At 61.4% G+C, this 113156-nt stretch carries 105 protein-coding genes and 2 tRNA genes (2 of these 107 only partly in view); 48 read left to right on the top strand and 59 right to left on the bottom strand.

Annotation, left to right across the window (positions count from 1 at the left end; translation table 11 throughout):
* The 5 genes from purF to folC form a co-directional block, all read right to left on the bottom strand.
* On the bottom strand, positions 1–190 hold the beginning of the coding sequence (gene purF, locus AC1RTQ_RS21105) for an amidophosphoribosyltransferase (RefSeq protein ID WP_302091616.1). 1319 nt of this gene lie to the left of the window's left edge; the window shows 190 of its 1509 coding nt (coding positions 1–190); it begins with the start codon at positions 188–190; the stop codon falls past the left edge of the window.
* Positions 135–281 (bottom strand): hypothetical protein, encoded by a 147-nt coding sequence (locus AC1RTQ_RS21100; protein WP_230847665.1) that lies wholly within the window; start codon positions 279–281, stop codon positions 135–137. Before AC1RTQ_RS21100 ends, purF begins: the two co-directional genes overlap by 56 nt.
* Before the next feature lie 105 nt (positions 282–386).
* Positions 387–884 carry a CvpA family protein gene (locus tag AC1RTQ_RS21095; RefSeq protein ID WP_034393958.1) on the bottom strand — a complete coding sequence of 166 codons (498 nt, stop codon included), beginning with the start codon at positions 882–884 and terminating at the stop codon, positions 387–389.
* Positions 885–912: 28 nt separating this feature from the next.
* Entirely contained in the window at positions 913–1863 is a 951-nt protein-coding gene (locus tag AC1RTQ_RS21090; RefSeq protein ID WP_492878609.1) for an SPOR domain-containing protein, read from the bottom strand.
* Positions 1864–1921: 58 nt separating this feature from the next.
* Positions 1922–3247, bottom strand: coding sequence for a bifunctional tetrahydrofolate synthase/dihydrofolate synthase (gene folC / locus AC1RTQ_RS21085; RefSeq protein ID WP_492878607.1), 1326 nt, complete (start codon positions 3245–3247; stop codon positions 1922–1924).
* Between the two features lie 100 nt (positions 3248–3347).
* Here folC and AC1RTQ_RS21080 point away from each other — a divergent pair, with 100 nt between their 5' ends.
* From AC1RTQ_RS21080 to argG, 4 genes are all read left to right on the top strand, one after another.
* Positions 3348–3710, top strand: coding sequence for an ArsC family reductase (locus AC1RTQ_RS21080; protein ID WP_492878605.1), 363 nt, complete (start codon positions 3348–3350; stop codon positions 3708–3710).
* Between the two features lie 125 nt (positions 3711–3835).
* Positions 3836–4579: a glycine zipper 2TM domain-containing protein gene (locus AC1RTQ_RS21075; protein ID WP_492878603.1), complete on the top strand. Its 744-nt coding sequence runs from the start codon at positions 3836–3838 to the stop codon at positions 4577–4579.
* 149 nt (positions 4580–4728) lie between these two features.
* Positions 4729–5046 carry a pyrimidine/purine nucleoside phosphorylase gene (gene ppnP / locus AC1RTQ_RS21070; RefSeq protein WP_302091637.1) on the top strand — a complete coding sequence of 106 codons (318 nt, stop codon included), beginning with the start codon at positions 4729–4731 and terminating at the stop codon, positions 5044–5046.
* A gap of 106 nt (positions 5047–5152) precedes the next feature.
* Positions 5153–6490 carry an argininosuccinate synthase gene (argG, locus tag AC1RTQ_RS21065; RefSeq protein WP_034375741.1) on the top strand — a complete coding sequence of 446 codons (1338 nt, stop codon included), beginning with the start codon at positions 5153–5155 and terminating at the stop codon, positions 6488–6490.
* A gap of 107 nt (positions 6491–6597) precedes the next feature.
* On the opposite strand, the gene AC1RTQ_RS21060 is transcribed toward argG, so the two are convergent.
* Together AC1RTQ_RS21060 and acs are read right to left on the bottom strand one after the other, a co-directional pair.
* The gene (locus tag AC1RTQ_RS21060; protein WP_302091639.1) at positions 6598–7053 is read right to left on the bottom strand and encodes a LapA family protein; all 456 of its coding nucleotides are present in this window, start codon (positions 7051–7053) and stop codon (positions 6598–6600) included.
* 141 nt (positions 7054–7194) lie between these two features.
* The gene (gene acs / locus AC1RTQ_RS21055; protein WP_492878600.1) at positions 7195–9189 is read right to left on the bottom strand and encodes an acetate--CoA ligase; all 1995 of its coding nucleotides are present in this window, start codon (positions 9187–9189) and stop codon (positions 7195–7197) included.
* Between the two features lie 359 nt (positions 9190–9548).
* On the opposite strand from acs, the gene AC1RTQ_RS21050 reads away from it, so the two are divergent.
* From AC1RTQ_RS21050 to proX (AC1RTQ_RS21025), 6 genes are all read left to right on the top strand, one after another.
* The gene (locus AC1RTQ_RS21050) at positions 9549–10187 is read left to right on the top strand and encodes a YqhA family protein (RefSeq protein ID WP_302091641.1); all 639 of its coding nucleotides are present in this window, start codon (positions 9549–9551) and stop codon (positions 10185–10187) included.
* A gap of 719 nt (positions 10188–10906) precedes the next feature.
* On the top strand, positions 10907–12202 hold the full coding sequence (gene proV / locus AC1RTQ_RS21045; RefSeq protein ID WP_492878598.1) for a glycine betaine/L-proline ABC transporter ATP-binding protein ProV: 1296 nt from the start codon (positions 10907–10909) through the stop codon (positions 12200–12202).
* Positions 12203–12217: 15 nt separating this feature from the next.
* A complete protein-coding gene (proW, locus tag AC1RTQ_RS21040; protein WP_492878596.1) occupies positions 12218–13459 on the top strand; it encodes a glycine betaine/L-proline ABC transporter permease ProW in 1242 nt (413 codons plus the stop codon).
* Between the two features lie 20 nt (positions 13460–13479).
* Entirely contained in the window at positions 13480–14535 is a 1056-nt protein-coding gene (gene proX, locus AC1RTQ_RS21035; RefSeq protein ID WP_302091644.1) for a glycine betaine/L-proline ABC transporter substrate-binding protein ProX, read from the top strand.
* Positions 14536–14710: 175 nt separating this feature from the next.
* Complete coding sequence (gene proX, locus AC1RTQ_RS21030; RefSeq protein ID WP_492878594.1) at positions 14711–15781, top strand: glycine betaine/L-proline ABC transporter substrate-binding protein ProX; 1071 nt, start codon at positions 14711–14713, stop codon at positions 15779–15781.
* Positions 15782–15888: 107 nt separating this feature from the next.
* Positions 15889–16935, top strand: a complete 1047-nt coding sequence (gene proX / locus AC1RTQ_RS21025) for a glycine betaine/L-proline ABC transporter substrate-binding protein ProX (protein ID WP_492878592.1) — start codon at positions 15889–15891, stop codon at positions 16933–16935.
* A gap of 76 nt (positions 16936–17011) precedes the next feature.
* Here the strand turns inward: proX (AC1RTQ_RS21025) and AC1RTQ_RS21020 are convergent, their stop codons facing one another.
* Complete coding sequence (locus AC1RTQ_RS21020) at positions 17012–17524, bottom strand: hypothetical protein (protein WP_409813534.1); 513 nt, start codon at positions 17522–17524, stop codon at positions 17012–17014.
* Between the two features lie 124 nt (positions 17525–17648).
* On the opposite strand from AC1RTQ_RS21020, the gene AC1RTQ_RS21015 reads away from it, so the two are divergent.
* Positions 17649–18347 carry a DUF3334 family protein gene (locus tag AC1RTQ_RS21015; RefSeq protein ID WP_302091648.1) on the top strand — a complete coding sequence of 233 codons (699 nt, stop codon included), beginning with the start codon at positions 17649–17651 and terminating at the stop codon, positions 18345–18347.
* 74 nt (positions 18348–18421) lie between these two features.
* On the opposite strand, the gene AC1RTQ_RS21010 is transcribed toward AC1RTQ_RS21015, so the two are convergent.
* On the bottom strand, positions 18422–20542 hold the full coding sequence (locus AC1RTQ_RS21010) for a PQQ-dependent dehydrogenase, methanol/ethanol family (RefSeq protein ID WP_492878590.1): 2121 nt from the start codon (positions 20540–20542) through the stop codon (positions 18422–18424).
* A 251-nt stretch (positions 20543–20793) separates the two neighbouring features.
* Between AC1RTQ_RS21010 and AC1RTQ_RS21005 the strand changes: the two genes are divergently transcribed.
* The 3 genes from AC1RTQ_RS21005 to AC1RTQ_RS20995 are packed head-to-tail and all read left to right on the top strand — an operon-like array spanning position 20794 to position 23157.
* Positions 20794–21276, top strand: a complete 483-nt coding sequence (locus AC1RTQ_RS21005) for a MarR family winged helix-turn-helix transcriptional regulator (protein ID WP_492878588.1) — start codon at positions 20794–20796, stop codon at positions 21274–21276.
* A gap of 52 nt (positions 21277–21328) precedes the next feature.
* Positions 21329–22525 carry a multidrug effflux MFS transporter gene (locus AC1RTQ_RS21000; RefSeq protein WP_492878586.1) on the top strand — a complete coding sequence of 399 codons (1197 nt, stop codon included), beginning with the start codon at positions 21329–21331 and terminating at the stop codon, positions 22523–22525.
* A gap of 53 nt (positions 22526–22578) precedes the next feature.
* Complete coding sequence (locus AC1RTQ_RS20995) at positions 22579–23157, top strand: SMI1/KNR4 family protein (protein ID WP_492878584.1); 579 nt, start codon at positions 22579–22581, stop codon at positions 23155–23157.
* On the opposite strand, the gene AC1RTQ_RS20990 is transcribed toward AC1RTQ_RS20995, so the two are convergent.
* The 3 genes from AC1RTQ_RS20990 to fumC form a co-directional block, all read right to left on the bottom strand.
* Positions 23112–24779 (bottom strand): SulP family inorganic anion transporter, encoded by a 1668-nt coding sequence (locus AC1RTQ_RS20990; protein ID WP_492878582.1) that lies wholly within the window; start codon positions 24777–24779, stop codon positions 23112–23114. The genes AC1RTQ_RS20995 and AC1RTQ_RS20990 overlap by 46 nt on opposite strands.
* On the bottom strand, positions 24776–25420 hold the full coding sequence (locus AC1RTQ_RS20985; RefSeq protein WP_087085944.1) for a ParB-like protein: 645 nt from the start codon (positions 25418–25420) through the stop codon (positions 24776–24778). The genes AC1RTQ_RS20990 and AC1RTQ_RS20985 overlap by 4 nt, the downstream gene beginning before the upstream one ends.
* Before the next feature lie 105 nt (positions 25421–25525).
* Positions 25526–26917 (bottom strand): class II fumarate hydratase, encoded by a 1392-nt coding sequence (gene fumC / locus AC1RTQ_RS20980; RefSeq protein WP_302091655.1) that lies wholly within the window; start codon positions 26915–26917, stop codon positions 25526–25528.
* A gap of 245 nt (positions 26918–27162) precedes the next feature.
* On the opposite strand from fumC, the gene AC1RTQ_RS20975 reads away from it, so the two are divergent.
* The 7 genes from AC1RTQ_RS20975 (at position 27163) to AC1RTQ_RS20945 (ending at position 34713) form a co-directional block, all read left to right on the top strand.
* A complete protein-coding gene (locus AC1RTQ_RS20975) occupies positions 27163–29349 on the top strand; it encodes a putative bifunctional diguanylate cyclase/phosphodiesterase (RefSeq protein ID WP_492878579.1) in 2187 nt (728 codons plus the stop codon).
* Positions 29350–29484: 135 nt separating this feature from the next.
* Positions 29485–31038: a fumarate hydratase gene (locus AC1RTQ_RS20970; RefSeq protein WP_003061052.1), complete on the top strand. Its 1554-nt coding sequence runs from the start codon at positions 29485–29487 to the stop codon at positions 31036–31038.
* Positions 31039–31173: 135 nt separating this feature from the next.
* Positions 31174–31674, top strand: a complete 501-nt coding sequence (locus tag AC1RTQ_RS20965) for a GNAT family N-acetyltransferase (RefSeq protein ID WP_492878577.1) — start codon at positions 31174–31176, stop codon at positions 31672–31674.
* 300 nt (positions 31675–31974) lie between these two features.
* Positions 31975–32694 (top strand): hypothetical protein, encoded by a 720-nt coding sequence (locus AC1RTQ_RS20960; RefSeq protein WP_304349666.1) that lies wholly within the window; start codon positions 31975–31977, stop codon positions 32692–32694.
* A 189-nt stretch (positions 32695–32883) separates the two neighbouring features.
* Positions 32884–33468 carry a hypothetical protein gene (locus AC1RTQ_RS20955; protein WP_492878575.1) on the top strand — a complete coding sequence of 195 codons (585 nt, stop codon included), beginning with the start codon at positions 32884–32886 and terminating at the stop codon, positions 33466–33468.
* 79 nt (positions 33469–33547) lie between these two features.
* Complete coding sequence (locus AC1RTQ_RS20950; RefSeq protein WP_492878573.1) at positions 33548–34180, top strand: DUF938 domain-containing protein; 633 nt, start codon at positions 33548–33550, stop codon at positions 34178–34180.
* Positions 34181–34191: 11 nt separating this feature from the next.
* The gene (locus tag AC1RTQ_RS20945) at positions 34192–34713 is read left to right on the top strand and encodes a DUF2199 domain-containing protein (protein ID WP_492878571.1); all 522 of its coding nucleotides are present in this window, start codon (positions 34192–34194) and stop codon (positions 34711–34713) included.
* A 122-nt stretch (positions 34714–34835) separates the two neighbouring features.
* On the opposite strand, the gene AC1RTQ_RS20940 is transcribed toward AC1RTQ_RS20945, so the two are convergent.
* From AC1RTQ_RS20940 to AC1RTQ_RS20905, 8 genes are all read right to left on the bottom strand, one after another.
* Positions 34836–35714: an LOG family protein gene (locus tag AC1RTQ_RS20940; protein WP_302091662.1), complete on the bottom strand. Its 879-nt coding sequence runs from the start codon at positions 35712–35714 to the stop codon at positions 34836–34838.
* A gap of 217 nt (positions 35715–35931) precedes the next feature.
* On the bottom strand, positions 35932–36309 hold the full coding sequence (gene crcB, locus AC1RTQ_RS20935) for a fluoride efflux transporter CrcB (RefSeq protein ID WP_492878569.1): 378 nt from the start codon (positions 36307–36309) through the stop codon (positions 35932–35934).
* 53 nt (positions 36310–36362) lie between these two features.
* Positions 36363–36791, bottom strand: coding sequence for a monovalent cation/H(+) antiporter subunit G (gene mnhG, locus AC1RTQ_RS20930; RefSeq protein ID WP_492878567.1), 429 nt, complete (start codon positions 36789–36791; stop codon positions 36363–36365).
* Complete coding sequence (locus tag AC1RTQ_RS20925; RefSeq protein ID WP_003057255.1) at positions 36788–37066, bottom strand: K+/H+ antiporter subunit F; 279 nt, start codon at positions 37064–37066, stop codon at positions 36788–36790. Before AC1RTQ_RS20925 ends, mnhG begins: the two co-directional genes overlap by 4 nt.
* On the bottom strand, positions 37063–37563 hold the full coding sequence (locus AC1RTQ_RS20920) for a Na+/H+ antiporter subunit E (RefSeq protein ID WP_302091665.1): 501 nt from the start codon (positions 37561–37563) through the stop codon (positions 37063–37065). The genes AC1RTQ_RS20925 and AC1RTQ_RS20920 overlap by 4 nt, the downstream gene beginning before the upstream one ends.
* Complete coding sequence (locus tag AC1RTQ_RS20915; protein ID WP_492878564.1) at positions 37560–39392, bottom strand: monovalent cation/H+ antiporter subunit D; 1833 nt, start codon at positions 39390–39392, stop codon at positions 37560–37562. The genes AC1RTQ_RS20920 and AC1RTQ_RS20915 overlap by 4 nt, the downstream gene beginning before the upstream one ends.
* A complete protein-coding gene (locus tag AC1RTQ_RS20910) occupies positions 39389–39754 on the bottom strand; it encodes a Na+/H+ antiporter subunit C (protein ID WP_003057261.1) in 366 nt (121 codons plus the stop codon). Before AC1RTQ_RS20910 ends, AC1RTQ_RS20915 begins: the two co-directional genes overlap by 4 nt.
* Positions 39754–42729, bottom strand: a complete 2976-nt coding sequence (locus AC1RTQ_RS20905; RefSeq protein WP_302091667.1) for a monovalent cation/H+ antiporter subunit A — start codon at positions 42727–42729, stop codon at positions 39754–39756. Before AC1RTQ_RS20905 ends, AC1RTQ_RS20910 begins: the two co-directional genes overlap by 1 nt.
* A gap of 224 nt (positions 42730–42953) precedes the next feature.
* Here AC1RTQ_RS20905 and AC1RTQ_RS20900 point away from each other — a divergent pair, with 224 nt between their 5' ends.
* The 4 genes from AC1RTQ_RS20900 to murI all read left to right on the top strand — a co-directional run bounded on the left by AC1RTQ_RS20900 (position 42954) and on the right by murI (position 45670).
* Positions 42954–43418 (top strand): GNAT family N-acetyltransferase, encoded by a 465-nt coding sequence (locus tag AC1RTQ_RS20900; RefSeq protein ID WP_492878562.1) that lies wholly within the window; start codon positions 42954–42956, stop codon positions 43416–43418.
* A gap of 49 nt (positions 43419–43467) precedes the next feature.
* The gene (locus AC1RTQ_RS20895; RefSeq protein WP_492878560.1) at positions 43468–44055 is read left to right on the top strand and encodes a hypothetical protein; all 588 of its coding nucleotides are present in this window, start codon (positions 43468–43470) and stop codon (positions 44053–44055) included.
* Between the two features lie 240 nt (positions 44056–44295).
* Positions 44296–44688 carry a hypothetical protein gene (locus AC1RTQ_RS20890; protein ID WP_492878558.1) on the top strand — a complete coding sequence of 131 codons (393 nt, stop codon included), beginning with the start codon at positions 44296–44298 and terminating at the stop codon, positions 44686–44688.
* Positions 44689–44773: 85 nt separating this feature from the next.
* Positions 44774–45670 carry a glutamate racemase gene (gene murI / locus AC1RTQ_RS20885; protein WP_492878556.1) on the top strand — a complete coding sequence of 299 codons (897 nt, stop codon included), beginning with the start codon at positions 44774–44776 and terminating at the stop codon, positions 45668–45670.
* Positions 45671–45679: 9 nt separating this feature from the next.
* Here murI and AC1RTQ_RS20880 read toward each other — a convergent pair whose 3' ends face one another.
* From AC1RTQ_RS20880 to AC1RTQ_RS20840, 9 genes are all read right to left on the bottom strand, one after another.
* The gene (locus AC1RTQ_RS20880; protein WP_302091672.1) at positions 45680–46297 is read right to left on the bottom strand and encodes a YgjP-like metallopeptidase domain-containing protein; all 618 of its coding nucleotides are present in this window, start codon (positions 46295–46297) and stop codon (positions 45680–45682) included.
* Between the two features lie 73 nt (positions 46298–46370).
* Positions 46371–47000: a DUF6806 family protein gene (locus AC1RTQ_RS20875; protein ID WP_302091673.1), complete on the bottom strand. Its 630-nt coding sequence runs from the start codon at positions 46998–47000 to the stop codon at positions 46371–46373.
* Between the two features lie 226 nt (positions 47001–47226).
* A tRNA-Leu gene (locus AC1RTQ_RS20870) sits at positions 47227–47315 on the bottom strand.
* A gap of 99 nt (positions 47316–47414) precedes the next feature.
* Positions 47415–47490 (bottom strand) — tRNA-Gly (locus AC1RTQ_RS20865).
* Between the two features lie 99 nt (positions 47491–47589).
* Positions 47590–49212 carry a FadD3 family acyl-CoA ligase gene (locus tag AC1RTQ_RS20860; RefSeq protein ID WP_492878554.1) on the bottom strand — a complete coding sequence of 541 codons (1623 nt, stop codon included), beginning with the start codon at positions 49210–49212 and terminating at the stop codon, positions 47590–47592.
* A gap of 3 nt (positions 49213–49215) precedes the next feature.
* Positions 49216–50283 carry a 2Fe-2S iron-sulfur cluster-binding protein gene (locus AC1RTQ_RS20855; protein WP_492878552.1) on the bottom strand — a complete coding sequence of 356 codons (1068 nt, stop codon included), beginning with the start codon at positions 50281–50283 and terminating at the stop codon, positions 49216–49218.
* A gap of 83 nt (positions 50284–50366) precedes the next feature.
* Positions 50367–52103, bottom strand: coding sequence for an FAD-binding protein (locus tag AC1RTQ_RS20850; protein ID WP_492878550.1), 1737 nt, complete (start codon positions 52101–52103; stop codon positions 50367–50369).
* A 15-nt stretch (positions 52104–52118) separates the two neighbouring features.
* Entirely contained in the window at positions 52119–53849 is a 1731-nt protein-coding gene (locus tag AC1RTQ_RS20845) for an FAD-dependent oxidoreductase (protein ID WP_492878547.1), read from the bottom strand.
* A gap of 105 nt (positions 53850–53954) precedes the next feature.
* Complete coding sequence (locus tag AC1RTQ_RS20840; protein ID WP_302093114.1) at positions 53955–55142, bottom strand: acyl-CoA dehydrogenase family protein; 1188 nt, start codon at positions 55140–55142, stop codon at positions 53955–53957.
* 288 nt (positions 55143–55430) lie between these two features.
* Between AC1RTQ_RS20840 and AC1RTQ_RS20835 the strand changes: the two genes are divergently transcribed.
* The 5 genes from AC1RTQ_RS20835 to tesG all read left to right on the top strand — a co-directional run bounded on the left by AC1RTQ_RS20835 (position 55431) and on the right by tesG (position 60139).
* On the top strand, positions 55431–56411 hold the full coding sequence (locus AC1RTQ_RS20835; RefSeq protein ID WP_492878544.1) for a flavin reductase: 981 nt from the start codon (positions 55431–55433) through the stop codon (positions 56409–56411).
* 76 nt (positions 56412–56487) lie between these two features.
* Entirely contained in the window at positions 56488–57327 is an 840-nt protein-coding gene (locus AC1RTQ_RS20830) for an alpha/beta fold hydrolase (protein ID WP_492878542.1), read from the top strand.
* A gap of 20 nt (positions 57328–57347) precedes the next feature.
* Entirely contained in the window at positions 57348–58142 is a 795-nt protein-coding gene (gene tesE, locus AC1RTQ_RS20825) for a 2-hydroxyhexa-2,4-dienoate hydratase TesE (RefSeq protein ID WP_304349680.1), read from the top strand.
* Positions 58143–58148: 6 nt separating this feature from the next.
* Positions 58149–59072, top strand: coding sequence for an acetaldehyde dehydrogenase TesF (gene tesF, locus AC1RTQ_RS20820; protein ID WP_302091681.1), 924 nt, complete (start codon positions 58149–58151; stop codon positions 59070–59072).
* A 14-nt stretch (positions 59073–59086) separates the two neighbouring features.
* A complete protein-coding gene (gene tesG, locus AC1RTQ_RS20815; protein WP_302091682.1) occupies positions 59087–60139 on the top strand; it encodes a 4-hydroxy-2-oxovalerate aldolase TesG in 1053 nt (350 codons plus the stop codon).
* Positions 60140–60326: 187 nt separating this feature from the next.
* Here the strand turns inward: tesG and AC1RTQ_RS20810 are convergent, their stop codons facing one another.
* The 4 genes from AC1RTQ_RS20810 to AC1RTQ_RS20795 form a co-directional block, all read right to left on the bottom strand.
* Positions 60327–62426: a TonB-dependent receptor gene (locus AC1RTQ_RS20810; RefSeq protein WP_492878538.1), complete on the bottom strand. Its 2100-nt coding sequence runs from the start codon at positions 62424–62426 to the stop codon at positions 60327–60329.
* Positions 62427–62640: 214 nt separating this feature from the next.
* Complete coding sequence (locus AC1RTQ_RS20805; RefSeq protein ID WP_087086098.1) at positions 62641–62844, bottom strand: hypothetical protein; 204 nt, start codon at positions 62842–62844, stop codon at positions 62641–62643.
* A 351-nt stretch (positions 62845–63195) separates the two neighbouring features.
* Positions 63196–64134: a bifunctional OB-fold nucleic acid binding domain-containing protein/MaoC family dehydratase gene (locus AC1RTQ_RS20800; RefSeq protein WP_492878536.1), complete on the bottom strand. Its 939-nt coding sequence runs from the start codon at positions 64132–64134 to the stop codon at positions 63196–63198.
* Between the two features lie 4 nt (positions 64135–64138).
* A complete protein-coding gene (locus AC1RTQ_RS20795) occupies positions 64139–65353 on the bottom strand; it encodes a thiolase family protein (protein ID WP_492878534.1) in 1215 nt (404 codons plus the stop codon).
* A gap of 210 nt (positions 65354–65563) precedes the next feature.
* Between AC1RTQ_RS20795 and AC1RTQ_RS20790 the strand changes: the two genes are divergently transcribed.
* Genes AC1RTQ_RS20790 through AC1RTQ_RS20780 form a run of 3 tightly spaced genes read left to right on the top strand, consistent with a single transcriptional unit; the run spans position 65564 to position 69509 of the window.
* Complete coding sequence (locus AC1RTQ_RS20790) at positions 65564–66571, top strand: WD40/YVTN/BNR-like repeat-containing protein (RefSeq protein ID WP_492878532.1); 1008 nt, start codon at positions 65564–65566, stop codon at positions 66569–66571.
* Positions 66568–69051 carry an efflux RND transporter permease subunit gene (locus AC1RTQ_RS20785; protein WP_492878530.1) on the top strand — a complete coding sequence of 828 codons (2484 nt, stop codon included), beginning with the start codon at positions 66568–66570 and terminating at the stop codon, positions 69049–69051. The genes AC1RTQ_RS20790 and AC1RTQ_RS20785 overlap by 4 nt, the downstream gene beginning before the upstream one ends.
* Entirely contained in the window at positions 69051–69509 is a 459-nt protein-coding gene (locus tag AC1RTQ_RS20780) for a nuclear transport factor 2 family protein (RefSeq protein ID WP_492878528.1), read from the top strand. Before AC1RTQ_RS20785 ends, AC1RTQ_RS20780 begins: the two co-directional genes overlap by 1 nt.
* A 169-nt stretch (positions 69510–69678) precedes the next feature.
* Here the strand turns inward: AC1RTQ_RS20780 and AC1RTQ_RS20775 are convergent, their stop codons facing one another.
* The 14 genes from AC1RTQ_RS20775 to AC1RTQ_RS20710 form a co-directional block, all read right to left on the bottom strand.
* Positions 69679–70782 (bottom strand): dienelactone hydrolase family protein, encoded by a 1104-nt coding sequence (locus AC1RTQ_RS20775; protein WP_492878526.1) that lies wholly within the window; start codon positions 70780–70782, stop codon positions 69679–69681.
* A 71-nt stretch (positions 70783–70853) separates the two neighbouring features.
* Positions 70854–72365 carry a DUF1302 domain-containing protein gene (locus tag AC1RTQ_RS20770; protein ID WP_492878524.1) on the bottom strand — a complete coding sequence of 504 codons (1512 nt, stop codon included), beginning with the start codon at positions 72363–72365 and terminating at the stop codon, positions 70854–70856.
* A 35-nt stretch (positions 72366–72400) separates the two neighbouring features.
* Positions 72401–73780 carry a DUF1329 domain-containing protein gene (locus AC1RTQ_RS20765; protein WP_492878522.1) on the bottom strand — a complete coding sequence of 460 codons (1380 nt, stop codon included), beginning with the start codon at positions 73778–73780 and terminating at the stop codon, positions 72401–72403.
* A gap of 281 nt (positions 73781–74061) precedes the next feature.
* Positions 74062–75768 (bottom strand): class I adenylate-forming enzyme family protein, encoded by a 1707-nt coding sequence (locus tag AC1RTQ_RS20760; RefSeq protein ID WP_492878520.1) that lies wholly within the window; start codon positions 75766–75768, stop codon positions 74062–74064.
* Position 75769: 1 nt separating this feature from the next.
* The gene (locus AC1RTQ_RS20755) at positions 75770–76897 is read right to left on the bottom strand and encodes an acyl-CoA dehydrogenase family protein (protein WP_492878518.1); all 1128 of its coding nucleotides are present in this window, start codon (positions 76895–76897) and stop codon (positions 75770–75772) included.
* Between the two features lie 132 nt (positions 76898–77029).
* Positions 77030–78226: an acyl-CoA dehydrogenase family protein gene (locus AC1RTQ_RS20750; RefSeq protein ID WP_492878516.1), complete on the bottom strand. Its 1197-nt coding sequence runs from the start codon at positions 78224–78226 to the stop codon at positions 77030–77032.
* 12 nt (positions 78227–78238) lie between these two features.
* Complete coding sequence (locus AC1RTQ_RS20745; RefSeq protein WP_492878514.1) at positions 78239–79306, bottom strand: MBL fold metallo-hydrolase; 1068 nt, start codon at positions 79304–79306, stop codon at positions 78239–78241.
* Entirely contained in the window at positions 79299–81110 is a 1812-nt protein-coding gene (locus AC1RTQ_RS20740) for a long-chain-acyl-CoA synthetase (protein ID WP_492878512.1), read from the bottom strand. Before AC1RTQ_RS20740 ends, AC1RTQ_RS20745 begins: the two co-directional genes overlap by 8 nt.
* A 42-nt stretch (positions 81111–81152) precedes the next feature.
* Complete coding sequence (locus AC1RTQ_RS20735; RefSeq protein ID WP_492878510.1) at positions 81153–82334, bottom strand: acyl-CoA dehydrogenase family protein; 1182 nt, start codon at positions 82332–82334, stop codon at positions 81153–81155.
* Positions 82335–82351: 17 nt separating this feature from the next.
* Positions 82352–83524: a lipid-transfer protein gene (locus AC1RTQ_RS20730; RefSeq protein ID WP_304349769.1), complete on the bottom strand. Its 1173-nt coding sequence runs from the start codon at positions 83522–83524 to the stop codon at positions 82352–82354.
* 32 nt (positions 83525–83556) lie between these two features.
* Positions 83557–83973 carry a MaoC family dehydratase gene (locus AC1RTQ_RS20725; RefSeq protein ID WP_302091698.1) on the bottom strand — a complete coding sequence of 139 codons (417 nt, stop codon included), beginning with the start codon at positions 83971–83973 and terminating at the stop codon, positions 83557–83559.
* 12 nt (positions 83974–83985) lie between these two features.
* The gene (locus AC1RTQ_RS20720; protein WP_304349695.1) at positions 83986–85089 is read right to left on the bottom strand and encodes an acyl-CoA dehydrogenase family protein; all 1104 of its coding nucleotides are present in this window, start codon (positions 85087–85089) and stop codon (positions 83986–83988) included.
* 15 nt (positions 85090–85104) lie between these two features.
* Entirely contained in the window at positions 85105–86049 is a 945-nt protein-coding gene (locus AC1RTQ_RS20715; RefSeq protein ID WP_492878507.1) for a Zn-ribbon domain-containing OB-fold protein, read from the bottom strand.
* A gap of 18 nt (positions 86050–86067) precedes the next feature.
* Positions 86068–86859 (bottom strand): SDR family oxidoreductase, encoded by a 792-nt coding sequence (locus AC1RTQ_RS20710; protein WP_302091701.1) that lies wholly within the window; start codon positions 86857–86859, stop codon positions 86068–86070.
* A 108-nt stretch (positions 86860–86967) separates the two neighbouring features.
* Between AC1RTQ_RS20710 and AC1RTQ_RS20705 the strand changes: the two genes are divergently transcribed.
* Entirely contained in the window at positions 86968–87780 is an 813-nt protein-coding gene (locus AC1RTQ_RS20705) for an enoyl-CoA hydratase (RefSeq protein WP_492878505.1), read from the top strand.
* A gap of 72 nt (positions 87781–87852) precedes the next feature.
* Here the strand turns inward: AC1RTQ_RS20705 and AC1RTQ_RS20700 are convergent, their stop codons facing one another.
* Both AC1RTQ_RS20700 and AC1RTQ_RS20695 read right to left on the bottom strand, forming a co-directional pair.
* Entirely contained in the window at positions 87853–88254 is a 402-nt protein-coding gene (locus tag AC1RTQ_RS20700) for a GFA family protein (RefSeq protein WP_492878503.1), read from the bottom strand.
* Between the two features lie 196 nt (positions 88255–88450).
* A complete protein-coding gene (locus AC1RTQ_RS20695; RefSeq protein WP_492878501.1) occupies positions 88451–89218 on the bottom strand; it encodes an SDR family NAD(P)-dependent oxidoreductase in 768 nt (255 codons plus the stop codon).
* Between the two features lie 108 nt (positions 89219–89326).
* Here AC1RTQ_RS20695 and AC1RTQ_RS20690 point away from each other — a divergent pair, with 108 nt between their 5' ends.
* The 3 genes from AC1RTQ_RS20690 to AC1RTQ_RS20680 all read left to right on the top strand — a co-directional run bounded on the left by AC1RTQ_RS20690 (position 89327) and on the right by AC1RTQ_RS20680 (position 92037).
* On the top strand, positions 89327–90238 hold the full coding sequence (locus AC1RTQ_RS20690) for a LysR family transcriptional regulator (RefSeq protein ID WP_492878499.1): 912 nt from the start codon (positions 89327–89329) through the stop codon (positions 90236–90238).
* A gap of 44 nt (positions 90239–90282) precedes the next feature.
* Complete coding sequence (locus AC1RTQ_RS20685; RefSeq protein ID WP_492878497.1) at positions 90283–90723, top strand: acetyltransferase; 441 nt, start codon at positions 90283–90285, stop codon at positions 90721–90723.
* A 402-nt stretch (positions 90724–91125) separates the two neighbouring features.
* A complete protein-coding gene (locus AC1RTQ_RS20680; protein ID WP_492878495.1) occupies positions 91126–92037 on the top strand; it encodes a bifunctional GNAT family N-acetyltransferase/nucleoside diphosphate kinase regulator in 912 nt (303 codons plus the stop codon).
* Positions 92038–92199: 162 nt separating this feature from the next.
* Here AC1RTQ_RS20680 and AC1RTQ_RS20675 read toward each other — a convergent pair whose 3' ends face one another.
* Positions 92200–92577 carry a steroid Delta-isomerase gene (locus AC1RTQ_RS20675; RefSeq protein ID WP_492878493.1) on the bottom strand — a complete coding sequence of 126 codons (378 nt, stop codon included), beginning with the start codon at positions 92575–92577 and terminating at the stop codon, positions 92200–92202.
* A gap of 153 nt (positions 92578–92730) precedes the next feature.
* On the bottom strand, positions 92731–93504 hold the full coding sequence (locus tag AC1RTQ_RS20670) for a 3-alpha-hydroxysteroid 3-dehydrogenase (RefSeq protein WP_492878491.1): 774 nt from the start codon (positions 93502–93504) through the stop codon (positions 92731–92733).
* A 155-nt stretch (positions 93505–93659) separates the two neighbouring features.
* Between AC1RTQ_RS20670 and AC1RTQ_RS20665 the strand changes: the two genes are divergently transcribed.
* The 6 genes from AC1RTQ_RS20665 (at position 93660) to AC1RTQ_RS20640 (ending at position 100960) form a co-directional block, all read left to right on the top strand.
* Entirely contained in the window at positions 93660–95675 is a 2016-nt protein-coding gene (locus AC1RTQ_RS20665; protein ID WP_492878489.1) for a 2,4-dienoyl-CoA reductase FMN-binding domain-containing protein, read from the top strand.
* Between the two features lie 16 nt (positions 95676–95691).
* Positions 95692–97818 carry an oxidoreductase gene (locus tag AC1RTQ_RS20660; protein WP_492878487.1) on the top strand — a complete coding sequence of 709 codons (2127 nt, stop codon included), beginning with the start codon at positions 95692–95694 and terminating at the stop codon, positions 97816–97818.
* Between the two features lie 243 nt (positions 97819–98061).
* Positions 98062–98646, top strand: coding sequence for a nucleotidyltransferase family protein (locus AC1RTQ_RS20655; protein WP_492878485.1), 585 nt, complete (start codon positions 98062–98064; stop codon positions 98644–98646).
* A gap of 123 nt (positions 98647–98769) precedes the next feature.
* Positions 98770–99246, top strand: a complete 477-nt coding sequence (locus tag AC1RTQ_RS20650; protein WP_492878483.1) for a GNAT family N-acetyltransferase — start codon at positions 98770–98772, stop codon at positions 99244–99246.
* Positions 99247–99493: 247 nt separating this feature from the next.
* Entirely contained in the window at positions 99494–99985 is a 492-nt protein-coding gene (locus tag AC1RTQ_RS20645; RefSeq protein WP_492878481.1) for a hypothetical protein, read from the top strand.
* A 141-nt stretch (positions 99986–100126) separates the two neighbouring features.
* The gene (locus tag AC1RTQ_RS20640; RefSeq protein ID WP_492878479.1) at positions 100127–100960 is read left to right on the top strand and encodes an aminoglycoside phosphotransferase family protein; all 834 of its coding nucleotides are present in this window, start codon (positions 100127–100129) and stop codon (positions 100958–100960) included.
* A gap of 87 nt (positions 100961–101047) precedes the next feature.
* Here the strand turns inward: AC1RTQ_RS20640 and AC1RTQ_RS20635 are convergent, their stop codons facing one another.
* The 4 genes from AC1RTQ_RS20635 to AC1RTQ_RS20620 are packed head-to-tail and all read right to left on the bottom strand — an operon-like array spanning position 101048 to position 103335.
* A complete protein-coding gene (locus AC1RTQ_RS20635; protein WP_302091715.1) occupies positions 101048–101308 on the bottom strand; it encodes a hypothetical protein in 261 nt (86 codons plus the stop codon).
* A gap of 18 nt (positions 101309–101326) precedes the next feature.
* Positions 101327–101719 (bottom strand): nuclear transport factor 2 family protein, encoded by a 393-nt coding sequence (locus AC1RTQ_RS20630; RefSeq protein ID WP_492878477.1) that lies wholly within the window; start codon positions 101717–101719, stop codon positions 101327–101329.
* A 17-nt stretch (positions 101720–101736) separates the two neighbouring features.
* The gene (locus AC1RTQ_RS20625; protein WP_492878475.1) at positions 101737–102636 is read right to left on the bottom strand and encodes an MBL fold metallo-hydrolase; all 900 of its coding nucleotides are present in this window, start codon (positions 102634–102636) and stop codon (positions 101737–101739) included.
* Positions 102637–102684: 48 nt separating this feature from the next.
* Positions 102685–103335, bottom strand: a complete 651-nt coding sequence (locus tag AC1RTQ_RS20620; protein WP_492878473.1) for a DsbA family protein — start codon at positions 103333–103335, stop codon at positions 102685–102687.
* Positions 103336–103402: 67 nt separating this feature from the next.
* Between AC1RTQ_RS20620 and AC1RTQ_RS20615 the strand changes: the two genes are divergently transcribed.
* On the top strand, positions 103403–104338 hold the full coding sequence (locus tag AC1RTQ_RS20615; RefSeq protein ID WP_492878471.1) for a LysR family transcriptional regulator: 936 nt from the start codon (positions 103403–103405) through the stop codon (positions 104336–104338).
* Positions 104339–104591: 253 nt separating this feature from the next.
* On the opposite strand, the gene AC1RTQ_RS20610 is transcribed toward AC1RTQ_RS20615, so the two are convergent.
* Both AC1RTQ_RS20610 and AC1RTQ_RS20605 read right to left on the bottom strand, forming a co-directional pair.
* On the bottom strand, positions 104592–105362 hold the full coding sequence (locus tag AC1RTQ_RS20610; RefSeq protein WP_053282879.1) for a glucose 1-dehydrogenase: 771 nt from the start codon (positions 105360–105362) through the stop codon (positions 104592–104594).
* 274 nt (positions 105363–105636) lie between these two features.
* Positions 105637–107061, bottom strand: a complete 1425-nt coding sequence (locus tag AC1RTQ_RS20605) for a coniferyl aldehyde dehydrogenase (RefSeq protein ID WP_492878469.1) — start codon at positions 107059–107061, stop codon at positions 105637–105639.
* 124 nt (positions 107062–107185) lie between these two features.
* Here AC1RTQ_RS20605 and AC1RTQ_RS20600 point away from each other — a divergent pair, with 124 nt between their 5' ends.
* From AC1RTQ_RS20600 to AC1RTQ_RS20590, 3 genes are all read left to right on the top strand, one after another.
* Positions 107186–108520: a spinster family MFS transporter gene (locus AC1RTQ_RS20600; protein ID WP_492878466.1), complete on the top strand. Its 1335-nt coding sequence runs from the start codon at positions 107186–107188 to the stop codon at positions 108518–108520.
* 22 nt (positions 108521–108542) lie between these two features.
* Positions 108543–109379 (top strand): SDR family NAD(P)-dependent oxidoreductase, encoded by an 837-nt coding sequence (locus AC1RTQ_RS20595; RefSeq protein ID WP_492878464.1) that lies wholly within the window; start codon positions 108543–108545, stop codon positions 109377–109379.
* 158 nt (positions 109380–109537) lie between these two features.
* Complete coding sequence (locus tag AC1RTQ_RS20590) at positions 109538–110647, top strand: aromatic ring-hydroxylating dioxygenase subunit alpha (RefSeq protein WP_302091724.1); 1110 nt, start codon at positions 109538–109540, stop codon at positions 110645–110647.
* Positions 110648–110819: 172 nt separating this feature from the next.
* Here AC1RTQ_RS20590 and AC1RTQ_RS20585 read toward each other — a convergent pair whose 3' ends face one another.
* Both AC1RTQ_RS20585 and AC1RTQ_RS20580 read right to left on the bottom strand, forming a co-directional pair.
* Positions 110820–111530 (bottom strand): EthD domain-containing protein, encoded by a 711-nt coding sequence (locus AC1RTQ_RS20585; protein ID WP_492878462.1) that lies wholly within the window; start codon positions 111528–111530, stop codon positions 110820–110822.
* Positions 111531–111541: 11 nt separating this feature from the next.
* The gene (locus AC1RTQ_RS20580; protein WP_492878460.1) at positions 111542–112837 is read right to left on the bottom strand and encodes an MFS transporter; all 1296 of its coding nucleotides are present in this window, start codon (positions 112835–112837) and stop codon (positions 111542–111544) included.
* A gap of 244 nt (positions 112838–113081) precedes the next feature.
* Between AC1RTQ_RS20580 and AC1RTQ_RS20575 the strand changes: the two genes are divergently transcribed.
* Positions 113082–113156: the 5' portion of an N-acyl-D-amino-acid deacylase family protein gene (locus AC1RTQ_RS20575; protein ID WP_492878458.1), read on the top strand. The gene runs 1641 nt beyond the window's last position; only the first 75 of its 1716 coding nucleotides appear in the window; it begins with the start codon at positions 113082–113084; its stop codon lies off the right edge, out of view.

Raw genomic sequence — 113156 nt, 5'->3', positions numbered from 1 at the left:
GCAGAGCACGCATATTGCGGGTGCGGAACACGTCCTTCACCATGCCCTTGGCCTTGTGCATGAAGAACTTGCGTTCCTGCTGGGTCACGATGCCGGCTGCATCCTGCCCACGGTGCTGCAGCAGCAGCAAAGCGTCATAAATCAGCTGATTCACGGGTGCGGTGCTCACCACACCAACGATTCCACACATAGTTGCGTTCCATCTGTTCGCGAAAGTCGCCCTTCGCCACACTCGCCTGCTTCGCCACCCATTGGCTAGCCTGCGCTTTGATATCCGGCATGGCGGATCACGCCAACACCAAACTCTCGTCGGCACCCACTGCGTTTTACAGCAAGCGCCTTAGCCACTTTCAACCCTTAGGTAAATTGCGGCAAAAAACTTCGCTTCAAGAGGAAGCCTTGGGCAGATACTGCCCCCACTCCTCTGGCAGAGCAGGCAGCACCCAGCCCAGCGCCTCGGTCAACCAGGGCGCCAGCACCGAGTCCTGCCACCACAAAGCCTTGTGCAGCGGCGTGTACTGGATCACCAGAGCCAGCACCAGCAGCAGCAGGCCGCCGCGCAAGACACCGAACAAGGCGCCCAGGGTGCGATCCACAGGCCTCAGACCCACGGCCTCAATCAGCTGCTTGGACAGCCAGGAGATCACTCCCCAGGCAAACATGGACCCCACCAGCAGCAGCACAAAGCCCGCCGCATAACGCAGCTGCATGTCCCAACCATCCAGCGGCAGCCATACCGCCACCTCTTGTGCCCAGGTTCGCGCGACCATAAAGGCCACCAGCCAGCCCAGCAAGGAAAGGACTTCATAGACCAGACCGCGCCAGGCCCCCAGCAACAAGGAGCCCAGCACAACGACCACAAAAATCCAGTCAAGCGTGCTCATCAATCAAACCGATGCCTGAAAACCGCTCTCAAGCCTTGAACACCGATGCAGGCAAGCCCAACGCTTTGGCTCTGGCGGCAGCCTTCTCGGCTTCCTCGCGGCTCTTGAAAGGCCCCATGCGAACACGTGTGCGCTTGCCGTCCTTGGTGTCCACGGTCTGGGTAAAGGCTCCGGCACCCAGCTTGCCCTTGATTTCGTTGGCCTTGCCGACTTCGGCAAAGGCACCGATCTGTACGATAAAGCGCTCGTTGGAGGCGGCAGCCTCCTTGGGCGCGGCAGGCTCCGAGGTGCTGCGCCCCTCGAGCAGGGCACGGGCACGGGCGGCCTCGTCCACCTTGGGTGCTTCAGGCTTGTGCTTGGGCTCGGGTTTTGCTTCCGGCTTCTTGGCCTCAGGTTTGACCTCTGGCTTGACCTCGGCCTTGGGCTTTTCGGGCTTGGGCTCCGGCTTTCGCTCGGGCTTCACCTCAGGCTTGGGCTGAGGTTTGACATCTGGTTTGGGCTCGGGCTTGGCCTGAGATGCCACCGCAGCGGCTGTGCCGACGGCAGCCGCAGTGACCGCAGCCCCCACCACAGGAGCAGCCGGCGCAATAGCAGCAGTCACAGGAGCGGCAGTCCTGGCCGAAGGTGCAAGCACTTCCTCACCGTCATCCAGAGACGCATTGGCAGCGACACGCCCTGAGGGTGCAGCCGTCTGGCTCGCCACCTGGGTGCTAGGTACGACCTCAGGTGCCGAATTGGCCTGATCGGGAATTTCAATCGGGATATTGACCGGAATGGGACGTGGCTGCGTGTCGAACAGCAGCGGGAAGCCCACCACACCGATCAGCACCAGCACGGCCGCCCCGATGAGGCGATGACGTGCGCGGCGGCGCATGGCTTCCACGCTTTCGCCCTGGGCCAGGCGACTGGGGCGCTTGGCTCCAGCCACGGACTCGGCTTCGTCTTTTTTGCCAGGCCAACGGAAATTGAAAAATGCCATGAGTGAGGACTTGTTGAGGCCCGCCACCGGTCAAAAGCCGGAGCGGCAGGCCGCTGACTCAGTGAGCCAGGTGTTTGGCGTTCAGACGAGGCGTGCCGTTTTGCAACACTCCGCCCACAGTGAAGAACGATCCAAAGACCACGATTCTATCAGCCGCCTCCGAGGCCGCGACTGCGGCATCCAGGGCCTGCTGGGGATTGGCAAAGGTCTGCATGCTCACATCTTTGCGGATCACGCCCTGAGCCTGCAACTGCTGCAGCTTGGCCTTGAGGTTTTCTGCAGAATCCGCACGCGGCGTGGGCAGATCGGTGAAATACCAGCGATCAACCAGCGGCCCCACCTTGGTGAGCATGGGCTCCCAGTCCTTGTCTGCCATGGCACCGAATACAGCATGCGTGGTCGGGAAGTAACCCATGGCATCGAGGTTCGCCGTGAGCGCCGCCACCGAGTGCGGGTTGTGAGCCACATCCAGCACCAGCGTAGGCTGACCGGGAACGATCTGGAAGCGGCCGGGCAGCTCCACCATGGACAAGCCCGTGCGCACGGCCTGTGCCGTCACCGGCAGCTTGCCGCGAATGGCTTCATAGGCGGCCAGCACGCCGGAAGCATTCATCAGCTGATTGGCGCCGCGCAGTGCCGGATAGGCCAGTCCCGCATAGCGGCGGCCACGGCCGGCCCAGCCCCATTGCTGCTTGTCGCCGTCGTAGTGGAAGTCCTTGCCGAAGCGCCAGAGGTCGGCACCGATTTCGAGCGCATGATCGATCACGCTTTGCGGCGGCACCGGGTCGCTGACGATGACGGGGCGGCCGGCACGCATGATGCCGGCTTTTTCGCGGCCTATGCTCTCCCGGTCAGGGCCCAGCAGCTCCATGTGATCGAGATCGATACTGGTGATGATGGCGCAGTCGGCATCGATGATGTTGGTGGCATCAAGCCGGCCTCCCAGGCCCACTTCCAGAATCGCCACATCCAGCCTGGACAGGCTCATCAGGCGCAATATGGCCAGCGTGGTGAACTCAAAGTAAGTGAGTGCAACCTCTTTACCGTCCTTCACCCTGGCCTGCTCCACCGCTTCAAAATGCGGGATCAGCTCCTCGGCCTTGACGATCTCGCCACCCACGCGGCAGCGCTCTTCAAAATGCACCAGATGCGGCGAGGTATAGACACCGGGGCGATAGCCGGACTGCAGGGCCACGGCCTCCAGCATGGCACAGGTCGAACCCTTGCCATTGGTGCCGGCCACCGTGATCACGGGGCAGTCGAATTGCAGGCCCATGCGCTGTGCGACTTCACGCACGCGATCCAGACCCAGGGCGATGTTCTGGGGATGCAGGCGCTCGCAATAAGCCAGCCAGGCATCCAAGGTGGGAAATATGGTGTGCATACTGGGCGCTATTGTCGCCCACTGTCAGAGGCCCTATGGCTGCCGGCACTTGGCAAATGCGTTACATCTGACTCCAACCGTTTCACCGATACCGAACACCATGAGCAAGATCACCACCGTCTACGGCATCCCCAACTGCGACACCGTCAAGAAAGCACGCAGCTGGCTCAGTGAGCAAGGTATTACTTACCAGTTCCATGACTTCAAGAAGCAAGGCGTTCCCGTCGAGCGCTTGCCTCAGTGGATGCAGGCCGTGGGCTGGGAAAAGCTGCTCAACCGCCAGGGTACGACCTGGCGCAAGCTCGATGATGCGACCAAAGCCGCTGCCGTTGACGCAGCCAGTGCCGCTGCCGTAATGCAGGAGCACGCCAGCACCATCAAGCGCCCCGTGGTGGAATGGGCCGACGGGAAAATTACCGTCGGTTTCAAGGCTGATGAATGGGATACGGTGCAAAATACATAAGCAACCGCTCACATTTACACATGGCTTTACCTAGTTTTACGGTGCCGAGAGCTTGAATTTACGCAGATCCCCTAAACTTTTTGGTGATCTGATGCGTTAAAGCTTCAGAGACAGGAGAGATGTTGATGAAAACTCTGGCAGTTTTGACTTTGACCGCCGTGGCCGCCACTGGGGCCTATGCCCAGGAGCGAGGCCGCGTGCTGTCCTCGACCCCCATCACCCAGCAGGTCGCCGTACCGCAGCAGGTCTGCAGCGACCAGCCTGTAGCGGTCGCCCCTCGCCCCACCGGTGCGGGTGCCGTGGTCGGAGCCATTGCCGGTGGCCTGATCGGCAATGCCATCGGCGGTGGCGGCGGCCGTGCAGCGGCCACGGCCGCCGGCGTGGTCGGCGGTGCCATGCTGGGCAATCAGGCCGAAGCCTCCGGCCCGGTGCAGTACCAGAACATGCGCCAGTGCAGCACGCAGACCTTCTATCAGAACCGTACCGTGGGCTACAACGTGACCTATGAGTACAACGGTCGCAGCTACACCACGCAGACCGCCAGCCCGCCCGGCCAATGGATTGCGCTGAATGTGCAACCCGTGGCCAACGACCCGGTCTACAGCAACGACGGCTACTACAGCACCCAGACGCCTCCTCAGGGCGCCTACAGCACCAGCTACCCACAGAACTACGACAGCGGCTATTACGCCCCTCAGCCCGTGGCGCCCACCTACTCGGTAGGCTCGACCTATTCGGCGTCTGACTATGTGGCACCGCTGCTGATAGGCGCCGCCATTGGTGCAGGTGCCTACTACGCCACCCGCCCCAGCCATTACTACCGTCCGGGCTGGCGCGGCGGTCATGGCGCCCACGGCTGGCGCCGCTGACCCGAGTCGATCCGGCCTTGCAGGCCGCCCAGGAGCCCCTTTACGGGGCTCTTGTTTTTCCTGCCTTTGCCAGGCATTCGCGCAGGTGCAAATCCCGTGGCCTAAAATCAATGCTTTTGATCTTCGACCACGCACAGCGTACTTCTTCCATGACCACCGAAACCATCGCAGGCGTCAGCCTCACCACCAAGGCCAATGTTTACTTTGACGGCAAGTGCGTCAGCCACAGCTTCACCCTGGCCGACGGCACCAAGAAGTCGGTGGGCGTGGTGCTTCCTGCAACGCTGACCTTTGGCACCGCAGCTGCAGAAATCATGGAATGCGTGGGCGGCTCCTGCGAATACAAGCTCGACGGCAGCGACGAGTGGAAGAAGTCCTCGACTGGCGAGAGCTTTCAGATCCCCGCGAACTCCAAGTTCGACATTCGCGTGACCGAGGCTTACCACTACATCTGCCATTACGCCTGATCCGCACCTGGCCCGGCTCCAGGCCAGGCCCGAGAACTTCAAGCATTTTCAGCCCCAATCGCTTACCCATTAAGCGCTTGCAGCTATCATTTTTAAGAGATATCTCATGGAAACCATTCTGCAACATGTTCCCGTCGGCCAGAAGGTCGGCATCGCCTTCTCCGGCGGCCTGGACACCTCTGCCGCTCTGCGCTGGATGAAGAACAAGGGTGCCCTGCCCTACGCCTACACGGCCAACCTGGGCCAGCCCGACGAAGCCGATTACGACGAAATCCCCCGCAAGGCGATGGAATATGGCGCAGAAAAGGCCCGTCTGATCGACTGCCGTCCCCAGCTGGCCAACGAAGGCATTGCAGCCATCCAGTCCGGCGCTTTCCACATTTCCACCGGCGGCATCACCTACTTCAACACCACGCCCCTGGGCCGCGCCGTGACCGGCACCATGCTGGTGGCGGCCATGAAAGAAGACGACGTCAACATCTGGGGCGACGGCTCGACCTTCAAGGGCAACGACATCGAACGCTTCTACCGCTACGGCCTGCTCACCAACCCGGCGCTGAAGATCTACAAGCCCTGGCTGGACAGCAACTTCATCGACGAGCTGGGCGGCCGTGCCGAAATGTCGGCCTTCATGACCAAGGAAGGCTTCGGCTACAAGATGTCGGCCGAGAAGGCCTACTCGACCGACTCCAACATGCTGGGCGCCACCCACGAAGCCAAGGATCTGGAGTTCCTCAACTCCGGCATCCGCATCGTGAACCCCATCATGGGCGTGGCATTCTGGAAGCCCGAAGTCGAAGTCAAGGCGGAAGAAGTCTCCATCACCTTCGAAGAAGGCCGCCCCGTGGCCATCAACGGCAAGGAATACACCGATGCCGTGGAAGTCTTCCTGGAGCTGAACCGCATCGGCGGCCGCCACGGCCTGGGCATGAGCGACCAGATCGAAAACCGCATCATCGAAGCCAAGAGCCGCGGCATCTACGAAGCCCCCGGCATGGCCCTGCTGCACATTGCCTACGAGCGCCTGGTGACCGGCATCCACAACGAGGACACCATCGAGCAGTACCGCATCAACGGCCTGCGCCTGGGCCGTCTGCTGTACCAGGGCCGTTGGTTCGACCCCCAGGCCATCATGCTGCGTGAAGCCTCGCAGCGCTGGGTGGCCCGTGCCGTAACCGGCACCGTGACACTGGAGCTGCGCCGCGGCAACGACTACTCCATCCTGAATACCGAGTCGCCCAACCTGACCTACGCTCCCGAGCGCCTGTCCATGGAAAAGGTCGAGGACGCGCCTTTCAGCCCCATCGACCGCATCGGCCAGCTGACCATGCGCAACCTGGACCTGATCGACACCCGCGCCAAGCTGGCCATCTACTCGCAAGCCGGCCTGCTGAGCGTGAGCAGCGCCAACGCTCTGCCGCAGTTGGGCAACGACAAGAAGTAATTCGGCCCGCCCCACGAAAAAGCCGCTGCACTGCAGCGGCTTTTTTTATGCAAAATACGCCTTAAACGCTGGTAGATAAAGCGATTGAAGCTATCAATATTGCATTTTCAGCGATTGATCTGATGCACTTGCTGCTCCAGCTGCCCCACATAGGCGGCCGTGCTGTTGTCCGACTCCTGGGCGCGCTGCACCAGATGTGCCTCCAGCACATCGAGCCGTGCCATCACCTCTTCCTTGTCCCTGGCATGCAGTGCTTCGAGCACGCTGCGCAGCTCGGTGAAGCGCGAAGCCTCGGCCTTGTCGGCCAGATCGCGCTGGGCCTGCATCTCCTTGGCGTGGCGACGTGCCTCCAGCAGCACCGAGCCCTGCATCCACAGCACATAGGCGATGAAAAACACGCTCAGCAAAATCGTCAGCGCCAGCATGAGCACGCCCAGCGGCGCCTGAATTTCGGTCACGCCCAACGAAACTGCGGCAGGCGTGGACAGCGCCGTCCAATTGAAGGCAGCCAACACCGCAATCAGGGTCACGATGATGGCAATGCAGATGGTGCGAAAGTTCATACTCTTTTCCTTGTGCTCCGAAATACCTTGTTTTAACCCAAGATCGCACCGGCTTGCGTCAGCAAGCGCCAGAAATGACAAGGCCGCTGTTTCCAGCGGCCTTGTCATCATCATGCGTTCAGATCAGCGGTATTCGCCGGCTCAATTGGTCTCCGACAATTGCTCGAGGATTGCGGGATTCTCCAAGGTGCTGGTGTCCTGGGTAATCGCCTCGCCCTTGGCCAGCGAGCGAAGCAGGCGGCGCATGATCTTGCCGCTGCGGGTCTTGGGCAGGTTGTCGCCGAAGCGAATGTCCTTGGGCTTGGCAATCGGGCCGATCTCCTTGGCCACCCAGTTGCGCAGCTCGGCCGCGATCTGCCTGGCTTCTTCGCCCGTGGGCTTGCCGCGCTTGAGCACCACAAAGGCGCAGATGGCTTCGCCGGTCAGGTCGTCGGGACGGCCTACCACGGCTGCCTCGGCCACCAGATCGGTCTTGGCCACCAGGGCCGACTCGATTTCCATGGTGCCCATGCGGTGGCCGGAGACATTGAGCACATCGTCGATACGGCCCGTGATGCGGAAGTAGCCGCGATCTTCGCTGCGCACGGCGCCGTCGCCGGCCAGGTAGTAGCCCTTGAGCTCGTCGGGGAAGTAGCTCTTCTTGAAGCGCTCGGGGTCACCCCAGATGGTGCGAATCATCGAAGGCCATGGCTTTTTCACCACCAGGATGCCGCCAGCGCCATTGGGAATCTCATTGCCGGCCTCGTCGACGATGGCTGCCGTGATGCCGGGCAGAGGCAGGGTGCAGGAGCCGGGCACCAGAGGCGTGGCACCGGGCAGCGGCGTGATCATGTGACCGCCGTTCTCGGTCTGCCAGAAGGTGTCCACGATGGGGCAGCGCTCGCCGCCCACATGCTTGTGATACCACATCCAGGCTTCGGGGTTGATGGGCTCGCCCACCGAGCCCAGCAGACGCAGGCTGGACAGATTCCAGTTCTTCGGGTGGACGCTGGGATCGGAGTCCGCCGCCTTGATCAGCGAGCGGATGGCCGTGGGCGCCGTGTAGAAGATGCTGCACTGGTGGCGCTCTATCATCTGCCAGAAGCGGCCGGCATTGGGGAAGGTCGGCACGCCTTCGAAGACGATCTGCGTGGCACCGGCCGCCAGCGGGCCATAGGCCACATAGCTGTGTCCGGTGATCCAGCCGATATCGGCCGTGCACCAGAAGACATCGCTGTCCCTGACATCGAAGGTCCACTCGAAAGTCTGCTTGGCCCACAGCACATAGCCGCCGGTGGCATGCTGCACGCCCTTGGGCTTGCCGGTGGAGCCGCTGGTGTAGAGGATGAAGAGCGGGTGCTCGGCATTCACAGGCACGGCCTCGCACTCGGTGGACTGACCGGCCAGTGCATCGGTGAAGCTGATGTCGCGACCCGCGACCATATTGCAGGCGGTGGCCGTGCGCTCGTAGACCAGCACGCTCTTGACGGCTTCGCAGCCGCCCAGCGCAAGCGCGTCGTCGACGATCGCCTTGAGCGGCAGCTCCTTGCCGCCACGCATCTGGTAGTTGGAAGTGACGACCAGGCTGGCGCCCACGTCCACGATGCGCTCCTGCACGGCCTTCGCCGAGAAACCGCCGAACACCACGGAATGCGTGGCGCCGATGCGTGCGCAGGCCTGCATGGCCACCACGCCCTCGATGGTCATGGGCATGTAGATCAGCACGCGATCGCCCTTTTGCACGCCACGCGACTTCAGCGCATTGGCGAACTGGCTGACGCGGGCAAGCAACTCTTTGTAAGTGACCTTGGTGACCTCGCCGCCGTCGGCTTCAAAGATGATCGCCGTCTTGTTCTCCACGGGCGTGCCCATGTGCTTGTCCAGGCAGTTGGCGCTGGCGTTGAGCTCGCCGTCGGCAAACCATTTATAGAACGGCGGGTTGCTCTGGTCCAGCACCTGGGTGAAGGGCTTGGTCCACTTCACGTTCTCGCGGGCCAGACGTGCCCAATAGCCTTCATAGTCGCGTTCGGCTTCATCGCACAAGGCCTGGTACTGTGCCATGCCCGAGATGCGGGCCTTGGCGGCGAAATCCGCTGGGGGCGGGAACACACGGTTTTCCACCAGCACGGATTCGATGGTTGATGTCGAAGCGCTCATCGTTTTGTCTCCTGATGCATAAGCAATGAAATAATTGTGGGTGTACTGTCAAGGCTCGGTCTTACACCCCACTGACTGAAATTGAGAAGCGGCTTTTGCACGCCATCAAGCCCGTCATTCGCTCCCATTTTTGCAGCAGAAAGCGCCTGCTTGGTGTTGATTTGCCTGCACTTTTCTCAAAACACCCCGGAACAAACCCTTAGAATCGCGCACCTGCTGCTGCTGAAGCCGGGGCCCACGTTACGGCCTGCTCTCGAAGGCGCAGACAGTCCGGGATGCGGCCCCAGCAAAACCAGTCTTACAAGGTGGCGGCATCCCGTTGCCCACCCATCGCACCCAGTCCGCCCCGCATACACATCATGAGCCGCATCCCTTCCGACGAAGCAGGCAACTCCACCCAACACACGCCGCATGGCGGCTACCAGCCCTCTGGCGCATTGCGCCCCTTGCCCTCGCTGATCTTTGCCAGCCGCTGGCTGCAATTGCCGCTGTACTTAGGTCTGATTGCCGCCCAGGGTGTCTATGTCTGGCACTTTCTGCTGGAGCTCTGGCATCTGGTGGAGGCAGTCTTCGGCAATCAGGAAGCCCTGCATGCCCTGATCACCAATATTGGCTACAAAAGCGATGTCCAGATCACTCATCTGAACGAAACCATCATCATGCTGGTGGTACTGGCCCTGATCGATGTGGTCATGATCTCCAATCTGCTGATCATGGTCATCGTGGGGGGCTACGAAACCTTTGTCAGCCGCATGGGCCTGGAGTCCCATCCCGACCAGCCCGAGTGGCTGAGTCATGTGAATGCCTCGGTGCTCAAGGTCAAGCTGGCGCTGTCCATCATCGGCATCAGCTCCATCCACCTGCTCAAGAGCTTCATCAATGCCGGCAGCTATGAAGTCCAGGTGCTGATGTGGCAAACCATCATCCATGTGGTCTTCCTGCTCAGCGCCCTGGCCATCGCACTGACGGACAAGCTCACCCAAAGCGCTCACCACTGAAGCTGCACTCCTCCCCCAAAAAAGCCCCGCATGGTTGTCCATGAAGGGGCTTTTTTCATGCCTTGAGCAAGCGCAAAGCTCGTCAAAAGCTGACAACCGTCAAAAACAATCTGTCAATTCGGCATAAGTCCTTATCTATCAAGAACTTGTGCCCGTTATTTTTACGTATGCGAATGTTTCAGCCGCACCATTTCCGGCGGATGTGGGCGGCAAAGCTTACAGCTCCATTTGACGCATAAAACCCAATTCGATATATTAAAAAGTCATTTACAACCTGCCGCGCAGGTCGTCACCGCATTGTTGAGATGCGGTTGACTCACTTCCCGGCGGATCGTTGTGTCAATTTAAGAGCGCTTGCCGCTCTTTGGCGCAGCCCCGTCAACCGGGCCGAAACACGGCCCTGATGTAGGGGGCTCTCCCCGGCCGATGTGCCGGGGTTGGCCTGACAAGAAGCCGTGCAGATGCGTGCCAGTCGGTACCTGCTCTGCCAGCCAGCTGCTTCTTCCAATTTGCCAGCTCTTGCGCACACCTGGCTGTGCCATCCGGGCTGAAAACTCGGCGCCATCGCTGCGCCATCTGCATTGCACAGTCCCGTTCACCAGACCGGGCTGGGCTGCGGCATCAGGGCTTTTATTTTGGCTTGTGCGCCAGCGCCCACCGGCATTACCGGTCGTGGGCGCTGGACTGTGTTCCATCCCATCAAAAAGGAGAACGCCACAGTGGCCAAGCAAATCGCTATCGATCATGTCTTCAAGGTCTTCGGCAACGATCCGAAAACCGCTCTCAACCTTGTGAAACAGGGCCGGAGCAAGCAGGAGATCCTCGCCCAGACCGGGCAATCCATCGGCGTGTTCGATGCCGACTTCACCATTGAAGCCGGTGAAATCTTTGTCGTCATGGGCCTTTCGGGCTCGGGCAAGTCCACCCTGGTGCGCATGCTCAATCGCCTGATTGAGCCCACCAGCGGCCGCATCCTGGTCGACGGCCAGGACATCAATGCGCTCAATGACAAGCAACTGCGTGCACTGCGCCGCAAGGACATCTCCATGGTGTTCCAGTCCTTTGCTCTCATGCCCCACCTCACGGTGCTGGACAACACCGCTTTTGGTCTGGAGCTCGCCGGCGTGGACCGCGCCACGCGCCAGCAACAGGCGCAGGACGCCCTGGAGCAGGTGGGCCTGGGTGCCTGGGGCGCCAGCTACCCCGACGAGCTCTCCGGCGGCATGCAGCAGCGCGTAGGCTTGGCCCGTGCGCTGGCGTCCGACCCATCCATCCTGCTGATGGACGAAGCCTTCTCGGCACTGGACCCCATCATCCGCACCGAAATGCAGTCCGAGCTTCTGCGCCTGCAGGAAATCAAGCGCCGCACCATCGTCTTCATCTCTCACGATCTGGACGAAGCCATGCGCATTGGCGACCGCATCGCCATCATGAAGGACGGCATGGTGCAGCAGGTCGGCACGCCCGACGAGATTCTGCGCAACCCGGCCAACGACTATGTGCGCACCTTCATTCAGGGCGTGGATGCCGCAGCCGTGTTCAAGGCCTCCGACATCGCCCGCCAGGCGCTGACCGTGATTTCAGAGCACAGCGACCGCGGCTGCCGCGCCGCGCTTCGCCTGCTGGAGGACTCCGACCGCGATTACGCCTATGTGCTCAATGCACGCAAACGCTTTCTGGGCGTGGTCTCGTCGCAGTCGCTGCGCGATGCGCTGCACGGCCACGAAGGAATGCTGGGCCTCAAGCACGCCTTCATCTCCGATGTGCAGCCTATCGCCAGCAGCACGCCGGTGGCCGAGCTGTTCGGCACCGTGGCCACTCCGGCTTACCCGCTGCCTGTAGTGGATGAAGAAGGCAAATACCTGGGCGTTATCAGCCGCACCACGATGCTCAAGTTCCTGGATCGCGCCACCCCACCGGTGCCACCACCCCAGAAGGAAATTCCGCCCATCAAGCTGGATCAGCACTTCCAGCCCAAGCCCAATACGCAAGCTGCCCAGCACGCAGCGCATTAAAAGAAGGGAGCCGATTTGAACGATAACGCACTGAACAATACCAACACAGAAACCACCAGCGCGGCTTTTGACGACCCGTGGGCCGCAGCCTCTGCGCCCGCCACCGAGCCGGCCAGCGCCAATGTCACTAGCTCGGCGGCAGATGCCGATCCCTGGGCTGCCTCCTATGCCGACGCGGGAGCCGGCTCAAGTACTGATGCCTGGAGCGGCGGAGATGCTGCTAGCCAGGCCAGCAGTACCGACTGGCTCAGCGCCCCCTCGCCCACCGATGTGCCCGAGCATGACGGCGGCATAGGCCAGCTCTGGCACCAGATCACCACCGAAGGCCTGCCCGTGCAGGACTCGATCAACAACGGCCTGACCTGGGTGGTCGATCATTTCCGCCCCTTCTTCCAGGCCGTGCGCACCCCCATCGACGCCACGCTCAACGGCGTGACCGATGTACTGCAGACCATTCCCATGCCCGCGCTGGTGCTGCTGATCGCCCTTCTGGCCTGGCAGTTTGCTGGCCGCAAGCTGGCCATTGGCTCGGCAGTATCGCTGCTGATTGTGGCCCTGCTGGGCATCTGGTCCGAAGCCATGGTCACGCTGGCCCTGGTTCTGACCTCGCTGTTCTTTTGCATCGTGATCGGCCTGCCCGTCGGCATCTTGCTGGCCAGCAGCGACCGAGCCCAGCGCTGGACGCGCCCGCTGCTGGACGCCATGCAGACCACGCCGGCCTTCGTCTATCTGGTGCCTGTGGTCATGCTGTTCGGTATCGGCAACGTGCCCGGAGTGATCGTGACGATTGTGTTTGCGCTGCCGCCACTGATCCGACTGACCAATCTGGGCATCCGCCAGGTACGCCCCGACCTGATAGAGGCCAGCCGTGCCTACGGTGCATCGCCTGCCCAGTTGCTGTGGAAGGTGCAGCTGCCGCTGTCCATGCCTTCCATCATGGCGGGCATCAACCAGGCGCTGATGCTGTCTCTGTCCATGGTGGTGATCGCTTCCATGATCGCCGTCGGCGGTCTGGGCCAGATGGTCCTGCGCGGCATCGGCCGTCTGGACATGGGTCTGGCCACCGTCGGCGGCCTGGGCATCGTGCTGCTGGCCATCGTGCTGGACCGCATCACCCAAGCCATGGGCGAGCCCAAGCGCGGCAGTGCCCGCTGGTGGGCCACGGGCCCGGCCGGTCTGGTCATGCGCCTGCACAGCAAACGCTTTGCGCCGGCCCCCAAGCCCGGCAGCGAGGCCGCCAAGCCCGCGACGATCTGAATCAAGAACAAGGAGAACGCATGAATACAGTCAACCACACTGCCAGCATCCGCCATGGGCTGGGCCACTGGCTGCTTGCCAGCACGGCCGCAGCCTCCATGGCCTTGTCCATGGTCAGCACCGGCGCCTTTGCCGCCGACGAACTGCCGGGCAAGGGCGTAAAGGTACAGCCGCTCAAGAGCTCGATTGCCGAGGAAAGCTTCCAGACCCAGCTCGTCATGAAGGCCCTGGAAAAGCTGGGCTACGAGGTCCAGCCCATGAAGGAAGTGGAATATCCCACGGCCCATATTGCCCTGGCCAACGGCGACGCCACCTTCATGGCCAATCACTGGAACCCGCTGCACGCGGACTACTACAAGAATGCAGGCGGCGACGCCAAGCTCTACCGCAAGGGCGTGTTCTCGGCCAATGCCGCTCAGGGCTATCTGATCGACAAGAAGACGGCCGATGCCCACAAAATCACGAATCTGGGCCAGCTCAAGAACCCCGAGATCGCCAAGCTCTTCGACACCGACGGTGACGGCAAGGCCGACCTGACGGGCTGTACGCCCGGCTGGGGCTGCGAGGCCATGATCGAGCACCAGCTCGGCGCCTACAAGCTTCGCGACACGGTCACCCACAAGCAGGGCACCTATTCGGCGCTGATGGCAGACACCATCACCCGCTACAAGGCGGGCAAGCCGATTCTCTACTACACCTGGACGCCCTATTGGGTGAGCAATGTGCTCAAGCCCGGCAAGGATGTGGTGTGGCTGGAGGTTCCGTTCTCCGCGCTGCCCGGCGAGCAGTCCGGCACTGACACCAAGCTGGCCAACGGCAAGAACTACGGCTTCATTGCCAACAACCAGCAAATCGTGGCCAACAAGGCCTGGGCCGAGCAGAACCCTGCGGCAGCCAAGCTGTTTGAAATCATCAAGCTGCCCGTGGGCGACATCAACGCCCAGAACTACATGATGAGCCAGGGCCAGAACAAGGCCTCCGACATCGAGCGTCACACCGACGGCTGGATCAAGGCCCATCAGAAGACTTTCGACGGCTGGATCAGCCAGGCGCTGGCGGCTGCCAAGAAGTCCTGATCACAATCCCTGAATCACGGCGACCGCTTGCGCGGCCGCCGTTTTTTTATCGCCAGGCCGCCCCAAGATAAAAACGCCTCTCCTGGAGGGGCTGCGAACCACACGCGGTGGGGAGCGCGGAGTGTCATTTTCCATCGGGCTGCAAGCCCACCCAAACCAAGGAGAGACAAGAACAATGAGCAAGTCTTTGCAGACACCGCCCCCAAGCCAACACACCAGACGCCAGTTGATGCTGGCTACTGCCGGCGCTGCGGCGCTGGGTCTGGGCCACACATCGAGCTGGGCGGCCGGGCAGAATGTGCCTGGCGATGCGCTTCCGGGCAAGGGTATCACCGTGCAGCCTGTCAAGAGCGCTCTGGCCGAGGAGAACTTCCAGACGCTGCTGGTGATGAAGGCGCTGCAGCAACTGGGCTACACGGTCAAGCCCTGGCAAGAGCTGGACTACCCGCTGATCCACTTGGCCGTGGCCAATGGCGATGCCAGCTTCATGGCCAACCACTGGAGCCCGCACCACGCCGAGTTCTATCAGCAGGCCGGCGGCGACGCCAAGCTCTCGCGCAAGGGCGTGTATGCAGCCGGTGCCGCGCAGGGCTACATGATCGACAAGAAGACGGCCGATAGACACCAAATCACCCATCTCGACCAGCTCAAAGATCCCGCACTGGCGGCCCTGTTCGATATCGACGGCGACGGCAAGGCCAATCTGATCGGCCCCAACGCCGGCTGGGGTGGCGAGGCTGTGGTGGCTCACCAGATCAAGACTTTCGGTCTGGAAAACACCGTCAGCTACACCCAGGGCAACTATCCGGCCCTGATTGCCGACACGCTGGCGCGCTTCAAGGCCGGCAAGCCTGTGCTGTACTACGCTTGGACGCCCTACTGGCTCAGCAACGTGCTGCGTCCCGGCCAGGAAGTGGTGTGGCTGCAGGTGTCGCGCTCCTCCATGCCCGGCGTGCAGGCCGGCACCGAAACCAAGCTGCCCAATGGCCGCAACTACGGCTTTCCGCTCAACAACGAGTACATCGTGGCCAACAAGCTCTGGGTCGAACAGAACCCGGCTGCCGGCAAGCTGTTCGAGATCATGCAGATTCCCATCAACGACATCAGCCGTCAGAACCAGCTGCTGCGCGAAGGGGAAAGCAAGCCCGCAGATATCCAGCGCCATGTGGATGCTTGGATCAAGGCCCACCAGAAGACTTTTGACGCCTGGATTGCCCAGGCCAAGGCCGCAGCCCTGAAATCCTGATTCGCCAACGGCGCGCCGAACCGGCTTCGGGCGCCGTTTCCTTCATCAACCCTCTCGCTTTTTCCATGCCGATTTCGGGGTAGGCACCCAGCACCCAAGGAGTATTCATGCACAGCAACAAGCCCGCACATTCCCCTCTCCCACCCCTGCAGCACCAATACCGCTGTCTGGCTGCCATCGCCTTGCTGAGCTTTGGCGCCGCTGCCGCACAAGCGCAAACGAACTCTCGCGACCTGCCCGGCAAAGGCGTCTCGGTGCAACCGCTCAAGGGCACGGTGGATGAGGAAATGTTCCAGACCCTGCTGGTTGCGCGCGCTCTGGAGAAGCTGGGCTACCGGGTACAGCCCGTCAAGAGTCTGGAAAACGGCACCCAGCATGTGGCCGTGGCCCAGGGCGACGCCACCTTTACCGCCACTCACTGGATGCCGCTGCACCGCGCCTTCTATGAGAATAATGGCGCAGACAAGGCTTTCTATCGCGCCGGCACTTACTCGCGCAATGCGGTGCAAGGCTATCTGATCGACAAGGCCACGGCCGAGAAGTACAAAATCACCAGCATCACGCAGCTAAAGGACCCCAAGCTGGCAGCGCTGTTCGACACCGATGGCGACGGCAAGGCCGATCTGACGGGCTGCAACCCAGGCTGGGGCTGCGAGCTGGCCATCAACAAGCATCTCAAGGGACTGGATCTGGAGTCCAGCGTCACCCACAGGCAAGGCAACTACCAGGCCTTGATTGCCGACACCATCACCCGCTACAAAAGCGGCAAGCCCATTCTCTACTACGTCTGGACCCCGTTCTGGGTAAACACCGTGCTGCGCCCGGGCAAGGAGGTCAGTTGGCTGGAGGTACCCAATGTCCCCGGTGCCCAGGGCGAAGACCAGACCCAGCTGCCCAATGGCAAGAACTACGGCTTCAGGCTCAATCAGCAATACATCCTGGCCAACAAGGCCTGGGCCGAGAAAAATCCGGCCGCTGCCAAGCTGTTTGCCGTGATGCAGCTGCCCATAGAGGACATCAACGCCCAGAACATGCGCATGCGCCAGGGCGAGAGCAGCGAGGCCGATGTCGGCCGCCATGTGGACGGCTGGATCAAGGCCCATCAGCACACTTTTGACGGCTGGCTGGAGCAGGCGCGCGCCGCTGCCAAATAAGTATCAAAAACAACTCCAGCGCTTGATGGCAAAGCGCTGGAAGCGATCAAAAGTGCTTTGAACAGCGGGCCGCTGCCTACCAGTTGGCCTTGGCATTGCGGCAGGCTGCCTGGCTGGACAGGGCGACAAAGCGCTCCACCCGCAGCGCCAGCATCTTGCGCCCCTGCCGGGCCAGCACCGGATCGGCCACGGGGCGCTCCACCACCCTGCCCTGCACCTCGGCCAGCATGGCGATGGTGGCACTGCTGCGCGTGTTCAGATAGGCCTGCTCCAGCAGCACGCTGTCGCCCTCGGGCAGCACGCCGATGATCTGGCCGCTTTCGCATTCCTGAAACCGGGCCGTCTCGCCGTCCAGGCTGTACAGGCCCTGCCAGCGCCCGCTTTCCTCACTGACCTTGATGCCTGCGGGTGCAAGGCCGGTCTGCTTGACCGCCGCCTGGGTCTGAACCTGCTTCTTGCCCGTCAGACCGGTCCAGGTCTTGTCCCATGTCTGGGAAACCTTGTCCGTCATGCCGGACAAGCTCGAACAGGCGGTCAAACCCGTCACCACAATGACACTGGCCGCCAGGCGCAACAGCTTGTTCTGCATGAATACCTCTGATTTTTCAAAAGCAGGCACGTTAACAGACAGCGGCAGCCTGCAATTGCTGCAGATATCTCTATGCAACAAAGTGTTGCATACATAATCAGCCATCTCTTGAACCAATGCAGCCATGAGCCAACCCAACGCCCCCATCGTCCACGGCACCGAAGATGTGCTGATTGCCCTGTGCAACTCTGTCTCGCGCGTGCTGCAGGCGGCCACCCAGTGCCCGATCCAGTACTCGGGCATGGTGCAACGCATCACAAAGACCAGTCTCAAACCCGATATCGGCTGCTTTGTGCTGATCGATGGCGGCTTTTCTGCGCTCATCATCATCAACTTCTCGGCCGATGCGGCCATGGAGCTCTACCGCAGCTATCTGCTGTCCATGGGCATGGCCGAGAGCGATCTGGCCAGCTCCTACACCTCGGATGACGTGAGCAACGTCATGGGCGAGCTGATGAATCAGGTCGTTGGCGACTTCACCAGCAAGGTGCAGCGCGAGCTGCAGACCTATATCGCGCAAAGCCAGCCCAAGATGATCCGCCTGAACAAGCAAGTCAATCTGAGCGTGGATGCCAACCTCGATGCCCCCGAAGCCCGCCGCGTGACCTTCTACACGGGCAACAACAACATCTTCTATCTGGAGATGGCGGTGGATCACATGGAATTCATCAAGATCAAGGACTTCGAAGCCCAGGAAAAGCCCGACCCCGATCTGGTCATGGCTCAGACTCGTGAAGCCCAATCTGGTCAAGCGTCTGCTGCTATAAATACTGCTGCAGCACCCAGCGATACCGACGACCTGCTCAAGTCGCTGGGGCTGTAAGCCGTCAATCCTTGCATGCCAAAGGCGACCCCAGAGGTCGCCTTTTTACACAATGGGTCTTCCGACAAGTGCGCCTACCGGCCTTTTTCTGCCTGCAGGCCCGGCCTTACAGCATCTGCCATTGCGAGAATGAAGGCGCGCAGCTTTTGCACATCCTGATCGCTGAGCTTGCCCGCAAAATCGGGCATGCCGCGTGAGATGGCCGGGCCGTTGATGATGAAGCTGCCCAAATTGTCAATCATGGCCGCAGGCAGATAGGTCAGGCTAGGCAGGGCTCCGCCCTTGCTGACGCCCGGGTAGCCGTGACAGGCAATGCAGTTGCTGTTGTAGAGTGCGGCACCCGCCGGCACCAGTTGCGGGTCGTACTTGAGTCCACCGATCAGGGCATTCATTTGGTAGGCCACACGTTCCGGCATGGGGGCCTTGCCTCCCAGCGCAAAGCTATAGACCGTGCCGGGGCTCCTGAAGTCGGCCACGCGGTCACCCAGGCCAAAAGCACCACCCCAGCCCACGGCAATCGAGACATATTGCCTGCCGTCCAGTTCATAGCTCACCGGCGCCGCAATCACGCCGCTGCCCATGGGGGCATCCCAGAGCTTTTTGCCGCTTCTGGCGTGATAGGCCACCAGCCGTGCATCGGCCGTTCCCTGAAAGACCAGATCACCGGCCGTCACCAGCGTGCCGCCATTCCAGGGCGAGACATGCTTTTGATGCCAGACCTCTTTTTGCCGTACCGGGTCCCAGGCAATCAATCTGCCAAAGGGCAGGCTGCGGGGCTCCAGCATCACGCGTCCTGTGTTCCAGCCGTTATTGCTCATAAACTGGCCCGGCGTATTGCTATTGAAGCCGGTCCAGTCCGGATCGTCGGCCATCGCCGTGGGAATATGCTGGGCCGGAATATAGGCCAGCCCCGTCTGGGGGCTATAGGCCATGGAATGCCAGTTGTGCGCTCCCAGCGGGCCGGGAATGATCTCGGCCTTGCCCGCGACGCGCACGGCTTCCTCCATGATGGGGCGGCCCCTGGCGTCATAGCCCTTGGCCCAGTTCACGGGTACAAAGTTTCTCGCGGAGATGAATTGGCCGTTCTGGCGATCAATCACAAAAAAGTAGCCATTCTTGGGCGCATGCAACAGCACCTTGCGCAGCTTGCCGTCAAGCCTGATGTCTGCCTGCACGATATCTTGGGAGGAAGTGAAGTCCCAGTTGTCGCCCGGTGTTTCCTGGTAATGCCATTGGTAGGCACCCGTGTCCGGATCCAGCGCCACGATTGAGCCCAGATAGAGGTTGTCTCCCCCGGCAGGACTGCGCTTGCGGTGCGCCCAGGGTGAGCCATTGCCCACGCCGATATACATCTGATTAAGTTCAGGATCGAACACCAGCGAGTTCCAGACCGTTCCGCCACCACCGCTCTCCCAATACCTGCCTGCCGGATCCCAAGTTTTGGCCGCCTCCTCCAGAGCCTTGCTCTCATAAGCCTGGGCTGGATCGCCTGGCACGGTATAAAAGCGCCAAACGTGCTTGCCGGTCTCGGCGTCATAGGCCGTCACATAACCGCGAGCACCATATTCGGCGCCGCCATTGCCGATGTAGACCTTGCCCTTGAACACGCGCGGAGCACCCGTGATGGTGTATGAGAAATTCTTGTTGTCTATGGTGTCCGTGGACCAGACCCGACGGCCCGTGACAGCGTCAAGCGCAATCAGCCGCCCGTCGAAGGCACCCACAAACACTTTGCCCTTGTAGACTGCCACCCCGCGGTTGACCACATCGCAGCAGCCCTTGTAGGCCATCTCGCGGGGCACCTGTGGGTCGTAGGTCCACAGCGCCTTGCCCGTGCGCGCATCCACCGCATGCACCACGCTCCAGGGAGCGGAGACATACATCACGCCATTCACCACGACGGGTGTAGCTTCCACGCCACGCGACGAATCGAGCTTGTACGACCAGGCCAGGTCCAACTGGTCCACATTGCCACTGTGGATCTGCTTGAGCGGGCTGAAGCGATTTTCCTGATAGTTCAGCCCATGACTTGGCCACTCCTTGCCAGTCCTGGCATTGGCTTCAATATGAGCGTCATCCACCTGCTGCGCAGCCAGCGCCAGTATGGACAGCCAGCCCAGCAATCCTGCAACGGCCAGGGTCACCAAACGCCGGTTTGGCCTGTGCAGGGATCGAATGCACGCAGGGCTTTGCATAGAGTCTGTCTCCTGTGGTGAGTTGTCGTTTTGCCGCATCTCTTCCATCAGCAATCAGGAAATTGTTGAGCAAGCAGGAGCTGTTCACATCACAGGCAAATCCGCACTCCATCTGGACGATGCACTGCACATTCGACAAGGTGCCATGTCTGACGACAGTCAGGCCACCACATCCTTTCCTAAAACCCTGTTAACAAGATAAATAGTGTTTGCGCAATAATTTGAATACCAACCATTTAAATGCATTCGGAATGTCCAGCCCCGCCTCACTGCCCAGCCGTCAGCGTCAGCTCATGTTCGTCATGGCGCAGGTCAACAAGCAATGGCGCCGCACGCTGGACAAGGTCCTGGCACCCTTGGGTCTGACGCAGGCGCTGTGGCTGCCCCTGGTCCACCTGGAGCGCAGTGCGGGTGCCATGCGGCAAAAGGACCTTGCTCTGGCGCTGGCGCTGGACAGCTCTTCCATCGTGCGCCTGATTGACGGCCTTCAGGCCCAAGGCTGGGTGGAACGCATCGATGATGCAGATCGGCGCGTCAAGCGCATACAGCTCACGGCGGCCGGGCTACTTCAGGTCGAGACCGTCAAGACAATCGTGGCGGATGTCCGCAGCGAAGTCATGCAGGAGCTTCCCCCCGATTTGCTGGATGCCACACTGGATGCACTGGAAACCATGCTGGAAAAGATGGCTGCTCTGGAAGCGAGCGCCAGCGCGGGCTCCCAGCCCGAGAGCTGAACTAGCGCCACACGCAACAGAACCCACACCGCTAGTTTCGGATTTCACTTGTATGCATAGTCCTGTCACCCCTGTCCGCAAAGCGCCGCTCTGGCTGCTGGTCATGGTCACCATTGCTGGCACCATGGCCATGCATATGTTCATCCCGGCTCTGCCCGATGCAGCTCGCCACTTCGGCGCCAGCAGCGGACAGATGCAGCAAACCATTACCGTCTACATCCTCGGCCTGGCACTGGGCCAGCTGATCTACGGCCCCATGTCGGATGCACTGGGCCGCCGGCCCCTGTTGCTTGTCGGCTTGTGTCTCTACACCGTCGCCAGCCTTGCGGCCTTTCTGGCCCCCAGCGCAAATATGCTGATTGGCGCGCGCCTGATTCAGGCTCTGGGCGGCTGCGCCGGCCTGGCACTGGGCCGCGCCATTGCCCGCGACACTGCGACACCCGAAACCGCCGTAGGCAGCCTGGCCTTGCTCAATCTCATGATGATGATTGGCCCGGGCATCGCCCCCTCCATAGGCTCAGGTCTGGATGCACTGTTCGGCTGGCGCATCATTTTTGCGGTGCTGGCGCTCATGGGGGCGTTAACGGCCATCGGAGTCTGGCGCCTGCTTCCTGAGACCGGTCACCCCACCGGCAAGCTGAACTGGCGCACCGTGCGCAATGACTATCGAACCTTGCTGGGTTCACCCCAGTTTCTGGGCTTCGCCATAGGCGGCGGTAGCGCCACCACATCCATGTACGCCTTTATTGCTGCAGCGCCGTTCATCTTCATCGAGCAGTTGCACACCAGCAAGGCGCAGCTTGGCATCTACCTGGGGGTGCTGATGGCCGGCATGGCAGCAGGCAATGCGCTGGCACGCCAGCTCATCAAACGCTGGCCCCTGGAGCGGCTGATACTGGGCGGTAATATGCTGAGCCTGGGCTGCGCGGCAGCACTGGTAGTCCTGACACTGCTGCAGCTGATCAACGTACCCGCTGTAGTGACATTGATGCTGCTGTTTACCTTGGGCTCAGGCATGACCAGCCCCGCCGCACTCTCCAAGGCTCTGGGCGTACACAGCGATTTGACGGGGTCGGCCGCCGGAGTCTACGGCTTCTCCCAGATGGCCGTGGGAGGCCTGTGCACGCTTGGAGCCAGCCTGGGCGGCAGCCCGGCGCTATCGGCTTTTACAGTGCTGCTGATTGCCTGCATCGTGGGTCAGCTGGGCTTTCGCAGCGCGCTCAAGATGAAACCGGCCTCTAGCGCCTGATGGAAAATCGTAAACAGCTATATATTCAGTAGCAAACAGATTCTAGGAGCACCATGTCATCCATCGCCCAAAGCTGGCAGCGCATCGGCGCCTGGTATGCCCAGAACACACCCAAAGACACTCTGGTCTTGGCCGATGGCGCCAGCGAGGCAGAAATGGCCGAGCTGGAAGCCGCCCTGGGTCAGCGCCTGCCGGACGATGTGCGTGAGTCACTGGCCCTGCACAACGGCGCGGCCAATGAGGCCTATCTGCTGTACTTTGGCGAGCTGCTGTCCACACAGCGCATGCTGGAGGTCTGGCAGATGTATGCGGACATGCAAAAGAGCGAAAGGTGGGGGCTTGGCCCGGACTACCACCCTGACTATCTGCAAGGCCCCCTGCGCCCCGTGTACTGGGATGCACTGCGTATTCCTCTGACCGACAACTGCGGCGATGGTGCCATGCTGGACCTTGCGCCAGCGGCTGGTGGCCATGCGGGCCAGATCATCGAGTTTGATCACGAGGCAGGCCCCAAGGGCGTGTTTGCACCCAGCTTCTCGGCCTGGCTGGAGCTACTGGCCGACGAGCTGGAGCAAGGCAAGCATGTCTATATCGAAGACGCAGGCTGCGTGGCACCGCCGGGCACCTGGTGAAAATCGGCGGTCAAGGCCTGCACGGCATCGTCCACACTCCAGGCTGAATAGCAGTCGGGGTTGAGCCCCGGCATCTGCACGCGCTGCAGCAGCTCGCGCAGACTGTCCTTGACGCGGGCCAGCCGCAGCAGCACCCCGGCTTGCTGCAGCTGACGCGCCAGCTCGCCCAGTGCCTCAATGCCGGTGCTGTCCAGATCAGGGCTTTCTTCCAGACTCAGCACCACGGCATGCACACCTGCAGCTTGCGCCGCGCGCGCGCGGATATCGCTCATCACGGCCTCGGCATTGCCAAAGAACAGGCCTTCCTCGGGCCGCAAAATCAGCAGACCCGGCACAGGTTGCGCTTCTGGGTGGCGCTGGCGGTCCACAAAATCATGGCTGCCCACCAGCCGCCCCAGCTCGCTGACATGGGACTGGGCCATGCGCTTGAGCAGCATCACAATGCTGACCACCATAGCCAGCAGCAGGCCATCAAGCACACCCAGCACAATCACGGCAGCAAAAGCTGTGAGCGCCACGGCGCGATCACGCTGCCAGATGAAATAAGGCTGCAGCGTGCGCCAGTTGAGCGAATGCGCCACCGCATGAATGACGATGGCGGCCAGCAAGGGCTCAGGGATTCGCTCCATCCAGGGCAGCAACTGCCACACCAGCACGGCCACCACGGCGCAGGCAATCAGGCCTGCGGCCTTGGTCTGCGCGCCAGCCACCTCATTGGCCGAGCTGGCCGAAAACCCCGCACCCACAGGCAGGCCCTGAAACAAGGCCGAGGCCATATTGGCGCCGCCCAGCGCCAGCAGATCGCGGTTACTGTTCACCCCATCGCCATGGCGCAGCGCCAGCGAGCGGATGGAGCTGTATGACTCGGCATACAGAATCAAGGCCAGCGCCACAGCCAGCTGCCCCACGCGCAGCCAGTCGGCCCAGTCCAGCTCAGGCAGGGCCAGATGCGCAGCACCCAGTTGCAGCGAACCCACAGGCGCTATGCCCCAGCTCCTGCAAAAGCCCAGTGCATCGAGCGCAATGCCCGCCGCAATCACCAGCAAAGCACCGGGCACGGCCTTCCACCGCGCCAGAAGCCGCAGCGCCAGCAAGGCCACAAGCAGCATGGTCAGGCCATACCAGTTCCAGTGCGGAAGCAGCGCGATCAAGTCCCTGCTGAAATGCAGAAAGTCGCTGTGCGCGGGATGCACGCCCACAGCCAATGGCAGTTGCTTGACCACAATGGTCAGCGCCAGACCAATGGCAAAGCCGCGCAGCACGGGCTTGGCAATGAATTGCGAGATGCCGCCCAGCCGTAGCAGGCTCGCCAGCACAAACATCACACCAGCAACCAGCACCATGGCCACACCCATGAGCGCGCGATGATCGGCCGAGACATGCAGCACCGAGCCCGTGGCAGCCAGCAGCACAGCCGCTGAGGATGAGGTCGACGACACAATCGCAAAGCGGCTGGTACCGAGCAGCCCATAGACCAGCAAGCCCGCAAACAGCGCAATCACCCCGGCCTGGGGCGGCGCACCGGCAATGCCAGAATAGGCCACGGCCTCGGGCAGCAGCAGCCCCGCGATAGACAGGCCCGCAATCCAGTCCGCGCCGGCAAGCATCCAGCGCGCAGTCATAAAGGCTTGTGCAGATTGCTGGTCACACCTGACCAGCCGGGCAAAAACTGCGCCTTGGGGTTGCGCGCTAGTGCCACAGCCTCGGTCACCAGCGATTCAGGCAGGCCTTGCCCGCCGCTGCTGCGCAGATCGCTTTTGCGAAACAGCGGGCGAAAGAAATCGGCCCAGAGAAATTCGGTATAGGGTGCAGCCTCTTTGGCATAACCACCGGCCTTGCGCACCTCTCCGGCCAGGCTGCGATAGGGGTCGTCCTTGAGTCGCTCAAGCTGCTTGGGAATGGCCGAGAACTCGCAGCGCTCGCCCTTGTCGTTGTACGGATGGGCCCACTGGTGAAACTCCATGAGCCGCCAGAACATACCCATCTCCATGGCGCTGAAGTCCGCCAGCTGCATAACCCAGACCGATGTCACCTGCTCCTGCCACAACGCTTGCCCCAGATGGTGGTGGTCGACGATGTAGTGCAGCCCCTTGGGGCCTTTGACCGCCGGAAACCAGTGGCTGAGCAGCAGCTTGCCCCGCGCCTTGGGTTTGAGCCTGGCCCACTCGGCGCGCTTGAGCGCCACCTCCGCCGCGCCCACCGTCATCTGCGTAGGGCGCAGATCGGAAAGAGATACCTGCTCCAGGTGCTGCTGTGCGCTCATGCCGACTCCCTTGATTGAGATCAGCCATTGTGGGCAGAGGCAAGGCAAAAGAAAAGAGCCCGACTTGCGGGCTCTTTTTCAAAAACAGTCAGCGCTCACCAATCTTCAGAGATTACCCACCATATTTGCAGGCACCACCCACTGGTCAAACTGCTCGCCCGTCACATGTCCGCTGGCAATGGCGGCTTCGCGCAGGCTCGTACCCTCTTTGTGCGCCTTCTTGGCGATATAGGCAGCCTTGTCGTAGCCGATATGGGTGTTGAGCGCCGTCACCAACATCAGCGAACGGCCCACCAGCTCTTCGATGCGCGCGCGGTTAGGCTCTATGCCCACGGCACAGTGATCATTGAAACTGAGCATGCCATCGGCCAGCAGACGCACGCTTTGCAAAAAGTTGTGCGCCACCATTGGGCGAAACACGTTGAGCTCGAAATTGCCCGAGGCTCCGCCGAAATTGATGGCCACATCGTTGCCGAACACCTGGGCACAAAGCATGGTCACGGCTTCGGACTGCGTGGGGTTGACCTTGCCCGGCATGATGGACGAACCCGGCTCGTTCTCCGGGATCGAGATTTCGCCCAGGCCGCTGCGCGGCCCGGATGCCAGCCAGCGCACGTCGTTGGCGATTTTCATCAGGCTTGCGGCCAGCGTCTTGAGAGCACCATGCGCATAAACCAAGCCGTCGCAGCTCGCCAGAGACTCGAACTTATTGGGCGAGGTGACAAACGGGGAGCCCGTCAGTCTGGCCAGTTCCGCCGCCACGCCTTCGGCGTAGCCCTTGGGGGCATTCAGCCCAGTACCCACGGCCGTTCCTCCCAGGGCCAGCTCATACAGATGCGGCAATGCGGCCCGCACATGGGCTTCGCCATGGGCCAGCTGGGCCACCCAGCCGGATATTTCCTGACCCAGCGTCAGCGGCGTGGCGTCCTGCAAATGCGTGCGACCGATCTTGACGATATCGGCAAAGGCTTCGCTCTTGGCCAGCAGCGTGAGTCGCAGCTTGGCGATGGCAGGCAGCAGCTTGTGCTCAATGGCCGTCACCGCCGCCACATGCATGGCCGTGGGATAGACATCGTTGCTGGACTGGCTCTTGTTCACATCGTCATTCGGGTGCACCAGACGGGCTTCACCGCGCTCGCCGCCCATCAGCTCGCTGGCCCGGTTGGCCAGCACCTCGTTGACGTTCATATTGGTCTGCGTGCCGGAGCCGGTCTGCCAGACCACCAGGGGGAACTCATCGGGGTGCTTGCCCGCGAGCACCTCATCGGCGGCCGAATTGATGGCTCTGGATTTTCTCTCGTCCAGCAGACCCAGCGCCTGGTTGACGCTGGCGGAGGCCTTTTTGACCTGCGCCAGCGCAGCAATGATTTCACGCGGTTGCTGCTCGCCGCTGATGTCAAAATTCTGCAGCGAGCGCTGCGTCTGCGCGCCCCAAAGCTTGTTGGCGGGTACATCGATCAGGCCAAAAGTATCTTTTTCCTGGCGGGTGACTGTCATGGAATCGCTCCTTGCAATACAACTCGGCGCAGCTGGCTGAAGAAATCTGGCTGCCGTTGGCCGCAAACGGAAGTCGGCCCACCGCCAGGCAGGCCACTTCCACAACCGGTCCATGCTAGCTCAGCCCGACAGGCGGCAAGCACAATCGAGCCAACACCCCTGCGCCGGCAAGGCCAGACATACATAGTTACATTAAATCAATATCGGGCAGAGAATCCGACCGGCCTTGCGGGCCCGCCACATCAATGTTCACTGATTTTTCCACCCCCATCGCCACCACCGTCATGACATCAAGTTACAGCACGATGATGGTGTGTGTCTCCATCGTCATCGCGGTATTTGCCTCTTTTGTGACGCTGGGCCTGGTCCGTCGCATGCGCATGGCCTCAGGCAGAATCGGACGCATCTGGTGGGCCATCGGCGCCATGGTGATGGGCACGGGGGTCTGGGCCATGCACTTCATCGGCATGCAGGCGTTTGAGCTGCCCATCACACTGGGCTACGGCGGTGCTCTGACGCTGGCCTCCTGGGTCGCGGCAGTCTCGGCATCGGCATTGGCCTTTGGAGTGGCAACCCGGGTCGAATACCGCTGGCCTCATTTTCTGGGCGCCTCGCTGCTCATGGGCGGCGGCATCTGCGCCATGCACTACCTGGGCATGCTCGCCATCGAGATGTCCATCCCGATTGCCTGGGACTGGCCGCTGGTGGCGACCTCCGCTCTGGTCGCAGTACTGGCCTCGGCCACGGCGCTGACTCTGTTTCGCGCGCTGTTTTCGCTCTCCGGCAAGCGGCTGTGGCTATTTCAGACATTGGCGGCACTGATCATGGGCTTTGCCATCTGCGGCATGCACTACACCGGGATGTCGGCAGCCAGCTTTGCCAGTGGCTCGGTCTGCCTGAGTGCGGAAGCCCTGAGCGGCCCCGAGCTCACCACCATCATCATCATCACCACGGTCATGCTGCTGATTGCGGCGATGTTCAGCACCTTGCTCGATGCCCGCCTGCAAAGCACTGCCTTCAAGCTCAATCAATCGCTGCAGGAAACCAATGCCAAGCTGCAACTGGCCAATACCGAGTTGCGCCAGCGCGCCTTTGCAGACCCGTTGACCAATCTGCCCAACCGCCTGCTGTTTGAAGATCGTCTCATCCACGCCCTGCTGCGCCTGGAGCGCGCCAACCGCTCACGAATCAAGGAGCGGCTGGGAATCTTGTTTGTGGATCTGGACGGATTCAAGCCCATCAATGACTCCTTTGGCCACGCCGCAGGCGATCAGATCCTCATCAGCGCCGCAGAGCGGCTGACTGCGGAAGCCCGCAGCAGCGATACCGTGGCCCGCGTGGGCGGGGATGAATTCCTGGTGCTGCTGGAAGACACCCAGGACGTGGCCGCATGCATGGCAGTAGCCAACCGAATTCTCAAGGCGCTTAGTCAGCCCTTTCGGCTAGGCAACAAGGAGCTGCAGATCACCTGTTCCATCGGCATCGTGGCCTTTCCCGACCATGGTGACCGCGACCACCTGATCGCCAACGCCGATGCCGCCATGTACGCAGCCAAACGCAACGGCGGCAACAGTTTTGCAGTGTTCGAGCCGCATATGGGCAGCGATGCATCCGAGCAGCTGGAACTTCAAAACGACCTGCGCTACGCCATTCAGCGCGGTCAGATGGAGCTGCATTACCAGCCTAAGATCGACAGCGAGCGCGGCAACATCATCGGGGTAGAGGCACTGCTGCGCTGGGCTCATCCCGAACGCGGCATGATTGCGCCCGATATCTTCATCCCCCTGGCCGAGCGCTTCGGCATCATCAACAGCCTGGGCAACTGGGTGATCGAAGAAGCCTGCCGCCAGCTGGCCCAGTGGCGCAATATGGGGCTGCAGATGCGGGTGGCGATCAATCTCTCCGTGCACCAGTTGCGCGAAAGCGGCCTGGCAGATCGCATCACCCAGACGCTGCTGCGCCACGATGTACAGGCCAGCCAGTTGCTGTGCGAGATCACCGAATCCGTGGCGATGGAAGACACCCAGGCCACGCAGCGCGCAATCGAGGAATTGCGCAGCATCGGCATCTTTCTCTCGATCGACGACTTCGGCACCGGCTACTCCAGCCTCAACTATTTGCGTCAGCTTCCCGCCCAGCAGTTGAAGATCGACCGCAGCTTCATCCGCGACCTGGAAACCGAGGAAGATGCCCGCGCCGTGGTCCACGCCGTCGTGCGCCTGGCCCATGCCCTGGGCCTGCGCGTGGTGGCCGAAGGTGTGGAAACTGCGGGCCAGCGGGACATTCTGATCGACATGCAATGCGATGAGCTTCAGGGCTACTTCTATGCGCGCCCCATGCCGGCGGACAGCCTTCTGGCCTGGGCCAGAGACGATCGCCGAGGCGGCCAGGCCGATTTCTCGGCCTCCATCCTCGGCGCACTGACCAGCTGAGCGCCGCACAGCCACCACCAGTCATATATAAGACTGCTGGGTTATGGCTGCAAGATTTGCCGTCTGGGCCGATAATCGATGGGTTTACCGTACGCGCCCCACGCGTACAGATTGCAACCCCCGAGAAGCTTCACGATGACCACCTCCATCCGCCAGCAGGACCTGATCGATTCGATCGCAGGTGCCCTCCAGTACATCAGCTACTACCACACGCCGGATTTCATCCAGCATCTGGCCCGCGCCTATGAACGCGAGCAAAGCCCTGCGGCCAAGGATGCGATGGCTCAGATCCTCACAAATTCCAAGATGGCGGCCACCGGCCAGCGCCCCATCTGCCAGGACACCGGCATCGTCAACGTGTTCCTGAAAGTGGGCATGGACGTCAAGTGGGAAGGCTTCACCATGGGGCTGGAAGACGCCATCAACGAAGGCGTGCGCCGTGGCTACAACCACCCCGACAACACGCTGCGCGCCTCCGTCGTGGCCGACCCCCAGTTCAAGCGCAAGAACACCAAGGACAACACCCCCGCCGTGATCAATGTGCAGATCGTGCCCGGCGACAAGGTGGACGTGACCGTGGCCGCCAAAGGCGGCGGCTCCGAGAACAAGTCCAAGATGATCATGATGAACCCCAGCGACAACATCGTGGACTGGGTTCTGAAGACCGTCCCCACCATGGGCGCAGGCTGGTGCCCGCCCGGCATGCTGGGCATCGGCATCGGCGGCACGGCTGAAAAGGCCGTGCTGCTGGCCAAGGAAAGCCTGATGGAAGACCTCAACATGTACGAGCTGCAGCAAAAAGCTGCCAGCGGTGCTGAGCTCGACGACGTGGAAAAGCTGCGTCTGGAGCTGTTCGAGAAGATCAACGCCCTGGGCATCGGCGCCCAAGGCCTGGGCGGCCTGACCACGGTGCTGGACGTCAAGATCAACATGTACCCCACGCACGCGGCCTCCAAACCCGTGGCCATGATTCCCAACTGTGCAGCCACCCGCCACGCCCACTTCGTGATGGATGGATCCGGCCCCGTGCACCTGGATGCCCCCTCGCTGGACACCTGGCCCAAGATCGACTGGCACCCCGACTACAACAAGTCCAAGAAGGTCGATTTGAACAATCTGACCAAGGAAGAAGTGGCCAGCTGGAAGCCCGGTGACACACTGCTGCTCAACGGCAAGATGCTGACCGGCCGTGATGCCGCCCACAAGCGCATCCAGGACATGCTGGCCAAGGGCGAAAAGCTGCCCGTGGACTTCACCAACCGCGTGATCTACTACGTCGGCCCCGTGGACCCCGTTCGCGACGAAGTGGTTGGCCCTGCAGGCCCCACCACGGCTACCCGCATGGACAAGTTCACCGACATGATGCTGTCCCAGACCGGCCTGATCTCCATGATCGGCAAGTCCGAGCGCGGCCCCGTCGCCATCGAGGCCATCAAGAAGCACAAGAGCGCTTACCTGATGGCCGTGGGCGGCGCCGCCTACCTGGTCTCCAAGGCCATCAAGCAAGCCAAGGTGGTGGGCTTTGAAGACCTGGGCATGGAAGCCATCTATGAATTCGACGTGGTCGACATGCCTGTCACGGTGGCCGTGGATGCCGGCGGCACCAGCGCCCATATCACCGGCCCCGCCATCTGGAAGGAAAAGATTGCGACCGGGGAATTCAAGGGCATTGAAGTGGCCGGTGTGTAATCACCCTGCAGGCCCCGCCATAAAGAACCGCCTTCGGGCGGTTTTTTTGTTCCGCAACTTTAAGAAAGCAGTTTCAATAGGCTGATGGGCCGAATGGGCCTTTTCCCGGGATTTTTCTAGGACCCAGTCCAACCCATGCATATCCGAGCAGAACTGCCCACCGATGCTGAGGCAATCGAGCAGGTGACGATCCAGGCCTTCAAAGACGCACCGCATACCGATCACACCGAGCATTTCATCGTGCGTGAGCTGCGCGCAGCCGGGGCTCTTGCCCTGTCCCTTGTCACAGAGATTGACGAGCAAATCGTCGGCCATGTCGCCATCTCACCCGTCAACATCAGCGACGGCAGCCAGCACTGGTTTGGCCTGGGGCCCATCTGCGTCCTTCCCCAAAAACAGCGACAGGGTATTGGCAGTGCACTCATGCAGGCAGCCATCAGCGCTCTGCAAGCGCAGTCTGCGCAGGGATGCGTGCTGCTTGGTGATCCTGACTACTACCGGCGCTTTGGTTTCCGGACGTTACAGGGCCTGGTGCTGCCCGGAGTGCCTGCCGAGTACTTTCAAGCCCTGTCTTTCAAAGGCCCGCTGCCACAAGGCGAAGTGAGTTATCACAGGGCATTCAATGCCCGGGACTGAGCCTAGCGGTATTGACAGTCTGTCGGCTCGGCGGCGAGGCTGCATCGGTTCTCTGCCATTGGCGCAGCACCGATGACAAAGCCGATGTGCCGGCCAGACCTGCATTGGGCCTATCGCCCCCACCAGCAAGCAAAGCTTTTGGGCTTTACGGCAACGCGACACCTCGTCTTCATTGAAATCAGGGCTTCTTGGTAAATACGAGACACAGATACCAAGCATGCTATTTAAGATATGCGACAGATTGGGTAGTTGTCTGACACCGTCCAGAATGATTTGCATCGCAAGCACAAGGAGTTCAGCATGAGCCATGTCGCAGCAAAGATGGTGACCGGTGCGCTGGTGGCGCTATCGGGCTTTGCTTCCGCACAGACTCAGCAGCCATCGGCTGCGCCCAAGCCATTGCCTTCCCCTGCGACTCAGGCACTGGTCCCCCAGGGGGTCTATGCGCAGATCGACACCAGACTGGGGCAGGAAGCTCTTCGCTTGCTGTCGCAGGGTACGCCTCAGCAGCAGCAATCTGTGCTCGAGCGCGTACGCGCCGCGCCCGAGCGCTTTCAACCGCCCGTGTTCTATGTGCTGTCGCAAACACTGTTCAAGGCAGGTCTGAGGGATGAGGCGGCCTTCTGGTTCTACGCCGGCCAGCTGCGTGCCCGCTTCGACGCCAATCGCTGTGCTGACGTCACTGCCAGGCAAGCGGTCGATGTGATGAACCAGAGTTATGGAGCCCCCATCAATCGCCACCTGTTCCAGGATCTGGACAAGGCTCAGGAGTTGATCGCCAGGGTCGTGGACTGGGATCGCCGCACGCCCCACGCCTACGACCCGCACTGGATCAACCTGCACGGCATGCAGGCGGTTCAGGCCTCCCGGGACCCGCAACTGGCCGCCAGGCTGACGATGGAATCTCTGAGCCTGCCAGCCGCGCAATGGCCTGCCCTGGCCGAGCAGACGCGCACCAAGTATCTGCAGGGCTTTCAGGAAGCCATCAGCCAGCTCAAAGCCGAGTCAAAATCCAAGTGAAGATCGCTACAGCCCCAGGTCTCTATCCCTTATGTAGCAATCGCTTTCGGCTACTGTTTTTGAATATTCTTCCGGCACGACTCCGCGCAGCCTTGATGGCAGCCCCTATTGGCACATGCCCTGTTTGCCCTAGGATGACTCAAACCTCTGCCCCCTGAGCCACTGCAATGCGGCTCAAAAGGAGTCCTCATGCACAAGCTCTTTGCGCTGTTGGCGACCACCGCCCTCGTCGCCTTGCTGACCGCCTGCCTGGTACCCGAGCGCTTCTCCGCCAGCGTGGAAGTGCAAGCCGATGGCAGCTACAGCTACCACTTTGACGGCACGGTAGTCAATGCCATGGCAGTGATGAAGCTCAGAAAACAAGGCGTGCTGAGCGAGAGAGAGCACCAGGAGCTGGCGGCGCAAGCGCAGCAACTGAGCCGCGAACCCGAGGTCAGGAAAGCCGTCTACAAAGGCAATGCACGCTATGCGCTGGAGATTGCCGGCCAGCGAAAGCCCGGTGAAGGCCTGAGATTGCTGGACATGTTCACCGTGCAGACGGACAGAAATGGCGTGATGACGATTGCCGCCAAGCCGCTCAAGGACAAGGAAAAGAGAGACTTCGCGCAACTGGGCATCACCATGAACGGCAGCCTGAAGATCAGCCTGCCCGGCAATGCCGAGGTACTCTCGCAAAACGCCAGCTCCACGCCCACGCTGGGCCTGGGCGCGTACAGCTGGAAAATCGGCAGCCTGAACGTACGACCCGAGATCAGGCTGCGCTTCAAGCCGTGAAGGCTATCGCAGTGCTCGGACTTGGCATTTCGGGAGAAGATGTCTGTACGATTTCCCCTGTCTGCCCGCCAAGCCCCTCATGACCCCAAACCTTCCATCGACAGCCCCGCAACTGCCTTTCTCCCAGGCCTGCGAAAACAATCAGGCCGCTATTTTCGAGGTGCTGAAGTCCGCCTTTCAGCACAGCAGGCATGTGCTGGAGATAGGCTCCGGCACCGGCCAGCACAGTGTGCACTTCGCACCGCGCCTGCCGCAGCTGATCTGGCAGACCAGCGACTTGCTCGACAGTCATGCAGGCATCCAGGCTTGGCACGCCGCCCACGGAGCACCCAATCTGCGTGCTCCGCTGGAGTTCGACCTGGCGACCGATGCCTGGCCCACCACTACGGATCCATCAGGCTTTGATGCCGTCTTTACCAGCAATACCTGTCATATCGTGGCCTGGCCGCTGGTGCAGCACATGTTCGGGCTGGTGGGCTCGCACTTGCCCGAACGCGGCGTGTTTGCCATCTATGGCCCGTTCAACTATGGCGGCCATTTCACCAGCGACAGCAACCGCGCCTTCGACGCCTGGCTGCGCCAGCGTGATGCGCGCAGCGGCCTGCGCGACTTTGAAGCCATCGAGGCCCTGGCCGCTCAGCACGGCCTGCAGCTTGAACTCGATCAGGCCATGCCGGCCAACAACCGCACGCTGCTCTTTCGCAAACGCTGAAAGCTCTCTCCATGGCCGCCATCTTTGCCTACCAATGCAGCAAATGCGATGAGATTCACGAAGGATCGCCAAGCTTTGCTTTCGATGCCCCTGCGCCCTACAGACGCCTGAACGAGCAAGAGCGCGAGGAATGGGCCGAGCTGAGCGACGACCTCTGCGTCATCGCCCACCCCAAAGGCACGCAATACTATGTGCGCGCCATTCTGGAAGTTCCGATTCATGGCGTGGACGAGCCCTTTCTCTGGGGCATCTGGGTCTCGGCCAGCGAAGCCAGTTTTCAGCGCTATCTGGACTCCTTCGACAAACCGCCCGAAGACCCTATTTTCTTTGGCTGGCTGTCCAATCTGATTGCTGTCTACCCCACGCAAAAGTCACGCCCGGCCGATGTGCATATCCAGGCCGACGGTACACGCCCTCGCGTGGTGCTGCACCGCAGCGATGAGCAAAGCGATGCGCTGGTCGTCGATCAGCATGAAGGCATTTCGATCGCGCGTGCCCAGCAACTGGCCGAGCAATCGCTGCATGGCCTGTAAGCCGAGCAAGGCCCAGGCACTGGCTCATCAAGAGCTATCGGTGTCCATTGATGAGCAACAAAAAACCGCCAGAGGAAAATCTTCTGGCGGCTTCTGGTCTTTATGGGATCAGGCGTGAGCGCTTATCCGTTATTCCAGCCGCTCTGGTAGAACTGCTGAATGAAGGACCAGGCCTCGGCCGGATCGTCGGTGTAGCGGAACAGGTTCAGATCCTTGGCGGAAATAGTGCCCTCTTCCACCAGCACATCGAAGTTCAGCACCCGTTTCCAGAACTCCGTGCCGAACAAAATCACGGGCACGGGCTTGCTCTTGTGGGTCTGCACCAGCGTCAGCACCTCAAACAGCTCGTCCATGGTGCCGAAGCCGCCAGGGAAGGCTACCAGCGCCTTGGCACGCATCATGAAATGCATTTTGCGCAGCGCAAAATAGTGGAATTTGAAGCTCAGCCCCGGCGTGATGTAAGGGTTGCCATGCTGTTCATGCGGCAGATAGATGTTCAGCCCCACATTGGGAGCTCCTGCATCATGCGCGCCGCGGTTGGCCGCCTCCATGATGCCGGGACCACCGCCTGTGCAGATGTAGACGCGCTCGCCGGGTGCCTGCTTCATGCCTTCGGTCGCCACGATGCGCGCAAAAGCGCGTGCCGCCTCATAGCGCTCGGCATTGCGCATGCCGCGCTCAGCCAGCGCCATGCGCTGGGTATCGCCGCTGGCCTTGGCTTGTGCAAGCTGCTGACGCGCCTGCTCCATATCCACAAAGCGTGCGCTGCCGTAGACAACCACCGTGTGCTCGATGCCGCGCTCGATCTGGGTCAGATCTGGCTTGAGCATTTCCAGCTGCATGCGGATGCCACGGGTTTCGCGGCGGAACATGAACTCCGGATCGGCGAATGCAAGGCGGTTGGATTGAGGCTCCAGCTCTTTGCCGTTATGGGCCTGGTTGTGCAGCTCGGCCCAGGCATTGGCCAGATCGGTATCGGACAGGGGTGAAGAAATTTGCATGGACCCTCGGTTCTTAGAATGCTGAGCAGCACGGACTACAGCAATCCCTAAAGATTTCGTAGCGCTGACCGCCCATCCGTCAAGTACTTCAAGCTCAAATGCACCTGTAGTGCAGATGATGCTTGCACTATACGCTCACAAAGCTATAGCCCATGAGAGTATTTCGCCTCTAAACGCTGAAGCAGTTTGCCGCAATAGTGGCAAATGGTCTGCCAGCTTAACGGCTGAACCCGATGCTCCAGCTGAGCATACCCATGTAGGTCATGAACAGAGAGCCCACCAGATGTACGCTGGCCCAGCCCAGGGCTGCGACCAGGCGCTGCTGCTGCAGCAGGCCGATGACCTCGGCCGAGTAGCTGGAGAACGTGGTCAGAGCACCAAGAAAGCCGGTGATGATGGCCAGTTTCCAGGCCGGATCCAGCTGGGGCATGGCCTGAAACAGCGCGATGAAGACGCCGATCAGATAGCCGCCGATCAGATTGGCGGCAAGAGTGCCCCAGGGCATGCTGGAGCCGGCACTCAGCCATATTCCCAACCCCCAGCGCGACAGGGCGCCCAGGCAGGCACCGATGCAGATGGCAACAATATTGAGCATGGCTGCCAATCTAGCGCAAGGCTGCGGCCCTGAGAGGCTTGGGCGGCAGGATTTCAGGCTTTATTCGCCACAGACTTCTCAACGGCCTCGGCGGCCTCTTCTTCGTCCAGGGGTTCGTTGCGCACCAGGTTGCTGAGCGTGGGCGGCACGCTCTCTCCCGCACGGCGCGAGCGAAACAGCGCCGCGCGCATGAGAAAGATGGTGGTGATGGGCACGGTCACGGCAATGAAGATGGCAATCAGCACCGAGTGCATGACAAAGCCCTGGCCGCTGACGGAAAAATAAATCCAGGTGGCATGCATGATGAGCCAGCAGCCCATGGTGGCGATGATGGAGGGCGCGTGCACGCGCTCGAAATAGCTTTTGAGCCGCAGCAAACCCACGGAGCCCATGAGCGCAATCAACGAGCCTGCGAACACCAGGGCCGCCACCAGAATCTGGGCCCACAGCGGCAGATCCACGCCAATGACATCGGTACTCATTCGATCACCTCGCCGCGCAGCAGGAACTTGGCCATGGCCGTGGAGCCGACGCAGCCGAACAGAGCCACCAGCAAGGCCGCCTCGAAGTAGTTGGTGCTGTCATACAGAATGCCCATGACCAGCATGGCCAGCATGCCGTTGAGGTACATGCAGTCCAGCGCCAGCACGCGGTCTTGCGCATGCGGCCCCTTGAGCAGGCGCAGCACCGAGCAGCCCATGGCCGCCAGCAGCATGACCAGAGATGCCATCAGCACCCAATAAAACCAGGGGTTCATTCAAAAATCTCCATCAGCAGGCTTTCGTAGCGGGACTTCACGAAGTCGGCCAGCTTCTTGGCATCCTCCACCTCCAGCGCATGCAGCAGCAGCATGGAGCGGTCACGCGAAATCTCGGCCCAGGACGTGCCGGGCGTCAGGCAGACAATCATGGCCAGCACCGCCAGCCCGTTGGGATCGCGCAGCTCGAGCGGAATATGGACAAAGGCCGCCGGATGCTTGCGCATGCGCGGCAACAACAGAAAACGCACCACGTTGAAGTTGGAGACCGAGGTATCGCAGACCACACGGAATGCCAGCTTGAGAATGCTCAGCGGATGGCTGACTCGCACCGGCAAGGGGCGCAGGCCGCGCAGCAGCACGGGAATCAACAGACCCAGGATCAGGCCCAGCAAGATCTGGCCGGCACTGACCGATCGGTTGAGCAGCAGCCATAGCACCAGCAGCGCTATCGACAGCAGCGGTGCCGGGAAGATGGATTTCATGACGGTCTTCATGGGCGGCCCTCCTCTTTCTGAGCCGATGCCGCGGTCTGAGTAGCGGCATCCTGCCCAGCTTCGCTTTCATCGCCAATACCGGGGACGGGCTGTGCCTGCATTTCCAGTGCTGCAGCACGTGCCGCCGCCTCGGGACCCGCGGCCTCCTGAGCCTTCTTTTCCTTGGGCGCAGGTACCGGGGTAAGACCCAAGACGGTACGCACATAGACATCGGGCGAATGCAGTGCATTGGCCGCTCGCTGGGTATAGCGCATCACGTCATCGGCTTTGACCGTCAGCACCATACAGCACAGCAGCAGCGCAGCGATGGGCAGGCCTTCCGCCACCTTGAGTGATGGCGCGCTCTGCTCCGGATTGGCCCAGAAGTGTCGGATGCCAGCGCGCGTGAGGGCCACCAACGCCATCAAACCGGTGATGATGAGCAAGGCCACCATGCTCCAGCCCAGCGGACCGGCCTTCACACCACTGGAGGTCCCCATGCCCAGCGGATTGAGCAAACTGGTCAGCATGGCGAATTTGCCGAGAAAGCCGGACAGTGGCGGCAGGCCCGAGATCAGCAAGGTGCAGGCCATGAAGCTCAGGCCCAGAAAAGCCGCCGCAGCCGGGAAAGCCCGGCCGATCATGAGCTCTTCCTCATCGTCGAGATTGAAGCCTTCGGTGGGCAACAGCTCTGCATTGAGGAACGGCGCTTCATTGTCCTCATAGGGCTCGCCCGCATCGTCATCCACGCGCCAGCGGTCCACCACATCGGCAATCAGGAACAGGGCCGCCACGGCCAGCGTGGAGCCCGGCAGGTAATACAGCAGCCCGGCCGTCAGCAGGTTCTGCCCGAAGCCCGTTGCGGCCAGCAGGGTGCCGGACGAAAGAATGGCGGCGAAGCCCGCCAGATGGGTCAACCGTTGCGAGCCGAGCATCCCTATCGCGCCAAAGGCCATGGTCAGCATGCCGCCCACGATCAGCCAAGTGCTGCCGAACAGGGCCGATGCCCCGGCTTCCGAGCTGAACAGCAAGGTCCACAGGCGCAAGATGACATAGACCCCCACCTTGGTCATGAGCGCAAACAAGGCTCCCACCGGTGCAGTCGCCGCGCTGTAGCCCGGCACCAGCCAGAAGTTCAGCGGCCATAGCGCCGCCTTGATCAGAAAGGCCGTTCCCAGCACGCCCGCTGCCGCATGCAGCAGGCCGCGGTCGGCGTCCTGCACCTGCGGAATGGCGCGGGCCAGATCGGCCATATTGAGCGTTCCGGTAATGCCGTAGAGCATGGACACGCCGATCAGGAACAGCGAAGACGCGGCCAGATTGATGGCGATGTAGTGAAGACCGGCCTGAATGCGCGTGCTGCCGGAGCCATGCAGCAGCAAACCGTAAGAGGCTGCCAGCATGATCTCGAAGAACACAAACAGATTGAACAGGTCTGCCGTGATGAAGGCACCGCTGAGCCCCATCAACTGCAGCTGGAACAAGGGGTGGAAGTGCACTCCGGCCTTGTGCCAGCGCGCAGCGGAAAACACCAACGCGGCCAGTGCCACCACATAGGTGACCAGCAGCATCAGGGCAGTCAGCCTGTCCAGCGCCAGCGCGATGCCAAAGGGCGCCGGCCAGTTGCCGGGCATATAGACCGACATGGTGACGGCAGAGCCCGCCTGGTTGGTCCAGCCCAGCAGCATGACCACGATCACCAGGCTGATCGTGGTGGACAGGATGTTCATGCCCAGCTTCAGGCGCTGGCGCTCCTCGCGCAAAAACAGCATCAGCGCTGCCGTCAGCATGGGCAGCATGATGGGGGCCAGCATCAGGTGCGGCATCAGACGCTCAATCCACCCGCTCATAGCATTTCCTGTTCGGTTCGCGAGTGCGCGCCATCCACATGGTCATTGCCGGAAGCGCCGCGCGATGCCAGCAGCACGACCAGGAACAGCGCCGTCATGGCAAAGCCGATGACGATGGCGGTCAGCACCAGGGCCTGAGGCATGGGGTCTGCATAGTGCGACAAATCGGTCGGCACACCGTTTTGCAGCACCGGCACCTTGTTGATCGACAGGCCCTGACGGCCCATGGAGAAGATGAACAGATTGACGGCATAGGACAGCAGCGCCAGCCCCATGATGACCTGGTAGCTACGCGGGCGCAGCAGCAGCCAGACGCCGGAGCCGGTGAGCACACCGATGGCAATGGCCAGAACGATTTCCATTAAATACCTCCCCTTGCCAGTGCTGCAGCTGTGGCAGCCTGCACCTCGGCCTCGGCCTTCTTGGCCTCTTGTTCCTGCTCTTCCAGCAAGCGCGCATGGAAGCGATGTCCGCGCACCGACTGGTGAGCGATCGCTGTCAGGATCAGCATGGTGGATCCCACCACCAACGCAAACACGCCAATATCGAAGAACGTGGCACTGGCGAAATGCACATGTCCCACCAACGGCAGCGAAAAGTCAAAGCTGTGGCTGGTCAGGAAAGGGTAGCCAACGGCCACCGAGCCCAGGCCCGTGCCCAGCGCAAACAACAGACCCGCGGCAATCCAGCGACGTGGATACAGCGGCAGGTGCGCCTCCACCCAATGCGTGCCCGAGATGATGTATTGCATCAGCAAGGCGACCGAGAACACCAGCCCCGCCACAAACCCGCCGCCAGGCTGGTTATGGCCGCGCACAAAGATATAGGCAGCCACCAGCGTCGCAAACGGCAGCAGCAGCCGCACCAGCACGGCCGGCACCATCAGGTAGCCCACGGCTGTATCGCTGGCATTGCGCGGGTTGAGCAGGTCGGTCTGCAAATCGCCAGGCACATAACGCTGCTGCTCCGGAATGTCCATGGCCTCGCGTGCAGGACGGAAGCGGCGCAGCAGCGCATAGATGACGATGGCCACAATGCCCAGCACCACGATTTCGCCAAAGGTGTCGAAGCCGCGGAAGTCCACCAGCATCACATTGACCACATTCGTGCCGCCACCGCCGCCCAGCGAATTCTCGAGGAAAAAGGTGGAGGTGCTTTCATAGAAAGGCCGGCTCATCATGGCAAACGCCAGCCAAGCCATGCCACCGCCGGCAATCAACGCCAGCACCAGATCGCGCAGGCGGCGTGCCTTGGCCCTGGCATCGGCGCTATCGGCCGTACGCATATTCTTGTCCCGTTTGGGCAGCCAGCGCAGCCCCAGCAGGATCAGCACCGTGGTGGCGACTTCGACCACCAGTTGGGTCAGAGCCAGATCGGGAGCCGAGAACCAGAGGAAGGTCAGCACCGTGCACAGGCCCGTGCCGCCGAGCATGATCAATGCGGTCATCCGGTGGTACTTGGCTTTCCAGGCCGTGCCCAGCGCACACAGGCAGCCAATTGCCCAGAGCAATACGAAAGCCGAAGACACGGGCAAAGTGCCGCGATTGCCCAGCTTCATGCCCCATAGCCACATCGGCAATGCGGCTGCCACCAGAGCAACGCAGACCAGCCACAGCATCTGCCACTGCAGGCGGCGCGTGGACAGATTGCGGCGCCCAGCCCGGCCCAGCCAGGTGATGCGGGCCAGCAGATTCTCGAAGATCCTGCGACCGCTGACACGGCCCAGCACGGGCGTGGTGTCGAAGTGCCCGACCGTGCGCTGCCAGCGCAGCATGGTGTAGAGCACGATACCGCCGGCCAGTGCCACCAGGCTCATGATGAGCGGCATATTCCAGCCATGCCAGATGGCCAGGCTGTACTGCGGCAAGTCACCGCCTACGACTGGAGTGGCAGCGACAGCCAGAAAACCGCCCACCGCCCAGGCCGGGAAGATGCCGACAATCAGGCAAGCCAGCACGAGCAATTCCACCGGTACACGCATCCAGTGCGGCGGCTCGTGCGGCTCGTGAGGGAGATCGTTTGCCTGGGGCCCAAAGAAGACATCGAACGTAAAGCGCAGCGAATAGGCCACGCTGAACATTCCCGCCACAGTCGCAACCACCGGCAGCACAGTCTTGACCCAGGGCGCTGCATCCAGATAGACGGTCTCGGCAAAGAACATTTCCTTGGAAATGAATCCGTTGAGCAGCGGCACACCCGCCATGGCAGCACTGGCCACACAGGCCAGCGTGGCCGTGATCGGCATCATGAAGCGCAGACCCGAGAGACGCCGGATGTCACGCGTGCCGCTTTCATGGTCAACAATGCCTGCAGCCATGAACAGCGAAGCCTTGAAGGTCGCATGGTTCATGATGTGGAAAACTGCGGCCACAGCGGCCAGTTTGCTGTTCAGGCCCAGCAGCAAGGTAATCAGGCCCAGATGCGAAATCGTCGAATACGCGAGCAAACCCTTGAGATCATGCTGGAACATCGCGCAATAGCCGCCGATCAGCAGCGTCATGGCACCGGCTCCACCGACCAACCAGAACCAGGCATCGGTGTCTGCCAGCACCGGCCACAGCCGTGCCAGCAAAAACACGCCGGCCTTGACCATGGTTGCCGAGTGCAGATAGGCCGACACAGGCGTAGGCGCAGCCATGGCATTGGGCAGCCAGAACTGGAAGGGGAATTGAGCACTTTTGGTAAGCGCACCCAGCAAAATCAGCACCAATGCCAGCAGATAGAGGTGACTGTCGCGAATCTGCTGCCCAGCAGCCAGCACATTGTCGAGGTCATAGCTGCCCACGATGTGACCCAGCACCAGCATGCCCACCAGCATGGCCAGCCCGCCCGTGCCCGTAACCGTCAACGCCATGCGCGCGCCCCGGCGTGCGTCCTTGCGGTGATACCAGTAGCCAATCAGCAAAAACGAGAAAAGACTGGTCAGTTCCCAGAAAAACACCAGCTGGATGATATTTCCCGAGAGAACCACTCCCGCCATGGCCCCCATGAAAGCCAGAAAAAACGAGAAAAAGCGCGGCACAGGATCAGTGGGCGACATGTAGTAGCGCGCGTACAGCACCACCAGCGCACCAATGCCGAAAACCAGCATGGAGAACAGCCAGGCAAACCCGTCCATGCGGATCACCAGATTCAGCCCCAGCGCCGGCAGCCAGGAAATCTCCTGCCTGAGCACCGCTCCATCGGCCATTTCCGGGAACAGCATCCCTACCTGAATTGCGCATATCAGCGCGATGACACCCGCGAGTGTTGATTCAGTATTGCGCGCATTCGCAGGCAATAAAGCAGCCAAAAGGCTGCCGGCAAAAGGTAGGAGGATGAGGTATATCAAGGGCATGGGCGGATCATTCTAGAGGTTAGCGTTATTTTTTCCGCTATAAAAACCTGAGCATTTCATAGACTTTAGACCGCCGTTCACCTTCAGTTGATGACAGAAAATCCATCAAAACAGCGGGTTGCATGCAGATAAAGAAGTGCTTCCACAATCGCCCTTGCGCGCTGCACCGATGTCATGCATCTGCTGCAAACCATTTTTGCCAAACTCAATCAATCTGCCAAGCCATGCATGTACGCAGCTATCGTCGCGGAGATGAAATCGCGCTATGGCAGGTGTTTCACGATGCGGTTCATCAGCTGACTGCGAACCACTACAGCCAGGAGCAACTGGACGCCTGGGCACCGCAGCGACCGGACTGGACACAGTGGCGTCAGCGCATTCAGGCGCTCCAGCCCTTTGTCGCCGTTTGCGACAATGATCAGGCCATGGCCTATGCCGATCTGCAAGCCAATGGCTATATCGACCACTTTTTTGTAGCTCCGCAATACGCGCGCCAGGGCGTGGGCCGATTGCTGCTTGCACATATCGAGCTAGCAGCACGGCAAAGCGGCCTGCATGAGCTGAGCGCCGATGTCAGTCTCAATGCCCAGCCCTTCTTCGCACATTTCGGCTTTGAGCTACAGCGCCGGCAAATCCCCGTCGTACGTGGCATTGCCCTGCAAAACGCGCGCATGCGAAAAACGCTTTGAACCTGGCTCAGACCCAACTACCGGCACCACCCCAACCGATACAACAAACATGAACTGGCTCTGGAAACCTGAAACCTCCAATCCGCAGAAATGGCTGATCGTCGTTTTCATGGCAGTGATGATGGGCGCACTCGCCCCCATTTTCTGGCGCAGCTTCATACCCGATGCACATTGGCAGCTGACCGCGCTGTATCTGGCGCTGGCACTTACGGCAGCCTATGGCATCTGGCTGCGACTCCATAGGCTGGGGCTTTGGCAACCGGCAGGCCCCTGGCTCAGCTACGGCCCCATCAAGCGCTGGCTGATGGCCTTGCTATGCACCGCTTTTATGGCTTTCATGCTCTGGCTCAACCTGGCGGCCACCCTGCCCATGGCCTATACGGCGGTCCTGGGAAGCAATACCAGCATGCAGACTCTTGCCGAAAAAAAACGGGGCTCGGGCCGCCACGCCTGCCGCCATCAGCTCAAGCTGACCGAGGTTGACTACCTGTTTTTCGAGTTCTGCATTGATAAAGATGGCTACGACAGCCTGCCATCCGCCCCATTGCCCGCCTCGCTGTCCATGCGCGAAAGCTACTTTGGCAGGCTGGTGGACAGCATTCGCCTGGCGACCTCACAGCAAAAAGATGAGCAATGACCGCTGTGCCAGAATAAAAAAACATATGTTTGACTATTGAGATCTCCAGTAGACAATCGCTTTCAGCTCCTTTTTTTGTATTTTCAAGCCGCCATGCAAATTCTTCTGCCGCCACTGATGCTGATTTCCGCAATGGGCTTTGTACTCAGTGCAATCACACATTTGGCTGCACTTGCGGGGCAGATCGATACGCTTGAAACACATTTGCCTCAAGATGCCCTGAAGATATTCACAAGCGTCATGACCATCGGGATTTTTGCCGTCTGGGTGCCTGCGGCACTGATTGCTCAGCGCATCAACAACGGCGATCGCCTGCAGTTTTCCTGGAAGAAGGTGCTCGCAGGCTGCCCCGCCTGGATGCGCAACTCTGCCTATGCGGTCTTCATTTACGCTTTTGCCAACTTTTTTCTCGGCATTGTGGGCGGCATGGCCAAGCAGCAACACGGCTTGCGTATGTTCTCGGGCCACTGGATGATCTTCTACGGCATGGCGTTTTGCATCTTCTTCTCAAGCTGGAACCGGCCTTCCATGCTCAAGACCCGCCACTGCCCGGCCGGGCATGAAGTCGGTCATGGTGATAATTTCTGTCCGGTCTGCGGCTTGCCTGCAGCCCAGGACAGCCCGAATTCCTGATAGACCATAGCCCTGGAAGCGCCGCCGGCACGCAAAGCGGCGCATACTGACGACCGCACCATCGCCTCCACCTACCTCTTGCACCATGCCTACTCCTCACTCCCCCATCGGTATTTTTGATAGCGGTGTGGGCGGTCTCAGTGTGCTGCAGGCACTGCGCCATGAGTTGCCGCACGAGCAATTTGTCTATCTGGCCGACAGCGGCAATGCACCCTATGGCGATGCACGCGGCGATGCGTTTGTGCAGGAGCGCAGCTTGGCCATTGCAAAGTACCTGCTGGAGCGGCACGACATCAAGATTCTCGTGGTTGCCTGCAATACCGCCACCGCTGCAGCCGTGGAGCTGTTGCGCGAGCGCCTTCCGCAACTGCCCGTCATTGGCGTGGAACCGGCCATCAAACCAGCCTCTTTTTCCAGCCAGACCCATCATGTGGGCGTGATGGCCACCCGGGGCACCATCTCCAGCCAGCGCGTGGCGCGCCTGGTCTCGGAGCATGGCCAGCGCGCCGAGTTTCACCTCCAAGCCTGCGACGGCCTGGCCAGGGCGATCGAGCAAAGCACGGAGCAGGCATTGCCCGAGGATGCAAGCGCCACGGAGATCAGAGCGCTGTGCGCAAAGTACACAAGCGCTTTAGGGAGTTTCGGCCTTAAGACAGGGCAGATGGATACGCTGGTGCTGGGCTGTACCCACTATGTGTTTGTCAAGGACGATTTGCGTGCCCTGCTGGGGCCCGATATTCAGTTCCTGGACACGGGTGCCCCCGTGGCACGCCAGACCCGACGCATGCTGGAGCAGCGCAATCTGCTGGGAGCCGAGACCGATGGATCGCTGCAGCTGGCCCAGGCCGATCAGATTCAGCTCATGACAACCGGCCGCCTGACGGCCATGCAAGCTGCGGCCCAGCGTTGGCTGGATCTGCCCGTCGACTGCAGCCAGGCCGTCAACGTGTGCTCGCCCAGCACAGTGCCCACCCTCGCCTGATCTGCGCAATCAGATCCAGAGCTGCTGGCCGCCCTGGTCCAGATAACTGAGATAAAAACGCACATCGAACTCCAACTGGTGGTAATCAGACTCCATATGCGTGCATAACTGATAGAAAGCCTTGTCGTGATCCATGATGCGGATATGCGCCAGCTCATGCACGCAAATCATGCGCAAAAAGGCATCTGGCGCCTGCTTGAACATGGCCGCCACATGAATCTCGTGCCGGGCATTGAGCCTGCCGCCGTGCACAATCGCACGCCGCGTATGCAGACCCAGAGCATTGCGCACCACATGAATCCTGCTGTCATAGGCCACCTTGTGCAATTGGCCTGCATTGCGCAAATACTGGGCCTTGAGCGCATCGACATAGTCATATAGCGCCCTGTCCGTGCGAACCGCGTGGGCCTGCGGATATTTGCGCAGCAGCCACTCACCGGCCTTGCCCGCGAGCAGCCAGTCGCGCACCTGATTCTGCAGCGATGGCGCGTAGCCCGAGAGATAGGGCAATGCCAGCGGCACAGATGCACTCACCCCTTCTTCACCCATGCTGGCGCGCGCAGCCCTGCCCTTGCGCAGCTGCTCGACCACGGCTCCTGAATACTTGGGGGTAGGAATGGGCTTCATGACAAAAGACAAGCCCTCCGCCACAGTCTCGGGACTGCAGCACAGAGGGCTTTGACGGCGAATGACCGATGAATCAATGCAGATGGCGCGGGCGGCGATTGCCGCCATGACCGGAGGCCGAGCCCCCCGATCCACCCCGTGGTGGCTTGCCCAGCTCCAGCGAGCTGACCAGGGCTTCGAAGCGCTGCGAGAACAGCTTGTCGATCTCCTGCACCACTCCGCCGAGCTCTGCGCCGTCAAAGTGACGCTCCATCATGTTGATGACATCCTGCACCAGCAGATCGCGCTGCACCTGCATGATGGCTGCGGGATTGGGACCGACAAACAGCATCAGGAAGTCATCGCGGCTTTGCGCCTCGGCAGGAGCTTCTTCCTCGTCGAACTCGGTGTCGTAGAAGGTCACCTCGATGGGCGCGCCCTGCTCGGCCAGCTCGTTGAGCCCCATGCACATATCGTCCAGGGCCTGGCGGAAGTCATCGTCACCACGCACGGTCCAGCACATCTGCAGCAGATGCTCCTTGGCGTCGAACTGAATGCCGGGCTCTTCTTCATAGAGACTTCCCTCGCCGTCAGTCAATGAGCGCGCACCAGCATAGGCCCACAAGGGACGCAATGCATCTTGCAGCTGCTCATACGTAACATCAGCACGGAGCAGAACCTGTCCGTGGACATGAATTTCAAAAGCAGCGTTGTAACTAGACATCTTTTTTTCTCTGGGAGTGCAGGCCTCGTCAGCATGACAGAACTGCAAGCCATATTGCATCGAAGCCAGGACTTTTCCAAGCACCTTGGCAAGCCTTGACGCCCACGGCCCTACGGCATCGCAGTGGCTGAATTTTCCCACCTTCAGCAAGACTGCGGGGAGCAACGGCTACTCAAGTCACAAATAAAAAAGCCCGCTACACAAGATATAGCAGGCTTTTCAATTCTGGTGCCCCGAACCGGAATCGAACCGGTACGCTTCGTTAAAAGCGGCAGATTTTAAGTCTGCAGTGTCTACCAATTTCACCATCGGGGCCCACTTCACAACCGGCGCTGTGCGCCAGCGAGAAGTATTGCATCAGCCATGCGACCAACGCAATAAAAAAGGGAAGCTTTTGCTTCCCTTTTCGAAATCTGGAGCGGGAAAACGGGTTCGAACCGTCGACCTATACCTTGGCAAGGTATCGCTCTACCAACTGAGCTATTCCCGCGTTTCTGAAAAGCCGTTCGCCTTTCAGAGCAGACACGAATTATAGCCATGATTTTGGGTCGGTTTTCGAAAACCGTAAGGCTTTTTCAGATAGTCCAGTTCAGGCCGGCTGTAAAACAGGTGCGAGGCGACTCTTGACGATCTGCAGCAGATCGCGCTTTTGCACCTTGTTGGAGGCATTGACGGGCAGGCCCTCGAGCTGGAGGACAAAGCGCGGCACCTTGTAGTTGGCCATATTGGCGCGGCACCAGGCGATGAAGGCCTCCTGATCCAGTGTCACCCCGTTGCATGTCACCACGCAGGCGCAGCCTACCTCGCCCATGCGCTCATCGGCCACGCCGACCACGGCAACCTGCGCCACCTCGGGGTGGTTGGATAGCATGCGCTCGATTTCTGCGGGGTAGCAGTTGAAGCCGCCCACGATGAACATATCCTTGAGGCGGTCGGTAATACGCAGATAGCCGCGCTCGTCAAGCACGCCCACATCGCCGGTATGCAACCAGCCATCGGCATCAATGGTTTCCGCCGTGGCCTTTTCATCCTCGAAGTAGCCCTGCATGATGTGATAGCCGCGCAGCAGCACCTCCCCCGCTTCGCCTGGGGCAACAGGCTGTCCTTGCTCGTCCACACAGCGCACCTCGGTCCCTGGCAGGGCCTTGCCGCAGGTGTTGGCCACGGTTTCCACATTGTCGGAGGGCTCGCAGAGCGTGGCACAACCACCGCACTCCGTCAGGCCGTAGGCCGTGGTGACATTCATGATGCCCAGTTCCTCGCGCATGCGCCTGATGAGAATGGGAGGTACTGTGGAAGCACCGGTCACGGAGGACTTCAGCGAACTCAGATCGAAATTCTTGAGCCCGGGATGCGCCAGCATGGACAGGAACAAGGTAGGCGGCCCGGGCAGGAAGCTGATACGGTCGCTCTCGATGCGATGCAAGATGGCCTGCGCATCAAACACCTGCTCGGGATAGACGGTAGAGCCCTGCAGCAGGGCAGCCACCCAGCCTGCCTTGTAGCCGAAGGTGTGAAAGAACGGATTGACGATCAGGTATCGGCTGCCTTCGGTCAAACCCACCACATCCGACCAGGCCTTGAAAGCCAGGATCGTCGGGCGGTGCGCGCACATCACCCCCTTGGGGCGTCCCGTGGTGCCCGAGGTAAACATCAGATCGGCCGTATCGTCGGGCTTGATCCGGGATTCGCGCTGCTGCTGGGCCTGGTCGCTGGTGTCCTCGGCCCTGGCCATGAACTGCGCCCAGCTCAGGTCTGCACTGGGCAACACCTTGTCACCAAGTACCACCACCTGCTGCAGTGTGACAGGACGCAGGCCACTCAGCAGATCCGGGTAGTAGTTGTTCAGGAAGTCACCCACGCACACCAGCACCCTGGCACGGCTGCGCTCGAGAATATCGGCAGCCTCGGCGCCCTTCATGCGGGTGTTCAGGGGCACCAGCACGCCGCCGGCAGCATGCACACCGCAGGCGGCAACGATCCACTCGCTGAGATTCGGTGCCCACAGAGCCACACGGTCGCCAGCCTGCACACCCAGACTCATCAAGGCACGTGCGGCCAGGCGGCTCAGCTGCTGCAGCTGGGCATAGCTGATGGACTTGCCGTTTTCGACAATCGCCGCGCGACCGGCAAAGCGGCTGACCACGTCAGCCAGCATGCCGGGCAAGGTCAGCGAGGACTCGGGCATCGCGTTCTGGTTGGGTTTTGACATAAGTTACTCCGGAAATTTGACGCGCAGCTTCTCGCTGGTGGGCACGGATTGACAGGCAAGCGTCCACTTCTTGGACAGATCCTTGGCATCCAGCACTTCGTTGTGTCGCAGATGTACGCTGCCGTCCTGCACCTGGCACATGCAGGATGCGCACATGCCGGCCTGACAGGAGTAGGGCACATTGATGCCGGCGCGCAGTCCGGCCTCCAGAATGGTCTCCGTGCCACTGCAGCTGAATTCGTATTCCTGGCCGTCCAGACGCAGCTGCACCAGGGCTTGGTCGACAGCAGCCTCCACGGGAACAGTTGCCTCTTGCATCAACTGCAGAGTCTCCTCGTCAGGCAAAGAGACAAAGCGCTCCACATGTACCTGCTCGACAGGCATGCCGGCCTCGATCAACGCGGCCTGTGCGGCATCCATGAAGGGACCCGGCCCGCAGATAAAGGCCTGGCCTGCATCGACCACCCAGGGCGAGGCCCAGGCTGCGAGCTGCTTTTGCGAAGGCGCGCCTTGCACGGAGTCCAGCCAGTGAAGGACCTGCAGGCGATCCGGATACTCGGCCGCCAGCTGCTGCAGGTCCTTCTTGAAGATGACCGAACGCTCGTCGCGGTTGGCATAGAACAGCACCACGTTGCCCTGATGCTGCTTGAGAACAGTGCGCAAGATGGAGAACACCGGTGTAATTCCGCTGCCACCGGCCAGCAGCAAAAAGTTCTGAGACAGATTCCGGGGCGAGAACAGGCCCGAGGGAGGCATCAGCTCAACGGAATCACCCACCTGAACCCTGTCGCAAACCCAGTTGGAACCTCGTCCCTTGTCGACGCGCTTGACAGTCACCCGCAAGGCATCGTCGAGCACCGGGGCACTGGACATGGAGTAGCAGCGAGGCACATAGCGGCCCTCGATAGGCAGTCGCAGGGTCAGAAACTGGCCGGGACGATAGCTGAATTGCTCAGCCAGGGCCTCCGGCACCTCAAACACAATTGACTTGGTATCGTGCGTCTCGTCGATCACCGCGCGCACGCGCAGCGGGTGATACCGCGATGCGGTTGTTGTGGCTTCACTGCTCATTTCTTCTTACCCCTTACTCACTCACTCTTTTTGTGCAACCTTGCACTGGCGCCCCGGCACAAGATCGTCCCCAATCCACGGGGTCAGGAACTGACGCTCTCCACAGCGCCTGCCTGCGGGCACACTACCTGGGCAGCAGGGGACTCGCCCCTTTGCAGTGCAGCCGCCTTGCCCGCTCGGCGGCCCGAGAACACGCAGTCGGCCAGAGACAAGCCGCTCACGTAACGCGAGGAAGCCACACCAATGGCGGTACGCCCCGCGGCATACAACCCGGGAATGTCATGGCCGGCGCCGTCGATCACTGCACCGTTGTCCTCGTTGACCTTGAGCCCCCCCAGGCTCAGGACGGCCAGCGGGAACATCTTCTGGCTGATGGAGATATCGATGGCAAACAGCGAGCCATCCTTGAACTCATGGCGCATGTCCTGGGACTTGCCCAACGGGTCTTCGATCTCACCGCGTGCAGCGGCATTGGCACGATCGAACTGCAGTTGCAGCACTGCTGCATCCATGCGAAGCTTTTTGGCCAGGTCGGCGACGGATTTGCCCTTGATCGCGACCTTGTACATCAGCGCCAGCGCGGGCATGGACTGGAAGGCCCACAAACCGCCAAACAGGCACTGCCACGCAGCCTGCCTGCGCAGCTTGCTATCAATGATGAGCCAAGCCTGCCCCCCCTGCTTCTCCATCATCTCGTAGCCGAGCTTGGCGCCGTAGACCTGCTCATTGCAAAAGCGCTCGCCTTGGGTGTTGACCACCAGACCCTTGGGCCAGACCGAGGGTGGCGTGATGAAGCGCCAGGCCGAGATATTGTTCAGATCCTGGGCGATCCCTCCCACGGATTGCCCCAGCCGCAGACCAGAGCCATCGCAGCCCGCAGCACCGGTCAGCCAGCCGGGCTTGTAAGCCGGCGCATGCCGCTCCAGCAATTCCGAATTGAAGATATAGCCGCCAGTGGACAGCACCACCCCTTTGCGGGCACGGATGTAGCGCTTCTCGCCGATCTCGCTCTCGATCTGCGCAGCTTCACGACGACCCGCCTGGGCACGCGGCGCCTGATACAGGCGCCACTTGGCCACCAGCTCATCGAGCTTCTTGTGGCGTTCGGTACGTGGATCGCCTTCGGGCAACACCATCACCTCCACGCCCAATACACGGCCACTGTCCTTCTCGCGCACCAGGCGCTGGACACGTGCCTGCGTCAATGCGCGGGCTCCGTGCGCCAATGTGGATTTTTGCAGCGCGGCAAAGAACGTCGCTCCCGACTGCCCCTTGGCCACCACGCGATGACCGCGCGGTGGGGGCTTCTTGAGCAGTTGCGGGTTGCCGTAGGCGGGCACCACCTCGTTGCCCGAGTAGTACAGATACATGCCATCGGCCGGATAGGAGGTCTTGTACGCAGGCATGGTCGACGCAAAAGTAGCGCCCTGCTTTTCCAGCCAGTTCAGGTTGGTCACACTGTCGCGGCTGAAGCGAGCCAGAGTCTCGTCACTGACCACACCATTGACCTCATGCTTGAGGTAGGCAGTCATGGCTTCGGGTGAATCCTCGAAGCCGGCTTCCTTCTGGTAGCGGGTACCGCCACCGGCATAGACCACACCGCCCGACAGCACACTGGCGCCGCCACCGCTGAAGCGCTCGATCACAAGAACTTCTGCCCCCTGCTCGCGCGCCTCAATCGCTGCACTGGCACCTGCCCCTCCCCAGCCAACCACCACTACATCGCTGGCATCGGACCACTGAACCTCATCGGCCGACCCCACATCCAGGACTGCACCCACAGGATTGATGGTGCTGACATGCTTTTTGACATTGGACATCTCTGCGCCTCCTGGTCAAACCGTCTTGCCCAGCAGATGCGGGTTCTCGAGAGGCAAGGGTTTGCCTACCATGTCAGCCACGGCGCGGAAGGCAAACGTCATGGCCGGCCCCAGGGTGGAACCAGCGCCAGCGTAGGCCGGCCCCATGACGGAGGCGGAGTTGTTGCCCACGCAATACAGCCCCTCGATGGTCCTGCCTTGCGTGTCGAGCACACGGCCTTCCCTGTCGGTCAGCAGCCCCCCCTTGGTGCCGATCTCACCGGGCCACAGACGCATGGCGTAGAACGGACCTTTCTCGATGGGACCCAGGTTGGGATTCTTGAGACGCGGATCGCCGTAGTAGCGGTCAAACACATTGCCGCCCCGGTCAAAGTCCAGGTCCTTGCCAGCTCTGGCGTATTCGGTCATGCGACGCGCACTGTCCTGCAGCCCAGCAGCGTCCACGCCGATCTGGCGCGCCAGATCTTCCAGCGTCTCGCCCTTCCAGTAGACATTGTTCAGCCAGCTCTTGCGCACCTTGCTGTCCGGCACGGCCGAGCCTGGCATCAGCGGCCCCATGGGGTTTTGCGCGCGGAAGCTGGCGTCGAACACAATCCATGCAGGCACACCGCCATTGCCCTTGGCATTTTCGGCCAGCATGGCCTGCTGGAATTCCGGATACGGGCCGGACTCGTTGAGGAAGCGCTGCCCCTTGTCGTTGACCACCATGCACCCCGGCAGCGAGCGCTCCACGAAAATGCCGCGAAAGGCCGGTTCCTTGGGAACATCCATGGTGGGTACGCCCCAGGACCAGTCCATCAGCGCCAGCTGTGCGCCCACGGCCTGACCGGCCCGGTGGGCATCACCGGTATTGCCTCCCACAGGGGTTGCCGTCCACTCAGCCTTGGTGGGCTTGTTCAGATACTGGTCACGCATCTCCTGATTGCGCTCAAAACCGCCTGCACCCAACAACACGCCACGTCTGGCGTTGATCTGCTGGCGCTGACCATTCCTCTCAACAATGGCACCCGTCACGCGGCCCGATGCATCCTGCACCAGCTCCTTGAGCGGAGAGTTGCGCCACATCTCGACGCCGGCCTTGTTGGCAGCAGTCAGCAGGCCTGCCACCAGCGCCTGACCGCCCGTCATGCGACGATCGCGCCTGGTCTTGTTGCGCCAGGGGTAGTCCAGAAAATACTTGAGCATGATGCCCAGGATGGTGAAGCGCGACTTGAGCTCGCGCGAGAGCATGGAATGCGCCTCGAAGGCACTGATGCTCATGCGGCCGAACAACTGGTTGCCGGGAGGGCCGGGGCGCATGGTTTCCAGTGCCGTCAGTCCCAGCCTGGCGGCATTGAAGTCCACCGGGTCCATGGTGCGGCCACCGGGCCTGGAGCCTTCGATATGGGGGTAGTAATCCGCATACTTGGCCATGGCGCGATAAGGGATGCCGATCTGGCGCAGGTACTCGGCCATCTTGCTCGCGGTTTCCACATAGGCCAGCACGCGGTCGTCCGTCGCCATGCCGCGCACACAGCGCTTCATATAGCCAAATGCAGTTTCCAGATCGTCTTTGATGCCAGCGGTCTTCTGGTCGTAATTGAGCGGAATCCAGATGCCACCCCCCGACAGAGCCGAAGTGCCACCGAACAGCTCGGTCTTCTCCACCACCAGAGTCTTGAGGCCCTGCTCCTGCGCGCGAATGGCGCCCAACAGGGCACCTGCCCCCGAACCCACGACGATCAGGTCATATTCTTGTTCTGCCATGCCTTGTCTCCGTCAATCTTTGTTTTATGGATGGACTGTCGTAAATACACGCTGGCGGCAGCCTCCGTTATGGGAGCGCTGCCGCAGCTTGCTGCCTGAATTCAATCAGACAAAAGGTTCCTGGTTGGGAATGCCCAGCACATGCGAGCCATAGGCGCGCACATAGGCATCCGTATTGTTCGCAATGTGGGTACGTCCCTGATGGATGTCGCGGAAGATGCGCTCGATGGGATTGTTCTTGAAGGTACCGCTGGCTGCGCAGGCACGCATCAGCTCATTGGCATGAAAGCCCGTCAGCTTGGGAACGTATGACGCCTGAGCTCTCTGCAGCAGACGCTCTTCCAGCGTCAGCTGAATACCAGTCTTGGCCGCATCCACAATGCGTGCGTAATTGCGGAACAGCACCATCTTGAGCTGGTCCAGCGCAATCGTGGCTTCGGTCACGGCCGTCTGGGCGTTCACGTCCTCGGCCATCCTGTTGCCATGCTTTCCAACGTGCGCCGTCGCGCGCTCGGTGAACGACGCGATGGCGCTTTCCAGCGCGCCCAGGCAGGCAGTGGACACCGCACGCTGGAACACATGGGTAAAGGGGATGCGGAACAGCCAGCTGGTGTTCTCTGCGCGACCGGGGCAGCCCACATCGCTGTGGTCGTTGGTGTACTGGATGCGATGTGCCGGGACAAAAGCGTTTTCCACCACGATGTCATGACTGCCTGTGCCGCGCAGGCCCAGCACATCCCAGTTGTCCTCAATGCGGTAGTCCGCCTTGGGCACGAGAAAAGTCACATGTTCCAGGCCAGGCGTGCCATCCCGCTTGGGCAGAAGACCGCCGAGAAACAGCCAGTCGCAATGCTTGGAGCCGGTGGAAAAACTCCAGCGGCCGTTGAACCTGAAGCCGCCTTCCACGGGCTCGGCCTTGCCAGTCGGCATATAGGTCGAGGCGATGCGCACGCCATTGTCCTTGCCCCACACATCTTGCTGGGCCTGGTCGGGGAAAAGCGCCAACTGCCAGGGGTGAACGCCGACCACCCCGTAAATCCAGGCCGTGGACATGCAGCCCTTGGCCAGCTCCATCTGCACGCTGTAGAACACACGGGGATCCATTTCATACCCTCCCCAGCGCTTGGGCTGCAGCACACGGAACAGACCCGCCTCAGCCATCTCCTGAACGGTTTCGTCGCTGATCTTTCCTTCGCGATCCGCCTGCTGCGCACGTGCCGCCAGCTTGGGCGCCAGGGCCTTGGCACGCTCGATCACGGCCAGCGCATCAGGGGTGAGGTAGTTATCTGTCATTGTGTTCATTCAGCTCTCCAGTTGCCGCTCCACCGGACGGCTTGTGGTGTGGTGGGCAAGGCTTTTTCGCCTATGACAGAAATGCTCTCACCATGCAATTTTCCGTTCATCGTCCGATCAGACTAACGATGCAGCAGGCGTTTGCGGACTTCCTCAAAGCCTGATCCCGCACGGCAAAAACACTGGACCTAGGACAAACACCAAGCCCTGCTTTGCGCTGCTAGTCCATGTGAAGGATTCATAAAAGCCCTGTTCGCCGCACTCTTGCACCAAGGAGACATTCACCCCATGCAAAGCACTGCAGCAACCTTCGACCCCAAAGACTTCCGCCGCGCCCTGGGCATGTTCGGCACTGGGGTCACCATCGTCACAACCCGTGCCGAGAATGGCGAGCCTGTAGGTATCACGGCCAACAGCTTCAACTCGGTTTCGCTGGAGCCTCCCATGGTTTTGTGGAGCCTGGCCAAGAACGCCCGCAGCCTGGCTGTGTTCCAGAACGCTGACAGCTGGAATGTGCACATCCTCTCCAACGAGCAAGAAGCCCTGTCGAACCGCTTTGCCCGTGCCGGCGAAGACAAGTTCTCCGGCCTGCCGCTGGACTCCGAGGAAGCACATGCCCCGCTGCTGCAGGACTGCAGCGCGCGCTTCAGGTGCAAGACCGCATTTCAGTACGACGGCGGCGACCACATCATCTTTGTGGGCGAGGTGACCGACTACGACGCCAACCCGCACCCTCCCCTGCTCTACGTGACCGGCGGTTACGCCCTGGCTTCGCGCAAGGCCAACGCCGTGGCCAGCGAACCTGCAGCAGACACCAATACCGCCTATTCGGAAAACCTGATCGGCTATCTGATGGGCCGCGCGCACTTTCAATTCCTGAGCGGCTTGCGCAAGCCCATGGCGGCTTACGGCATGACCGATGCCGATTTTTATGTGCTCTCGCTGCTGAGCATCCAGCAGCCCCAGTCGCTTGCCGAAATTGCATCTCACATGGCCTACACCGGCACCGACATCGGAGCCGTGGCCCTGCAGTCGCTGATCAGCAAAGGCTGGGTGGAGGAAAGCCGCGAGCGAGCCGAGTCGCTGCAGCTCACACCCCAGGGCAACGAAGCCATCTTGCGTGTGCTGGCCGCAGCCAAAGCCGTGGAAACCGATTTGATAGCGTGCCTTGGCGAGATGGAAGCAGCCACGCTGCGCAATCTGCTCAAAAAGGCGATTGCCGCCACCGACCCCGGCCTGCCCAAGCTATGGCAAGCCAGCGCTCGATAAGCCTCGCCGTCCAAGATTTCTCGCTCGAAGGCAGGAGACAGCCTTCGTCTATCCACTCCAAGCATAAAGAACAGAGATGAACATTTTTTCCATTCCAGAAGGCAAATATGTGGACATCGGCAACGTGGCCGGCCATCCCCAGCGCGTGCACTACCACGAACAGGGCTCGGGTGAAGCCGTGATCTTTCTGCATGGCGCAGGCACCGGCGCCAGCGGCTACAGCAACTTCAAGGGCAACTACCCCGAGTTTGCGGCGGCCGGCTTTCGCTCCATCGTTCCCGACCTGCTCGGTTATGGCCTTTCGTCCAAGACCGAGGAGCCCAGGCAGTACGACATGGATTTCTTCATCGCCGGCGTCAAAGGTCTGGTGGAGCAACTGGGCCTGAAAAACATCACCCTGCTGGGCAACTCGCTGGGCGGCGCCGTGGCGCTGGGCTATGCGCTCAAGTACCCCGAGGACGTCAAGAGCCTGATCCTCATGGCACCCGGTGGTGTGGAAGAGTTTGAAGCCTATATGGCCATGCCCGGCATTGCCAATATGTTCAATGTCTACAAGTCGGGCAAGACCGGCCCCGAAGCCATGCGCGCCGTGATGAGCATGCAAGTGGTGGACCAGGCCCTGCTGACCGAGGAGATCATCAACGAGCGCGCGCCCATTGCCCTGACCCAGACCGAAGCCTCGCGCCAGCGACTGTATATCCCCAATATGACAGAGCAGCTGCCCGATCTGACGTGCAATGTGCTGGGTTTCTGGGGCATGCAGGACGCCTTCAACCCCGTGGGCGGTGCCGACAAGCTGGCCAAGGGCATCAAGAACTGCCGCGTGGTGCTGGTCAACCAGTGCGGCCACTGGGTACAGGTCGAGCATCGCGAGATGTTCAATCGCACTTGCATCGACTTCATGAAGAACGGTTGAAGCCACAGCGAGCGACAAATATGAGTGACAAGCAATTCATCGAACAGCAAGGCCGGCGCCTGTATGACGCGCTGCGAACCGCCAAGACACTGGCACCGCTGACCGACAGCCACCCCGAGATGACGGTGGAGGACGCCTATCACATCTCCCTGCACATGCTGCGCCTGCGCGAAGCATCGGGCGAGCGCGTGATTGGCAAGAAGATCGGCGTTACCTCCAAGCCCGTGCAGGACATGCTGAATGTGCATCAGCCTGACTTCGGTTTTCTGACCGACAGCATGGAGTATGAAGACGGCGCTGCCGTCTCGCTCAAGGCATCCGGTCTGATCCAGCCTCGCGCCGAAGGCGAAATTGCCTTCATGCTCAACAAGGATCTGCAAGGCCCGGGTGTGACCAAGGAAGATGTACTGGCCGCTACCGAATGGGTAGCGCCCTGCTTCGAGATTGTCGATTCGCGCATCAACGACTGGAAGATCAAGATCCAGGACACCGTGGCTGACAACGCCTCCTGCGGCGTCTTTGTCATCGGCAAGCAGCACACCAATCCAGCCTCGCTGGATCTGGCTGCCGCTGCCATGCAGATGACCAAGAACGGCCAGCCCGCAGGTTCGGGCCTGGGAAGCGCCGTGCAAGGTCACCCGGCCGAAGCCGTGGCCTGGCTGGCCAACACGCTTGGCGCTTTCGGCATTCCCTTCAAGGCCGGCGAGGTGATTCTCTCGGGCTCCCTCGCCCCCCTGGTGCCCGCCGCTGCCGGTGACCACTTCGAGATGGTCATTGAGGGCATGGGCCACTGTTCCATTCAATTCACGGAGTAAGACACCATGACGCAAAAGAAAATCAAGTGCGCACTGATCGGTCCCGGCAATATCGGCACCGACCTGCTCATGAAACTGCAACGCTCTGCCATTCTGGAGCCAGTGTGGATGGTCGGTATCGACCCCGAATCCGACGGCCTCAAGCGCGCCCGCGAAATGGGCATCAAGACCACGGCAGAGGGCGTGGACGGCCTGCTGCCCTTTGTCAAGGAAGACGGCATCCAGATCGCCTTCGACGCCACCAGCGCCTATGTCCACGCCGAAAACAGCCGCAAGCTCAATGAACTGGGCGTGCTGATGATCGACCTGACGCCCGCTGCCATCGGCCCCTATTGCGTGCCCAGCGTGAACCTGGCCGAGAAGGTGGCCGAAAAGGCCATGAACGTGAACATGGTCACCTGCGGCGGCCAGGCCACCATCCCCATGGTGGCTGCTGTCTCGCGCGTGCAGGCCGTGAGCTACGGCGAGATCGTGGCCACGGTCTCGAGCCGCTCGGTCGGCCCCGGAACACGCAAGAACATCGACGAGTTCACGCGCACCACCTCGGGCGCTGTCGAACAAATTGGCGGTGCGCAAAAGGGCAAGGCCATCATCGTCATCAACCCCGCCGAGCCGCCGCTGATCATGCGCGACACCATCCACTGCCTGACGGTAGATACGCCCAAGCCTGCCGAGATCGAAGCCTCGGTACACGCCATGATCAAGGAAGTGCAGAAATACGTGCCCGGCTACAAGCTGGTCAACGGCCCCGTGATCGACGGCAACCGCGTCTCCATCTATATGGAGGTCGAAGGCCTGGGCGACTACCTGCCCAAGTACGCGGGCAATCTGGACATCATGACCGCCGCTGCGGCACGCACGGCCGAGATGTTTGCCGAAGAAATCCTCGCCGGCCGTTTCGAGTTGGCCGAAGCCGCTGTGGCTGTCTGATCCAGGAGAAGAACATGTCCCTCAAAGGTAAGAAGATCACCGTTCACGACATGACGCTGCGTGACGGCATGCACCCCAAGCGCCACCAGATGACGCTCGCGCAGATGAAGTCCGTGGCCTGCGGTCTGGACGCCGCTGGCGTTCCGCTGATCGAAGTGACCCATGGCGACGGCCTGGGCGGCAGCTCGGTCAACTACGGCTTTCCCGCCCACACGGACGAGGAATACCTGTCCACCGTCATCCCGCTGATGAAGCAGGCCAAGGTCTCGGCCCTGCTGCTGCCCGGCATCGGCACCGTCGACCACCTGAAGATGGCCCATGAGCTGGGCGTCTCCACCATCCGCGTGGCCACCCATTGCACCGAGGCCGATGTCTCCGAGCAGCACATCGCCATGGCCCGCAAGATGGGCATGGACACCGTGGGCTTTCTCATGATGGCGCATATGAACAGCGCCGAAGGTCTGCTCAAGCAGGCCAAGCTGATGGAAGGCTACGGCGCCAACTGCATCTACATCACGGACTCGGCCGGCTATATGCTGCCCGATGACGTGAAGGAACGCCTCGCCGCCGTTCGCCAGGCTCTCAAGCCCGAGACCGAGCTGGGCTTTCACGGCCACCACAACCTGGCCATGGGCATCGCCAACTCGCTGGCCGCCATCGAAGCCGGCGCCAACCGCATCGATGCGGCAGCGGCCGGCCTGGGTGCGGGGGCAGGCAACACGCCCATGGAAGTGCTGGTCGCCGTGTGCGCGCGCATGGGCATTGAAACCGGCGTGGACGTGTTCAAGATCCAGGACGTGGCCGAAGATCTGGTCGTGCCGTTGATGGACTTTCCCATCCGCATCGACCGCGACGCGCTGACCCTGGGCTATGCGGGCGTCTACGGCAGCTTCCTGCTGTTTGCCAAGCGTGCCGAAGCCAAGTACGGCATCCCGGCACGCGAGCTGCTGCTGGAGCTGGGTCGCCGCGGCATGGTGGGCGGCCAGGAAGACATGATCGAGGACACGGCCCTGACCATGGTGCGCGAGCGCCAGAAGCTGGCGCAGAAGGTGGCCGTGACTGCCTGATCGCCTGATCGCCCGACTTCACATTCTCTTTGCCACTTTGTATCGGGTTCAGCGGCTGCTTGGGGCGGCCGTTGAACCCTTTTTTGCGGCATCGTCCTGAGCGTCAGGCCTCTATTCATCCAGGCCGTCATCCCTGGCAGCGGCCCTGGTCCAGCCCCGCCGACCCGGGCCATATGGCACACCTCTTCTAGAAGCGATAGCGCGCCACCACCTGGGCCGAGCGCGGAGCACCGGGCAGGTTGAGGTTGGGCGAGCTGCCATGACCGGCAACGATATAGCGACGATCCAGCAGATTGTTGAGCTTGAGCTGCACATCCCAGACACCCATGCGGTAGTAGGCCATGGCGTCCACCGTGGTGTAGCCTGGCAAGGTCACGGTATTGCCAGGATTGGCAAACCGGGCGCCGACATAGTTCAGCCCCCCACCCAGACCGAAACCGTGGCCCAGCGCCTTGGTCACCCAAAGGTTGGCACTTTGCCTGGGCGTCAGCGTGGGTCGCTTGCCCTGAACCGGCTGGCCGGCATCGACGGCAGGCGATGTGGTCATCTCGCCATCAAGGAAGGCATAGCCGGCCCAGACCTGCCAGCTGGGCGCAATCTCGCCCGCAAAGGTCAGCTCCAGTCCATTGGTACGCTGCACACCCAGAGGCACCACGGTATTGCTTGTAGGGTCGACGCTCTTGATATTGGTGCGCTCGAGCTTGAACAGCGAGGCCGTGACCGAAACCTTGCCGTCCGGCCGATCCCATTTGACGCCGACTTCCTGGCTGGTCGTTTTCTCCGGTGCCAGTTGCGCATTGTTTGCCGCCAGCGCAAAGGTTTCGCCCGAGGGCTGGAAGGACTTGCTCCAGGAAGCGTAGTAAGACCATGCAGACGAGGGCTGATAGACCAGGCCGACGCGCGGACTCCAGGCGGTGTCCGTGCGGCTCAGATCCGGCTTTCCCGGCTGTCGCTCATGTGTGTCCTGCTGGAAGCGGTCATAGCGCACCCCCGCCAGAGCCTTCCACTGCGGAGTAATGGAGACCAGATCCTGCAGATACAAGCTGGCCACCTTGAAGACGCTGTGATTGTCCGCCGCAGGCTTGCCATCGATGCGCGAAGGCAGGATTGGCAGCACCGGATTCAAGAGCGAGACCGTTGCCACATTGGCACGGCTGTAGGACAGCAGATCCTTGCTCTGGCGGCCGAATTCAAGGCCGTACAGCAGCTGGTGCTTCATGCCTGCCAGCTCCAGTTTCTGGGTCAGCTCGGTCTGATTGAAAAAGCCGCTTTCGTCGCGCTGCACATTGCCGCGCGTGAGCGATGCCGTCATCGCCTTCTCATTGACCGAGCCCACAAGCGTGTTGCTTCTATCCAGCGAATAGTCGTAGTAGCGCAAAGCATTGCGCAGCGACAAGCTCTCGCTGATGCGGTGATTCAGAGTCGCACCCAGCGATGCGACCTCGGCACTGCTCACATCGACATCCCTGGCATTGGCTGCGCCGTAATAGATGCTGGGCGACACATTGACGGGCCTGCCCTGATATGCAGGAATGCCGAAATCCGTCAGGCGGCTGTCCTTCAGGTAGTCGGCCTGCAGCAGCACGCTGGTGTCGGTGCTGGGTTGGATCAGCACCGATGCGGCCAATGCCTTGCGGTCCAGAAACTGCTGGTCGCGATAGCTGTCGGCGCGCTCCACGGCTCCGGTCAGGCGATAAGACACCACACCGTCTTGGGGCGCGCGGGCCAGGTCGAACTCGCCCCGGCGCTGGTTCCAGCGCCCCAGCGTCAGCCCCACTTCGCTGAGATTGACGCCGGGCTTCTTGGTGATGCGATTGATCAGGCCGCCCGACGAACCACGCCCGTACAGCACCGAGGCCGGGCCCTTGAGCACTTCGATCTGCTCGATATTGGATAGATCGCGGAAGTACAGCGCGTCATCGCGCAAGCCGTCCACAAACTGATCGGCAATCGCCGAGAAGCCGCGAATGGTGACCTGGTCGCGCTGACCGTCACCATGAGAGAAGCCCACGCCAGGCACGGCCTTGAGAGCATCCTGCATGGACTGCGCGGCCTGGTCGCGCAGCAGGCTCTGCGGCACCACATTCACGGTCTGAGGAATATCACGCAGCGGGGCCTCGATCTTGGTGGCGCTCGTTGCCGTGGGTGGGTTGTAGCTCGAATCAGACTGGAGATCGCTGCGAACCTGTACTTCGTCCAGCACCACCTCTGAAGCTTGCTGCGCCCAGGCTGCACCGGAAAAAGCCAGCCCCAATGCCGCTGCCAGCGGCGAATACCTCAATGCCATAAATGCCTTGTTATACGGAGTTGTAATTCGGCTTGGCGGGTATCGTCCGCAGGGACTACGGCATCAATTGGCTACAACCTGTGTGCTGTGCAAAAGAGTGCGCATCATAATCGAGAATCAGTCTCATTTACGTGTACTTTACAGTACAGAAATCGCCCAGAGATCAAAGTCGGCTAGGTCGCAAAAAGCCGCAGGCTTCTAGGTCTGGCGGGACTCAATAGCCCGATGCAAAAACCGCGCTCCAGGAGGTCTGGGCACTGGCGAGCACGATGCCGGCGGGCAGTTTGGGCGCAGAGTCCGCCTGCGCCGCCACTGCAGCACTCTGTGGCAGATTCATCGCGGGCAGGTATAGCGCCAGTGCCGCAGCAGCCAGCGACACTGCGCGAAGTGCATTCATCCAGCGAAAAGAGGTTTTCATGCTTGTCTCCTGTGCGGGCTCTATGGCCTTTATGGTTTGCAGTATGGCCAGCACGGAAAACGCAACATCGTCCATTTTGATGAGCAGGTATTTACTTAGGTGGCAACCCCAGATCGACGCCCCGTTGGCGCCATCGCATGGCGTTGACTCCTGCCAAGCAGAGTTTCAGAAATTTGATAGCTCCCAGCGCTTTACAGACATAGGTATAAAGCGAATTTGACTGATATTTTTCGCATTCCTACAGAGCCAGTAGCCCATCTGTGAATGGCCGCAAAAAAGGGCTTTGCCTGCGCAAAGCCCCAACCCTTGAAGAAACTGAAACACCCGCCCTCACAGGACGGGCTGCGGCGATCACATGTAGAGAATCACCAGATCGTTGATGACTGCAGGACGATCCTGGCCGACCACATGGATGTTGAGCTCCATCGTCGTCTGAACACCGCTCTTGACCTGCTCCACTGCCTTGATGCGAGCCCGTGCACGGATCTTGCAGCCTGAGGGCACAGGGCTCGGGAAGCGCAGACGATCCGAGCCATAGTTGACCATGTTGTTGAAGTCCACCACCTCGTAGTCCAGCGGAATCCTGAGCTGGCTGGCCAGCACCTGCACCAGGGCGCCATGGGCAATGGTGGTTCCGAACGGGCTTTTCTCACGCGCCTGCACGGGATCGGTGTGAATCCAGTAGTCATCGCCCGAGAGCCTGGCGAACTCGTTGATGACTTCCTGGCTCACGGTGAACTCGTTGGACCAGGGGCTGTACTCCTCGGACACCAGCGACTTCATGGCCTCGATGTCCTTGACGGAGATCTTGCGCTTGGCAGCGACAGCCTGCTCCACCACGGCAGCCTCGGCCACCGCGTCCTCCTTGATGACGCTCGGATGGCTGCCCCCATGCGCGGTAAAGCGCAGCAGGGTGACCTCGCCTGGGCGCTCGTCAAACACGGCGCGCACCTCCATGCCCACCTTCAGTGCGTCCGGATCCACGCCGACCATGGTGGTGTTGATGCGCACGCCTTCACGGAGTTCGACCACGGCCAGGGCCTGAGGCATTTCGTCTGTGAACTCGGGCATGGTGGGAATGCGCGCCACGGTGAAGCTGTAGAGCGTTCCCTCGCCCGATACCTTGCTCCACTTCAGGGTGCGCGATCCGCAAGTGGGGCAATGGGTGCGCGGGAAAAACAGTGAATGTCCACGATCGCATTGCTGGATGCGCACTTCGTGGGCCTTGAGACCTTCCCAGTACGGCGCAGAAATTTCCGTGGGATGGGGCAGAGGTTTGTTCCAAGCCATGTTCTTATGCTCCCCGCAGGATCAAGGCGCCCTGCTCGCTCATCACGCCACCGGTTCCGGACACATAGGCCAGATCGTTGCGACCCAGCTGCCTGTCGCCGGCACGTCCCTGAATCTGGTGCACCGCTTCGATCACCTGTGACATGCCGCCCGCCGTGCCGGACTGGCCGAAGCTCAGCTGGCCGCCATGGGTGTTCATGGGGAAGTTGCCCTTGAAGGTGAAATCGTTGTTGCGCAGAAAGTCCATGCCCTTGCCCTTCTCGCAAAAGCCCGCGTCTTCCAGCGTCAGCATCACGGTGATCGTGTAGCAGTCATAGATCTGCGCCATATGCATGTCGCAAGGGCGCATGCCCGCCATCTCGAAAGCCTTGGCAGAGGCCGGACCAATGGGGGTCTGCAGCATGTCGGCCATATAGGTGGGCGACTTGCTGCTCACATGCTCGCCGCAGCCGACGATGCTGACGGGGCGGTGTCTGGTGGTTTTGGCACGGTCGGCACGGGTGACGATCATGGCGCCGCCGCCCGCAGCCGGCAGCACGATTTCCAGCACATGCAAAGGGTCGGCCACCATGCGCGAGTTCAGCACGTCATCGACGGTGATGGGCTGACCGTAGAACATGGCATCGGGGTTGTGGCAGGCGTTGAAGCGCTGGTCCACGCTGATGCGCGCCAAAGCGGCCGCGTCGTAGCCATGGATCGCGCCGTAGCGCTGGGCGATCATGGCATAGCCGGTGTTCTGCGCCATATGGCCATAGGGCAGGTCCATCTCGGCCTCGGGCGCTCCAAAGCGGGTGCTGTGGCCGCCGAAGCGGCTGGCCTTCATGACTTCCTTGATGTGGTCGTCGTGCTCCGAGATCGGTGCCATGCGCGACGGCAGCACGCAGACCACGGTGTTGCACAGCCCCAGCTCGATCGCGGCCGCCGCGCGCCAGACCATGGCCACGGAGCTGGCCCCTCCCAGGTCCACGACTTCGGCGAAGTTCAGGCGCACGCCCAGGTACTCGCCGGCCATGGCCGGCACAAAACAGCTGGCTTCATGAAAGTGCGGGGCGCTCGTGATCAGGCCGTCCACCTCGGGCAGCTCCATGCCGGCGTCCTCCAGAGCCTGCAGCGTCAGGTCGGCAACCTGCTCCAGATGGAACATGCGCGGCGCCGTTGCGTACTTCTGCGGCTTGTACTGCGCGACGCCAACCAGCGCCGCTTTTCCTTGCAAACCCATATGTCTCCCTTACCAAGAAAGTGTGCATTCATTGTGTAAATGAAGCAGACCGAATCCATCGTCTGTAGAGACTAAAAAACCGGCCCCGTACATACCCCTAATTCTCCGGGCAAACGTCCATTCGGACGATGTTGCTGAGGCTCCAAATCAAGAACCTGCACCCGTGTTTGCAATACATGCACAGCGTGTACGAATCAACAAGGAGACAACGTGAAAACAGCCGTCGGTATAGGCGCAGCAGCATTGGTGGCCTTTGCCTCAGCGCTCGCCTTTGCGCCCCGCACACCGCCTGCGCTAGCGCCAACCACCATGGGCGTCGAGCGCAGCCATTTCAACACCATCACGCAGGTGGGCGATCGTCTTCTGACAGCCGGCGCGCTCGGTGAAATCCTGTACTCGGACGACAAGGGTGCCCACTGGCAGCAGGCGCAGCTCAAGGAGCAGCGTCAGGCGCTCATCGTCAGCATGGCTTTTGCTCCCGACAAGAAATCCGGCTTTGCCGTTGGCCACGAAGGCTGGATTCTGCGCACCAAGGACGGCGGCAGCACCTGGGAGGAAGTCGCTTTCTCCCAGGAAAACGGAGAGCCTCTGATGTCGATCGCGCGCCTTCCTTCCGGCGACTGGATCAGCGTCGGCGCCTTCGGTCGTGCCATCACCTCCAAGGATAACGGTCAGACCTGGGACCAGTTGCCCCTGCCATCGGAGGTGGAGGACAAGCACATGAACCGCATTGCCAGCTCCGAAGATGGCAGGCACTGGCTGATCGTGGGCGAGCGCGGCCTGGTCATCAAATCCGAGGACTCCGGCGCCAGCTGGCAGATCGAGCCCGGGTTCTACAACGGATCCTTCTACAACGCCATGGCTACACGCGACGGCGGCTGGCTGATCTATGGCATGCGCGGCAACGCCTTTGTGCAGGCCGCACCGGGCGCGCAATGGGTCAAGTCGGCGATTCAGGCTCCGGTCTCCTTCTTTGGCCACGCCCAGGAAAAGGATGGAACCATCATCCTGGTAGGACAAGGCAGCATGCTCGGCCTGAGCAAGGACGGCGGCAAGAGCTTCAGCCTGCAACGCGCCAAGGGCCGCGCCACCCTGACCGACATAGTGCTTACCGGAGCCGACAGCGGCTGGATCTCCAGCGACGCAGGCCTGCAGCCCTTTCCCCCTCCACAACAAGCCAAGGCAGCCGCCCAGGCTGACCCAGGAGCGACCAAATGACTCTGAGCGAACCCACCAACCGGCTGGACCGGTTTATTGCATCCACGGCACGCTGGCTGATCTCGTGGAGCAAGTCCATAGTCGTGCTGACGCTGATTGCCACGGCACTGCTGGCTGTCTCGGCCATGCGCACGCACCTGGATCCGGGCTTCAACAAGTTGATCCCCATGCGTCATGAGTACATGACGGCATTTCTCAAGCATGCAACCACCTTCTCGGGCGCCAACCGCATTCTGGTGAGCGTGGAATGGAAGGGCCAGCAAGGCGATATCTACAACAAGGAATTCCTCGAAGCACTGCGTGGCGTGACGGACGAGGTCTTCTTCACCCCCGGCGTCAACCGCGGTCAGGTGTATTCGCTGTACACCCCGAATGTCAAGTACATCGAGATCACCGAAGACGGCTATGTGGGCGAGGTGCTGATTCCTTCGCGCTTCGAGGCCAACGAACAAGGCCTGGCCCAGGTACGCTCCAACGTGGCCAAGTCCGGCCAGATCGGCTCTCTGGTCAGCAACGACCTGAAGTCCGCCATGGTGCGCGCCGACCTGCTCGAAATCGACCCAAAGACCGGAGAAAAACTCGACTATCACAAGGTGGCGCAGCGCCTGGAAGAGATCCGCAGCAAGTTCGAAGGCAAGGACATCTCCATCCACATCATTGGTTTTTCCAAGGTGCTGGGTGATGTGATGGACGGCCTGACCACCGTGATGACCTTCTTCGCCATTGCATTCGTCATCACCGCCATCATGCTGCGCATGTATACCAAGTCCACCAACCTCACTGTGGTGGGCCTGGCCGTGGCACTGCTGCCCGTGATCTGGCTGCTGGGCATTTTGCCGCTGATCGGCTACGGCATCGACCCCATGTCGATCCTGGTTCCCTTTCTGATCTTCTCCATCGGTGTCTCTCATGCCGTGCAGATGACGGGAGCCTGGAAGCATGATGTGCGCGCCGGCCTAAGCTCCAGGCTGGCCGCCGAGAACGCGATTCGCAAGCTGGCCGTTCCCGGATCCCTGGCGCTGCTGACCAATGCTCTGGGCTTCATGGTCATCATGCTGATCGACATCCCCATCGTGCACGAGCTGGGCGTGACCGCCTGCATGGGCGTGCTGCTGATGATCATCACCAACAAGGTGTTCCTGCCTGCGGTGCTGGCCAATCTGCGTCTGGAAAAAAAGGCGCTGCAAGCCCCCTCCTCCACCGCCAACGGTCGCAACCCCATCTGGTGGAAACTGTCTGCGCTGGCCGAAGGCAAGCCCGCCATGCTGACGCTGTTGGTATCGCTGATGCTGCTGGCGGTGGGCACCTACGAGTCGCGCAACCTGCTGACAGGTGACGTTGGCACGGGCGCTCCCGAGTTGCGCGCCGAGTCGCGCTACAACCGTGACAACGACACCATCATCGGCAGCTATTCCATCGGCATGGACGTGCTGTCCGTCTTCGTCGAAACCTCCAACCTCGACGAAGGCTGCCTCAACTGGCAGGTGATGAACGCCGTGGAGCGCTTTGAATCGCGCATGCGCCGGGTTGACGGCGTGCAATCGGTCTCCACCGTCTCCGGTCTGGCCAAGATCGCGGCCTCCAGCAACAACGAGGGCAACCCCCGCTGGGCAGCTCTGCAGCGCACCGAAGCCGCATTGCGCTCGGGCGCCAAGGCGCTGTCTCCCGATCTGGGCCTGAATACCGAGGGCTGCAAGGTCATCAATCTGCAGGTCTTCCTCAAGGACCACGAAGGCGCCACGCTGACCCATGTCGTCAATGAAGTGCATGACTTCATCGCTGCGGACAAGACACCCAACGTCAAGTTCCTGCTGGCTGGCGGCAACGCCGGCGTGGCGGTCGCGACCAACGAGGCCGTGGAACATGCCGAAGTGCAGATGCTGGGCTCCATCTTCGGCGCCATCACGCTGCTGTGCTGGCTGACCTTCCGCAGCTGGCGTGCCGTGCTGTGCATTGTCGTGCCCCTGGCCATCGTCTCCATACTCTGCAATGCCTTGATGGCCCTGCTGGGCGTTGGCCTGAAGGTCCCCACGCTGCCCGTGGTGGCCCTGGGTGTGGGCGTGGGCGTGGACTACGGCATCTACCTGTTCGAGAGCATGCAGCATGAGCTGCGCGAGCGAGACATCACGCTGCGCGAGGCCTTCTATGAAGCCATGCGCCAGCGTGGCAACGCCGCCATCTTCACAGCACTGACCATGTCCATCGGTGTGGGCACCTGGGCGTTCTCGGCACTGAAGTTCCAGGCCGACATGGGTATCTTGCTGGCCTTCATGTTCCTGGTGAACATGCTGGGAGCGATCTTCCTGCTGCCTGCCATGGCCTACTGGCTGAATGTGGGCGCGGCGGAAGCCAAGGCACGCGTCAAGCGCCTGCACCAGCAGCCCAGACATGCCCATGCGGCAGGCAGCGCAGGCGGCGTCAGCCATGCGGGCGGCATGCTCAAACCCGAACCCCAGTCATCCGTGAACGGCAAAGTGTGATGCAGACCGCAGCAAGCACGCTGGAGCAGGTTCTTCTTGAACATGCTCTGGCCCAGACCCTGACCCGCTACGCCACGGCCTGCGACACACGCAACTGGGACTTGCTGCAGCAGGTGTTCGCACCTGACTGCACCACGGTCTACGGAGGCAGCTACCTCTGCGAAGGAGTCGCCAAGGTCCGCCGCATGATCAGCACCCACCTTGACGGCTGCGGCCCCACCCAGCACCTGCTTGGCAATCTGGAAGTCGATGCCGGCGACCCGCAGCGCCCGCTCAGCAGGATTCAGGTGCGAGCCGCACATCAAGGATTGGGCGAGCGCAGTCATCTGCGCTACGACGCCATCGGCTTCTATGAAGACGAATGGGTAAGGCTGCCCGAAGGCTGGCGCATCCAGAAGCGCAGCATGACCGTGCTGCTTGAGATCGGTGAGCGCTCCGTGCTGCAGCCCGGAACCTGAGCGGCCACACTCCATCAATCAAGCCGCGCGGCCATGCTGCACGGCTTTTTTGTTTCCGGACGCCTCAATTGACAGAAGCCTGCGTTTCATGAACAAGAACTTCGGGCCAATTTGACACTTGAAAAAAGGCCAGCATTTGCTGGCCTTCTGCTTTCCCGCAGAGTCCTGTCTACTGCTCGAACTTTACCTTGAGAAACTGCAGCAACTGCTTGCCGGCCAGACTGCGCGCGGTTTCATCGCGTCCGGCAATATAGCCCACCTTGACGCAGTCCCCCAGCGCTTTGCCGCTTTGCACCCGAATCCTGTAACGCGTCTGGCGATCGGGCTGAGCCCCGGCGGGAATCAGCGGCTGGCCGTTGAGGACGGGGAAGTCCTTGTCATTGAACTCAATCGTACAGCCGGACAGGTAGGGGCGATCCGTCATCTCTCGTGGCTTGTCGCTTTCCCAATCATGGCCTGCTCTGGCATAAACCACGGTGCTGACTTCGGAGCCCGCCTCACGCAGGATTTTTTCCTGCTGCGCACAGGCCACCAGATCATTCGATGCATCCTCCCCCGCTCTGAAGCTGAGCAAGGGCGAACCCGTGGTTTTGCGGGACTGAAGCAGCGCATAGCAAGGCCCGTAAAAGTCCACATGCAAGGCAAAGGGCTGAATGAAAGGCGCCAGCTTGTCACGAATGCGTGCATCCAGGCTCATGCGTGCCGCAATGCCGCCTTTGGAAAATCCCATCACCCCGATACGCCAGCCATCGATGGCCGGGTGCTTGTTCAAAGCCTTGAGTGCAGCATAGGCATCGGCCACGGCATCGAACTCGGAAGTCCCCATGATCTTGAGCGCATAAGGCATGTCTTCGCTGATGCCACGCGGCTTGAAGTTATCAACCAACAGCGCAGCTATTCCGTTGTCGGCAAGCATCTGGGCCATTTCGCTCTCGCGCCCGGGAATGGCCCCCGCGCCACCGGGCAGGACAACCATGGCCGGCACCTGCTTCTTTTCGCTGGCCCCCTTGGGCAGGAACAGCTTTCCCATACCCATGCTTGCCTCTGCCTTGGCAGGCTGACTGAGCAGCACATCGAGGTCATACGGACTGCTGGACTTGAAGCGGATATCGCCCTGTGTATCACCATGCAGCTCCGTGGGAGCCATCAAGGGGACCACCTTGGGCAAAGGAGGCAAAGCATCGAACAGATGCTGCCCTGATGCCGCACTGCTCATCAGGCTCAGGGCTGCTGCGCCCAAAGGTGTCACCCATTTTCCGGTCAGTATTTGCATTCGCTTGCGCCTCTTTCAAACACAAAAGCCCGGAGAGCCGGGCTTTTGTGGTGTTGGCTCGTTGGTGTGGTTCAGAACGAGTACTTGGCGGTAACAGACAGTTGGTCGCGGTCGGCCAGCGGGCGTGCACGCAGGGAATCGGCAGAAGGATTGCCCAGGTAGTTGATGTAGGCCACGTTGATTGAGAAATTGCTCTTGCGAACAAAAGTCGCGCCAATGCTCAACCGGCTGTCGCTCTGGCCGCCGCCGAAGGTGCCGACCAGAGAACGGCCGCGCAGTTGCGACTGGTAGCTGATGGGAATGCTCAGATCCCAGCCTTCGAAGATGCCGGGATAGCCCAGCGTCAGCGTCGCACCGGCCACCAGGGAGTTGCGGGTCTTGAAGCTCAGGTTATCGGTAGAGCTGCCATCGGCCACACTGAGCACGCGAGAGCCGGAAATTTCGGCAGCCAGGGACATGTCGTCCGCGATACCGGTGCGGCCGATATTGAAGATACCGCCGACGTTGCCCTGCACCACATCGCCACGCACCGCCACGCCATTGCCGTTGAGCACTGGCGTACCCTTGCGATAGCTGGCTTCACCAAATGCGGAGAACTTTCCGAAGGTCGTGCTGACCGTCGTTCCCAGCATCTTGATGTCGTCGAAATAGCGGACCTGATAGCCCGTAGGTACGGCACCATTCATGTTCACGACCAGCGAAGGGTTACGGTCGTTGTAGTTCAGGTAGTACAAGCCAACTTCAGTCTCGTCGGTCACGCGATAGCGGCCACCGATACCCCATTGACCCGTGCTGCTGGGACGAATGTCAGTGCCTCTGCGCAGACCCCGGCAGGTTGCACCGTTGTAGACACCCAGGCAGGAGGCGCCAGGGCCCAGGGCATTGCTGGTGCTGGTGTACATGCCGGGAGCAGGCAGCAATGTTTCATGGAAGCCAAACTGGTAGTGGCCCAGCAGCGAGAGCTTGGGACTGACTTCCAGCGAAGCCGAGATCTGATCTTCCGGCAGAAGGATTTCCTTGACCTCTGCGCCGGGCGAAGCTGCCTTTGCCGCATCGCTGGGGCCCTGGGCCGAAGCGATATTGGCAAAGTACATGGACTCGCCCCAGTTCACCACCTGCTTGCCCAGACGCACCGTGGCACGGGTCTCCCCCATGTTGAAGCTGGTGTAGGCGTAGGTATCCAGAAGGCGCGAATAACCGCCGCCATAGCGCTTGGCAGCAGAGTTGAACTCATTGACGGGACCGGCGGTGCTGATCGGGCCCTTGTTGTCGTTACGCTGGTGATAGACGTCGTCGTAGAAAGTGCTGGCATTGAGCACAAAACCGCTGTCGCCTTTTGACAGCTTGCTCTCCCAGACGGCGCCCAGACGGTTCGCCGTCAGTGCACCTTTCTTGAAATTGTTGTTGCCGTCCGTGTTCAGCACTGGAGAGGGATTCTCCAGACGAACACCCAGGCCATAGCTCATGTTCAGACGCCAGTCGAACTTGACTCCATCGCCAAGCTCGATAGTTTCCCCCGCGTGCACAGCACCCATGCCCAGGGACAGCAGCGCCGCCACTGCGATGGGAGTGAGTTTCTTCATATTGTTTTTCATGATGAGTCGCTCGTTGATAAAACTTAGTTGCCCACGTTGCGTGCGGCTTCGGGCGTGAACATGGCAGGGGTCAGGTCACCCTTGTTCAGAATGGGTCCCTTGGGACGTTCCTGGAACAAGTTGTAGCCCATGTATCCACCGGAATTGAGGTCGTGATAGAAGGACGTTCCTGCGTGCCAGGCCTTGATATCGGGCGAGTAGTAATAGTTGATGAACGCGTGCTGCCACAGCTGGCCACGTGTGTCATACATATCGGATGCCACGGCCTGGCCGGTATCCTCGTCAACGAACAGCACACGCTTGCCATAGACATGGCGGAAGCCTTCCTTGAGCGTGCCTTCCACGGCCCAGACTCTGCGCAGCTCGTAGCGCATGAAGTCGGGGTTGGCGTGCCCCTGCTTGAGCAGATCGGCGTACTTCACCGTGGGCTGATGGATCTTGAAGTTGTTGGCGGGGATGTACATCTCCTTCTTGCCAACCAGCTTCCAGTTGTAGCGCTCGGGCGAGCCATTGAGGAGACGATCCGAGTCAATCGTCAGCTTGCCACCGGTGCCAGGCATGGGCTGGTCAAAGCCGTATTCGGGAACCTGGCGCACGCGACGTGTGCCGGGGTCGTAAGACCATGCCAGACGCTTGTCCTTGGCAAAGTTCACAGGTTCAACCGTGTGGGTCACACCACCTTTTTCGCGCTCTGGAGCCAGCACACGAGTGCGGCTATAGGCCATCACACCTTCCACAGGCTTGCCAACGTTGGAGGGCAGGTTGTCCAGGCTCAGATTGATGTTCTCCTGGCGACCCCAGGCAATGGAGCCATCGGACATCACATTCGCCATATCGCGAACAATGTGCTCGTTGTAGGCACGTGTGGGCAGCAGGTTGTTCCAGACCACTTCCAGACCGGTCTTGGGAATCGGGAAGTTGATGGCTCCCATGCTGCCCTTGATGCTGTTGCCGTCGGGATTTACCTCGGATTCCAGTGCATTTTTCTTGGCAACCGCACAGACTTCATCGGTGTAGCGGAAGTCACGATGACCCTTGTAGACCTGAATCTGCATGGTCTTGGGGTACTTCTTGAACATGGCTTTCTGGCCGTCGCTGAGCTTGTCCCCGTACTTGTCAACGTTCTCAGCAGTGATCACCGCAATCGGCTTCTCATCGGCATAGATGTCAACGGGGTGCTTGCCGCTGGATTGCACATGGGCCACGCCGGCGGGCGCGCCTACCCACTTGCCGGTGAACTCAGGGATCGTGCCTTCCTTGTTGCCGGCCTTGATGGCACCCACGCATGTCAATTCCTTGCCCAGCTGTTCTGCCTCGTTCGCCGGCACCTTCGCCCATACCGACGTCGCCACCATCAAACCCACTGCCACTGCGAGTGGAGTCTTGGCTGTCACAAACTTCATCTCTGTCTCCTAGGTTCTAGAACTTATTTTTGGCGGGTGCTACAAACGAGTTTCATTGCCTCGCATCGCCCCATTGGTTTTGCCGTTTGCAGGCAGTTGCATACTGCGTCAGAAGGCCTCTTCAACCATCGTCTGAGTCGACTACTGACAGACCCTAGCGACCTAGTCCACATGGGTCACATGAAGTGCTTGCCCGAATGAAAAAACCTGCTGGTGCACGAAGCAGCAGCAGGCTTTCGGAGAGTGATCGGGAAAGTCCTAGCCCCCCCCAGTTCCGTACATCAGGTCAGCAGGTCAGCACACTCCTTGCGAATCGATGCCTTGAGCATCTTGCCGGCGGGATTGCGAGGCAAAGGCTCGGCACGCACGACGATCCGGCTGGGCACCTTGTAGCCCGCCAGACGCTGGGCCACGAACGCGCGAAGCAGCTCGGGAGTCACCTGACTCCCGGACTTTCCGACCACCACGGCAACGACCTGCTCGCCCGTGACCTCATGCGGCATGGAGAACACCGCAGCCTCCTCCAGCGCCTCATGCTGCAGCAGACAGGCCTCGACCTCCGCCGCAGCAATCTTTTCACCGCTGCGGTTGATCACGTCCTTGATGCGATCGACGATGGTCAAAAAGCCTTCATCGTCCAGAACGCCTATGTCTCCGGTGTGGAACCATCCGCCCTGCATGGCCTTGGCGGTGGCCTCTGCATCACCGCAATAGCGTTCCATCAGGGTCACGCCACGCAGCCAGATCTCACCGGGCTCGCCGATAGGCAAGGCTGTGCCATCCAGGTCTGCAATTCGTACCTCGATGATGGGCGACAGCACCCCCGAGCTGCGCGGATGCGCCTCGAACATGCGCCCCGAGCTGCCTGCACAGACGCCATTGGATTCGGTCAGACCAAATCCAATGCCCGACATGCGCCCCTTGAACTTGGTCAACACCTCATCAATCAGGCGCGGGTGCAGGCCCGCTCCGCCAAAGCCCACACCGGAGAGGTTGCCAGAGCTTTCAGGCAGCTCGAAGCCGGGCAGACCAATGAGCTGCTGCACCATGCTGGGCGCACCATTGAACTGCGTGACCTTTTCCTTGCGAATCAGCTCTACGGCCTTCTCGGGCTCCCAGCGGTGAACGAATATCAGACGGCGGCCATGGCGCAGGCTGATCAGCAACTGGGCATGCAGGCCGCTGACGTGGAACAGCGGCACGGCCGACAAGGTGGTCGGCTGCAGCTGTCGCGCCATGATGGCGGCAATGGCGTCCGGCGAAGTCATGGCTGCCACTGCACCGATGAAGTCGATATTGAAGATGCCCTGGCACACGGCGCGGTGGGTGGATTCCACGCCTTTGGCCCGGCTGGTGGCACCCGAAGTGAACAGGATCAGCGCAGGCTCATCGGCACTGAGCTGCGGGGACACGAAGCCATCATGACCGCCTGCGGTCAACTCCGACCAGCTGATATCGCCCCCCTCGCCATCCACCACCACCGTCTTGATGGCCGTCTGCGCAATGGCCTGGCTGATGCGAGCATGGCGGTCCGCATCACAGATCAGCATCACCGGCCGGGTGTCCTCCAGATTGGCCATCAGCTCGCTGCTCAGGCCAAAGCTGTTCAAAGGCACCGGCACTGCGCCAAGCAAGGCCGTGGCAGCAAAGGCCACGGCCCATTCGGGACGGTTGCGCATGGCGATCGCCACCCGGTCGCCGGGCTGGATGCCGCGCTGCTTTTGCAAGCGACTGGCCAATGCGTCGGCTGCCGCAAAGAACCTGTCAAAGGTCCATCGATCCTCGCCATAGACCATGAACTCGGCCGCACCATGAACCCGGCCGGCATCAATGACCTGTGCCAGATTCTGAAAGGCATTGCGATAGGCTGCCACGCTGCGTCCATCGGGCAGCGTGACCTGCTGCACTTCAAAAGGTGCGCCCTGCGAAGTCAGCTGCGCACGAATGTTCCTGATCTTTTCACCCATGGAAACCAAGGCATCGCTCATCTCAGAAACCTTTCAGTTGTGCAAAGCGGTTGCGGTGATAGCTGCCGTCGCCCAGCAGGCGCTGCAAAACGCGTGCACGCTTGAAGAACAGGCCGATATCCAGTTCATCGGTCACTCCGATGCCGCCATGCAACTGGATCGCCTCGTTGCACAGCTTCTCGCACAAGTCGGATGACTTGGCCTTGGCCGCGCTGACCAGCTCGGGCACCTTGGCTTGCAAACCGGAATCAATGGCTTCGAGAGCTGCCAGCACACAGCTCTCCAGCAGCTCAAGCTCCACATACAGACGTGCAGCACGGTGCTGCAATGCCTGGAATGAGCCGATCTGCACATCAAACTGAACGCGCTCTTTCAGATAGCCAACCGTACGGTCAAACACCTCACGCAGCAGGCCCAGAGACTCGGCGGCCAGGCAGGCCCGGGCTCGGTCCAGCACTTCATCAAGCACCTGAGCAGCAGGCCGGGCCACCAACGCCATATCAGCGCTCAGCCCCACCTGATCGAACTGCACGTGGGCCATGTTGCGGCTGTCCATCATGCTCATGGGTTTGATGCTGACACCTTGTGCATCCGCTGGCACCAGCCACAAGCCGGGAGCACCTTCGCCGGATGCCGCCAGCACCACAAAGCCATTGGCGCCCACGCCATCCATCACAAAGGCTTTTTCACCGCTCAGGCGCCAGCCCGTGCCGGTCTGCTCGGCTACCGTGCCCAATCTGGCTGCAAGGTGCTGGCCGGACTTTTCATCCAGAGCCAGTGCCAGCCTGGCATGCCCGCTGGCAAGCAGGGGCAGCCACTGCGTCTGCTGAGCCGCGGAGCCGGCGCGAATCAACAGCTCAGGCGCGATCACGGCCTGGCTCAGCAGCGGCTGTGCCGACAGGTTTCGGCCGATGGCTTCAAACACGGCACCCATGCCCAGGTAGCCCGCAGCCAACCCGTCATGCGACTCGGGCAGCACCGCCACGGGCCAGCCCATCTCCACCATCTGCTGCCACAGCTGCGTATCAAAGCCCTGCTCCACCTTGTCATCCCGCAGACGGCGCTGCCGGGCCACGGGCGCTTCCTGCGCGAGAAAGGCAACAGCACTGTCCTTGAGCAATTCCTGCTCTTGCGACAAAAGCATGGTCATATTCTTGTCTCCGTTTCAATTCGTTATCCTCAGCCTGCGCGAGCAATACGGCCCAGCGCAGAGACATCGGGCAAGGGCCTAGCAGTCCCGTCGCCCCGCAGCGAGGCTGTCGCCGCACAGCGGCTCAGGGGGTCAAGGCAATTCCAGCACGCGCTTGGCAATGATGTTCAGCTGCACTTCCGAGCTTCCGCCTGCAATCGTGTAGCTCTTGGAGCGCAGCCATGCCCGACCTATATCGATCTCATCGGCTGTGAGGCAGTCGCCTGCCTCCCAGCCCAGGCCGCGCAGGCCCAGCACCTGCTCCAGCAGTTCGTACTTGGCAACTTCCTGCTCGGTCTGCACCAGCTTCATGATGCTGGAGAGGCCGGCAACGTCCTGACGCGCCAGAGCCTTCTCGGTCACCCGACGATGGGTCAGGGCAAAAGACTGTGCATCCATCAGCAGTCCTGCCAGCTTCTCGCGCAGCACGCCATCGCTGATCTGCCCCTGTTCGTCCACCATGTAGGGCAAAGCGGTCTTGAGTGCATCGTGCGACGGCGCGCCACCTTCCGTGAACTTGGACATGGCTGCACGCTCATGCTGGAGCAGCTTTTTGGCCAACGACCAGCCTTCTCCTTCCTTGCCCACAAGCTGTCGCACAGGCACCCGCACATCATCGAAGAAGACCTGACAGAAACTGGACTTGCCGCTGATCAGCTCTATGGGCTTGACCGTGACGCCGGGACTCTTCATGTCGATCAGCAAAAAGCTGATGCCGTCCTGCTTCTTGCCTTCGCTGCTGGTGCGCACCAGCGCATACATCCAGTCGCCCTTGTCTCCGTCCGAGGTCCAGATCTTGCCCCCGTTGACGATATAGGCCTCGCCCTGCTCGTCCGTCACCCGCCTGGCCGAGGTTTTGAGGCTGGCCAGATCCGAGCCGGCATTGGGTTCCGAAAATCCCTGGCACCAGCGCTGCTCGCCGCGCATCATGGGCACCAGATGCTCGAGCTTTTGCTCATGCGTCCCCACCTCCACCAGGACCGGCCCCAGCATCCACACGCCCAGGTTGTACTGGGGCTGGCGGCAGCCAAGACGAGCCATCTCCGTGTCCAGGATACGGGCCTCCCTGGGAGAGAGGCCACCACCGCCGTACTCACGCGGCCATGACGGTGCAAACCAGCCACGATCGCGCATGCGCTCGAACCACAGCTTCTGATCCTCGTTCAGAAACTGCAGCCTGGAGCTGCCCCAGACCATCTCCTCTGAAACGATGGGCCGGCGCATGCTTGCAGGACAGTTCTCCTCCAGCCACTGCGCCACTTCTTGTTTGAATGTTTCCAGTTCCGTCATGGCTTCCTCACCTCAGGCCAACGAGAAATATGCAATCTTGCCTTCACCCGAGGTACGCAGCAGCGTTCCATCCTGGTGAAGCAGGTTCAAATGGGCTATCGTTTCCCCTAGGGCCATCAGGCGATCCACGGGGCCGCGCAGCCTGGGAAAGAGCACGGGCACCAGCTCGGCAGCCGTTGCCCGCCCCACCTCGCCCAGATGTCCGGTCAGCAGTGCAAACTGCTCGGCATGGTGCTCCAGCACCTGCACCAGGCGCTCGTGCAGACCGTAGAAAACACCCTGGTGCGATGGAAGCACCAAGGTCTCGGCCGGCAGCTCATGCAAACGATGCAGCGAATCAATCCAGAGCCTGAGCGGATTGCCCTCGGGCTCGATGGGGCTGACCATCACATTCGAGGTGATGCGCGGCAGCACCTGATCACCGGCCAGCAAAATTCCGTCTTCCTCGCAATACAGACAGGCATGCTCGGGCGAGTGCCCCTCGCCCAGAACAATGCGCCACCGGCGCTCGCCGATCTGCAGCACCTCACCCGGACGAATGCGCTGGTAATGGCTGGGCTGCCTCGGCATGAACGGATCCTTGCGCATGGCGGTCAGCATGTCGTCCAGCTCTTGGCTGCTCACCCCGGCACGCGCATAGAACTCGCGATGCGCCTCGGGCAAAGGATCGGGCGGCGGCCCCATCAGCGAGCGCAGCATCATGAACTCCCCATAGCTCATGAGCAGCGGCACGCCAAAGCGCTCCTGCAACCACCATGCCGCACCCGCATGGTCATAGTGACAGTGGGTGCAGATCACACGGGTCAGCGGCTGGCCGGCCAATTTTTCCGTGAAGATCTTCTCCCACAGCTCGAAGGTGCCGGGAATTCCCAGCCCTGTATCCACCACGGCCCAGCCGTCGCCGTCCCTGAGCAGATAGACATTGATGTGGTCAAGAGCCATGGGCATGGGCATGCGCAGCCACAGCAGACCGGGGACGATCTCCACATGGCTGCCATCGGATGCCGGCGGCGCAAAGGGATAACGCAGCACATCTGCGGGCTTGGCCCGTACGCGCTCCTGCGCGACGGCGCTATCCACGCAGTGCCTCTTCAAGCGTTGCAGCGGTCAGCGGCACATAGGTCTGCAGCTTGTCATTGCGTACAAACAGCGGGTCGCCCGTCTGAGCGCTGTCATAGCCTTGCTTTTGCAGATCCACCTTGCGCAGCTTGTAGTTGCCGGTCATGTCCGGCGTATCCATCAGACGCACGAACAGTGGTGCCGCATAGCGCGGCAGACGAGCGATGGCTATCTTCCACAAGGCCTTGGGATCGAATGGGGCTCCCTCATGCATCACCAACGCTGCCATGCCCGCACGGCCACCGTGACCAGGAACCTGCACTCCATAGACGGTAATCGCATCCAGCCCCTGGAAGTCCCCGAGTGCATCGCTGACTTCCATGGTCGAGACGTTCTCGCTCTTCCAGCGGAAGGTATCGCCGATACGGTCCACAAACCAGCAGTAGCCGTCTTCGTCGCAGCGCAGCAGGTCGCCCGATGTCCACCAGAGGTCGCCCTGCTGAAAGACATTGCGCAGCAGCTTCTTTTCGGAGGCCTCCTCGCTGGTATAGCCTTCAAAGCGCCCGGCAACCACCCCGGGATACTGGATGACCATGCCGATGGCCTCGCCGGGCTCGTTCACGCCTGCCAATTGCAAAAAGCCGTTTTCATCTCGGATGTAATCGCCTCTTTCCTGGTCGTAGCGAACCAGGCGCAAATTGGTCTTTTCCCAGAACGGAACGCGACCGCAGGAGCCGATGCGGTTGTCCAGGTTGATGGTATTGGTGTTGGACTCCGTGCCTCCCCAGCCTTCATAGATCTGGAACACGGCGCCAAAGCGCGATGTCCACTGCTGCCAGATCTCGGGCGTGAGGCCGGTTCCGGCCATCTTGCGCAAGCTGTGCTCCCGGTCGCTGTCCGTCGCGGGCGCGCTGAGCAGAAAACGGCAGATCTCCCCCACATACTGGCAAAAGGTAATGCCGTGTGCGCGGATATCACTCCAGAACTCGCTGCGGCTGAACTTGCGGCGCACCACGATGCGCGCTCCCGCAGCCATGGCGGTTGCCGTCAGCGACATGGAAGCTGCGCCGTGGTAGAGCGGCAAGAAGCAGTAGAAGCAGTCATCCCGGGTGATTTCCCACAGCAGCTGCATGGAGTCCCCCGCCATCAGCCAGCGTGCATGGCTGATGACCGCTGCCTTCGGTAGGCCGGTGGTCCCTGAGGTGAATATGTACTGCGCCGTATCGCCGGCCACCACGCCCTCGCGCCAATCCAGCGGCACCGCCGTGCCGTCCCGGCTCATGGCAAGGGCCTGCAGATCAGAGCCGAACTGCTGCAGAACTCCCGCTGCGGCGGGGCGCACTTCATCGGGCCAGTGCCAGTAGCTCAGCGCGGTGTTCAGTCCTTCAGTCTGCGCAAAGCGCTCTGCACATTCCTCGCCCACGATCACATGGCTGGCGTTGGTCACCTCCAGTGCGTGCGTCAGAGGCTTGCCCATCACATGGGTGTTGATGAAGGCCACCACGGCACCGAGCTTGGCCACGCCAAACCAGGCAAAGAAAAAGGCCGGGCGATTCTCGATGGCCATGGCCACCACATCGCCCTTTCTCACCCCCTGCTCATGCAGCGCACGCGCCACCTGATTGGCGCGCTGGTTGAACTGCGCATAGGTGTAGCGCACATCGCCTTCGGTCAGAAAGATGCGCTCGCCGAAATCTCGCGCACAGTCCTCCAGACGATCAGCCATGGTGTAGGGCGTATCGGCCAGGTACTTGGCCGCAATGGGCGCGCGACGATCCAGCTTGAGCTGGGTCTGCTCGCGCGACACCACAGTCGTGTCGCTCATCACATGTCTCCTTGGTATTTTTGATGTGTGAGATGTCTTCGATCAGCGCTGAGGGCGCGGCATGCCGAGGCCGAACTGGGCAATCAGCTCGCGCTGAATCTCGTTCGTGCCGCCACCGAAGGTGTTGATGGTGGAGGCGCGCAGCTCATACTCCAGCTCACCCATCAGATAGGACGCCGCCGAGCCGCCACGCACCAGAGCGCTGCTGCCCACGATGTCCATCAATCGATGCAGCACCTCGACCATGCCTTCCGAGCCATAGACCTTGGTGGCAGATGCCAGGCTCACGTCCATGGCACCGGCTTCCAGACTGGCCGCGATGCGGAAGTTGGTCAGTCGCATGGCTTCAAGGCGGGCATAGCACTGCGCCAGACTGCGCCTGACCCAGGCCTGATCGACAGCGCGCCGGCCCTGCTCATCCTTGGCCTTGGCCCATTGCAGCACCTTGACGAAGGGAGCAAACACCTTGTCCGACCATGCCCCCAGACCCAGGCGCTCGTGGTTGAGCTGTGCAGTGATCAGCTTCCAGCCGCCATTGAGCTGGCCGATCAGACGTGCTGCGGGCACTTCAACATTGTCGAAATACGTGGCTGCCGTGTAGTTGCCCACGGTCTGAATCAGCGTGTGCGAAAAGCCCTTGTCCCGGGTATCCACCACCATGATGGAAATACCTTTGTGGCGTGCCAGCTCCGGGTCGGTGCGGGCAGCCAGCCACACGTAGTCGGCCGACTCGATGCCTGAAGTCCACAGCTTCTGGCCGTTGACCACAAAGTGCCCGGTCTGCAGATCGCCCTGCAGCTGCGCCTGCGTCTTGAGCATGGCGAGGTCGGAGCCCGCACCGGGCTCGGAGTAGCCAATGGCGAAGATGATGTCTCCGCTGGCCATGCCCGGCAGAAACTCCTGCTTCTGCGCCTCGGTGCCATACTCCATCAGCGCAGGACCGACGGTGCTGATGGTGACGAAAGGCAGTGGAGCCCCGGCGATATTCGCTTCCTCAAAGAAGATCAGCTGCTCGGTGGCCGACAGGCCCTGGCCGCCGAACTCCTTGGGCCAGCCGATCGCCAGCCAGCCATCGCGCCCCATCTTGCGGATCAGCTCGCGGTATTCGTCGCCGCCCTCTGCACCGCGCATGCGGGCCTTGAGCTCGGGCGTCATCAACGCCTGAAAGTAGTCACGGCACTTCAGGCGCAGCGCATGCTGCTCGGGAGTCAGGTCAATGAACATGAATGTCTCCCTTGCAATCAGGCCTCGTCGCCCAGAATCAGGCCGCTGGTGGGCACGCCTGTACCGGCGGTCACCACCATGTTGTGCACGTCCTTGAGCTGATTGGCGGAGCTGCCCCGAATCTGGCGCACGGCTTCGGCAATGCCGTTCATGCCGTGGATATAGGCTTCGCCCAGCTGGCCGCCATGGGTGTTGATGGGCATGGAGCCGCCGCGTGCATGCTCGCCGGCGCGAATGAAATCCTTGGCCTCGCCGCGCTTGACGAACCCGAACTCCTCGAGCTGAGGCAGCACAAAGGGCGAAAAGTGGTCGTACAGCACCGCGCTTTGCACATCCTTGGGCGTCAGGCGGCTTTGCTGCCACAACTGGCTGGCGACATGCCCCATCTCGGGCAGACCGGTGATGTCCTCGCGGTAGAACGAGGTCATGGACTGCTGGCCGTCAGAGATACCCTGGGCCGCCGCCTTGATGTAGACCGGCTTGGCCTTCATCTCACGGGCACGGTCGCTCGATGTGATGACCATGGCCACGGCACCGTCAGACTCCTGGCAGCAGTCCAGCAGGTGCAGCGGCTCGCAGATCCAGCGGCTGGCCTGGTGCTCCTCCAGCGTGATGGGCTTGCCGTAGAAGAACGCGTTGGGATTGGTGGCGGCAAAGTCGCGCACGGCCACGGCCACACGGCCGAAGTCCTCACTGGTCGCACCAAAGGCATGCATATAGCGGCGGGCAAACATGCCCACCCAGGATGCCGGTGTGTGAAAGCCGTGGGGCATGTACCAGCCATAGTTCACATTGTCGAAGAATGGCGTGCTGCCAAAGCCATAGCTGCCGGTGCCAAAACGGTACCAACTGCGCTCATTCATGGCGCGGTAGACCACGACCGTCTTGGCAATGCCCGTGGCCACGGCCATGGCCGCATGCAGCACAGGGCCGCAGGCCGCGCCACCGCCATGCGGTACCTGCGAGAAAAAGCTCACATTGCGAGCCCCGAGCAGGCGGGCGATTTCATACTCGGGGACCTTGTCCACGGAGTACGAGGAAAAGCCGTCCACCTCCTTGGGGTCGATGCCGGCGTCGCTCAGCGCAGCCAGCGTGGCCTCCATGGCCAGGCGCAGCTCGGTACGGCCCGAGTTCTTGGAAAATTCTGTTGCACCCAGACCCACAATGGCGGCGCGACCGGAAATATTCATATCGTTCACAGGAATGTCTCCGCTTGTTGTTCTTAGGCCAGGGCCACTTGCACAGTGCCGCTGACGTGAGAGCCCATGGAATTGCTGCCCTTCAGTGCGATCTGAACGCTGCGCGTGGCCTCGTTCTTCTCGGTCACGGAGCCCGTGAACTTCATGGTGTCGCCGGGGTAATTGGGGGCCCCCAGGCGAATCTTCAGATCCATGAGGCGTGCATCCTCGCCAGCCCAGCTCTCGACAAAGCTCTGCACCAGACCGTTGGTGGTCAGGATGTTCATGAAGATATGCGGCGAGCCCAGCTCGCGTGCGGCATCGCGGTCATGATGTCCGGGGAAATAGTCACGCGTGGCGATGGCGCCGCCGGCAATCAGCGGCACGGTGATGGGCACGCTGACGGGCTGCAGTTCGTCGCCCACGTTTACCGACTCGAAGCGAATAGATTGGTTTGCCATGTTGTTGTCTCCTTAGCGGTCTTCGGGCAGGTCGTACTTCCAGCCGAGCGTGTCGTTGTCTGCGAGCCACTGGCCCAGCGCCTGCAGGTGCTGTTCGGCGCTGCCGACCTCGGCAGCCAGTGCCCGACACCAGAACATGAAGCGGTGAATGTGATAGGTCACATCCACACCCATGCCGCCATGCACATGCTGTGCAACGCGGCCTACCTTCAGGCCCAGCTCATTGGACTGGGCACGCACCGCATGGGCCTGCGGCGTGCAGGGCAGGCCGGCATCCAGACGCCAGACCAGCTGGCTCAGTGCGCTGCGCTGCGTCTGCATGAGGATGTAGCCGTCGGCCATCTGGCCCTGCACCAGCTGGAAAGTCCCGATGGGACGGTCGAACTGCTTGCGCTCGCTCACATACTCCACGGTGCGGCGCAACTGCTCCTGTGTCACGCCCTGCTGCAGGCTGGCCAGGCAGGCGATTGCCATTTCGTTGACCCAGTCCAGCGCACGGCCGCCCAGCACGGCCAGCACCGGCGTGTTGCGAAAGCTGATGTCTGCCACCGCACAGTAGTCTTCGCGCATGCCGGCCACGCGGCTGACGCCATCGGCCTGCAGGTTCACCAGCACGAGCTTGATCTCATCGCCCGCCGCCGCTGCCACCAGCGCCATCTGGGCCTGCTCGCCCAACGGCACGGCTTGCAGCTGGCCTTTGAGTCGCTCACCCTGCAACTGAAGCGCCGGCCCGCGTGTGGCCACGGCAGCCTGCAGCGACAGAGCCAGCAACTCGCCCTCCAAGGCTGACTGAACGACTGCGTCCTGCCCCTCGGCAAACTTCGCAATCGCGGCCGCAGCGACCTGCTGCTGCCACAGCGGAACCTGCGCCAGCGCACGGCCTTGCTGCTCCAGCACAGCCAGCATCTCGCTCATTCCCAGACCCAGGCCGCCTGCAGCTTCCGGCACCAGGATGCTGTGCAGGCCCGCAGCCACGCACTGCTGCCACAGCTCCTGCATGAAAGGCTGGCCCGAGGCATCGTGCTCGCGCAGCTTGTCGTCGGTGCAATAGTCTGCGAACAGGCTTTGCGCCATGTCTGCAAATGCACGTTGGTCTTCACTGAGTTGAAAGTCCATGACGGTCTCCTAGCATCAGCCCACGGGACGGAACTGGGCCAGAGTCAGATCACCGTCAAAGGTGTTGAACTCCACCTGCACCTTCTGACCGATCTGCACCTCGCCGGGCTTGACGCCGACCAGCTGGGCAATCACACGCACGCCCTCCTGCAGCTCCACCAGACCGATGGGATTGGGGTGGTCGAAAGGCGGAACCTCGGGGTAGTGCATGACCACGAACGAGTACACCGTGCCCTTGCCGCTGGCCTCGACCGTGTCCCAGTCGAACGAATGGCATTGGGGGCAGACGGGACCGGGTGGATGGTGCAGATCGCCGCAGCTCTTGCAGCGCTGAATCAGCAGCTTGCCTTGCTTCAGGCCTTCCCAGAAGAAGCGGTTGTCGTCGCTCACGCCCGGTGCGGGTCGCTTGATCTTCGGGGCGGCAACCTGCGCGGGGTCGGCCTTTTGCACATTGGCGGGACGGAACTTGAAGACGCGGAACATCAGCTGGCCGACCTTCTCGTCTTGGCCATTCGCTGCCTTGATCGAGAAGTACTCCATGATCTGCGTGACAAAGTAGCCCGTGCCCAGGGCCGTGGTCTTCTCTTCGCTGATGGCTTCCAGACGTGTCGTGTAGTACAGGTCTTCACCTTCGAGCACATCGCGCTCGAAGCTCAGCTCGGAATTCACCGCCACGGTGGAAGGAAAGTCGTGCGCTTCGATCAGCTTCAGAACTTCATAAGGGTTCTCTGTCGTGGAGCCTGGCGGATAGTTGTTCTGCACCGGCCCCTCCATGCACCAGACCTGCAGCATCGCAGGAGGTGCAATGGTCCTGCCATCCTTGTTGGTCTTTACGGCCACACCCATCAGCTCGCTCCACTGACGAATCATGGGGCTGTTGACCTTGTCCCAGGCATGGACACGCCCGTATTGCTTGCCCACGTATGCGCGGACCTCTGCCATCCAGTCTTGATCGGTCAAGATTGTCTCCTTTGAAATTCAGTGTTTCTGCGGCACGGATTCCGAGTTCGAGGCACTCAGAAATGCGGGGCGCTCACCGCCGCCGTGCAGCAGCAGATTGGTGCCGCTCATGTAGGAAGCGCTCTGCGAGGCCACATACAGGCAGGCGTTGGCAATGTCCTCGGGCTCGGCCAGGCGGCCCGCAGGAATGGTCTGCGCGACAGAGGCGATACCGGCCTCATCCCCGAAATGCAGATGCGACTGCTCGGTGCGCACCAGGCCGGGGCTGACGGCCACCACGCGCACCTTGGGCGCCCACTCCACAGCCAGAGAACTGACCAGGCTCAGCACCGCCGCCTTGGCCGCGCCGTAGGCGGCCGTACCAGGGGAAGGACGCAGCGCGCTGATGCTGCCGATGCAGACAATCACACCGCCGCCGTCCTGCTGCTGCATCACGGCATTGGCGGCCTGCGAGGCATGCAGGGTCGAGAAGAGATTCAGGCGCAGCACGCTTTCGTGAAAGCGCGGCGACACCGTGGCGGCATCGACATGGGGAGCGCCGCCGGCGTTGTTGACCAGAACGTCCAGACGACCATGGCGGCGCTGCACCTGATCGACCATGTCCTTGACGGCCTGGGCCTCGCGCACATCGCAGGCAATGAAGTCTGCGCTGCGGCCATTGATGCTAGGCAACGCTTCGGGTTGCTGACGGCCGCACACGACCACCGTGGCTCCTGCCGCGAGAAACGCCTGGGCAATGCCCTTGCCGATGCCCTTGGTGCCGCCAGTGACCAGCACGACCTTGTCTTGAAAGTTGTTGTTCGTGTCCATGCCTGCCAATTTAGGTTTCGGCATCAGCAGCAGATACGTCCAAAAGGACGATGTTGGTCCATCCCTTGAAAACGACCATCGTCCCTGTTCAACTCCCTGGGAATCCTTATGTCGGCAACGCTTTCCGCTATTGAAAACATGGACACCGCGCAGCGAGAGCTACTGGTTCGGCATCAGGACCATGGCGTGGCAATCGTTCAGCTCAACCGCCCCGAGGCAACGAATGCGCTGAGTCTTTCTCTGCAGACGGCGCTGTCCAGAACCTTCGCGGAGCTGAGCGCAGACGCCAGCGTGCGCTGCATCGTTCTGACTGGCGGCGACAAGGTGTTTGCGGCAGGCGGGGACATCAAGAGCATGGACTCCTGCGGCCCCATAGAGATCATGAAGCGCCACACGGAGCGCGTCTGGGCCCCCATTGAGAAATGCCCCAAACCCATCATTGCAGCGGTCTGCGGCTATGCCTTTGGCGGCGGGGCCGAGCTGGCCATGCATTGCGACATCATCATTGCCGGGCAAGGGGCCAGCTTTGCACAGCCCGAGATTCGCATCGGCATCATGCCCGGTATCGGCGGCACCCAGCGACTGGTGCGCGCCGTGGGCAAGTTCCAGGCCATGCGCATTCTGCTGACGGGCAAACCCGTCAGCGCCGACGAAGCCTATGCCATGGGTCTGGTCAGCCTAGTCTGTGCAGACGATCAGGTAATCCCTGAGGCGCTGAAAATGGCGAAACTGATTGCCAATATGCCCCCGCTGGCCGTGGAACAGATCAAGGAAGTGGTGATTGCCGGCATGGACGCATCGCTGGACGCCGCCCTGATGCTGGAGCGCAAGGCCAACCAGATTCTGTTTGCGACCCGCGACCAGAAGGAAGGCATGAATGCGTTCATTGAGAAACGCCAGCCAGTTTTCAAGGGGGAGTGAACGCATCAAGCCAGCGCCGCAACATCGCCTTGGTTGAGATCGGTGCAGCAGCCCGAGAGTCTGAGGCGGCTCTCAGTCGTTGCGCATGCAGCCACCGGTAAAGCCTGACCACAAAGGCTGCGACTCCAGATGCACATGCTTTTGCTTGAGCGCCGAAAAAGGCGAGTCCAGCGTGCCCAGTGCGATGCATATCCAGTCGGCCCAGTCACCGGCCTGCCCGGACCAGAACAGGGATGAGCCGCAGTGCTGGCAAAACTGCCGGTGCACGGAAGCCGAAGAGGCATAGGACTTGATATCGCCCTGCCCGGAGACTATGCACAAGTCCTTGCGCGGCACGGCGCCATAGCTTGCGAACGCGGAGCCATGGCTTTTGCGACACTGCCCGCAATGGCAATGCGTCACGGCCCTGGGCGGCGACAGCAGCCTGTAGCCGACTCTTGCACATAAACAGCTTCCCAGATAGTTCTCGGGCACGACTCAGTCTCCAAATCCGCTATCCAAACACGGGGCGCCAGTCATCACATCTGCCGCTGCGCACCTGCACACGCCCCATATGCCCAGGCCTGGCCGGCGCTGCAGGGCAAGGCCATGTCCCGAATGGAATTGCCCGACATACCCGATGCCGCTCACCCCGAGAAATCCGGATGGAGTCCTCAAGATTGATGCGCGCTCAGAGCATCATGCCACCAGAGACTTCAATGCGCTGGCCCGTGACCCAGTTGTTGCCATCGGCAAGCAAGGCGGCAACCGCGGCGCCCACATCGTCGGGGCGCCCCGCCCGGCCCATGGCGGTCAGCCCGCTGATATGGGCATTGAGCTGTGCGTTGTCGCGCACCACGCCGCCACCGAAATCCGTCTCTATGGCGCCAGGGGCAATGGTGTTCACGGCGATGCCGCGTGCTCCCAGCTCCTTGGCCAGATAGCGCGTCATCACCTCAATGCCGCCCTTCATCACCGCATAGGCGGCATAGCCGGGGAGGCTGAAGCGTGCCAGCCCGGACGAGGTATTGATGATGCGTCCGCCGTCCCGGATCAGGGGCAGCAGTTTCTGCGTCAGAAAGAACGTGCCCTTGAGGTGAATATCGACGAGCAGATCGAACTGCTCTTCCGTGGTCTCGGCAAACGGCGCCACCAGGCCGATGCCGGCATTGTTCACCAGATAGTCGAACTGCTCGCGCTGCCAGGTCTCGGCCAGCACGCGCCCGACACGGTCGGCAAACGCGGCAAAGCTCTTGCTCTCACCCACATCCAGGCGCAGCGCCACGGCGCGGCTGCCCAGCGCCTCGATGCGGGAGATCAGCTCCTGGGCATCACTTTCACTGTCCTTGTAAGTGACGATCAGATGAACGCCGCGCTCGGCCAGCTTGAGGGCTTCGCTACGGCCCAGGCCACGGCTTGCGCCGGTGATCAATGCGATACGGGGTGCAGATGCTTGCATGTCGGTCTCATGGAGTATGTCAACGAGCCAGGACTTTAGGTGTTCTCCCTCAATGAATAAACAATTTAGAAAAGATCGCACTGTTCACTTTAAAAATACAATAAAGCCATGGACTTCAATGCGCTTCATGTGTTCACCCGCGTGGCCGAACTCTCCAGCTTCACCCTGGCCGCAGAGCAGCTCGGGCTGACCAAAAGCCGTGTGTCGACCGTGGTGCAGCAGCTGGAAAAGCAGCTCGGAACCCGTCTGCTGCAACGCACCACCAGGCATGTGCGGCTGAGCGCCGATGGCGAGCAGTTCCTTGAGCGAAGCAAGGAGTTGATGGCCGACCTGGAACAGCTGCAAGCCATGTTCCAGCCCGCCACCAGCGGACTGCGAGGCAGTCTGCGCATCGATATGCCCAACTCTCTGGCCCGGGATGTCGTTATTCCCAAACTGCCCGAATTCCTCTCGGCCCACCCCTTGCTGGAAGTAGGCATCAGTACCAGGGACCACCGCGTGGATGTGGTGCAGGAAGGCTTTGACTGCGTGGTGCGCATTGGCGCGCTGGCAGATACCGACCTGATCGCCCGCACCATCGGTGCGATGGAGATGTGCAATCTGGCCAGCCCCGCCTATCTGCAGCGCCACGGCACGCCCGCGACACTGGCCGATCTGTCACGGCACCGGATCATTCACTATGCGAACCAGCTCGGGCGGCATGGTGCGGGCTGGGAATATCAGCGCGGCAAGGAAATCGCGCTGCAGCCCATGCTCAGCGCCCTGGTGGTCAACGGCACAGATGCCTACCAGGCAGCCTGTCTTGCCGGCCTGGGCCTGATTCAGGCCCCTGTCCGGGGTGCGCGCCATCTGCTGGATCAGGGCCTGCTGGTCGAGGTCATGCCCCACTTCAAGGCGGCGCCCATGCCGGTGTCCCTGCTGTACCCGCATCGCAGACATATCGCGCCGCGGGTCACGGCCTTTCTGAACTGGATCACCGAGGTGATACAGCCCCATCTGACAGGCATGGACCGCTCTTGATGCCCGGCACCAGGGCGAGCATGGTGCATATGTATCATTCGGCGATGACTTGCATTCGAGCTTCCCGCCCCGAAGACGGGGCACGAGCGATCGAGATCTGGCGCCATGCCGTTGATGCCACCCATGACTTTCTGAGTCCGCAGGATCGCGCCGAGATTGATGAGATGGTGCGCGGCTTTCTGCCGCACGCCCCGCTGTGGTTCGCTGTCGACGAGCAGGACCATCCTCTGGCCTTCATGCTTGTGGACCAGGGCCATATGGAAGCGCTGTTTGTGGACCCCGCCTTCAGGCACCGGGGCCTCGGTGCGGCGCTGGTGCGCCACGGCCTGGCGCTGCATCCCGAGATGAGCACCGATGTGAACGAGCAGAACGCGCAGGCGGTGGGCTTTTACGAAAAGATGGGCTTCAAGCGCACGGGCCGCTCCCCGCAGGACGGACAAGGCCGCGCCTACCCGATCATCCATCTCAAATACGCCAATCCCTGATCCCTGACCCCTGAAAGGCCGGCCTGGCTGGACTGCGCGCGCCGGTCCAGACCGGATCGCTGCATTCAACATCTCAAATGCTATATAAATAATAGCTTATAGCGAAAATCCATTAATAATTTCAGATATAAAACAATCTGAATTCGAATTCAGTCAAGCGCAAGCAGCTCCTTAATACGGAGCATTGCAGGCGTCGGCCGTTGCTTCCCTGCAGCGCCGGTGCCATGGCTTCTCCGCATGCGGGGCAGGCTCGCCATAGACCGAGCAAAGAGATGCGAGATCGGCGCTGTGCCTGTGCAGCAGAATCTGCTTGCCTAGAATCGGTGTCTGTATCGAAAGAACCGTCATGGCCAGCGCCGTGGCCATGAAAGGCTTTCATTCTTGCAACCGACGGTGTTGAAGATGAGCAAGCCTTTCATATCCCTGTGCCCGGAAATCACGCGAGCCAATGCGCTGAGCCTGGTGGACTGGCTGAACGACGAGGACGTCGTGCGCCACCTCAGCGATTCGCGCCATGTCTCGCGTCACATCGAGCAGCTCATCGACCGGGTTCAGCTGCCTATACTCACCCATCTCTTCAATCAGGGCGGCCGCTTCTTCATGGCCTACGACCGCGATGACGTGCCCGTGGGCTTCGTGCGTCTGGTCCGCAACGGGCCGGACTGCGAAATCGTGCTGGTCATCGGCAAGCGCGACAACTGGGGGCGCAAGCTCGGCGCCAGCGCCTTGCACGAGGGCATGAAGCTGGCCTTTTTCGACATGCGGGCCCAAAGACTGATTGCCAGGATCCATGCCGACAACACGCGCTCGCTCAGGGCCTTTGTGCACAACGGCTTTGTGCTGGAGAACGAGACACCCGCACTCAAGTCCTATGCGATGACGGCGCAGCGCTACCTCCAGCGCTTGCGCGCCGGGCTGCCGGGCGCTGCGACGGGCATCTGCATCACCGCCGTGGATCAGGCACGCCTCAGAGACAGGCTCGCGCTGGAATGGGAGTCGCAAGCAGCCGACCTGGAGCATGAAATCGAGCGCGCCACCGTCGTCGATGCGCGACAGGTGCAGCGCAATGTGGTCACCATGAACTCCAGAGCCTTGCTGCGCCTTGATGAGGTGGCCATCGAAGTGGCCCTGGTCTACCCCGAAGATACCGATGACAGTGCAGGAAGGTTCTCGGTCTTCTCGGGCGTGGGCACGGCCATTCTGGGCTGTCGGGAAGGAGACCGCATCGACTGGAGGATTCTCGATCGCACCCGCCATATCCGGATCGAGAAATTGCTCTACCAGCCCGAGGCGGCCGGACACTTCCATCTGTAAGCCGGCTCAGGCCGGGAGTGCTCATTGCACTGCCTTGAACAGCAAGATCAATAGCATTCAACGCATGATTTCAATGTATTTCAGATCAAAATGTATTTGAAACTCAATTGAATCAGGCGAAGACAGCTTCCATATCAGGAGCAGTCAAGCGCCTGACTCTCTTCAGGCGCCAGCGTGAATATTCTTCTCGCCAAACAAGGCGCGCATGCTCACCACCTTGCCGGCGCCATTGAAGCGAAAGTGATCGATGGGCGCAACCACGGTCTTGCGGCCGTGATACTCGAAGCTGACGGTGAAAGCGAAGGCCGCTTCGTTGGCGACCGCGCGTACCTCCTGCGTCAGCTCCACCGCCAAAGGCAGTTTGAGCGAGTTGGCGTAAAACTCACGAATCGCAGCCGTACCGGACCTGGGCTCGGAACCCACGGGGTCTTCCACCGTGGCGTCATCGGCAAACAGCGCGACGATGCCGTCCAGATCACCGGCATTGAGCGCAGCCACATAGCGCTGTACCACGGCGGTCATATGTTCTGGGGTATTCATCTCAAATCATCCTTCTAGCAGGCGCCGTTGAAAACCGGCAATGCCCAAACGGGGGCGGTGAACAAAAAAACCCTTGCAGCGAGGCCGCCCTCCCCCTCCCGCACAGCGAGGGGGAAGACGCAGGGCCACCCTGGCAAAGCGCCTCATGAGAGGTCAGAACTGTGTCGGGCGCATCACCGCATCAATACCGCCATCAATGACGATCTGCGCGCCATGCACATAGCTTGCGGCCGGGCTCATCAAAAAGGCGATGACCGACGCCATCTCGGACGGCTCGGCACGGCGGCCCATGGGAGGAACGAACTTGGCAATGGATTCGCCATAGCGCGGGTCCTGCAGGCCCGCCTGCAGCAAGGGAGTCTCGGTTGCACCGGGGGCGATGGTGTTCAGGCGCACGCCGGCCTCGCCCCAGGCGGCGGCGCGTTTGCGCACAGCCACCGTCAAAGCATTCTTGCTGCCCGCATAGGCCAGATTGCCGCCCTGCTCTCCCGCTTGCTCGACAATGGCGCGGGCCTTGGCTTCCTCGCCGGCTTCCAGTGCCAGCGCCAGTGGGTTCTTGTCAAAAGCCAGATGCGCGGAAGCCACGGACGAGATGACGACGGCTGCGGGCTGATGGCCCTGTTTCAGCGCTGGCAAAAAGGCATCCAGCAGCTCGGTCGCGCCAAAATAATTGACCGAAACCACATTGCCAAGCACCTTGGTCTGCGGTCCCAGGCCGGCGCACAGCACCAGGCCGTCCACGCCCTTGCTGCACTTCGCCAGCACATCGGAAATTGCCTGCTTTCGACCTTCGGCCGTCGAGAGATCGGCAATCACTTCCGCATCGCGTATATCGATGCCTACGATCTGGTGACCGGCCGCTTCCAGGACCTTGCGCGTAGCGGCACCAATGCCGGTGGCGCAGCCGCTTATCACGATGATGGACATGTCTTGTCTCCTTTTGTCTGGGTGGTGATGGCGCACATCAAAGCCCATCCTGGACAACCAGGCTACATGCAAACGGACGATGTAATTCCCCTAGGGAAAATTTACCGTGGCCCTTCCTACACTGGCTCAACATTTGCGCGTGAGGAAATTCAGCCATGTACCCCCATCTCTTCCAGCCCATCACCATTGGCCATATCACCCTGAAGAACCGGATTCTGATGGGCTCCATGCACACCGGGCTGGAGGACCAGACGCAGGGTTTCGAGAAGCTGGCCCTCTTCTACACCGAACGTGCACGGGAAGGGCTGCAGCTCATCGTCACCGGGGGCTTCGGCGTCAACGAGTGGGCGCTGGGCATGCCCGAGCACGCCGAGTTCTCGACGCTGTGCACGCCCGAGCAGGCAGCCCGGCACCGCCTCATCACCGACGCGGTGCATGCCGAAGGCAGCCATATCCTCATGCAGGTACTGCATGTGGGCCGCTATGACCACGGCAGCGGCGGCGTCTCGCCCAGCAGCGTGCTCTCCAAGCTCAGCAACCGCAGCTCGCGCGAACTCAGCACAGCGCAGATCGAGCAGATCATTGCCGACTATGTGCGCTGCGCCCGACTGGCCCGGGAGGCCGGCTATGACGGTGTGGAGGTCATGGGCGGCGAGGGCTATCTGATCAACCAGTTCCTGGCGCCGCTGACCAATTTCCGCACCGATGAGTGGGGCGGAGACGCCGCCGGCCGCAGCCGCTTTGCGCTGCGCATCGTGCAGGGCATACGCGCGGCTGTGCCCGAGAACTTCGTCATCAGCTTTCGCCTGTCGCTGATGGACCTGGTCGAGCATGGCAGCCACTGGAAGGAAGTGCTTGACCTGGCCCGACAACTGGAAGCCGCTGGTGTGGACTTGTTCAACACCAGCGTGGGCTGGCATGAGGCGCGCATTCCCACCATCGCCATGATGGTGCCGCGCGCGGCCTTCAGCTGGGCTGCCGAGCAGCTCAAGCAGGCAGTCAGCGTTCCCGTGGCGGCCAGCAACCGCATCAACACCCCCGAAGTGGCCGATGACCTGATTGCCCAGGGTCATGCCGACATGGTGGCCATGGCCCGCCCCTTTCTGGCCGACCCGGCCTTTGTGCGCAAGGCGCAGACGGGCCAAAGCAGCGCCATCAACACCTGCATTGCCTGCAACCAGTCCTGCCTGGATCGCATCTTCACGCGCCAGCAGGTCAGCTGCCTGGTCAACCCCAGAGCCTGCCGCGAATGGGAATGGCCGCAGGAAAAAGCCGCTGCACCGCGCAAGATCGCCGTGCTCGGCGCTGGACCTGCCGGACTGGCCTGCGCGCGCGAGGCGGCCGACCGGGGCCACAAGGTGACGCTGTTCGAGCCCGGAATCCGCATCGGCGGCCAGTTCTTTCTGGCGCAGAAAGTGCCCGGCAAGCAGGAGCTGGGCGAGACGCTGCGCTATTTCGAGCATGAAATCCAGCGCCTGGGCATAGAGCTGCGGCTCAACACCACACCGGACATCAACTGCCTGAGCGGATTTGATCATGTGGTCGTGGCCACGGGAGTGACACCGCGGCGCAGCGGCATTGAGGGCGAGAACAGCTCCAAGGTGGTGGACTATATCGAGGCCTTGCGCAGCCCCCGCTTTGTCGGCGAACGCGTGGCCATCGTGGGCGCGGGGCCGCTGGGCTTTGACATGGCCGAGCTGCTGGCCCACCACAAGGCCGAGGACGGCAGCGTGGCCGCCTTTGACCGCGAATGGGGCATCGATCCGGAGCGCGAGCTGCGCGGCGGCATCAAGGCCAGCGAGAAAGCCGATTCGCCGCGTCAGATCTGGCTGCTTCAGCGCAGCAAGGCGGCCATGGGCAGCACCTTGCCAACCACCACGGGCTGGATTCGCCGCGCCCGGCTCAAGAACAAAAGCGCACGCCTGTTCAACGACGTGGAGTACATCCACATCGACGACAACGGTCTGCACCTGCGCATACGCGGCGAGCAGCGCTGCCTGAGCGTGGACAACATCGTGGTCTGCGCCGGCCAGCAATCACATGACCCCTGGTCATCCAGACTTCAAGCACACAGCATTGCGCACACTGTGATTGGGGGCGCGCGCAACGCTCACAAAATTGATGCAGCGCGCGCCATCGAAGAAGGGGCCGAACTCGGCCGAAAACTATAGGAGACAGCGAAACAAAATGAGCAATCCCCACGCATCAATGCTGCAGCCGGGCCGTATCGGCACCATGGAGCTGAAGAACCGCATCATCATGGCCCCCATGGGCGAGAACTACGGCGGCATCGACGGCATCTGCGGCGAACGCGCCCAGGACTACTACGAAGAGCGTGCCAAGGGCGGCACCGGCCTCATCATCATGGGCACGGCCGCCATCTCCTGGCCCACCGGCACCAGCGAGCCGCACCAGCTGGGCATCTCCGAAGATCACTTCATCCCCGGTCTGGCGGAAGTCACGCGCCGCGTTCACTCGCACGGCGGCAAAGTCGCCATCCAGATCAATCACAGCGGCAAGGTCGCGGCCAACGACCGCACCCACGGGCGCGAGATGTGGGTGTCTTCGATTCCGCCCGACGGTCCTGTGGCCGAAGCCATGCGCACCGTCACACCCAAGGAGTTCTCGACCTTTGTGGGCGTTGGCCCCTACCCCGACCGCTACCGCGTGATGGACAAGGCCGATATTGCACAGATGGTGGAATGGTTTGCTGCGGCCGCCCTGCGCGCCAAGCAGGCCAACTTCGATGCTGTGGAAGTGCACTGCGCGCACAACTACATGATCGCCAACTTCCTCTCACCCTTTTTCAACAGCCGCAGCGACGAATACGGCGGCAGCTATGAAAACCGCAGCCGCCTGCTGCGCGAAGTGCTGACTGCCGTGCGCGAGCGCGTAGGCGCAGATTTTCCCATCTGGGTGCGTATCGACGCCGAAGAAATGCACACGCCCGGCGGCATCACCATGGACGAGGCACTCAAGACCGCCAAGCTCTGCGAAGAGCTGGGCGTGGATGCCATCAATGTCTCGGCCTATGCGCGCCTGCCCACAGGCTCGGCCTTCACGGATGCACCGATTCCGCAAAAGCAAAATGCCTACCGCGAATTTGCCACCGGCATCAAAAAGGTGGTCGGCATACCCATCATCTCGGCCGGCCGCTGGGAGCTGGATGCCGCCGCCGCCGCCATCAGCAATGGCGAGATTGACTTTGTGGCCATGGGCCGCAAGCTGCTGGCCGACCCCGACCTGGCCAACAAACTGCAAGCCAACACCGCCCAGAGCGTGCGCCCCTGCATTTATTGCTATGCCTGCGTCAGCGAGATTTTCATCAACAAGGGCATCAAGTGCGCGGTCAACGCACAGACCGGCCACGAGGCGAGCAAGACCATCACTTTCGCCGAAAAGCCCAAGCATGTACTGATCGTCGGCGGCGGCCCTTCGGGCATGGAGGCCGCTCGCGTCGCCGCCCTGCGCGGCCATCGCGTGACGCTGGTCGAGCGCAGCGACCGCCTGGGCGGCACGCTGTTTTTTGCCGCACTGGCCTATCCCGAGAACGGCCGCCTGCTCGACTATCTGGTGCGGCAGATGGACCACCCGAACATCCAGCTGCGCTTGAACACCACGGCCGACGCCGCTCTGCTGGCCGAGCTGCAGCCTGACGAAATTCTGGTGGGCACCGGCGCCAGGCGTGCCGCCCCCGCCATCGAAGGCGCGCAGCAAAGCCATGTCTGGAGCGGCGACGAACTGCGCCGCCTGATGACGGGCGATCGCGCCGAAGAAATTGCCAAGGCCAAGCTGAATCTGGCCGAGCGCGCGCTGTTCAAGGCCGGCGGCATGCTCAAGGTGACGGACAGCACGGCAGCGATCCAGAACCTGTCCAAGCTGTGGATGCCCCTGGGCAAGCGCGTGGTCATCATCGGCGCCGGCCTGGTCGGCCTGGAGCTGGCCGAGTTCCTGCTCGATCGCGGCCGCGAAGTCACCGTACTGGACCCTGGTACCCACCCCGGCACCGAGCTGGCCATCGTGCGCCGCTGGCGCGTGTACGACGCCGTGAAGAGCCACGGCAAGCTGCTGATGCAGTCCAACGTCACGCGCATCGAGCGCAAGGAAGTCGCCTGGACGGACAAAAAGGGCGAGGAATACCGCACGCCAGCCGACTCCGTGGTGCTGGCCATTGGAGCCGAGGCCGACTCCGCCGTGGCCGACCAGCTGCAATCCCTTACCCGGACTCCCGTGCACCGCATCGGCGACTGCCAGGACCTGGGCTATATCGAGGGCGCCATGCATTCAGGCCATCAGGCCGGACGCGAAGTCTGAAGAGACTCCTCGATCGCCGAGACCGCCTGCGAGCATGGAACTCGCAGGCGGTTTTCCATTGGAGTCACCGTATTTCGGCAGAACCTGGCCCTTTGCCGATTGCCGATTGCCGATTGCCGATTGCCGCTGCACGGCCGGCCAAAGCGAGGGGTTTCATCCGGCCGGAAGCGGGTCCTCGCAACTGAAGCAAAATAGCTTCGATCTTGCCTTTCACTTTTGTTTCACCAGGAATTGACTGTCCCGATGCCTACGCCTGAGCGCTTCGTTGCGGATGTCCTGAAAAATATCAACAATCGCACGATTGTGGAGCGCTGGGATGATTTGAATCTTCCAGATGGCTGGCTTGTTGCAGGCTGCTTATTTCAGACAGTGTGGAATTTGCAGGCGCAACGAAATCCTGCGGATTCCATCAAAGATTACGATCTCTTCTACTTTGATCCATTGAACACCACTGAGAGTGCGGAACAGAAAGTACAGGCACATGCCGATCGCGTTTTACGCGACCTGGACATCAAGATTGAAGTCACGAACCAGGCTCGGGTTCACTTGTGGTACGAGTCATATTTCGGCCGTCCCTATCAGGCACTGCAAAGCTCTTGCGAGGGAATCGATCGCTTCCTGATCCCAGCTACTTGCGTGGGCCTTCGCCCAGGCCGCCTCTATGCGCCGAACAGTCTGGAGCTGATCTATGACGGAGTTTTGGCGCTCAATCCATTGACCCCGCATCGCGAGCTTTTCGAGCAAAAGGCCGAGTCTTACCAAGCGCGTTGGCCATGGCTGCGAATCGTTACCCAGGGTCATCCGGCTCAGAGAACTGATGCACGTTGATGTGTGCGTGCATGTCCGACCTGGGTCATTCCGGGACCGTTGCCTACCGGCCACGAGCAGACCTTACACTTCAATACAGGTCGCTCTATTTACCCCCGGCTCGCACGATGAAAAGTCTTTCCTATGCCCCAAAATGACGCTGCAACAACTGTCGTAGTAAGAGAAGTCCAACCACATGACTTTGAAGCGTGGCTTTCACTTTGGGATGGCTACAACGCTTTCTATGGAAGGGCTGGAGCTACCGAACTGGCAAAGGAAATTACCCAGAAAACTTGGGAGCGATTCTTTAATCCCATCGAACCGGTCTTTGCGCTGGTCGCTGAAAATGCAGGAGAAGTGGTTGGTCTAGTGCATTACATATTTCACCGCAGTACCACGAGACTGGGCCCTGTCTGCTACCTGCAGGATCTTTTCACGGCCCCGACAAGGCGTCAGCTTGGAATTGGCAAGGCACTCATCAACGGCGTCTACAGGCAAGCCATGCTGGCTGGCTCAAATCGCGTCTATTGGCAAACACAATCAACCAATGAAGCCGGCCGTGCGCTCTACGACAAGTTAGCCCAACATAGCGGTTTCATCGTGTACAGCCATGAACTCTAGCCTCTTGCTCCAGATGAACGAATGAGGCTCGTGAATTGATGGCGGCTTCGGGTCGAATCGACAGTCACGTGCAGCCTCTGCTTTCAAACAGGGTGGTCTTGCCCAGTGCCTTTGGGCGAGGCCCCTGCATCGACCTGGTCAGGGCATGCATGGCCCTAGACGCCCAAGCTGGAGATAGACCCGGCCCCGCAGGCTGTATGAAAAAACAGTAGACTTTGGACTTGATAGCTCAGGGAAAAGTCCAGACATGCCAGCAGAACTCGAACCAGAAGACATCGCCATCTTCGAAGACCGCCTTTGGCACCACAAGGGCTGGGAAGCCCGCGTCATCAAGAATGAAGACGACGATGGCTGGGCAGTTTCAATGACCCAGGACGGCCAAGCGGAACCCGCTCTGGTCGGCCCATGGACCATGGGGCGCGACAAGAAGAATCCCAAGCCTCTTGACGTGTCGGCCTTCAACACGCTGGTGAAGACTGCCAGTGAAGTGATACGTCGCCATGAGCAGCACCAGGCAGCGCTGTTGCACAAAGCCATCCAGATTGAAGTTCGCGGATTGCGCGTGACGGTGGCTCTCGATATTGAGCCCGATGAGGACAACCCCACGGCGACTCTCACTGCCACCGCAGCGGACGGCAGCGAATTGGCCAAGGTACGAGTGCGACCCGGCCATAGTCTCACCCGCGCTTCTGCACAGCACTGGGCAGACGCAGGCTACCCGCGTGATCGCGAGGACTGAGCCTCTCAAGCAAGCCATTTGCTCGGAAGCCGGCCCCCCCGGCAAGGAGCTGCATTGACCCGTTGAAGCCACCGCCATCAGCGGCCATTGGACCGCTGCACCCAATCTTCGGATGGCATGGGCTACCCCAAAATCAGCCAGATGCCCAAGCTCGACCTGTTTGATATCCATCTCCAACGCTGGAGCGCGAAGGTGGCCGGTGCCCCCTTCACCACGCATACAAGTGACCTTCTGCCCGTCACCCTTACAAGGAACTGGGCAGGTCTGCCTGCAATGATCAAAATCATGCGCAGCCTTGATGAGCGCATCGGCGCCAGGGTGCTTCAATGGTGGGGTGGCAATGGCGCAGCGCGAGTCTATGCTTGCGACCAAGATGCAGGAGCGCTGCTGATGGAGCGCGCAACCGGCTCCAGGCATTTGCTGCACATGGCCAGAGAAGGCGAAGATGATGCAGCGACAAGCTGTATCTGCCGCACCATCGAGCAACTTCATTCAAAGAGATCCTCGGCATCCCCTGAAGAACTGCTGCCACTGACGGATTTTTTCAAGTCTCTCCCGCTGATGGCGCAGCAGGAAGGCGGCTTGATGGCCGAATGCGCAACGGTGGCAGGTGAGCTGCTCAATGAGCAGCGTGAGCCTGTCGTCCTGCATGGTGATGCGCACCACGGCAACATACTCGATTTCGACAGGCGTGGATGGCTGGCGATAGATCCAAAGCGCGTCACCGGTGAGCGGTACTACGACTACGTGAACGTGCTGTGCAACCCCGAGCTGGAGACTTGCACCGACCCGGAGCGCTTCGCTCGGCAGCTTGCCGTAGTCATCAAGGTCACGGGGCTGGAGCGTCGGCGTTTGCTCAAATGGGTCATGGCTCACGCCGCTTTGTCGGCGGCCTGGTTCCTGGAGGACGGAGCGCGCGCCCGGGCCAACAGGCAACTGGCCGTTGCGCAGCTCGCCCGACAGGCGCTGGGCTGAGGCTTTCAGCTCCGCCGCCTAAAGGCCTTCATCGGACGGCCGACTCTCGGACAGCCGGCTATCGGATATCGGACGGCCTGCCCCGGTTCACGCGCCAGGCCCAGCGCGCAGCGCCGCTTCAAACCGGGCCAGCTCCTGCTGCAGCGTGCCGCGCTGCCTGAAGCGCAGGCCGGCTCGCTCATACCAGTTCTCGGCGTCCTCCAGATCGCCTTCCTGCAGATGCAGCAGCCCGTGCAGCCAGGCCGCGAGCAGGCCTTCATGCCGCTGCACGGCATCGTGCGCGGCATTCCATTGCCCGGCCTGCATCAGCAAAAGAATGGCTTGCAGCTTGGCATTGACTTCGTTCATGACAGGACTCCGCCGCGCTCAGGCCAGCAGCGCCTGCTGCACCGGATGGCTGTCCACATACTGCTCCATGCTCGTGATCCTGCCGTCGCTGAGCCGGTACAGGTGAGCGAAGCTCGCCGTCATCGCTTTGCCCGTCTTGCGGTAGGTTCCCGAATAGACGCCGAAGGCTGCCACACGGTCGCCATCGGCCAGGTAGGTATGGACCTTGGCGCTGTAGCCGTCCCACTCCGTCGCCAGCCGCTGAAACACGCCCGAGGCAATCTGCTGCGGGCCGACGTAAGTGCCGGCATAGGGAAAGCCGGCGGCCTCTGTCCATCTGGCATCGGGTGCCAGTACGGCCAGCAGATTCCTGCCGTTCTCTTCGGACGAACCTTCGTAGGTCGCGCGGATGATATCCAGATTGGTGGTCATGGTGTGCGTCCCGGGCTTCAGCCCCACTTCATCTCACCCATGGCCACCTTGGCACCGATCTGCAGCGCGGCGGCCAGGCCGGCCTCAGGGTAGCGCCTGTTCATGGCTGCGATCAGCGCGTCGCTGTTGGCCGCCTTGGCCAGCTCCTGCTCGAAGGCCAGCAGGTACACGCGGGTGTAGTTCACGGCCGAAACATCCAGCGCTCCCTGGGCGCCCAGGTGGCCCGGCACGACCACGGCCGGATTGCGCGCGGCGATGGCTTCCAGGTTCTTTACCCAGGCGGCGCGGGAGGCTGGCGTCGGGGTATCGGCCGTCCACACGTGCAGACCCGAGAAGACCAGCACGCCACCGAAGACCGCATTCAGCGAGGGAACCCACAGGTAGCGGCGGTTCTCCAGTCCTTGTGCCTTGACGATTTCGATGGTGTTGCCCTCCAGCATCAGCGCGGGGCCGTCATAGGCTTCAGGAAAGACGATGTCGGCGAGCTTCTGCGGACCGTTCTCCTTGAGCTGGGGTGCCCAGGTAGCTATCTTCTTTTGCACGTTGGCGCGGATGGCGGCAATGGTGTCGGAGGCGGCCAGCACCCTGGCAGCGGGAAAGGCGGCCTTGATCGGGCCCAGGCTGAAGTAATAGTCCGGGTCGCTCTGGCTGACGTAGATGGTGGTCAGTTGCTTGCCCGATGCCTTGATGGCTTCGGCCACGGCACGGCCATCGGGCAGGGAAAAGCCGCCATCGATGAGAATGGCCTCCCTATCGCCCGAGAGCAGCACGGGCGCACGGAAGAAGCCTTTGTCGTCTGTTGGAAAGTGCTTCCATTGCAGCTTGGAGTGGCCGGTCACGGCAGCGGCGCAACCAGCCAGGCCTGTGGCGATGCCGGCAGCGGCGGCGGTTTGGACAAAGTCTCGGCGATTCATCATGATGGTTCTCCGGTGAATTTCGGGATGGCGGGGTTGAAAGCGAAAGCTTCAGGCCTTGGCGATTTGCTCGGCCAAGGCCTGCGGATTGGAGTAAGCGGCACTGGAGTTCAGCAATTGGCGCTGGCCATTGGTTTGCAGGATGAAGCTTGGAACGCCACGCGCGCCAAGCTGGCTCTGCAGCGCCTTTGCCCCGTCGATGCGGGCTCGATTGGCAGCCAGCAGTTCGCCATCAGAGCGCAGCAGGCTTGCAGCAGCCTGCTCCAGCCCCAGGGCCTGCAGAACTGCCATCAGTGTCTGCGGTTGCGTGATGTCCTCGCCATTGACGTAGCGGGCATGCTGAATGGCTTCAAGGGCGTCAAGCTCACGCGCTGGATTGCACAGACTGACAGCGCTCAGCGCCAGGGTGGCCGGGCCGCTGTCGAACATCTGCTGACGATCCGACAGCACATGGCTGCGGTAGCGCTCGCTAAAGCGCTGGCCCGTCAGGCGCTCGATGCGTTGATCGTTGCCCCAGGCATAGGCGGCAAAGCCATCGTCCATGAGACGGGCACCTTCGCCTGCGAAAAGGCCGCTGGGCAGCAGGCGCAGTTCGACCTCAGGCGCTTTGCCCAGAGCCGCCACCGCGGCGGCGGCACCGTAGCACCAGCCGCACAGGGGGTCGAATACGTAATGCAGGGTCTTGGTCACCATCGGCTCCATTGATTCAATACCGTGATCGTAGGAACAAAGCATTGACAGAAAAAGCCTGATCGAATAGATAAACTGTATGTCAATAGCAAACAATTCCGAAGAATCCGTCGCCGGCAAGCTGGCCAATCTCAAGCGCCTGGCCTACTTTGCGGCCGTGGTGGAAACCGGCAGCTTCACGGCGGCCGCGGACCGGCTGGGCATCACCAAGGCCGTGGTCAGCCAGCAGGTCGCAAGGCTGGAGAGCGAATTCCACACGACGCTTCTGACTCGCACCACCCGCAAGGTCGTTGCCACCGACGCAGGCCGGATCTTCTATCAACGCTGCGCATCCATCCTCAAGGAAGCGGGTGATGCTTTCGACGAGCTGGGGGAAGTGGCGGCAGAGCCTTCGGGAACCTTGCGTCTGACCGCTCCGCTGGACTATGGCATCACGGCAGTGGTGCCGGCCATCACCGAGTTCACGCGGCACTATCCCCAATGCAAGGTGGACGCCGTGTTCAGCGACCAGCCACTTGATCTGATGTCGGGGCAGGTCGAGCTGGCCATCCGCGTCGGCTGGCTTTCACACTTGAATGTGCAGGCCCGTCAGATCGGAAGCTTCAGGCAATTGCTGGTTGCCGCTGCCTCATTGCGCCGGCAGGTGACGCAGCTCAAACAGCCGCAGCACATCAGCGAGTTGCCTTTTGTCGCGAACACGGCCTTGCGTGACCCCTGCAACTGGAGCTTCTCGCGCAGCGAGCTGGAGCGTCAGAGCGTGACGGTGCACCCGGTGATCTCGCTCGATGCGACACTGGCCGTGCGCGAAGCCGTGCGTCATGGGGCGGGCTTGTCGGTATTGCCCGACTTCGCCGTGGCCGATGATTTGAAGAACGGCACGCTGATACAGGTGCTGCCCAGGTGGGAACTGCCATCGGGGGGCATTCATGCCGTGTTCCCGACCGCACGATTCCGACCGGCAAAGGTCAAGGCCTTCGTGGACCTGATGCAGGAGCAGATCCGCTCCAGGGCATGACCACGGCCGGCCACCAGACAGCTGACAGGCGGCTCAGGCGATGGCATGCTGAAGCCACTTCGGACCAGCACCGCTCACGCCATCCGGGCAGCAGCTTGCAGACATTGCAATTGCGCTTGACCGGGAAAGCAACGGCTCGATTCCTGCTGCGGATCGGCTCAAGCGACATCGTCAACAGGGCATAGAAAAAGGGAGCCAAGCTCCCCTTGTCCTGTGCGAAGCGGTCGCTGCCGCCTGAGCGATGTCATCAGACTCAGAAGTTGGGAGCTTCCACACCTCCGTCCACCCCCAGCACTTTGCCAGTCACCCAGCTCGATGCGGGGCTGGCCAGAAACAGCGCTGCATTGGCAATGTCTTCGGGCTGGCCCATGCGTGCCATGGGTGTGGTTTTTTCCATGCGCTCCTTGCGATCCGGCGTGAGAAACGGTGCCAGTGCATCGGTCATGATGGTGCCGGGCTCGATGGCGTTGATACGCACCCTAGGGCCGAAGTCCTGCGCCAAGCAGCGCGTCATCTGGTTGAGCGCGGCCTTGGCCGCACCATAGGCGCTGAAGTACTTTTGCGAATAGCGTGCGGCCGTGGACGAGATATTGACCACGGCTCCGCCGCCCGCAGCCTCCATGGCCGCAGCGGCCTTCTGGATCAGCGTGTATGCAGGCACCACATTGAACGCCAGCATGTCGCCCACCGCCTTGCCCGCCACCTTGCGCGGGTCGTTGGGGCCGCCGCCACCCACATTGTTGATGAGCACATTGATCTTGCCCAGTTCCTCCACGGCACGGACGATGAGCTTGTCCAGATCTTCCTCCTTGTTCACATCGCCCTGCACGGCAATGGCGCGGCGGCCCAGCGCTTCAATTTCGGCCTTGACTGCCTGCAGGTCCGCCTCGGTGCGCGCAAACAGCGCCACATCTGCGCCGGCCTTGGCCAGCGTGACAGCGCATGCACGGCCGATACCCTTGCCCGCGCCGGTCACCACGGCCACCTTCCCCTCCAGCGAAAACTGGCGAAAAATCTCGTTCATGTCTCTTCCTATGATTGCGTTCCAACCCAGCCATGCTCTGCATGAAACGCTTTTGACACATCCGCCAAACGGACCATGGGGCAAGCCCCATGGTCGGGCCCCGCAGCTTGCGTCAACACGAAAAATGGAGTCCTTGACATTGATCGCGCTGCACCACGGCAGCGCCGCGAATCAGGAAAATTCCAGATCAGCGACAGCGAGGCTGTCGCCCCTCTACCGCGAAGCAGAGAGGGGAAAGCCGCGCAGCGGCTAGAGGGGGGAGCCGCGCAGCGGCTCAGGGGGTGACTGCTGCCTGCAGCATCTGTGCAAACTGCTCGTTATAGGGCGGCAGCATGCCCCACTCGCGACGCGGGTCGTGGCTGCCGGCCTTGTAGACGGAGCGGGCATGGCTGAACTCGAGAAAACCCTCGCGGCCATGATAGTGGCCCATGCCCGAAGCGCCCACGCCGCCAAACGGTGCATCCTCCAGCGCAGGATGCATGACCACATCATTGATGGATACACCGCCGGACAGCGTGTTGTCCAGCACCCAGTTCTGCTCCGTCTCGTCGCTGCCGAAGTAGTACAGAGCCAGCGGGCGCTCACCGGCATTGATCGCGGCCACGGCGTCGCGGATGTTCAGGAAGCTGCGCAGCACCACGGCCGGGCCAAAGATTTCGTGCTGAGAGATTTCGGCTTCGGCTGGCGGGTTGATGACCAGCGCCAGCGGCAGGCGACGGTCTGCGCCCGCTTGCGCGGCACCGACTTCCAGCACGGTCAGACCGCGCGCCTTGGCATCATCGACATAGGCTTTCACACGTGCGTGGTGGCGCTCGTTGATCACGGGCGTCATGTCTGCGTTGCCTGTCACCGAGGGATACAGCGCCTGGTATTGCGAGGCAATGCCATCGGCCAGCGCCTGCAGGCGGGATTCATGCACCCAGACCACGTCGGGTGACACGCAAAGCTGGCCGGAGTTGAGCGACTTGCCTACGGCGATGCGCTCGGCCGCATTGGCGATGTCGGCGGAGTCGCCCACCAGCACGGGAGACTTGCCGCCCAGCTCCAGCGTCACGGGCACCAGGTTCCTGGCGGCGGCAGCCATGATGAGCCTGCCCACGCTGGTGGAGCCCGTAAAGACCAGATGATTCCAGGGCTGCTCGGCAAATGCCGCGGCCACTTCGGGACCGCCCTGCACCACGGCCAGCACCTGGGGGTCAAAGCGCTTGGCCACGGCCTCGGCCAGCACCTGGGCCGTACGCGGTGCAATTTCGGAAGGTTTGAGCACGGCCCGGTTGCCCGCCGCGAACGCGCAGGCCAGCGGCGACAGCAAGGTGAAAAGAGGTGCATTCCAGGTGCCGATGATGCCGATCACGCCCTTGGGCTGGTACCTGACCCAGGCCGTGGCGCCCAACATGTCAAAGGGTTTGACGCTGGGACGCTCGGAGTCACCCAGCCAGCCCTTGAGGTGATCGCGTGCATGCTTGAGCGAGGACAGCGAGCCAAGAATGTCATTGGCCAGCGAGAACACGGCGGGGCGGCCACCAAAGTCCTCGCCCATGGCCTGGCAAAGCTCCTCCTTGTGCTCCACCAGCATGTCGATGACTTGCTGAATGCGCTGCATGCGCACATCGGCGCTGACCGCAGCCTCCTCGATAAAGGCCTGCTTTTGCATGTCCAGCAGCTGGCGAATGCCGATGGACGAATTTGTCTGGGTCATTTTGTCTCCTCGATACTTCTCTTGAAAGCCATGAACGCAAGGCACATGCTCAGACCTGCGGATTTCGCGGTCGTCGTCCAAAAAGACGATGGCATAACCCTAGGCCCCTCGCACGATGCAGCGCATGCACACCCCTCAAACCCCGCCTCCCGCCGTCAACTGGCGCACTCATCTCAGCCTCGCCCTTCTGGCGCTGGTCTATATTTTCTCCTTCATTGACCGACAGGTTCTGTCTATTTTGCTGGAGCCCGTCAAACAGGAATTCGGCGCCTCCGACACCGAGATGGGTTTGCTCACGGGGCTGGCCTTCGGTCTGATCTATGCCATGCTGGGTGTGCCTGTGGGGCGTCTGGCCGACACCCGCAACCGCCGCAACATCGTGGCCCTGTGCTGCGGAATCTGGAGCCTTGCCACCGCTGCGTGCGGCATGGCCACGCAGTACTGGCACATGCTGCTGGCCCGCATGAGCGTGGCCGTGGGCGAAGCCGGTGGCATGGCGCCCTCGGTGTCCATAGTCTCGGACCTGTATCCTCCCAAGATGCGTTCGTTTGCCATCAGTCTGTTCATGATGGGCCCCAACCTCGGAACGCTGCTGGGCCTGGTCATCGGCGGCATGGTGGCCCAGCATTACGGCTGGCGCTCCGTGTTTCTCGCCTTCGGCATTCCGGGCGTAATTCTTGCTCTGCTGGTGTATTTCTTTGTCAAGGAACCGGCACGTGGCGCCTATGAAAGCACCAGGCCCGCAGCTCAAGGCAGCACCCCGCGCGAATCCATGCTTGCCCAGGTCAGGCGTTTGCTGGGCATGGCGGCGCTGCGCAATATCTGCATCGCCTGCGGCGTGGCCGGTATTGCAGGTTATGGCTACGGTGTCTGGGCACCGAGCTTTTTCATGCGCATTCACGGCATGAGCATCTCCCACGCCGGCCTGGTGTTCGGCCTGGCCAGCGGCCTGGGTGCCGTGTTCGGCGCCATGTTCTGCGGCTGGCTCAGCGACAGATTGACCCAGCGCGACTCGCGCTGGCAGCTGCGCCTGGCCGCCATGGGCACCTTCTGCGCCGTGCCTGCAGGCGTGGCCGTGTTTTTCTGGCCCGTGTCCGACTTCTGGACGGTTGCCGGCATCAAGGTTCCCTATGCCATGGCATTTGCCCTGCTGTTCGGCTTTTTTGCGAGCTGGTTTGCCACGCTCTCCTACAGCGCCGTCAGCCAGATGGTGACTGCCGCCGAACGCAGCGTTGCCTCGGCACTTCTCAATCTTTTCATGACCTTGCTCGGCGTGGGCCTGGGTCCGCTGGTAACCGGCATTTTGTCGGACTACTTTTCCCGGGCCCATGGCTCCGAAGGCCTGCGCTGGGCGCTGATGGGCGTGACCTCGCTGCTCGTCATCACTTCGCTTTTCTTCGCGTTGGCCATCCGCTCCTATCAGCAGCGCCTGCAGCAGTTGCAGATGGCTGCCGCCTGATCATCAAAAATTGGAGACTCTCATGAGCCGACCCGTCGTTCTCATCACCGGTGCCAGTCGCGGCATCGGCGCGGCAACCGCCGTCTTCTTTGCCGTCAAGGGATGGCGCGTGGCCATCACCGCCCGCACGCTGAGCGAAGGTGCGCAGATGGCAAACCAGCTGCGCCTGCCAGGCGGCCAGCTTCTGTCCGGCAGTCTGGAGTCCACCGCCAAGGCCATCGAGGCCGCCGGGGGCGAGGTCTTTGCGCATGTCATGGACCTGATGGACCTGAGCAGCCTGGACAAGGCCGCAGACGCTGTGCTCAAACGCTTTGGCCGTGTCGATCTGCTGATCAACAACGCCGTCTACCAGAACCGCGAGATCAACCACCTGATCCCCGAGATCACAGCCGAGTCGCTGCAGCGCTGCATGCTGGGCAATGTCATCGCCCCTTTCCATCTGGCGCAGCGCCTGCTGCCGGCCATGGCGGCACAAGGCGGCGGCCGCATCATCAATGTGTGCTCGGCTGCCGGTCAGTACAACCCGCCCGTGCCCGCCGACCAGGGCGGCTGGGGCTTTGCCTATGGAGCCTCCAAGGCCGCCATTGCGCGCCTGGCCGGCTGCGTCAACACCGAATACAAGCAGCAGAATGTGCGCGCCTTCAGCGTCAACCCCGGCGTGGTGACGACCGAGGCCGTCAAGGCCACGCTGGGCGACGACGGCCTGCTGGCTCAGCGCTATGGTGCCTCCACCCCCGAAGAGATTGCGGAGGCACTGTTCTGGCTGGGCACGGAGAAAGACGCTCTGCCACTGGCCAAGAGCTACACCATGATTGACCTGCAACCACTTCACAAAGAGCGCGTGGCGGCGACCACGTGAGCAGCATGTAAGCGTGCGCAAACACCCAACCCAGGGCAAACCCTGTGCGATTTGCGCCATATCAAAGCCGCGCATTCACTCGTCCAAACAGAGTATGCGCAGCGACGTCACTTGCCAGAAGATTCATCCGTCCAAAACTCAATACGGAGACCTCTGCAATGGCAACCACGAAGGACTACCGCCTCGGTGAATTCACCTACCCGCGTGGCTGGTTCATGATTTCCGAGGCCAGTGCGCTCGACACCCACAAGCCCGTGGCCGTGCGCTTCTTCGGCCAGGATTTCGCGCTCTACCGTGGCCGCGAAAGCGGCAAGGTCGTGCTGCTGGACGCTTACTGCCCCCATATGAAGACCCATCTGGCAGCGCCCAACGCCACCAGCTATGTGGTGATCGACGGAGGCGGCAGCAATGTGGAAGGCGACGGCATCCGCTGCCCCTACCACGGCTGGCGCTTCGGCGCGGACGGCAAGTGCAACCACATCCCCTATCACGACGGAGCCATCCCGGCGGCGGCTGCGGTCAAGAGCTGGAAGGTGGTCGAGCAATACGGCGCCATCTGGGTCTGGTTCGATCCCGAAGGTGGCGAGCCCGACTACGATCTGCCCACTTTTGGCGACTGGCATGACGAGACCTATGTCAACGGCCAGTGGGACTACCTGGGCGAGCTGCACCAGCACCCCATGGAGGTCGTGGACAATATTGCCGACTATGGTCACCTCAGCCCCATCCACGGCTCCACCGTGGCGCGCTTCGAGAACGAATTCAAGGGCCACAACGCCATCCAGCGCCAGTGCGGCGGTCACCGCACCCTGGTGGGCGAAGGCGGTGCCAGCGCCGATCTGCACACCGACACCTGGTACCACGGCCCCGCCATCCTGGTCTCCAAGGTCAGCGGCATGTTCAACTCCTTCATGATGATCATGCATACCCCCATCGAGGACGGCAGGATCAAGGTCTGGCACAACCTGCTGGTCAAGACAGCGCATGGCGGCCTGCCCACCAAGGCGGATGAGATCGCAGCCAAGCAGTACCAGGAGGCCAGCCGCCTGGCCTTTGCCCAGGACTTCGAAGTCTGGTCGCAGAAGGCACCCTGCCTGAACCCGCTGTTCATCCCCAGCGACGGCGCCTTCCTCAAGGCCCGCATCTGGTACAAGCAGTTCTACAACCCCCGCTCCAAGGCGGCCGAGTATCTGGACCAGTGCGAAGGCAGGTACATTCCGCGCGGCATGGTGGCCTATACCCAGGAAGCCGAAGAAGCGACGGCCTGATCCCGAGAATCTCCAAGGCAAAAGGCCCATGCACTTGCATGGGCCTTTTTGTTGGGGGAAGGAACCCACTTAAAAATCATAGCTTCCAGCGCTTTATCTACAAGGAAATTCAATACAAAACATATTGAAATCCTTATTTATGATTCGATAACAGCTATCAATTTATACATCCTCAAGGCCTGGCATGCGTCACCTGTGTCAGCGCGAAGACATGTTCGCCCCAGCCGAACTCGCCGTCCTGCGCACGGGCCGAGACATCGAGTGACAGCGCTGCCGCCTGCGCCTGCTCCACCGAGTCAAACCACCACTCGACCACATGGCGGTAGCCGTAGCCGGAAGGTGGTTGCTCATCGACGGTGTTGCAGACAATGCGGCTGGCCAGGCCCAGAGCAGCGCTTTGCCACTGCGGTGGACAAATCTCCGGCAAGGCCGCAGCGCCCCGCCAGACGTCGCTGCGCTGCAAAAAGCCGATCACCATGACTTGCTTTTGCTGCGGCAGGACCTCCACGGACCGGCAGCCATGCAAGACCTGCTGACGGCACAGCAGCGAGAAATTGCGCACATAGTCGGCAAAAACGCGTGGCTCGTCGGGACGCATGACGGTCAGGGTTTCCGGGTCGCTCCAGATCGCAGAGCCGGCTTCGCGTTCTGCCAGCACCATGAGATTGACGCCGTCATAGTCCTTGCTCAGGGCTGCGGCATCTGCCTGCAGATGTCGTGAGCACTGGGCCACGGCCTTGACGCGCTGGCCCACGTTGCGGCACTGACGACCCAGCGCGGAATGCTCGCGCCAGGCCTGCGCAAAATCCTGTGGGCGCAACGCCGGATTGCGCCGCGCCAGATAGATCATCTTCCATACGGCGCAGCAATCCTTCTCGCTCATCTTGGCCGGCTTCATGCGGCAACGACCACGGGGGCGTGAGCCCTGCGATAGGCGCCAGGGTAGTGCTGCAGAGCACGGTAAAACGCCCACACCGCCGGCAACAGCGTGCACATCATGATCGCCATGGCATAGCGCAGGCCTTCGCCAGGTACAACGGTGTTGAGTGCATCGCTGAGCCAGCCCGCCACGATAGGTCCCACTCCGTTGCCCAGCAGGGCTCCGGCCATCAGGACCATGGCGCTGGCCGTGGCGCGCCGCTCGGTCGGCACGACCAGGCTCAGGGCTGCGTAGGTGGCCGGAGCCCACCAGGCCGTGAAAAACGAATAAATCAACATGCAGGCAATGGACAGCATGAACATGTCCGAGCCCACCAGCAGATAGCCGAACCCCAGCACCATGGCCAGGCTGGTGCCGATCACGGGGATGCGAATCTGCCAGCGCACATCGCTGCGCGCCAGCCGGTCCGTCAACCAGCCGGAGAACAGGCTGCCCGATACCGAGAGCACGGCAGCGCCTGCGGAAATCGTCCCTGCCTGCTTGAGACTGAGATCGAAACGCCGCGCAAGCAGCGCCACATTCCAGGCGCCGATCGAGATTCCCGCGATCAGGACACAGGCAGCGCCCATGATCAGAAACCGGGTCACGGGCTCTGTCCATATCAGGGCGACGGCAGACTGGGCCTGTGGCCGGCCGTCCTGCGGGCCGCAGGCCACCTGCGGGATGGTACGAGCGGGTTCGCTGATGCTCAGGCGCAGCACCAGGGACAGGACCATGATGGCCACGCCGATGATGACCATGGTCACCCGCCACCCCCACAACTCGGCAAACAACGGCCCCAGCAGCAAAGCCAGCAAGGCACCCATCGCATTGCCGACACCAAAGACACTCATGGCACGCGAGCGCTCATGGGGCTTGTACAGATCGGCCAGGATGGACATGGACGCAGCGCCGCCACCGGCATCCCCCAATGCGGCACCGGCGCGCGATGCAGTCAGTCCACCCGAACCCGTGGCCAGCGCGCCCAGCGCCGCAACGCTGCCACCAACGCCACGGCACCATGCAATCAGGCTGCGACGCTCATGCCTGTCTGCCAGTCGCCCCAGAGGAATGCCCAGCACTGCGAACGTCAGCGCAAAACCAAGCCCGGTAATCAGGCCGATCTGCAGGTCCGAGAAGCCGAACTCCTGCTTGATGGGCTGCAGCAGCACAGCCAGGATCTGCCGGTCCATGAAGGTCAGGCCAGACAAGGCCGTCAGCAGCGCCAGCACATACACCCTTGATGGGTTCTGATGATTTTTGTTTGTCATTGTTTTCTTGGTTTTTTGCATCACGCCGCAGCTCACACCTTTGCGCCGCTGCCAGGACGAGATGGCGGCCGCATCCATCTCCAGTCCGATGGCGCCGCCTTGAGCATCGTGGTCATGGGAAGCCTCCCTCACATCGTCCCAACGGACGATTCCCTAACCCCGATAGGCCTTGGGCGCGGATTGCCTCTTAATGGAATGCGGCTGCGGGCTCGACCGCACACCAGAACCTCAAGGAGACTGACACATGCAGCACTTCGACTTGCTGATCCGTAACGGCCGCATCGTGGACGGCACCGAGGCCCCCGCTTACCGCGCAGAC

The sequence above is a fragment of the Comamonas sp. GW821-FHT11H03 genome, from assembly GCF_058807955.1.
This window is presented reverse-complemented; position numbering and strand designations above follow the sequence as displayed.

Coding starts and splice junctions, on each gene's coding strand:
- AC1RTQ_RS20780 (WP_492878528.1), top strand. CDS start 69,051: ATGCAGACCGCAGCAAGCACGCTGGAGCAGGTTCTTCTTGAACATGCT.
- proX (WP_492878592.1), top strand. CDS start 15,889: ATGCACAGCAACAAGCCCGCACATTCCCCTCTCCCACCCCTGCAGCAC.
- AC1RTQ_RS20900 (WP_492878562.1), top strand. CDS start 42,954: ATGCATGTACGCAGCTATCGTCGCGGAGATGAAATCGCGCTATGGCAG.
- AC1RTQ_RS20850 (WP_492878550.1), bottom strand. CDS start 52,103: ATGTCCAATGTCAAAAAGCATGTCAGCACCATCAATCCTGTGGGTGCA.
- AC1RTQ_RS21005 (WP_492878588.1), top strand. CDS start 20,794: ATGTCCAGCCCCGCCTCACTGCCCAGCCGTCAGCGTCAGCTCATGTTC.
- AC1RTQ_RS20770 (WP_492878524.1), bottom strand. CDS start 72,365: ATGAAGAAACTCACTCCCATCGCAGTGGCGGCGCTGCTGTCCCTGGGC.
- AC1RTQ_RS20760 (WP_492878520.1), bottom strand. CDS start 75,768: ATGAGCGATGCCTTGGTTTCCATGGGTGAAAAGATCAGGAACATTCGT.
- AC1RTQ_RS20785 (WP_492878530.1), top strand. CDS start 66,568: ATGACTCTGAGCGAACCCACCAACCGGCTGGACCGGTTTATTGCATCC.
- AC1RTQ_RS20800 (WP_492878536.1), bottom strand. CDS start 64,134: ATGGCTTGGAACAAACCTCTGCCCCATCCCACGGAAATTTCTGCGCCG.
- AC1RTQ_RS20685 (WP_492878497.1), top strand. CDS start 90,283: ATGACTTGCATTCGAGCTTCCCGCCCCGAAGACGGGGCACGAGCGATC.
- AC1RTQ_RS20765 (WP_492878522.1), bottom strand. CDS start 73,780: ATGAAGTTTGTGACAGCCAAGACTCCACTCGCAGTGGCAGTGGGTTTG.
- AC1RTQ_RS20750 (WP_492878516.1), bottom strand. CDS start 78,226: ATGACGGAACTGGAAACATTCAAACAAGAAGTGGCGCAGTGGCTGGAG.
- AC1RTQ_RS20725 (WP_302091698.1), bottom strand. CDS start 83,973: ATGGCAAACCAATCTATTCGCTTCGAGTCGGTAAACGTGGGCGACGAA.
- tesF (WP_302091681.1), top strand. CDS start 58,149: ATGACGCAAAAGAAAATCAAGTGCGCACTGATCGGTCCCGGCAATATC.
- AC1RTQ_RS20590 (WP_302091724.1), top strand. CDS start 109,538: ATGGCAACCACGAAGGACTACCGCCTCGGTGAATTCACCTACCCGCGT.
- AC1RTQ_RS20905 (WP_302091667.1), bottom strand. CDS start 42,729: ATGCCCTTGATATACCTCATCCTCCTACCTTTTGCCGGCAGCCTTTTG.
- AC1RTQ_RS20795 (WP_492878534.1), bottom strand. CDS start 65,353: ATGGGTTTGCAAGGAAAAGCGGCGCTGGTTGGCGTCGCGCAGTACAAG.
- AC1RTQ_RS20895 (WP_492878560.1), top strand. CDS start 43,468: ATGAACTGGCTCTGGAAACCTGAAACCTCCAATCCGCAGAAATGGCTG.
- AC1RTQ_RS20995 (WP_492878584.1), top strand. CDS start 22,579: ATGTCATCCATCGCCCAAAGCTGGCAGCGCATCGGCGCCTGGTATGCC.
- AC1RTQ_RS20890 (WP_492878558.1), top strand. CDS start 44,296: ATGACCATCGGGATTTTTGCCGTCTGGGTGCCTGCGGCACTGATTGCT.
- tesE (WP_304349680.1), top strand. CDS start 57,348: ATGAGTGACAAGCAATTCATCGAACAGCAAGGCCGGCGCCTGTATGAC.
- AC1RTQ_RS20665 (WP_492878489.1), top strand. CDS start 93,660: ATGTACCCCCATCTCTTCCAGCCCATCACCATTGGCCATATCACCCTG.
- AC1RTQ_RS20650 (WP_492878483.1), top strand. CDS start 98,770: ATGCCCCAAAATGACGCTGCAACAACTGTCGTAGTAAGAGAAGTCCAA.
- AC1RTQ_RS21015 (WP_302091648.1), top strand. CDS start 17,649: ATGAGCCAACCCAACGCCCCCATCGTCCACGGCACCGAAGATGTGCTG.
- AC1RTQ_RS20605 (WP_492878469.1), bottom strand. CDS start 107,061: ATGACCCAGACAAATTCGTCCATCGGCATTCGCCAGCTGCTGGACATG.
- AC1RTQ_RS20925 (WP_003057255.1), bottom strand. CDS start 37,066: ATGAACCCCTGGTTTTATTGGGTGCTGATGGCATCTCTGGTCATGCTG.
- AC1RTQ_RS20860 (WP_492878554.1), bottom strand. CDS start 49,212: ATGTCAAAACCCAACCAGAACGCGATGCCCGAGTCCTCGCTGACCTTG.
- mnhG (WP_492878567.1), bottom strand. CDS start 36,791: ATGAGTACCGATGTCATTGGCGTGGATCTGCCGCTGTGGGCCCAGATT.
- AC1RTQ_RS20845 (WP_492878547.1), bottom strand. CDS start 53,849: ATGGCAGAACAAGAATATGACCTGATCGTCGTGGGTTCGGGGGCAGGT.
- AC1RTQ_RS20945 (WP_492878571.1), top strand. CDS start 34,192: ATGGCCGCCATCTTTGCCTACCAATGCAGCAAATGCGATGAGATTCAC.
- AC1RTQ_RS20835 (WP_492878544.1), top strand. CDS start 55,431: ATGCAAAGCACTGCAGCAACCTTCGACCCCAAAGACTTCCGCCGCGCC.
- AC1RTQ_RS20635 (WP_302091715.1), bottom strand. CDS start 101,308: ATGAACGAAGTCAATGCCAAGCTGCAAGCCATTCTTTTGCTGATGCAG.
- AC1RTQ_RS20875 (WP_302091673.1), bottom strand. CDS start 47,000: ATGTCTAGTTACAACGCTGCTTTTGAAATTCATGTCCACGGACAGGTT.
- AC1RTQ_RS20615 (WP_492878471.1), top strand. CDS start 103,403: ATGTCAATAGCAAACAATTCCGAAGAATCCGTCGCCGGCAAGCTGGCC.
- AC1RTQ_RS20805 (WP_087086098.1), bottom strand. CDS start 62,844: ATGAAAACCTCTTTTCGCTGGATGAATGCACTTCGCGCAGTGTCGCTG.
- AC1RTQ_RS20955 (WP_492878575.1), top strand. CDS start 32,884: ATGCACAAGCTCTTTGCGCTGTTGGCGACCACCGCCCTCGTCGCCTTG.
- AC1RTQ_RS20830 (WP_492878542.1), top strand. CDS start 56,488: ATGAACATTTTTTCCATTCCAGAAGGCAAATATGTGGACATCGGCAAC.
- AC1RTQ_RS20670 (WP_492878491.1), bottom strand. CDS start 93,504: ATGTCCATCATCGTGATAAGCGGCTGCGCCACCGGCATTGGTGCCGCT.
- AC1RTQ_RS20985 (WP_087085944.1), bottom strand. CDS start 25,420: ATGAGCGCACAGCAGCACCTGGAGCAGGTATCTCTTTCCGATCTGCGC.
- AC1RTQ_RS21010 (WP_492878590.1), bottom strand. CDS start 20,542: ATGCAAAGCCCTGCGTGCATTCGATCCCTGCACAGGCCAAACCGGCGT.
- AC1RTQ_RS20910 (WP_003057261.1), bottom strand. CDS start 39,754: ATGGAAATCGTTCTGGCCATTGCCATCGGTGTGCTCACCGGCTCCGGC.
- proX (WP_302091644.1), top strand. CDS start 13,480: ATGAATACAGTCAACCACACTGCCAGCATCCGCCATGGGCTGGGCCAC.
- tesG (WP_302091682.1), top strand. CDS start 59,087: ATGTCCCTCAAAGGTAAGAAGATCACCGTTCACGACATGACGCTGCGT.
- crcB (WP_492878569.1), bottom strand. CDS start 36,309: ATGCTCAATATTGTTGCCATCTGCATCGGTGCCTGCCTGGGCGCCCTG.
- AC1RTQ_RS21095 (WP_034393958.1), bottom strand. CDS start 884: ATGAGCACGCTTGACTGGATTTTTGTGGTCGTTGTGCTGGGCTCCTTG.
- AC1RTQ_RS20855 (WP_492878552.1), bottom strand. CDS start 50,283: ATGAGCAGTGAAGCCACAACAACCGCATCGCGGTATCACCCGCTGCGC.
- AC1RTQ_RS20965 (WP_492878577.1), top strand. CDS start 31,174: ATGCATATCCGAGCAGAACTGCCCACCGATGCTGAGGCAATCGAGCAG.
- murI (WP_492878556.1), top strand. CDS start 44,774: ATGCCTACTCCTCACTCCCCCATCGGTATTTTTGATAGCGGTGTGGGC.
- AC1RTQ_RS21000 (WP_492878586.1), top strand. CDS start 21,329: ATGCATAGTCCTGTCACCCCTGTCCGCAAAGCGCCGCTCTGGCTGCTG.
- AC1RTQ_RS20705 (WP_492878505.1), top strand. CDS start 86,968: ATGTCGGCAACGCTTTCCGCTATTGAAAACATGGACACCGCGCAGCGA.
- AC1RTQ_RS20585 (WP_492878462.1), bottom strand. CDS start 111,530: ATGAGCGAGAAGGATTGCTGCGCCGTATGGAAGATGATCTATCTGGCG.
- AC1RTQ_RS20595 (WP_492878464.1), top strand. CDS start 108,543: ATGAGCCGACCCGTCGTTCTCATCACCGGTGCCAGTCGCGGCATCGGC.
- AC1RTQ_RS20690 (WP_492878499.1), top strand. CDS start 89,327: ATGGACTTCAATGCGCTTCATGTGTTCACCCGCGTGGCCGAACTCTCC.
- AC1RTQ_RS20755 (WP_492878518.1), bottom strand. CDS start 76,897: ATGACCATGCTTTTGTCGCAAGAGCAGGAATTGCTCAAGGACAGTGCT.
- AC1RTQ_RS20990 (WP_492878582.1), bottom strand. CDS start 24,779: ATGACTGCGCGCTGGATGCTTGCCGGCGCGGACTGGATTGCGGGCCTG.
- AC1RTQ_RS20775 (WP_492878526.1), bottom strand. CDS start 70,782: ATGCAAATACTGACCGGAAAATGGGTGACACCTTTGGGCGCAGCAGCC.
- AC1RTQ_RS20680 (WP_492878495.1), top strand. CDS start 91,126: ATGAGCAAGCCTTTCATATCCCTGTGCCCGGAAATCACGCGAGCCAAT.
- argG (WP_034375741.1), top strand. CDS start 5,153: ATGGAAACCATTCTGCAACATGTTCCCGTCGGCCAGAAGGTCGGCATC.
- AC1RTQ_RS20740 (WP_492878512.1), bottom strand. CDS start 81,110: ATGAGCGACACGACTGTGGTGTCGCGCGAGCAGACCCAGCTCAAGCTG.
- AC1RTQ_RS21090 (WP_492878609.1), bottom strand. CDS start 1,863: ATGGCATTTTTCAATTTCCGTTGGCCTGGCAAAAAAGACGAAGCCGAG.
- AC1RTQ_RS20880 (WP_302091672.1), bottom strand. CDS start 46,297: ATGAAGCCCATTCCTACCCCCAAGTATTCAGGAGCCGTGGTCGAGCAG.
- AC1RTQ_RS20580 (WP_492878460.1), bottom strand. CDS start 112,837: ATGACAAACAAAAATCATCAGAACCCATCAAGGGTGTATGTGCTGGCG.
- AC1RTQ_RS21100 (WP_230847665.1), bottom strand. CDS start 281: ATGCCGGATATCAAAGCGCAGGCTAGCCAATGGGTGGCGAAGCAGGCG.
- AC1RTQ_RS20915 (WP_492878564.1), bottom strand. CDS start 39,392: ATGAGCGGGTGGATTGAGCGTCTGATGCCGCACCTGATGCTGGCCCCC.
- AC1RTQ_RS20660 (WP_492878487.1), top strand. CDS start 95,692: ATGAGCAATCCCCACGCATCAATGCTGCAGCCGGGCCGTATCGGCACC.
- AC1RTQ_RS21080 (WP_492878605.1), top strand. CDS start 3,348: ATGAGCAAGATCACCACCGTCTACGGCATCCCCAACTGCGACACCGTC.
- AC1RTQ_RS20640 (WP_492878479.1), top strand. CDS start 100,127: ATGCCCAAGCTCGACCTGTTTGATATCCATCTCCAACGCTGGAGCGCG.
- AC1RTQ_RS21075 (WP_492878603.1), top strand. CDS start 3,836: ATGAAAACTCTGGCAGTTTTGACTTTGACCGCCGTGGCCGCCACTGGG.
- AC1RTQ_RS20655 (WP_492878485.1), top strand. CDS start 98,062: ATGCCTACGCCTGAGCGCTTCGTTGCGGATGTCCTGAAAAATATCAAC.
- AC1RTQ_RS20810 (WP_492878538.1), bottom strand. CDS start 62,426: ATGGCATTGAGGTATTCGCCGCTGGCAGCGGCATTGGGGCTGGCTTTT.
- AC1RTQ_RS20840 (WP_302093114.1), bottom strand. CDS start 55,142: ATGACAGATAACTACCTCACCCCTGATGCGCTGGCCGTGATCGAGCGT.
- ppnP (WP_302091637.1), top strand. CDS start 4,729: ATGACCACCGAAACCATCGCAGGCGTCAGCCTCACCACCAAGGCCAAT.
- AC1RTQ_RS20950 (WP_492878573.1), top strand. CDS start 33,548: ATGACCCCAAACCTTCCATCGACAGCCCCGCAACTGCCTTTCTCCCAG.
- AC1RTQ_RS20730 (WP_304349769.1), bottom strand. CDS start 83,524: ATGAATATTTCCGGTCGCGCCGCCATTGTGGGTCTGGGTGCAACAGAA.
- proX (WP_492878594.1), top strand. CDS start 14,711: ATGAGCAAGTCTTTGCAGACACCGCCCCCAAGCCAACACACCAGACGC.
- fumC (WP_302091655.1), bottom strand. CDS start 26,917: ATGACAGTCACCCGCCAGGAAAAAGATACTTTTGGCCTGATCGATGTA.
- AC1RTQ_RS20970 (WP_003061052.1), top strand. CDS start 29,485: ATGACCACCTCCATCCGCCAGCAGGACCTGATCGATTCGATCGCAGGT.
- AC1RTQ_RS21050 (WP_302091641.1), top strand. CDS start 9,549: ATGAGCCGCATCCCTTCCGACGAAGCAGGCAACTCCACCCAACACACG.
- acs (WP_492878600.1), bottom strand. CDS start 9,189: ATGAGCGCTTCGACATCAACCATCGAATCCGTGCTGGTGGAAAACCGT.
- AC1RTQ_RS20975 (WP_492878579.1), top strand. CDS start 27,163: ATGTTCACTGATTTTTCCACCCCCATCGCCACCACCGTCATGACATCA.
- AC1RTQ_RS21020 (WP_409813534.1), bottom strand. CDS start 17,524: ATGCAGAACAAGCTGTTGCGCCTGGCGGCCAGTGTCATTGTGGTGACG.
- AC1RTQ_RS20735 (WP_492878510.1), bottom strand. CDS start 82,334: ATGTTCATTGACCTGACTCCCGAGCAGCATGCGCTGCGCCTGAAGTGC.
- AC1RTQ_RS20600 (WP_492878466.1), top strand. CDS start 107,186: ATGCACACCCCTCAAACCCCGCCTCCCGCCGTCAACTGGCGCACTCAT.
- AC1RTQ_RS20940 (WP_302091662.1), bottom strand. CDS start 35,714: ATGCAAATTTCTTCACCCCTGTCCGATACCGATCTGGCCAATGCCTGG.
- AC1RTQ_RS21060 (WP_302091639.1), bottom strand. CDS start 7,053: ATGAACTTTCGCACCATCTGCATTGCCATCATCGTGACCCTGATTGCG.
- AC1RTQ_RS20720 (WP_304349695.1), bottom strand. CDS start 85,089: ATGGACTTTCAACTCAGTGAAGACCAACGTGCATTTGCAGACATGGCG.
- AC1RTQ_RS20920 (WP_302091665.1), bottom strand. CDS start 37,563: ATGAAGACCGTCATGAAATCCATCTTCCCGGCACCGCTGCTGTCGATA.
- AC1RTQ_RS20630 (WP_492878477.1), bottom strand. CDS start 101,719: ATGACCACCAATCTGGATATCATCCGCGCGACCTACGAAGGTTCGTCC.
- AC1RTQ_RS20610 (WP_053282879.1), bottom strand. CDS start 105,362: ATGAACGAGATTTTTCGCCAGTTTTCGCTGGAGGGGAAGGTGGCCGTG.
- AC1RTQ_RS20625 (WP_492878475.1), bottom strand. CDS start 102,636: ATGATGAATCGCCGAGACTTTGTCCAAACCGCCGCCGCTGCCGGCATC.
- AC1RTQ_RS20645 (WP_492878481.1), top strand. CDS start 99,494: ATGCCAGCAGAACTCGAACCAGAAGACATCGCCATCTTCGAAGACCGC.
- folC (WP_492878607.1), bottom strand. CDS start 3,247: ATGCACACCATATTTCCCACCTTGGATGCCTGGCTGGCTTATTGCGAG.
- AC1RTQ_RS20960 (WP_304349666.1), top strand. CDS start 31,975: ATGAGCCATGTCGCAGCAAAGATGGTGACCGGTGCGCTGGTGGCGCTA.
- AC1RTQ_RS20675 (WP_492878493.1), bottom strand. CDS start 92,577: ATGAATACCCCAGAACATATGACCGCCGTGGTACAGCGCTATGTGGCT.
- AC1RTQ_RS20695 (WP_492878501.1), bottom strand. CDS start 89,218: ATGCAAGCATCTGCACCCCGTATCGCATTGATCACCGGCGCAAGCCGT.
- AC1RTQ_RS20710 (WP_302091701.1), bottom strand. CDS start 86,859: ATGGACACGAACAACAACTTTCAAGACAAGGTCGTGCTGGTCACTGGC.
- AC1RTQ_RS20620 (WP_492878473.1), bottom strand. CDS start 103,335: ATGGAGCCGATGGTGACCAAGACCCTGCATTACGTATTCGACCCCCTG.